Genomic DNA, 112,399 nt, shown 5'->3' on the forward strand with positions numbered 1-112,399 from the left:
CGCTCACTCAACGTACTGACGATTGATCATCCTGTCCGAAAACAGGAAAACCTTTCCTTTCATTACTGTGTGAGACTTGATACTTTCGCTTTTGCAGCAGACCCCGAAGGACCCACCGCCGCGTCGCGCATCAAGCGCCCACACTTATCGGCTGTTAATTTTTAAAGATCGATTACGCATTCACCACCAAAACAACACCGTGCATTGTCACCATCACAACCACCCGGCACCGCTTCGTTCTGCGTCGCTGCATCAGCAGCAGAGAAACGAGATTATGAAGAATCTTTTTCGTTTCGTCAACTAGATTTTTTCGCTTTCGCTTAACACCTTGTTGACGCTACGGCCGCCTGTCCTCGCAGCGGCACTCGTTCGGAAACGAGGAGCCGAATAGTAGGCGAACATCAGCCATATGACAAGGCTTTGACCGAAATGTTTTTTTGGCGAGTCATTTTCGAGTCGAATTTACTACGGCATCGAGCGGAATCGCCTCCGCCATCGCGGCATACCCTGCGTCGCTTGGATGAATCTGGTCGCCGCTATCGAAGCCGCGTCGCAGACGGTCGGGCTGGGCCGGGTCCCGCAGCGCCGCGTCGAAATCGATCATGCCGTCCAGTTCCCGGCTCGTCCGGATCCACTGATTGACCGCCAGCCGGATGCTTTCACGCTGCGGCGGCAACGAGGCCGGCGTGAGCGTCGCGCCGAATACACGAACACCGCGGCGGTGAGCCTCGGCAATCACGCGCTGGTAACCCGCGATCAGGTCAGCCGCCGTCACGGACGTGTGCGGGCTGTCGCAGTCCAACCCAGCCCGAGCTGGCGTGGAAGAAAAGTTGATGTCGTTGATGCCGATCAGCAAGATCGCGGTCTTCACCCCCGGCCGTTCGAGTACGTCGCGCCCAAAGCGCTTGACCAGCGCATCGCCGTAACAAGGGGAGTCGTTGAGCAAACGGTTGCCGCTAATCCCCAGATTGACGACGGCGGTCGAGCGGTCGCCCTCCCGCGCGAGCCGGCGCGCGAAGGCGTCCGGCCAGCGGTGGTTTTCGTTCAGGCTCGAGCGCATTCCATCGGTGATCGAATCGCCAATCGCAGCGATGGCGGCCGAAGACGGCGCCTCCACTGAGAGACCGGTCACCCACGCAACTTGCGTGAACCGCTGATGAAAGGCCCCCGCCATGGAGTCATCCGCGTGATTGCCCGGCAACGAAACGTAATTGACCTGGCTCGACACACGATGCCAAGCCACGAACTGTTGATCCGCCCCCATGTAGGAGCTGATGGCGTACGGCGCGCCGGCGACAATATCGAGCGACACGGCGTCACTATCCAGTTCGCCGCCAGGCGGAACCGTCGCCCTTTGCTTGCCGCCAAACGTCACCGTAACCGCGCCACTGCTTTGCGCGGCCCCGCCAGTCGAGCGTGCAATGCGCAACGCCTCTATGACGAGCGGCGTTTTGCCGTATTCGTTACTGAGATGGATCCGCACGGAATTGCCGGCTAGCGTCGGATAGACGATTTGCCGAACCGTGCGTCCGGCGACCACCGGTGCGCGATACAGCGGCGGCAGATTGGCCTGCTGGGGAATGGACTGAAGCGCTGTGCCCCACGTCGAGACCCAGCGCGACGGTGCATCCGCCGCTGAGGCTACCGGTGAGATTGCGAATTGAGCACAGAGGGCCGCGCCGCACGCAGCGGCCAGAGTACGAAGGGTCATTCGGGAATCGGCTGGAGACAAAGCGCCCATTGTGCCCGATCGATCGCACCGGGTGGCGGACAGGCACCATGCATGGCGCTGCCGCCTTTGCCGTTGCGCGACTTCAGCCAGCGCGACCCAACGTCATGCTCAGTGCCAAAGCTTGCGCCACTTCGATCCCGTCGATGGCCGCTGAATAGATACCGCCCGCGTACCCCGCGCCCTCACCCGCCGGATAAAGACCTTCGACGTTCATGCTCTGGTAGTCGTCCTTGCGGCGAATCCTGATCGGCGACGAAGTGCGCGTCTCGACTCCGGTCAGCACGGCGTCGTCCATAGCAAAACCGGCGATCTTCTTGTCCAGTTGCGGCAGCGCTTCGCGAATCGCCTCGATCACGTAGTCGGGCAACGCCGTGCTGAGGTCGGTCGGCGTGACGCCCGGCTTGTACGACGGCACAACTGCCCCGAGCGAAGTCGACGCCCGGCCGGCAATGAAGTCGCCCACACGCTGACCCGGCGCGCAGTAGTTTCGGCCGCCCAGTTCGAACGCGCGCTCTTCCCATTTGCGCTGGAACGCGATGCCGGCAAGCGGTCCGCCAGGGAAATCGTCCGGCGTAATGCCGACGACAATGCCCGCATTGGCGTTGCGCTCGGCCCGCGAGTACTGGCTCATGCCATTGGTCACCACGCGCCCCGGCTCCGAGGTCGCCGCAACCACGGTGCCGCCTGGGCACATGCAGAAGCTGTACACCGCGCGTCCATTGCTACAGTGATGCACCACCTTGTAGTCCGCCGCGCCAAGTTGCTTGTGACCGGCAAATTTTCCAAAGCGGCTGCGGTCGATCAGTCCTTGCGGATGTTCGATCCGAAAACCCAGCGAGAACGGCTTCGCTTCAATATAGACGCCACGTTTGTGCAGCATTTCGAAGGTATCGCGCGCGCTGTGTCCGACCGCCAGCACCACGTGATCGCACGGCAGCGTCTCGCCATTGGACAGCTGCAGCGCGCGTACCTTGCCCTGCTCGATCTCGATATCTTCGACGCGGGTCTCGAACCGCACTTCGCCACCCAGCTCGTGAATGGTGGCGCGCATCTTCTCGACCATGCTGACGAGACGAAACGTGCCGATGTGCGGCCGGCTCAGAAAAAGGATGTCTTCCGGCGCGCCCGCCTTGACGAATTCGTCGAGGACCTTGCGACCGTAGTGATGCGGATCCTTGATCTGGCTATACAGTTTGCCGTCGGAGAACGTCCCGGCACCGCCCTCGCCGAACTGCACGTTGGACTCCGGATTGAGCACCGACTTGCGCCACAGGCCGAAGGTGTCCTTCGTGCGTTCACGCACCGCCTTGCCGCGCTCGAGAATAATGGGGCGGAAACCCATCTGCGCGAGCAGCAGTCCAGCGAACAGCCCGCACGGCCCCATGCCGATCACGACCGGGCGCGGCCCTGCAAAGTGTTCGGGTGCCCGGGTTACGAAGCGGTACTCCATATCCGGCGTCACCGCACAATGCGGCACGCCGGCCAGCCGGTCTCGCACGACCGCTTCGTCCTTGACCTCTACGTCGACGATGTAGGTCAGCTTGATGTCGGCCCGTTTGCGCGCGTCATGCGCGCGACGAAACACGGTGTAGCGGATGAGCCCGCCCGCCGGCACGCCGAGCTCGGCGAGGCGCGCGAGAACCGCGGCGTCGAGCGCGCTCCCGGGATGGTCGAGCGGGAGTTTGATTTCACTTAAACGTAACATGGGTACCGGGGATGCTGGGGGCGCACAATCGCAGCCAATCCGCGATTTTATAGGTTCTGCGGCTGGCAAGGGGTAGCAACGGCCGAGATTGGCAAGCATGCGGCATGCATTTCCCATCAGAACGCGGCTAGCAATCCGTCCCTTTCAGGTCCGCGACAACACGACGTAGCCCTTGCGCTCCAGATCACGGCGATACCATTGGTTGCCTCGCACACCGCAGTAAAGCGCGAATGCGATGCTGAGGCCGAGACTGACGACATCCGCCGTCACACCCGCAAAGCCGATCAGACCAATCGCGAGGTCCGCCGCCAGCATCAACAGGCCGACCAGCCACATTCTCTTCATCAACGCCCAGACGAAACCCAGCAGGAAAGCGGCCCAGCTAAAGCCAGCCCTCACCTCGACGGTCTCGTCTTTCGTTGGATGCCGCAAATAGATCCGCTCCGTCATCTCTCTTCCGCCCTCGCGTTAGCAACCACGGCGCGCGCCGCGCCGTCGGCCTCCACCGTACCCCATCTACGGCATCTGAACCTACCCCAAAATCAATCTTAAAAAAATCATTAACCGACCGGTCGGTTGGTTTATACTGCCGAACACAGACAACTTCGGACGAGAGCGTTCGCCATGTATACGCAATCCCTCGACATTCCCGGCAACGTTGCCCCGCTCGACGCGGCCGCCAGTTCGCCCGAGCAGGCGCGTTTTGACGCGGTCATGGAAGCCGACGGCAAAATCGAGCCGCAAGACTGGATGCCCGACGCTTATCGCAAGACGCTGGTGCGGCAGATCTCGCAGCACGCGCACTCGGAAATCGTGGGAATGCTGCCCGAAGGCAACTGGATCTCCCGCGCGCCAAGCCTCAAGCGTAAAGCCATCCTGCTCGCCAAAGTGCAGGATGAAGCCGGCCACGGGCTGTATCTATATAGCGCGGCCGAAACGCTCGCGGTGTCGCGCGATCAGCTGATCGACGCTCTCCATGCCGGCAAGGCCAAATATTCAAGCATTTTCAATTATCCGACGCCGACGTGGGCGGATGTTGGCGTGATCGGCTGGCTCGTCGACGGCGCGGCCATCATGAACCAGATTCCGCTGTGCCGTTGCACCTACGGGCCGTACGCCCGCGCAATGATCCGCATCTGCAAGGAAGAATCGTTTCACCAGCGCCAGGGTTTCGACGCGCTGTTGTCCATGATGAAAGGCACCGAGGCGCAGCGCGAGATGGTCCAGCAGGCGGTCGACCGCTGGTGGTGGCCGGTACTGATGATGTTCGGCCCGAGCGACAAGGATTCGATCCACAGCAACCAGTCGTCGAAATGGGGCATCAAGCGCATCTCCAACGACGACCTGCGGCAGAAATTCGTCGACGCCACCGTGGACCAGGCCAAGGTACTCGGCGTCACGCTGCCTGATCCCGACCTGAAGTGGAACGAGGCACGCGGCCATCACGACTATGGCGACATCGACTGGGAAGAATTCTGGCGGGTGGTCAACGGCGACGGTCCCTGCAACCGCGAACGCCTCGCGACCCGCGTGAAAGCCCACGACGACGGCGCCTGGGTTCGCGAAGCCGCCCTCGCCCACGCGGAAAAGCAGCGTCAGCGAGCCCAACAGCAAGCCGCTTAGTGGCTGCGGAAACGTAGCTCAATCCAGACAACGCCGGAAATCAGCGGGTGCGAGTCAGCGCCAGCCGGCAACAGCAACGAAAGATTCAGGAGATGCGGGAATGGACAAGTCCGTGAACAAGGAATGGCCGATCTGGGAAGTATTCGTGCGCAGCAAGCAAGGCCTCGACCATAAGCACTGCGGCAGTCTGCACGCCGCCGACGCGCCGATGGCGCTGCGCATGGCGCGCGACGTCTACACGCGGCGCCAGGAAGGCGTGAGCATCTGGGTGGTGCCGTCCTCGGCGATCACCGCGTCGGATCCGCAGGACAAGGCCGAGCTGTTCGAACCGGCCGGCGACAAGATTTACCGCCATCCGACGTTCTATGCGCTCCCCGACGAAGTCAACCACATGTAAGCGTCATGGATATCACGCCCCAACATCTTTCCTACGTCCTGCGACTCGCCGACACCGCGCTGATCCTCGGTCAGCGCAATGCCGAGTGGTGCGGTCACGGGCCGATCCTCGAAGAGGACATCGCGCTGGCCAACATGAGTCTCGACCTGATCGGCCAGGCACGCCTGCTCTACACCCATGCTGCGACGCTCGAGCACACGCTGACGGGTGCAACCAAGCGCGAGGACGACTACGCGTATTTCCGCGCCGAGCGCGAGTTCACCAATTACACGCTCGCCGAACTGCCCCACTACGGGCCGCTCGCGGGTACCGCGCATGCCGACAAGGACTACGCGGTCACGATTGGACGCAACTTCCTGTATTCGACGCTGATGGCTCATTTGTGGACGGCGCTCACCGCTTCGAAAGACGACCAGCTTGCCGCCATTGCCGCGAAATCGATCAAGGAAAGCCGCTATCACGTGCATCATGCGCGCGAATGGCTGATCCGCCTCGGTGACGGCACAGACGAGTCGCACCGCCGCGCGCAGGCCGCGCTCGACTATCTGATGCCGTACACCCGCGAATTCTTCAGCGTGGACACCGTGGAGGAGACCATCGCCGCGGCTGGCATCGGTCCGTTGACGGCCGATCTGCAAAGCGCCTGGGAAGAGGAAGTGCAAGCCGCGCTCGTCGAAGCCACGCTTACGTTGCCGGAACCGGTGAAGCACGTGACGACCGGCAAGCATGGCGAACACTCGGAACACATGGGCTATGTGCTCGCCGAAATGCAGAGTCTCGCGCGGCAGCACCCCGGCGCAAGCTGGTAAGCCCCTAAACGGAACACGACGATGACCGCGACCCTTGCGACCGCCCTCGACCCCGCGCTGGAGCGCGCATGGTCCGTGCTCGAAGCGGTGCCCGATCCGGAGATTCCGGTGGTGTCGATTCGCGAGCTCGGCATTCTGCGCGACGTCCGGCGCGCCGCCGACGGTGTGCTCGAGGTCGTCATCACGCCGACCTATTCAGGCTGTCCAGCGATGTCGCAAATCGCCGAAGACGTGGAACACGCGCTGGAAGTCGCGCAGCTCGCGCCGTATCGGGTCGTCACCGTGCTCGCCCCCGCCTGGACCACAGACTGGATGACCGCCGACGCCCGCGAAAAGCTGCGCGCCTACGGCATCGCGCCGCCCACCGGCAACTGCGCGAGCGACGCGCCCGGCGAGAAAGTGGTCCGCTTCGTCCCCAGGGCGCTGCCTGCACCGGCCTGTCCGCGCTGCGGCTCGGCGCATACCGAACGTCTGGCGCAGTTCGGCTCGACCGCCTGCAAGGCGCTGTACCGCTGCCTCGATTGCCGCGAACCCTTCGACTACTTCAAACCGTACTGATATGGCCACCCCGCAATTTCATCCCCTGCGTATCCGCGAAGTTCGCCCCGAAACGGCCGATGCGGTTTCGGTTGCCTTCGAAGTCCCTGTTGAGTTGCGCGAGCAGTTTCGCTTCACACAAGGCCAGTTTGTGACGCTGAAAACGCATATCGACGGCGAGGAAACGCGCCGCTCGTATTCGATCTGCGTCGGCGTCACCGATTACGACCGCGACGGCGAACTGCGCATCGGCATCAAGCGCGTGCGGGGCGGCCGCTTTTCGAATTTCGCCTTCGACACGCTGCAACCGGGCCACACCATCGACGTGATGACGCCCGACGGCCGCTTCTTCACCCACCTGAACGCCGATCAAGGCCAGCAATACATCGCCTTTTCAGGCGGCTCGGGCATTACGCCGGTGCTAGCCATCATCAAGACCACGCTCGAAGTCGAGCCGCGCAGCACGTTTACGCTGGTCTACGGCAATCGCAGCGTCGACCAGATCATGTTCGCCGAAGAGCTCGAAGACCTGAAGAACCGCTTCATGAGCCGCTTCGTGCTGTATCACGTGCTGTCGGACGATCTGCAGGACGTCGAGTTGTTCAACGGGGTGCTGGACCAGTCAAAGTGCGCCGCTTTCATCGAGAATCTGGTGCCCGCCGAGGCCATCGACGAGGCCTTCATTTGCGGCCCCGCGCCGATGATGGACGCCGCCGAAGCCGCCCTGAAGGCCGCCGGCGTGCCGCACGAAAGCATTCACGTTGAGCGCTTCGGCTCACCGTTGCCGCAAGCCGGGGTTCCGGCCGTGGAGATCACCGAAGACACTCCCGCAGCCGAGCTCGAAATCGTCCTCGACGGCAAGAAGCGCAAGCTGCGTCTGCCCTACCAGGGTGTCAGCGTGCTGGATGTCGGCCTGAAGGCTGGGCTCGCGCTGCCCTATGCCTGTAAAGGCGGCGTGTGCTGCACCTGCCGCGCGAAAGTGCTCGAAGGCGAAGTACGGATGGAAAAGAACTACACGCTGGAAGAGCACGAGATTCGCGACGGCTTCGTGCTGACGTGCCAGTGCCATCCCGTGAGCGACCGCGTCGTGGTCAGTTACGACGAACGCTAGGCGACCGACGGACGCGCATCTTCCGCGACGCACGTCTGAGCGCTTTCGGCTCACCCGCGATCCGCTTACACTAGGGGCCGCTCGCGATCGGGACTCGCTTCCGCTCGCCGAGTTGCCCTTTTTTGTGACTGATTTGCCTGCGAGCTGTCGATGAGCACGATTCACCTGACCAACGGCGATGTCGCCGCTGATTCCCTGCGAGCCGCCCTGCAACGGGCAGGACGCAACGATCACGTGCAGGCGTTGCGCGACGACCTCGCGGTCGGCCCGCTGCGCGGCGTCGACGATACGCCCGAGGTGCGCGCCGAGTTCTGGCAACGCGTGCTGGACGGCGCCGAGCCCGATGCCCCACCACGCAATCTCCTGCGTGAATTCGGCGAACAGGCGTCCGTGCTGGACCAGCTTGCCGCGGCGGACACGCAAGTCGCCGTCTGGCACGGCGAAAGCTCCGCCGATCAGTTGACCTTGCGCCGCGTTTGCAATCACCTGCGCAACAGCCCGCAGCGTCTGAACGAAGTGCGCCTCTCGATCCGCGACGTCGCGGATCCCGCCGCCTTCGCCCATCGCCACGCGGGACGCGCCACATCCGTCGGCATGTTCGCGCCGGAGGTTTTGGAGACGCGGCTCGCGGACGTGGCGCCGATCTCGGTGCTGCGCATCAGCCGCCTCGCCCTGGAATGGCAGGAGGTCAAGCAGGCGAACGGCGAAACCCGCCGCTGGCGTGACAACACGTTTACCAGCGGCACCTTCGGCGAACTCGACGCGCTGATTCTCGAACACGCTAGCGACGCCTGGCAGCCCGCCGCCGGCATCGCCGGGCAACTGATGGTCGCCGACCTGGGCTTCCTCGTCAGCGACAGCCTCGTGCTCTGGCGCTTCCGCGAGCTGGCCGCAAGCGGGCGCCTTAGCCTGCGCGGCAACACCTCCGGTTGGCACGCGCTGGAACTGCGCGCGGCGCTTTCCGCCTGTTCAAGCTAAGGATCCCAAGCACTATGGCCCGCACCCGCGCCCCCGACCACGAAACCCAGCGCGACCAGATTCTCGAACTGGCCGCCGCCAAGTTCGCCCAGACGAGCTATCCGAGTACCTCGATGGCCGATCTGGCCGCCGCGAGCGGCACCTCGAAGGCCCGCCTGTACCACTATTACGCGAGTAAAGAAGCGATCCTGTTCGACCTGCTCGACCGCTACACGAAGCGGTTGATGCTGATCATCGCGGAAGTGGAAGGCGCGAGCCAGCGGCGCGGGCTGAGCGAGCGCGAAACGTTCGCCGAACTGATCCGCGCGTTTCTCGCCGAATATGAAAACTCACACAGCCGGCACGTCGCGCTGCTGAACGACGTCAAATATCTGGTCGACTCGCAGCGCGAGATCATCCTCAACCGCCAGCGCGACGTCGTGGCGGCGTTTGCCCGGCAGTTGACGCGTGCCTATCCGGAGCGCGCCAGCCGTGAAAATCAGACAGCGCTGACGATGATGGTGTTCGGCATGATCAACTGGACCTTCACATGGCTGAAGCCCGACGGCCGGATGGGTTACCGCGAGTTTGCCGAACAGGTCGTCGCGATGGTCGACCATGGGCTGCGAGTGGCCGAGTAAGGCTTCTCCGTTGAACGGCAGCATTCGTCATAAGTAAGAATTGCTTGTCGCCCATCCAGCGCTTCAATCCAGACCAAAAATCAATAATGCTTAATAATCAATCACATAAAAATAGGTTCACAGCACAATAGAGCTTGGCGTCGAATCGATATGCGGGTTTTCCCTAGTTATGGGATGGCGTTTCCGATAGAATCAATCTTGCGGTGCAGCATGCCGCCTGATTAATAGGAGAACCCGACCATGACCACGCCCTCTACTCGCGCCGCTGAGCCGATCGTCACATCCGATCGCCTGTTGCAGGCTACCGGTCGCGCGCATGCTCTGGTGCGGGAACTGACCGCCATCGACCGCGAACGCCTGCTGGCGCACTTCCTCGCGCTCGGCGAAGACGACCGTCTGCTGCGCTTCGGTCAGCTCGTGCCGGACCACGTGATCGAAAACTACGTGCGCTCCATCGATTTCACCCGCGATACCGTGTTCGGCGTGTTCGACAACCAGTTGCAACTGGTCGGCGTCGGCCACCTCGCTTATCTGCCCGTGGAGCAGGCAGGCGATAAGCGCACTGCTGAGTTCGGCGTGTCGGTGCTAGAAAGGGTGCGCGGCCAGGGCATCGGCAGCAAGCTGTTCGAACGGGCCGCCATTCGCAGCCGCAACACGCACGTCACGATGCTCTATATGCATTGTCTGTCGCGGAACTCAACCATGATGCACATCGCCAAGAAGGCCGGCATGAAGATCGAATACGCGTACGGCGAAGCCGACGCGTATCTGACGCTGCCGCCGGCCGACCAGTCGAGCATCATCGCCGAAATGCTGCAGGAGCAGGCCGCCGTGTTCGACTATGCGTTGAAGCGCCAGGCTCGTCAGGCGTCGAAGATTTTCGAATCGTTTTTGCCGACGGCTGCCGCTGCATAAGCAGCACATGCATCCGATAAGCAAAAGGGCGGCTCTGAACTGAGCCGCCCTTTTGCTTTGCACACTCCCTTGAGCCGTTCGCGGACACCGACGACGTACCAGCGCACCGCCTGTCCTGCTTCCTGGCGACAGCGCCATCCATCTACAAAATCGGCAACGCCGTCGTTTCCTTAAAAGTTTCGAGCGAAAAACTCGACTTCACATCGATCACGGATGGATGGTGCAGCAGGCGGTCTTGCACGAAGCGCGAAAAGTGCGCCATGTCCTCCACCTGCACGCGTAGCAGGTAATCCATGTCGCCCGTCATGGCGTGGCACGCGACCACTTCCGGCCAGGTCTGCACGGCCACGCGAAACAGATCCGCGTGCGTCGCGCCGGCCCGTAGCGGCACGCCGTCGCCGCGCGGGCTCAGCGTTGGACCTCCGCGCTTTTCCAGCCGCACGTTGACGTAAGCGAGCAAGTCGAGGCCGAGCCGCTGCGGGTCGAGCAACGCAACGTAGCCGCGAATCACCCCACTCTCCTCCAGCCGGCGAATCCGCCGCAGACAAGGACTGGGCGACAGGTTCACCCGTTCCGCAATCTCCTGATTCGAAAGCCTGCCGTTCTCCTGCAGGATGGCGAGAATCCGCCGGTCGATCGTGTCCATCTCGATTTCAGCCATTTTCTGCCACCTGATCCCTTCATTGAGCTATAACGTAGCGCCAGCCTAATCAAGCACGATTAAATTCGCAAGTTTTCGCCGCATATCGGCCTTTACACTTCACTGCATCGCGCGACGTGCGCCCCTTTCGCTTTGCATGGCATAAGAGGAGACAGATATGCAGGTTCAAACCTGGGATAACCCCGTCGGCACCGACGGTTTCGAGTTCATCGAGTACACCGCTCCGGATCCCAAGGCGCTCGGCAAGCTGTTCGAACAGATGGGCTTCACCGCCATTGCACGGCATCGTCATAAGGATGTGACGCTATATCGCCAGGGCGAAATCAACTTCATCATCAACGCGGAACCGGACTCTTTCGCGCAGCGCTTTACGCGCCTGCATGGTCCGTCGATCTGCGCCATCGCCTTTCGCGTGCAGGACGCCGCCAAGGCTTACAAACAGGCGCTGGAAAAAGGCGCGTGGGGTTTCGATAACAAGACCGGACCGATGGAGTTGAACATCCCGGCGATCAAAGGCGTCGGCGATTCGCTGATTTATTTCGTCGACCGCTGGCGCGGCAAGAACGGCGTCGAACCGAACAGCATCGGCGACATTGGCATTTATGACGTCGACTTCGTGCCGATTGCCGGCGCTAACCCGAACCCGCTCGGCCACGGCCTCACCTATATCGACCACCTGACGCACAACGTCCACCGCGGACGCATGCAGGAATGGGCGGAGTTCTACGAGCGTCTGTTCAATTTCCGTGAAGTGCGTTACTTCGACATCGAAGGCAAGGTGACGGGCGTGAAGTCCAAGGCGATGACTTCGCCGTGCGGCAAGATCCGCATTCCGATCAACGAGGAAGGCTCGGAAACGGCCGGGCAGATCCAGGAATACCTCGACGCGTATCACGGCGAAGGCATTCAGCACATCGCGCTCGGCAGCAACGACATCTATCGCACGGTCGACGGACTGCGCGCAGCCAACATCGCCCTGCTCGATACGATCGACACGTACTACGAACTGGTGAACCGCCGCGTGCCGAATCACGGCGAGCCGCTCGACGAGCTGCGCAAGCGCAAGATCCTGATCGACGGCGCGCCCGAAGATCTGCTTCTGCAGATCTTCACCGAAAACCAGATTGGCCCGATCTTCTTCGAGATCATTCAGCGCAAAGGCAATCAGGGCTTCGGCGAAGGCAACTTCAAGGCCCTGTTCGAATCGATCGAGCTAGACCAGATTCGCCGCGGCGTCGTCCAGGACAAGGTGTAAAGGCTCAGCCTCCGGCTGGGTCACGCTTCGCAAAGAAACACGGTTCAATAAAAAAGGCGAGGATCGCAAAAATCCTCGCCCTTTTGTTCTTTGCGCGTTGTTTGCGCCGCTGCCCGGTTTCCGGCGGCGGCTAGAAATAGATCGACGAATCGCCCTAGCGATCCATCAGGAAGCCTGCCCGTCCTCGCCAGACTCGCTCGACAGCTTGATGCGCTCCGAAGCGAGACTCACGGGTGCCACTTGCGCCACGTGAGCGACCGCGCTCGCGAGGGTTCTTTCGCTGCCCGAGCGCACCGGCGCGCTCATCGCAAAAAATGCGGCCGAGACCATCAGGAAGGTCTGGATGTTTCTTGTGTTCATGCGTACTCCTTTTCTAACTGCCTGTCGGCGTGAGGCGCTACCCACCGCGAAGCGGCGCGCAGGCACGTGCACAGGTGGGGGTTAGACAGACAGTTCAAGTCCGGTTCCGCAAATTTGAACCTTTTACAGCTTGTTACAGAAGGCATCGCAAAATTTTCAATTTACTGCTGGACTGACATCACGGCGTCAACCGGCGCATCTCGGAATATCAGCACTGCGCGCCGCATCACGGCACTTTTAAGGCCCTGCGGCGGGTTTCTCCCAGTGCTACCATCCCTTAAAACACGTCAATATTGCGACCCCGGTCCAGGCATTCACAAGATGCCGAGGCCAACAAGTTTTGGTGATCCCAAACAGGGTGGAGGAGTACACACAATGAATGCCCCGCTAGACGCTGGTCAGAGAGCCTCGCTCGAAGCCGCGCTAAATTCCGTCACGCTTGACGACAAATACACGCTCGAACGCGGTCGCGCGTACATGAGCGGTATTCAGGCGCTCGTGCGCCTGCCGATGCTGCAGCAGGAGCGTGACAAGGCCGCTGGGCTCAATACCGCCGGTTTCATTTCCGGCTATCGCGGTTCTCCGCTTGGCGGTCTCGACCAGTCGCTGTGGAAGGCGAAGCAGCATCTCGCCGCACGCCAGGTCGTGTTCCAGCCCGGCGTCAACGAAGATCTCGCCGCCACCTCCGTGTGGGGCTCGCAGCAGGTCAACCTGTACCCGAACGCCAAATTCGATGGCGTGTTTTCGATGTGGTACGGCAAGGGGCCGGGTGTCGACCGCTCCGGCGACGTTCTCAAGCACGGCAATTCCGCAGGTTCGTCGCAACACGGCGGCGTCCTCGTGCTTGCCGGCGACGACCATGCAGCCAAGTCCTCGACGCTCGCGCATCAGTCCGAACATATGTTCAAGGCCTGCGGGCTGCCGGTGCTCTTCCCATCGAACGTGCAGGAATATCTCGATTTCGGCCTGCACGGCTGGGCCATGAGCCGCTATTCCGGGCTATGGGTCGCGATGAAGTGCGTGACCGACGTGGTGGAATCGTCGGCTTCGGTGGATATCGATCCGCATCGCACGAAGATCGTGTTGCCCGAAGATTTCGCCATGCCGGACGGCGGTCTGAATATTCGCTGGCCAGATCCGCCGCTGGTTCAGGAAGCGCGCCTGCTCGATTACAAGTGGTACGCTGCCCTCGCCTACGTCCGCGCCAACAAGCTGGACCGCGTGGAGATCGACTCGCAGGACGCGCGCTTCGGCATCATGACGGCCGGAAAGGCTTATCTCGATGTGCGTCAGGCGCTGACCGACCTCGGCCTCGACGACGAGACCTGTTCACGCATCGGCATTCGCCTCTACAAGGTGGGCTGCGTGTGGCCGCTCGAGGCGCAAGGCGCCCACGCGTTTGCCCACGGCCTCAAAGAAATTCTGGTGGTCGAGGAAAAGCGTCAGATCCTCGAGTACGCCATCAAGGAAGAGTTGTACAACTGGCCTGACGCACAGCGTCCACGTGTGTTCGGCAAGTTCGACGAGAAAGACGGCGCGGGCGGCGAATGGTCCGTGCCGATGGGCAACTGGCTGCTGCCGGCGCACTACGAATTGTCGCCGGCGATCATCGCCAAGGCGATCGCCACCCGTCTCGACAAGTTCGACCTGCCGTCCGACGTGCGCGCGCGCATCGCCTCGCGGATCGCCGTGATCGAAGCGAAGGAGAAGGCGTTGGCCCGGCCGCGTGTGGAAGTCGAACGCAAGCCGTGGTTCTGCTCCGGCTGCCCGCACAACACGTCGACCAACGTGCCGGAAGGTTCGCGGGCGATGGCGGGGATCGGCTGCCATTACATGACCGTGTGGATGGACCGCAGCACCAGCACCTTCAGCCAGATGGGCGGAGAAGGCGCGGCGTGGATCGGCCAGGCGCCGTTCACCCACGACAAGCATGTGTTCGCCAACCTCGGCGACGGCACCTACTTCCACTCAGGGCTGCTGGCGATTCGCGCGGCGATCGCGTCGAAGGCGAACATTACCTACAAGATCCTGTATAACGACGCGGTTGCGATGACGGGCGGCCAGCCGGTCGACGGCGTGCTCACCGTGCCGCAGATCACGCACCAGCTCGCCGCCGAGGGCGCGACGAAGATCGTGATCGTCACCGACGAGCCGGACAAGTACAACGCGAACGTCGGGCTCGCGCCGGGCATCACGATCCATCACCGCGACCAGCTCGATGACGTGCAGCGCGCCTTGCGCGAGATTGCCGGCACCTCGATCCTGATCTACGACCAGACCTGCGCCACCGAGAAGCGACGCCGCCGCAAACGCGGCACCTTCCCGGATCCGGCGCGTCGCGTCGTCATCAACGAAGCCGTTTGCGAAGGGTGCGGCGACTGCTCCGTCAAGTCCAACTGTCTGTCGGTCGAACCGCTGGATACCGAGTACGGCACCAAGCGCCAGATCAACCAGTCCACCTGCAACAAGGACTTTTCGTGTGTGAACGGCTTCTGCCCGAGCTTCGTCTCGGTCGAAGGCGGACAGTTGCGCAAGCCCAAGGCGTCGTCGGGTGCGACGGCCGATGCCATGCCCCCAGTGCCCGCACCCGAGTTGCCGTCAATCACGCGGCCGTACGGCGTGCTCGTGACCGGTGTGGGCGGGACCGGCGTGGTAACGATCGGCGCGCTGCTGGGCATGGCGGCTCACCTCGAAAGCAAGGGCGTGACCGTGCTGGACGTGACCGGTCTCGCGCAGAAGGGCGGCGCCGTGATGAGCCACGTGCAGATCTCGAACCAGCCCGCCGACATCCACGCGACGCGTATCGCCATGGGCGAAGCGAGTCTCGTGATCGGCTGCGACGCCATCGTCACGGCCAGTGACGAATGCGTCTCGCGCATGCAGGTGGGACGCACGCGCGTCGTGCTGAACAGCGCGCGGACACCGACCGCCGCCTTCATCAAGAATCCGAACTGGCAATTCCCCGGCGCCGATGCGGAATCGGATGTGCGGCTGGGTGCGGGCGATGCCGGCGTCGATGCGATCGACGCCAACCACTTCGCCGTGGCACTACTGGGCGATGCGATCTACACGAATCCGTTCGTGCTCGGCTACGCGTGGCAAAAGGGCTGGGTGCCGTTGCTATACGAATCGCTGATGCGTGCGATCGAACTGAACGCGGTACAGGTCGAGAAGAATCGTGCAGCCTTCGAATGGGGACGCCGTGCCGCGCACGACCTTGCAGGCGTGCGCAAGCTCGCGCAGTCGCAAGGGCGCGACGCTACCGCTGAGACCGCCAGCAGCAAGATCATCTCGCTGCACACGCCGAAGGCGCTCGATACGCTGATCGACAAGCGCGCTGCCTATCTCAGCGCATGGCAGAACGACGCCTATGCGGCCCGCTATCGCGAGCGCGTAGCGCAAGTGCGGGTGGCGGAATCCGCGCTCGAGCTGGGCGACGGCCAGTTGCCATTGACCGAAGCCGTGGCGAAGAACCTGCATAAGCTGATGGCTTACAAGGATGAGTACGAAGTCGCACGCCTGTACGCCGATCCGGCGTTCATCGAAAAGCTCAAGGCCAGTTTCGAAGGGGACTGGAAGGTCCATCTTCACCTTGCGCCGCCCGCTTTTTCGAAGAAGGATGCGCATGGCCACCTCGTGAAGAAGAAGTACGGCCCGTGGATCCTCAGTGCCATGCGCGTGCTCGCGAAGCTCAAGTTCCTGCGCGGCACGGCGTTCGATGTGTTCGGCAAGACGGAGGAACGTCGTACCGAGCGGGCGTTGATTGGCGAGTACGAAGCGCTGGTGAGTGAACTGATCGGCGGCCTTAGCGTGCAGAAACATGCGTTGGCGGTCGAACTGGCGAACCTGCCGGACGGCATCCGCGGCTATGGACACGTGAAGGAAAACAACCTGAAGGGTGTGCGCGTGAAGTGGCTGGACTTGCTGGCGCGCTGGCGTTCACCGCAAGGTAGTCAGTCCCAACACGCTGCCTGATGGACAGGTATCTGAGCAACATACTGCCGCCTACGCTCTTGAGCTGGCTGACCGAGCGTTCTGGCCTGATCGGCTGAGCAAGGTGCGGTAGATGAAAATGGAAAAGGCGACTGCCCGCAAGGACAGCCGCCTTTTTTTGCCTGTGGCCCGCACCTGAAACGAAAGCGCGAGAACGGGCGGCACTGCTACCACCACTACTACCACGTACAACACCAACACGACTTACAACAACTTCACCTACTACTGCTACTACAACTGCTACTACAACCATCAACTACCCACACTGCTTAACAACACCTTCACCTGCCTCTACAGCTACTACGACTACTACAGCTACCTCGACTACTACCCACCGCTACCACCAACTACTGCAGTTACTGCCACTACGAAACTGAATGAAGCGCCCTGCTTGGGGCGTATCACAACGTGTCGGCCCGAGAGGCCCCTTGTTGTCTACCGATGTGATGTGCCTCGCTTCAGAAGTAACTTTACAAATTCTCGACACAAGAACGAATCAGAGCATTCTTAAAGATGGCGTTCCTCCTTAAGACTCCAGAAGGACATCGCCCCACGGCGGCGAATTTCCGACGCATCAACGTCCCATGAAATCGCAGAAACCAGGCACAAAAAAACGCCACGGAGTTGACACCTCCGTGGCGTTTTTGCGTTCTGCAACCAGGCGCCCTAACGCGGCGCTAGATCAGCAGCAATAACAGCAGTTACTCCGCGCCCGCACGCACCCGCGCGTTCGCCGATGCAACCGCCGTCATGTTGATGATCCGGCGCACGGTCGCTGCCGGCGTCAGGATATGCACCGGCTTCTCGGCACCCAGCAGGAACGGCCCCACCGTCACGCCTTCGCCGCCGATCACCTTCAGCAGGTTGTACGTGATGTTCGCCGCTTCCACGTTCGGCATGATCAGCAGGTTCGCTTCGCCCGTCAGTTTCGTGCCCGGGAAGGCGGCCTTGCGGACCATCTCAGACAACGCGGCGTCGCCGTGCATCTCACCGTCGATTTCCAGCTCCGGCGCACGTTGCGCGATCAGCTTGCGCGCATCCGCCATTCGTTGCGACGAAGCCGACGGCACGCTGCCGAAGTTGGAATTCGACAGCAGCGCGACCTTCGGCGTAATGCCGAACTTCTCGATCTCGCTTGCTGCCAGCACCGTCATGTCGGCGAGTTGCTCCGCGCTCGGCACTTCGTTGATGTACGTATCGCAGATGAACAGATTGCGGCCCGGCAGCATCAGCAGATTCATCGCCGCCAGGTTCTGCACGTTTTCAGCCTTGCCGAGCACCTGTTCGACGAATTTCAGATGGCTCTGGTACGTGTCGATCATCCCGCAGATCATGCCGTCCGCGTCACCCACACGCACGAGAAGCGCGCCGATCAACGTGTTGAACTTGCGCAGCGCCGCTTTCGCGACTTCCGGCGTGACGCCTTCACGCGCGCCAATCTCGTGATATGCCTGCCAGCACTTCTGATAACGCGGGTCGTCTTCCGGATCGACAATCTCGAAGTCCACGCCGCATTTGAGCTTTGAACCCATCTTCTTCAGGCGCATGTCGATCACCGCCGGTCGTCCGATGAGGATCGGCTTCGCAATCTTTTCCAGCAGAACGAACTGCGCCGCACGCAGCACGCGGTCGTCTTCACCTTCCGCAAACACGATGCGCGCCGGCGCCGACTTCGCCGCGGCGAACACCGGACGCATCACCATGCCGGTCCGGTAGACGGTCGTGGCGAGTTCCTCGCGGTACGCGTCCATGTCCTTGATCGGGCGGGTCGCCACGCCCGAATCCATCGCGGCCTGCGCGACGGCCGGCGCGATCTTGATGATCAGGCGCGGGTCGAACGGCTTCGGGATCAGGTAGTCCGGGCCAAATTCAAGCGTGTGGCCTTCGTAGGCCTTCGCCACTTCGTCGCCCTGATCGGTTTCCTCGGCGAGTTCCGCGATTGCGCGAACGCAGGCAAGCTTCATCTCTTCCGTGATGGTCGTCGCGCCCACGTCGAGCGCGCCGCGGAAAATGAAGGGGAAGCACAGCACGTTGTTCACCTGGTTCGGATAGTCCGAACGGCCCGTGGCGATGATCGCGTCCGGGCGCACTTTCTTTGCTTCTTCCGGGCGAATTTCCGGCTCCGGGTTGGCCAGAGCGAGGATCAGCGGCTGCGTACCCATCTCCACGACCATCTCCGGCTTCAGCACCCCGGCGCTCGAACAGCCGAGGAACACGTCGGCGCCGCGAATGGCGTCGGCGAGCGTGCGCGCGTCGGTGTTCGCCGCGTAGCGTTCCTTCGACGGATCCAGGTTGCCGCGGCCTTCGTAGATCACGCCCTTCGAATCGGCGACGAGCACGTTCTTCTTCGAGAGCCCCAGGTGCACCAGCAGGTCCAGACAGGCAATCGCCGCGGCACCCGCGCCCGAACAGACGAGCGTCACTTCTTCGAGCTTCTTGCCGACCACCTTCAGGCCATTCAGGATGGCCGCCGAAGCGATGATCGCGGTGCCGTGCTGGTCATCGTGGAAGACCGGAATCTTCATGCGCTCGCGCAGCTTCTTCTCGATGTAGAAGCATTCCGGCGCCTTGATGTCTTCCAGGTTGATGCCGCCCAGTGTCGGCTCGAGCATCGCAATGGCTTCGACCAGCTTGTCTGGATCCGTTTCGGCCAGTTCGATATCGAACACGTCGATCCCGGCGAACTTCTTGAACAGACACCCCTTGCCTTCCATGACCGGCTTGGCGGCCAACGGACCGATATTGCCCAGACCGAGCACCGCCGTGCCGTTCGTAATGACGCCCACGAGATTGCCGCGCGAGGTGTATTTTTGCGCGTCGAGCGGTTCGTCGAAGATCGCCATGCAGGCTGCGGCGACACCCGGCGAATACGCGAGCGACAGGTCAAGCTGGTTCGACAGAGGCTTGGTCGGCGTGACCGAAATCTTGCCGGGCTTCGGATTCTGGTGATACGCGAGAGCGCTTTGCTTCAGTTGTTCGTCCATTTTTTGGCCTGCGAGACGTGAGTAATGGGCCCGGCTCGTCACACCGTGCGCCTCGCTTGCATGAATCGCATGGGTAGTCGACAGCAGCGGTTTTCGCTTGCGCCGGTTAGGCGCAGCGTCGAACCTGAGCGGTTGGCAAGACGGTGCAGAGCATTCGCGGGGGACTCAGTGTACACCCCGCATGTGCCATTTCGCGTAGCGTTTAGTGCCGCTAACCATGGGTGAAACAGTGACTGACGATGCTGCGGCGCGTCATTGCACGACGGACATTGCGTCGTGCACCTGCAGTTCGAAGAAGGGTGAAGGGTGGCAGTCAGTCGAGGGCGGCGCCGCGACGTTCGGGGATCAGAAAAAGCGTTGCCAGAATGTCGAGCAGGTAGATCGCGGCGAGCAGCCCGAGCGCCGCGCCGAACGAGTACCGCGCGGCCAGCGCGCCGACCGCGACCGGTCCAAATCCACCGACTGCCCGCCCGATGTTGAACAGGACATTTTGCGCGGTGGCCCGTGCCTCGGTCGGGTACAGCTCGGAAATCAGCGCACCGTAACCGCCGATCATGCCGTTGACGAACACGCCCATCACCGCGCCGCCGATCAGCAGCGCAAACGGCGTACTCAGGTGTGCATAGACGAACACCATCACGACTGCGCCCACCTGATAGAACAGGAAGGTCGGCTTGCGGCCGAAACGGTCAGCCGCGACGCCGAACAGCCAGATACCGAGCGCCATGCCGAGGACTGTCACGGAAGTCCACAAACCGGATTTCGTGAGCGAATAGCCGAAGGTCTTCGACAGATAGCTGGGTAGCCAGATCATCAGGCCGTAGTAGCCGAAGTTCTGAACCGAACAGAGAATCGCCACGCCGATACTGGCGCGCGTCGTACTGGCGTCCGCAACAAGGCGCCTGAGCGGCGACTTTCGTGCGGCGCTGCCGCTGCCGGCGCGCCTGGCCTGATGGGCGTGCTCCGCGCGCTCGACAAATAGCGCCGGCTCCTCGACGCGCCGCCGCACGATGAACGACACCACCGCGGGCGCGAGCCCCAGTGCGAACATGCCGCGCCAGCCGATCACGGGCAGGAGCAGCGGCGTCAGCAACGCGGCGGCCAGCACGCCCAGTTGCCAGCCCAACCCCACATACGACGACACGCGCGCCCGCTGCGATGCCGGCCACGCCTCGGCGACCAGCGTCATGCCGATCCCGAACTCGCCGCCGAGTCCGAGGCCTGCAATCGTGCGGTAAGCGAGCAGGTCCGTATAGCCCTGCGCCAGCGCGCACAGGCCGGTAAACACCGCGAAGATCAGGATGGTCCAGGTGAGCATGCGCACCCGGCCGAAGTAGTCGCTCAACACACCGAAGACGATTCCGCCGGCAACCGCGCCGATCAGCGTCCAGGTCACGAGCGAGCCCGCCTGTGCGGACGAGAGGTGCAGGTCGGCGGCGATCACCGGCAGCATGAAGCCGAGAATCAGCAGATCGAAACCGTCCATCGCGTAGCCGAGCACCGCCGCAAGCAGAGCGCGGCCGGCATAGCCGGGTTGCGCGGACTTGCGGGAGATCGTGGAATCTGAGGCGGTGGTCATCGAAAGCATCCCGTAGGGCGCGGCTGCGGCGACGATGTCGGCGCCGGCCGCCCCGGAAAATTCGCGTGAGTGTAATCGGCGCCCGCTCGGGTCACAAGCAAGCCAAAAAGGATGCCGCGCCGAGATCCAGAGGTGGGGCTTCCGGTCGGTTGTGTGGCGGCGCGGCCGCCCCATCCCCCCGCCGCCCGATCCGTCATTACGGGTTTTCACGCACGACAGCCTGCTCGGAAGTGTCCGAATCGGGTAAAATACGCGGCTACGCGCGCAGCAAAACCGGCCTGCACTCCACTAGCCGGCCGCGTGTTCCGCCCATCAGGCGCGGAATCTCCCGCTTGCTGCGCCACCGGGCCCTGCGCCCGCGCCCTCCCCGCTCTCACCCAAGGATCCGCCCATGACAGGCTTCGATCGCCAGACGATCTCCGACACGACCGCCAAGATGCTGCTGGAAGTGCAAGCAGTTCACTTCAACGCGGAAAAACCGTACATCTTCACGTCCGGCTGGGCGAGCCCGGTGTATATCGACTGCCGCAAGTTGATTTCGTATCCGCGCGTGCGCCGCGGCCTGATGGAAATGGCCGAAGCCACCATCCTGCGCGACGTCGGCTACGAGCAGATCGACGCGGTCGCCGGCGGCGAAACCGCCGGCATCCCGTTCGCGGCATGGCTCTCCGACCGCCTGATGGTGCCGATGCAATACGTGCGCAAGAAGCCGAAGGGTTTTGGCCGTAACGCGCAGATCGAAGGCCTGCTGACGGAAGGCCAGCGCGTCCTGCTGGTGGAGGATCTGACCACCGACAGCCGCAGCAAGATCAACTTCATCAACGCGCTGCGCACGGCCGGTGCCACGGTGAATCACTGCTTCGTGCTGTTCCACTACAACATCTTCAAGGAAAGCGTGTCGGTGCTGAAAGACATCGACGTCGAACTGCACGCGCTTGCCACGTGGTGGGACGTGCTGCGCGTCGCCAAGGAAAACAGCTACTTCGACACGAAGACGCTCGACGAAGTCGAGAAATTCCTGCACGCGCCGGCCGAATGGTCCGCAGCGCATGGCGGCGCGACCGCATCGCCGCAGTAAGCCGGTTCCGTGAGCTGAACCGGCACTGCCACGAGCAGTCCGGTGTCAGTCGAGAAGGCTGATGTCAAAAAGGGCTGCCTGTCTTATCGACAGGCAGCCCTTTTTCATCTGTCACGCACAGGCAACCAGAAACCGGCCGAAGTGGCTGAAGCCGCATCAAGGCGCCTCGCCACTCTCTCCCGCTGAATGCGACGACAGATTTAATAGCCCATTGCTTTGCGCGTATTGAAACAGTTCAGAATCGCGGTCGATGCCCAGCTTGCGCATGGCGGTGTTCTTCTGCGTGCTGATGGTCTTGATACTGCGGTTCAACTGCTCCGAGATTTCCTTGATGGTCATGCCGGACACGAACAGCCGCACCACTTCGAGTTCGCGCTTCGACAGCATCACTTCGTCGCTCTTGCCACCCGCATTCATGCGTAGCGTTTCGAGCGACGCCTTGACCGACGGACTCATGTATTCGAGATTGCGGCTGACATGCTGAACCGCGAGTCCGATATGACTGAGGTCGTCCGATTTGTTGACGACCGATGTAACGCCAAGCTCGCTCAGCCGCTTGAGCAACGCCGCATTCTCCAGCATCGTCAATACGACGATCGGCAGAGTGGGGAAATTGCGACGCAAGTAGCCGATGAGTGGCAAACCGTCGCCGAAATGTCCGCCGGGCATGGCCAGGTCGGTGACCAGCACGTCGCAAGGGACGGTCTGCAACACCTTGATGAGTTCCGTTGACTGGCGTGCGCGCGCAACCACCTGTATGCCAGGAAACTTGAGCAGAGCATGCTCCGCACCGAACAAAATCACCGGATGGTCATCGGCCACGACGACCCTGAGTGGATCTGGCATTGCTATCCCTTCGCCTGATAACACGCTCGCCGAAGCCTCAGCCATGCATCATTCTTGAATTCTAGGTTCTAGGTTTGGAAACTGTGATCTTGCTCGCGCCCCAGCCCACGCGTGCATTCGCCCGACTATAGCTGATTTCAGCCCGCCTCGGCCCGTCAGAATATTCCGTCAGGCGGCCGACAAAACCAAATTAGCCACGATTCGACCGCGGGACACAAAATAGGGACAATAATAAGCGAGAGGATGATCGTTCACGACCCCTGAATGGAGAATCGGCACAATGCGCTCGCGTTGCCTGGTCGTTTCGCTTGCTTCGCCCCGCTCACGCCCATCGTCATTTGCCGTTGCGATGCTCACTCTGGCGCTCGCCGTCGCGCACGGACCGCGGGCGCTCGCCGAGGGTCCCTTCACGCTGACCAGCACAAGCCTGCGCGATGGCGGCAGCGTCAACGCCGCGCAGGTTTTCGACCAGGACGACTGCAAGGGCGCCAACCGCTCACCGCAACTCTCGTGGCACGACGCGCCGCAAGGCACCCGGAGTTTCGCGATCACCATCTTCGACCCCGATGCGCCTGGCCCCGGCTGGTGGCACTGGGCGGTAGCGCAGATCCCTGCCACGATCGATCATTTGCCCGAAAACGCGAGCGCCTCGGGTTACGTGAAGAAGATCGGCGCCGTCGAGGCGCGCAACGACTTCGACATCGACGGCTATGGCGGTCCGTGCCCGCCGGCGGGCAAACCGCATCGCTACATGGTGACGGTCTACGCGCTCAACACCACCGACCTTCGCCTCGCCCAGGGCCGGCCGGCGCTGATGTTCGATCATGAAATCGGCACCGCCACGCTCGGCAGCGCGCACATGGTGGTCAACTACGGGCGCTAATGCCCGCAGCGCGGCCGTGATGGCGCACCGGAACGGCCGCTGCCCGGCTACGCGCTGCCAACCCGCCGCCAACGGATGGCATCTGCCGTATAAAACCGTCATCTCAATGTCATTTCCACGGCGCAACGTCTCTTTTCGACGATGTTTGCGCACGCGCGACGCCATCCGGTCTTAAAATGACGTTCCGGCGCATTCCGGCGCCCCCGTATTCCCGTAAGCCAGTGAGATTGAGATGAGCACGAAAGTTTTTGTCGACGGACAGGAAGGTACGACCGGCCTGAAGATTTTCGAATACCTGTCGCAACGCGCCGACGTAGAGATCCTGCGTATCGAAGAGGCGAAGCGCAAGGACATCGAGGAACGCCGTCGTCTCATCAATGCGTCGGACGTCACGTTCCTGTGCCTGCCGGATGTGGCCTCGCGCGAGTCGGCCTCGCTGGTCGCGAATGACCACACCGTGCTGATCGACGCGAGCACGGCGTTTCGTACCAGCGCGGACTGGGCTTACGGCTTGCCGGAGCTGGCCCGCTCGCAACGCGAGCGCCTGCGCACCGCGCGGCGCATTGCCGTACCGGGCTGCCATGCTTCGGCGTTCGTGCTGGCCATGCGTCCGCTCGTCGAAGCCGGCGTGGTCGCGCCCGAATTCGCAGCGCACAGCTATTCGATTACCGGCTACAGCGGTGGCGGCAAGAAGATGATTGCGGACTACGAGGCCGGCGGCAACGACAAACTGAAAAGCCCGCGCCCCTACGCGCTGGGTCTGACGCACAAGCATTTGCCGGAAATGGCGGCCCACACCGGACTGAAATCGGCGCCGGTGTTCACGCCGATCGTCGGCGACTTCTACAAGGGTCTGTCCGTCACCACCTACTTCTCGCCGAGCCAGCTGGCAAAAAAGACCACACCGCAAGACGTTCTCGCGCTGTTCGCCGAATACTACGCGGGTGAAGCTTTCGTGCGCGTCGCTCCGTTCGATGCCGAGGCCAATCTCGACGGCGGCTTCTTCGACGTACAGGCGAACAACGACACCAACCGCGTTGACCTGTTCGTGTTCGGCAACGAAGAGCGCTTCGTGACCGTCGCGCGGCTCGACAATCTGGGCAAGGGCGCATCGGGCGCCGCCATCCAGTGCATGAACCTGGCAATCGGCGCGGCCGAAGACAGCGGCCTGAAGCGCTGACTTCCTTTCGCCCGGCAGCGCTTTGGCTGTCAATTAACTTAAAAGCCGGTTCTCACGAACCGGCTTTTTGTTTTATTCCGTTTCAAATCCCCGTTTTAAAAATTCCACTTCAAATACCTGATTGGTATTAGCCCCAGTTACTTTAAAACCTGCGTTCACCGTCATCTTTATAATCGGTAAATCGTGCGCTATCACCACCGGATCCGCACAGTTTTCCGCCTGGGGAAACACCCGATTTTTTAGCGAACGGTCGTTCTAAGATGATAGAGCCATTTTGCGCAGAGGCTTGACGGATAAGCGTGTGCGGCAAAGCAACGTGCCCGCTCAAACAGCCGAAAAATCATTTTCTGTTTAAAAGGCTCGCCAACCTCGTGGCAGCAAGAGTCGCGCGTTTTCGCGGCTGTTTGAATCGCTATTTTTAGACGGTTCAGTCAATTGACAGCCCTCAGGCGTGCAGCGAAATTACTTCGCACAATTACATGAAAGGGAGACGGCATCATGTGGGATGCTATAAATAGAGGCCTCGCATTGGCCCTTATCACCACGCCACTGTTAATTGCTTGCGGTGGCAGTAGTCCCGGTAATCCGAGTGCGGTCAGCGCGCCGCAATGTTCCGGAGCGACTTGCACCGGACAAGGTGCGCCAGCCCAGGGCACCGTGGCTTCGCTATGTCCGGCGACTGCGGCGATCGGCAACACCACGTATCTCGGTGGCGCCGGCAGCGGTGAAGTCGTGAGCCTGAACATCAACGCCACGGCGATGACGTACACGCTGTCGTGGCTCGAATCCCCCATTCCGCTCGCAAGCGGCACGGTCTCGCCGACCCGCGCGGGCGTGAAGATCAGCGGCGCGGTTGTGCATCCGCCGGCAGGCAGCCTGCCGACCGCCGAGCAGATACGCTGCGCGTTCGTGCTGACGCCGGGTAGCGGTTCAGGACCCAACGGCACCTACAACACCACGTCGGACTTCAATTCCGCCAATCCGCCCACGATCTTCATCGGCCTCGGCGTGGCGGGTGGCGGCATTCCGGGCGCGACGGTGCAGTTCAGTGGTGTCGTGGCCGGCATTGGTGCCGTCAACGACCGGCACTTCGACTTCTATCCGTTCCTCGCTTTCGCGAGCACCTCCACGGACATCACCAAGCTCCCCGGCACCTACAACGGCCTGCTGTATCACCTCTCGCCGACCGCCAATTACGAGACCGTGGGCACCAACTCGATCGAAACATTCGATGCCAGCGGCAACTGCACGTCGCCTAACGCGGGCGGCTGCCTGTCGACCGGCCAGGCGCTCACGCTCGACAGCAACGGCTATTTCGACAGCACCAGCCCGCCGCAAATCGTGCCAAGCACCGGCAGTCCCGGCCCCTTGCGCACCGGCAACTACGGCACGGCGCACATGATTCTCGGCCAGCTCAACGGCGCCACCATCCCGCTGGTGGTGCGCACCGGCTACGTCAACACCGGCGCGCTGCAGGTCGACGACGAGTCCGGCATCGCCATGCTCGCTCCCGCCACCGCGCTCGCCTCGGGCGGTTTCGACGGCGGCTATGTCGGCGCGGATTCCAACTTCGATTACACCGCCACCCTGATCAACGGCGCCACCGGCACCTTCGTCAATCCGGGAACCTCGAGCGCCGAAGACGGCTTCAGCCTCACCTACGGTCTCTCCGGAACCCCGGGACTGGTCGGCGTGACCGCCCAGACGACCGGCGGCGGCTCCGCGACGGGCTACGCGATCGCCGGCGGCGGCCTGTACGCCATCCTCATCCAGGGTGAGGAGAACAACGGCGTGGCGACGACATCGACCATTTCAGGTGCATCGCAGAGCCCGTACTTCGGCATCGGCGCACAGGTCAACAAGTAAGCAAAAACGACTAGATCGAGGGATGGCCGGACCGGCAGTTGGCCATCCACACCGAGAACATTCTGAAGGGGGCGGTATGAAATGGAAATTCCTCGCGGCGCTGGCTATCACAGCGCCGCTGGTGACGGCATGCGGCGGTGGCGGCAATTCGCCGGCGCCGGTTGTAGCAGCCCTGTGTCCCACCACGCTTGACTACAACACGGTCTACACCGGCGGCGGCGGCGACGGCGAACTCGCGAAACTGCAGCTCGACACCACCAAGATGACCTGGCAGATCACCTATGTCGAATCGCCGGTTCCAGCCACGACAGGAACCGTCACCCCCACCCGCGCGGGCCAGACCGTGAGCGGCACGTTGACCCAGGAAACCGGACTGCCGACCGCCAAGCTCAACCAGTGTGCGTTTCAGTTGAACGGCGCGAGCCTCGACCCGACCCGCCCGGCGCGTGTGTTCATCGGCGAAGGCGTCGCGGGCGGCACGATCCCCGGCGCGCAGATCCAGTTCGGCGGCGTGCTCGGCGTGGGCGCCGTGCCCGCCACCACGTTCCCGTACTACCCGTTCATCGGTTTCTCGTCGATTGAAACGAATATCGCTAACGTGGCCGGCACCTATAACCAGCTCGGCTATCACCAGATTCCGTCGCAGAGCTTCCTGCCGGTTTCGGTAGACACGAAGATCACGATCAACGCTGACGGCACCTGGACCGAGTGCGACAACTCCGGTATCAACGCCGGCAAGTGTCAGCAGCCTGGCACCAACCTCGTGCAATCCGCGGACGGCAGCGGCGCGTTTGAAACTGACAACTTCCAGGGTCAGGCCAAAGCGACACTCGCCACGACCCCGGTCGCCAAGGGCTTCATGATCGTTGGCAAATTGCGCGGCCAGCTGGTGCCGATCCTGATTCGCACCGGCGTCGCCAATCCGGCCGCGCTCGAAGCCGACGACGAGTCGGGCATTTCGATTCTGGCGCCGCAGTCGACGATCGCGGTCAACACGCAGAACGGTGAGTACATCGGCGTGGACAGCCAGTTCGACTACCGCACGACGGCGCTCGAAGGCACCCAGGCGACCCTGCTCGATCCGTTCAACGCATCGCAGGCGTCGCTCGCGACAGCGCTGAATCTGGACTTCACCGAAGCCGTGCCAGGCGAGGTGACGACGACCCACGTGGGCGCATCGACGGGCACGACTCCGACCGGAAAGATGATCTTCACCGGTGGCGTGTTCGGCTTCCTGGATCTGACGACGCCCGCATCGCCCTACTTCACGATCGGCGCGTTCGTCCAGTAATGGACGCAGCGAATCCAGTCACGACGCAACGAGGCAACCGCTCTCCGGCTGCAGCATCCGCTGCGGCCGGGGTCTGACCAGAGCGCGACGGCCAGGCGGGAATCGAACCCCGCCGCCACGCGCAGCAGGCACGCCCGCTCAGGAGGAACATCATGAAAAGAATAGCTATCGTGGCGCTGGCCACGTGCCTGTCGCCTGCCGTCCACGCCCAGCAGGCGGGCGACAACCTCGCCGTGCTTGGCTGGTTTCACGTCGCGCCGCAGCAATCGAGCACGCCGCTGACCACCAGCGTCGCGCCGACACCGATCAACACGCCGCTGCGCCTGCCGAATTCGTTCACCTCGGCCGGCACGGGACTCTCGACCAACAATGCGGATACCGCCGGTCTCGTATTCAGCCACTTCCTGACCGACCACATTGCGCTGACGTCGGTCGCGGGCGTGCCGCCGAAGTTCAAGGTCTACGGTCACGGCACGATCCAGCCACCGGGCCCGGCAGGTGCACTCGGCAGCCAGAACATAGGGGATCCGTCGGTTAATCCGATCATCAAGAGCGTGCGCCAATGGAGCCCGGCGGCGATCCTGCAGTACTACTTCAACAATCCAACCGCGAAATTCCGCCCGTTCGTGGGTCTCGGGGTGTCGTACAACTGGTTTTCCGACATCCAGTTGAATCCGAACTTCGTCACGTCGACGCAGAACAATCTCGGCTCGGTGCTGGCCGCCGGTGCCGGCAAACCGGGCACCACCCAGGTGAGCGCCAAGGCGTCATCCTCCTGGCAACCGGTGTTCAACGCCGGTGCGGAGTACAACATCACGGATCGATGGGGGGTGGTGGCGTCCGTCACGTATATCCCGCTGAAGACCACCTCCTCAGTGATCGTCAAAGCCGCCGACGGCACGGAACTCGCGGTGAGCAAGGCGGAACTGAAGGCCGATCCGATCATTTCCTTCCTCGCGGTGTCGTATCGGTTCTAATACGCGATGGCGCCGCTCTTGCGCTGGGCGGCGGCAATGTTCGGCAAAATCGGGGCAAAAAAAAGCCCGCCTATGTGGGCGGGCTGAATCCATATCGTTGGAGACATGGAGGAGACAGAACGAATACTATCAAATGGCTTGGTGCGGCGCAACATCATAATTAGGGTAGACCCTCGGTGTTGCGTCTTAACAACGCTTGAATTCTAGCCCGGAGTGCATTTATTTTCGTCCAGCGGTAAAAGCGACGGCCGCACGCGCCTCTCGAGATCGCTAATGGCGTACCAGCGCCATCATCGCGCCGAAGCCCACGAACACCCCGCCCGTCAGGCGATTGAATGCCTTCGCGACGTTACGGCTCTTCAGGGTGGAGCCGATCCGGGTGCCGAACCCGGCATAAACCAGATACCAGCTGACCTCGATCACGGCGAAGGTGGCGACCAGTACGCCGAACTGCGGCAGCGTCGGCCGGCCGGCGTCAATGAATTGCGGCAGCAAGGCTGCGGCGAACAGGATGGCCTTGGGGTTGCTGCCGGCAACCAGGAAGCCGTTACGAAACAACGCAAAACGCGAACGTGCCGGTTTTCCGGTGAGTTCGCCGGCAGCCTGCACTGCCGTCTCGTCGGCCGGCGCACGCCACGATTTGACGCCGAGATAGATCAGATACGCGGCGCCGATCATCCGCAGCGCGTTGAACATGGCCGGCCATGCTTCGAGGAACACGCCCAGCCCAGCCGCCGATACCGACAGCATCAGCACCAGCGCCGACAGGCAACCGGCCATCGTCGCGCTCGAACGGCGCAGACCGTGCTGCGCGCCGTGCGTCATGACGAGCAACATATTGGGACCGGGAATGGCCGAAACGACGAAGACGGTAGCCAGGAACAGCCACCAGGTATGCAGGTTCATAATCGATACGCGGAGCAATAGCGGGACATGCATTATGCCCGCCCACACCCTCCCGTGCGGCCGGCGGGCATCGCTGCCCCGCCGCGCATCACCTCAACGCCCGGCGCGGCGCGCCGACACCTGTCCCAGCACCGCGAAGTCTTTCTCCCCGTCGCCGTGCGCAATCGCTTCGATCAGACTATCGCGCACGACGCTCGCCACCGGCATCGGCGTCGAAACCGCATCGGCGGCCGCCAGCGCGAGGCGCACGTCCTTTAAACCCAGCCGGGCCTTGAACAGCGCCGGTTCGTAGCGCCGCTCCGCAATCATCTTGCCGTAGCCCTGATAGACCGGCCCCGGGAATGGACCCGCCGTGATCACATCAAGAAAATCCTGCATCGCGACGCCGTGCGCCGCGACGAGGCTCGACGCCTCACCGAGCGCTTCGACCGCCGCGCCGAGCATGAAATTGGCCGCCAGCTTCATGACATTCGCCTGTTGCGGCAGCGAACCGATGCGCCAGGTCTTCTGGCCAATCGCGTCGAACACGGGCTGGACGCGGTCGATCGCCTCCGCCGGGCCGCCGGCGACAATGGTCAGCTTGGCCGCCGCCGCCACATCCGGACGCCCCATCACCGGCGCGGCCACGTAGTGCAGCCCGCGCAGCGCATGCGCATGGGCCAGCTCCTCGGCCAGCGCGACGGAAATCGTCGCCATGTTGACGTGAATCAGCCCGCGCGGCGCGTGTTCCAGCAACGGCGCGTCGATCACCGCGCGCAACGCCGTGTCGTCGGCCAGCATGGAAAACACCGCGTCACCGGTGAACGCTTCGGCAGGCGACCCCACCACGCTGGCGCCGGCCGCGGCCAGCACCTCGGCGCGCTGCGGCGAACGGTTCCAGACCCGAACCGTGTGGCCCGCTTTCAACATGTTTTGAACCATAGCGACGCCCATCTCGCCAAGACCGATAAAACCGATGTCCATCTCTCGCTCCAATCTTCAATGAAACCGCAAGTAAAGCATAGCCGCGTGACATGCGCAGTAAGCGCGCCACCGAACACGGTGCCATACTGACACGATGGTCACCGCGACATTCCGCTTCTATGAGGAGCTGAACGATTTTCTCGCCCGGCCGCTGCGCCGGCGCGCGTTCAGTTGTGTCTGCGCGCACGCCGCGACCGCCAAGCACATGATCGAGGCGCTCGGCGTGCCGCACACGGAAGTTGAACTGATCCTCGTGAACGGCGAGTCGGTCGGCTTCGAGCGGCAACTGGCGGACGGCGACCGCGTGGCGGTGTATCCCAAGTTCGAGGCGCTCGATATCCAGCCGTTGCTGCGCGTCCGCGAGCGTCCCTTGCGGGTGATGCGCTTCATCGCCGACGCCCATCTCGGCGGCCTTGCGCAACTGCTGCGGCTCGCGGGCTTCGACACGCTGTACGACAACCACTACCCCGACGCCGACATCGAAGTGCTGGCCGCCGCTGAACACCGTATCGTGCTCACGCGCGACCGCGAGTTGCTCAAACGCCGCACCATCACCCACGGCTGCTATGTGCGCACGCTCAAACCCAAGGCGCAGTTACGCGAGATTTTCGACCGGCTGGATCTGGCCGGCAGCGCGCGCCCGTTTCGCTTGTGCCTGACCTGCAACGCGCCGCTGCGGCGCATTGCGAGGGACGAGGTGATCGGCCGTGCGCCTGAAGGCGTACTCGAGCGTCACACCGCGTTCGTCACCTGCGACGTGTGTCGCCGGGTGTTCTGGGAAGGCACCCATTGGCAACGCATGCGCGCCTTGATGGACAGCGTGGCGGGCCAGCGCGCGGCGCCTGTCGAAGCGCTGTTTCAGGCGCCCGGACCCCATCCCTGAATGGTCAGGCGGCGCGATGCGTACAATGCGGGATTACCTATCACGCAGAGGCATTCCGAATGGCGATGAAAAAAACCGACCTTGAGAAGAACAAGGCCCTGAAACTGACCAACTCCATGAAGCTGGCAACCGCCGACCGCTTTGGCAAAGCCTCCGCTGCCGCGCCGGTGCTCGACCGTCGCGAACAACGCAAACTCGATCAGGCGCAAGGACTCGTGCCGTTCGCCTGCAAGCTCAACGCGGATCTCGTTGCGCAACTGCAGACGCAGGCTGCGGCGCATCCGGATGGCATGACCGGCCTGCTGACCGAAGTCATCAAGCGCGGCCTCGCTGCAGACGCGTCGTAGTATCCCGCCGGTCAACGGATCCACCGGGATCGGTACCCGTTGCTGATTCCCGTCTTCCGCTCCCGCACTTTTGCAGTCGGCCGTGCCGACTCACTGCGGGCAAGGCGCTTCCATGAAAAAAGGCCAGAGCGCGATGCTCTGGCCTTTTTCCTGCGATCCTCGAACGGTCCGGAAGCCCGCGCCAGCCTGACGGTTGACTGCGGACGCGAACCGGCGAGGCTCGCGCGAGAGACGAAATTGGCAGCTTAGTTCGGCGTACCCTTGTCGTTCGTACCGGCAGCCGATGCAGCTTCCGACACGGCGGCACGTTTGCCATGCGTCTTCAGCTTCTTGTGGTGCTTGGCCGGCTTCGCGGTGCTGGCTGCGGCCGGCGCTGCTGCGTCGGATGCCTGTGCGAAAGCTTGAACGGAGACGAGCGCGAGAACTGCAGTTGCTAGCGAGGCAATGACTTTTTTCATGTATTAATCCCCAAACCTGAACGACTGTATCAGTGTGAATGAATGAGAACAGCGTGGCGAAGCAGACAGGGCGACATGGCCTGGCGGCTCCCCGCGGGGAGTATTACGCAGCGTTGGGGGTTTGTCATCCCATATGACGCCATATGTATTTTTCGGGAGACAGGTACTTTTTTCCCGTTCTGGCTACTCGCAGACGGCCATTGCCAGTTGCGCGCCTACGGTCTCATTCGCCATATTGTGGGTGTCCGCGGTGGGCGGAAACACGCACCAGCAACCGTCGTCATGTCTGAAGAAAAACAGGCTTCGGGCTCCCGCCGCGAGCGCCGTTTCAACTCGCACGTAGCGTCGGCCACTGGTACGGGTGCGACTGAATTCGGTTACGCGAACGGGCATGGACGGCCCCGGAGCGAGCCATTTTTCGACGAGAAAACGCAAGGAATGCTCGCTGGCGGCTCTCATGACCCTCTCCACGTGCGTTCGCCCTGAAGCAGCTCGCGCGCGTCGTCGGCGCTTTCCGAGCTGGACGCCTCGTCGGCCTCGTCCTCTGCCAGTTCCATGGCGCGCATGGTCGCCGCGGCCCTCAACGTACTGCAATGGGCAGAATGTCTGATGTCTGAAAGGAGACGGACAAGCTGTCGTGCTGTTCTGCGTTTCATCGCACACCCCCGCACTGCACCAGTAACTTCACAAATCACTTTAACTTTATGCCTGGACGACGCACTGCTGTGTAGTTTTTGACTAAATAGCAACAGTTGCGGTTGAAGTCGTGCGTATTGGCTGCCCGCTCCGTCCGATTCCAATGTGCGCGCTCTGGCGCAGTGCAGTATGTGCGCTGCCGACCGCAATACGCTGGATGGAAACAGCGGATCACCGAACAGCGTAGCGTCACAAGAGCGCATCGGCCCGACAACAGTTAAACGGCGTGCTGGCGGATAACTTTAAGGTGATTGACGTATGCCTCTAAGCGCATACCTCGTGCCAGCCGGGGAGGCCATGCGGAACAGCCTTTGTACGAAGCCTTGATGCTGGCGCGGGAGGCGGCGGCAGAGCACCGCCGCCCGCTGTTATTGTGTCACGCCGGCAGCGCTGGCAGGCTGCGGTAGGTCTGGCCGACCCAACACTTCGGGCGCGGTGGGTGTGAGAAGCGTCGGGAGCCGCACGCCTGGCGCGCTCGAGGGCGGCGCCAGTATGGGCGTGGTTGCCAGCATCGGGGCTGGCGCCACGGGCACAGGCGACACGGCCGGAACCGTGATGGGAACCGGAAGCGGCGTGCTCACGATATCGCTCGGTTTGACCGGCGTGGTGCGCACGACAGTCTGCAGATAATGGTTCACCAGCGAAAAGAAACGGTCGTAGAACGTGCCCGACGGAATCGTCTCGCTGGAGATTTTCACCATGGCGTCGCTATTCGAGCGGATCGGCAGCGACAACGAACCGAGCACACTCAGGCCGACGCTCGCCGAGGTATCGCTCTTCTTCAGCGCAAAGCCGTTCTGCACGGCGTTCACGTAGACGATGCTCGTATCGGCGGTCTCTTCACCCGGCGTGCAGACCACGTGAAATTCCACCACGATGTGCGAATCACCCGTGGGCTGGAAATTCTTCGAACCGTCGACCGTATCCGCGTGCGTCAGCGTCGTCATGTAACCCTGGCTCAGCAGCGCGCGGCGGGCGGCTTCGCAGGCGTCGCTGGTGCTTGCGTTGAAATTGCGCGCGAATGGGCTGGCGCCCGTATCGAACTGTTCCTGCTGAAACTTCGGTTGTGGCGCGCTCGAACAGGCGGCCAGCACGAGCAATCCGAGCAGCGACGCTGCGGTGGCTTTGGAAAATGAGGTGCGCATGATTCAGGGAAGCAGACTACTTAACGTCGAATGGCATGCATTGTAGAGCGGTTGCCAGGCGGTGCGAGCAACAACTCGCAGACGACGTAACGTGTTGAAACAAGGAGCTTTGCAAGGATTTCGTCAGCGTGGCGCACGCCGGCCTGGCCGAGGCACGCAGCCGGTTGGATGACGCGCCGCGCTCAGGGCGCCGACGCCGGTGCCGCGGCCGACAAACCGAGCGAGCCCGCGCCTGCCACCGCGCTCGCCGATGGAATGTAAAACGAGCGCGCACCGCTTGCGGGCGCTGCGCAATCGTCGGTTGCATGCGCGTCGCAGGCGGCCTGTTGCGCGGCAGGCGAGGATGCATTGTCCGGCCTCGCCACGACCGGCGCAAACGTCTCGATCCGCAAGCTCACTTGTTGCGCGTAAGCAAGCGAGCCGCCATAGCTCTTCAGGGCCTGATTCAGATCGCCACCGGCGGATTGCATGTAGCCGTGCAAAATGGCGGAGCCCGCTTCGATGTTGGCGTCCGGTTCGGTGAGATCTTTGACGTTGCGCAGAAGGCCGCGATGAGCGGCCGGCACCACCTGCATCAGCCCGGTCGCGCCGCGCGGACCCTTGGCCTTTTCCTTGAAGCGCGATTCGATCGAAATAATCGCCAGCAGGAGCGCCGGAGGCAGCGAGTATTTCGCCGCCGCAGTCTGAACGGCATCCGAGATCTGTGCGGCTTTCGCCCGGGCCACACCGAACTTCTGCGTCAGATAGTCCGAGATCCGGTCGTGGTCGTTCTCATCGGCCGCTGCGATCTGCACCAGGCCCAACGACAGCAGGATCAGGCAGAGAAAGCGGCTCATGAGCGGATACCGTTCGAGAGGAGAAGACCCGCATTATATCCCTGCTCAAAAACAAGGCACGGATTTGTCAGAACATAGTCAAAATGCACGCCGGCCCGGTGCAATGGCGGATAGGCCAAACGCACCGAACTCGAAGGATCAAACGAGCGTGACGAGCCGCGCAAGTTAATGCGGCTGTACCGGCTGATGCAAGGCCGCCTGCTGCTGGGCCTGTTCTTGCGCGTGCTGTTTGGCAAGGTGCCGTCCGACGAGGCAACCGCCTACTGCGCCCACCACGGCATGATGTCCTGCGTAATGACCGGCGACCCCGCCGACCACCGCGCCCTTGATGCAACCGGCTGCGTTGGCCGTACCGATCGAGGCGAACGCCAACGCGGCGCTCAAGAGGGCAAAGCTGATGCGACTTGCTTTCATGTGTAAGTGACTCGTGTGTGGATTGGCGCAGAAAGTCTGCCTGCAGGAGGACCGCACTTCGGCGCCGGATAATGGATAGCGGCTCGCAGTATAAGAGACGTCCCGGGCGACGGGTGCAACAGCCGTACGAGATCGGTAACGCGGCGTTACTGTCGCCCTTATAAAACAGGTGCTGCGCAACGGAATCCGCAAGATCGCGCAAGCACGTTTAGACTTGCGCATTTGACGCACCGGCCGGCTCGCGGTGGACAGGGTCCGACCGCGCATGAACGTTATTTCACGTGAACCGTCGAAGGTGCACTAATGTTGATTCTCAGGCTCACGCCCATACGTGCGGTGTTGAGCAACGATAGCAGGCAGGTTGATATCCATGAACAAACCTGAATTTACCGAACCCGACAGTGCGCGCCCCGACTTGCTGTGTTTCCTTGTCGCGATTGCGGCGGCGTCGTATGCCTTGACTCAGGAGTGGCGCGTCGATCACGTGGTGGAATGTTGCCGTCAGTGGCTCAAGAAAAATCGCCTGAAGATGCACTGGCTCGACCGCGTACTGATTGGTCAGCTTGCGTTGAAGATTGCCAGTCAAGATTTGCTCGATGCGGGCGTTGCGGTCCGGCTATCCAGCGTGAACGCACTTTTCACCAATGAGATGGAACTGAACGGCGCCAGCACGATGGTGCAGAGAATGATGGTGCTTTGTCACGAAGCACTCTGAATGTGCTGGCCCGACGAGGCGTTTCGCGCGCCGGTTGACATGAGCGGCGCTGCGCGCCGATAGTGAAGCCATGACTCCCTTCGCGACAAGCTTCGTTTTACGAGCACACCTTCTTACGGGGACGACACCATGGATACCGCATCAGATCTGACTTACCCCGCGCACGAACAGCCCCCGGAATCGTTGCGAACGCTCGCCGAGTATCTCGAACGCTCGCTCGACAAAGGCAAGTGCCTCGTCATGATGCGCCACGGCACCAATGTCTGTTCGGTCTACGTCGGCGATCCGTCTTCGGAAGAAAACGATCTGACGGCACAAGGAACCGTTGCGACAAGCGTGGCCGACGAAATCCTCGAACTCACGCTTTCCGGCGCAAACCGGATCACCGTCGGCGACCAGACGTACCGTTTTTTCCGCAGCTTCACGCACATCGACGGGGTTGGCGCGGTGGTATTCGCCCCCGAGTAGATTGCCGCGACCGTCAGCGCAGATCGGCGCGCAGATCACGCACGCCTCTTCCCAGCCGTTGGCGCAAGAGCGTACGCAAGGTTGCTCCGTCGACATAGCCCACCTCGGCCGCGATGGCATCCAGATCGAGACCGCTGCCATGCAGCAGCGACTGCGCGCGTTCGACACGCAGGTCCTGGAAATAGGCAAGCGGCGACTTGCCGAGCACCTCCTGACAGCGCCGTTGCAATGAACGCGCGCTCGTGGCCAGCGCGCTGGCGGCTTCCTGCAGCGAAAATCCAGCCTTCAGATGATCACGCGCCCATTTTTCGAAGCGAAGAATGAGCGGATCAGCCTGCGCCAGATGATTGGGGATGATGTACGGCGCTTGCGAAGAGCGTATATCCGCGAGCAGATAGCGTGAGACGAGCGCGGCTAGTTCGGGACTGGCTCTGCGGATCAGCCAGAGGGCGAGATCGAGATGCCCCATCGCTGCACCCGCCGTCACACCTATCTCCGTTGGCACCAGCATGCGTGATTCATCGAGCAATACGTTGGGGTAACGCTGCCGAAATAGCGGACCGAGCCACCAGGTCGTAGTGGATTCCCGATGATCGAGAAGTCCGGTTTCCGCCACGAGGAACGTACCGATACAGGACGCTGCGATCTGCGCGCCTTCAGCATGCCATTTCAGTAATTGCGCCTTGGCTTGCATCACATCCGCTCGTTCAAGCGAAGCGATCAGTTGCTCCGGTGCTCCGGTACTCAGTGCCGCGACCACGACCCAATCGGGCTTCGGGCCCGCTGTCACGGCTTGCACGGGGATGGTCAGCCCTTGTGCGGAGCGGACCTTCTTGCGCACCCCGACGATCGACACATCGAAATGAGGCGCTCCGCCCATTTGTCCGGCGGAAAATTTATTGGCGAGCGAGAACGCATCGAGCAGGACGGTGAGCCCTGTATCGAACAGTCCTTCGAGTGCGAGGATGGCAATGCGCATGGCGTAAATGACTCTAAAGTTGTCATTTACGACGATACAGCTTTTTGTCTCCGACGGCTACAGTGAGCTCCGTTGCACACCGCAATGAAGTTCGACCCAAGGAGATCCCTCATGAAAGTCTTTGCCATCGCATCCGCACAATCGACCCTCACGCCCGATAAGCTCCAGCAGCACATGCCGAACGAGGTTCCGGCCACACTCAAGCTTTATCTTGAGGGCAAGGTCGAGCAATTCTGGTTTCGTGAGAAGGCCGGCCCGATCTTTCTGATGAACGTGGAGTCGGTCGAGCAGGCGAGAGCGACGCTGGATGCGCTGCCACTCGTGGCGGACGGGCTCATGACCTACGACCTGTTGCCGGTCGGCCCGCTCGCCCCGCTTCGCCTGCTGATCCAGAATCAATGAGGGTGGGGATTTTTCCGCAATGCGTGATCCCATCCGAACACCGTTCGATGAGATTGCATTAATGCTGGAATGCGTGGTTTTTGCGGCAATCCGAGCAAGCGGAGCGCCGCGTTGATTCAGGCTATCCGTGAAATAGGTTTGAGTGGGCCCACGGATAGATTTGCGCGTGTGGAGGCCGCGACAAATTTTTAGTCACCGCCTCCACCCCCCACTTACTCGACTGTTACCGACTTAGCCAGATTGCGCGGCTTGTCCACATCCGTCCCGCGCGCGCACGCCGTGTGATACGCCAGCAACTGCAGCGGTACGACGTGAAGAATCGGCGACAGCGACCCATAATGCTCAGGCATCCGGATCACATGCAGCCCTTCTTCGCTGACGATCTTCGTATCCGCATCCGCAAACACATAAAGCTGACCGCCCCGCGCGCGCACTTCCTGAATATTCGACTTCAGTTTTTCGAGCAGCGTATCGTTCGGCGCCACGGTCACCACCGGCATGGCCTCCGTCACGAGCGCCAGCGGCCCGTGCTTCAACTCACCCGCCGGATAAGCCTCAGCGTGGATATAAGAGATTTCCTTGAGCTTCAAGGCCCCTTCCAGCGCGATCGGATAATGCAGACCCCGTCCGAGGAACAGCGCATTTTCCTTGCGTGAAAACTCTTCGGACCACGCAATGATTTGCGGCTCGAGCGCCAGCACGCTGTTGAGCGCGGCTGGCAAGTGCCGCAACTGCTTGATGTAATCCGTTTCCTGCGTCGCGCTCACATGGCCGCGCAGTTTGCCGAGCGTCACCGCCAGCGTGAACAGCGCGACCAGTTGCGTCGTGAACGCCTTGGTCGACGCCACGCCGATCTCGCGGCCCGCGTGCGTCAGGAACGAGAATTCGGTCTGCCGCACCATTGCACTCGAGCCGACGTTGCACACGGCCAGCGTGTGCTGATGCCCAAGCGACTGCGCATGCTTCAACGCCGCGAGCGTATCCGCGGTCTCGCCCGACTGCGAAATCACCACCACCAGCGCCTTCGGATTCGGCACCGACTCGCGATAGCGATACTCGCTGGCAATCTCGACCTGGGTCGGAATCTTTGCGATCGACTCCAGCCAGTACTTTGCCGTCAGCCCCGAGTAATAGCTGGTGCCGCAAGCCAGAATCAGCAGGCTGTCGATGCCGGCAAACACCTTGTCCGCGCCCTCGCCGAACAACGTGGCGTCGAAGGTTTCGGTTTGCGGAATCGTGTCGGTGATCGCGCGCGGCTGCTCGAAGATTTCCTTCTGCATGAAGTGGCGATACGGGCCCAGTTCGACCGCGCCGCCGTACGCCGCCACCTGACGCGCTTCACGCTGCGCGTCGTGGCCGTCGCGATCCGCGATCCGCACGCCTTCGCGCGTCAGTTCGCACACGTCCCCTTCTTCGAGGAAGATGAAACGTTCAGTACTGCCAGCGAGCGCCAGCGCATCCGAGGCGAGAAAATTCTCGCCTTCGCCGAGACCCACGACCAGCGGCGAACCTTGCCGCGCGCCCACCACCGTGTGCGGCTGATCCTTATGCAGCACGGCGATGGCATACGCCCCGTGCAATTGCTGAACGGCCGCGCGTACCGCGGTGAACAGGTCGCCCTGATACAGGCTATGCACCAGATGCGCGATCACTTCCGTGTCGGTCTGCGAGACGAACTCATAGCCCTTGCCGCGCAGCATCTCGCGCAGCGTCTCGTAATTTTCAATGATGCCGTTGTGAACGAGCGCCAGCGCGTTACGCGAGAAAATCGGGTGCGCGTTGTCGGTGACGGGCGCGCCGTGCGTGGCCCAGCGCGTATGGGCGATGCCGGTGACGCCGCCAAGGTGGCTCTCGCGCACCTGGTCGTCCAGATCCGCCACGCGGGCGACGCTGCGCGCCCGCACCGGTTCGCCATTGGCCAGCAGGGCGACGCCGCATGAATCGTAGCCGCGATATTCGAGGCGACGCAGTCCTTCGATCAGGACGGGAACGATATTACGTTGCGCAACCGCGCCAACAATGCCGCACATAGATTTGAGGTCCTTTGCAGGGGTTTGGTCTCGGAGCGTGCATGGTTGCACGCGCGTGCCCTTCAGCTTTTCTTCTTGGTCGGGCGCACAAAGCCCGCCTTGCTCGTCTGCGTCTTGTCGTTGAGCACCAGTACATTCTCTGCGACGTCTTTCCAGATCGTCGTGCCCGCGGCAATCGTCACACCGCGTCCGACCCGTACCGGCGCCACGAACTGGGTATCCGAGCCGACAAACACATCGTCTTCGATGACCGTGCGGTGCTTGTTGGCGCCGTCGTAATTGCAGGTGATCGTGCCCGCGCCGATGTTCACGCGTGCGCCGATATCCGCGTCGCCAATGTAGGTCAGGTGACCCGCCTTCGCGCCATGACCGATTACGGCATTCTTCACTTCGACGAAGTTGCCGACGTGCGACTCGTCCTGCAACGACGCCCCGGGCCGCAACCGGGCATACGGTCCAAGCCCGACGTTGGCACCGATTTCAGCACCTTCGATATGCGTAAACGCCTCGACATGGGTGCCCGCGCCGAGCGTCGCATTGCGGATGACGCAGTTCGGCCCGATCGTCACGTTGTCCGCCAGCGTGACCTTTCCTTCGAACACGCAGTTCACGTCGATCGACACGTCACGGCCACATTCGAGCGTGCCGCGCACGTCGATACGTGCCGGGTCGGCCAGCGTCACGCCCGCGACCAGCAAGGCCTCGGCGATGTTGTGCTGGTGAATCCGCTCGAGTTCGGCCAGTTGCTGCTTGCTATTGACGCCGAGGGTTTCCCACGCTTCGTCCGGTTGCGCGCTGACCACCTCGAAACCCGCTTCGATCGCACGCTCGACCACATCGGTGAGATAGAACTCGCCCTGCGCGTTGTCGTTCTTCAGCGCGGCGAGCCACATGCCGAGTTGCGCTGTCGGCGTGACGACGATGCCGGTGTTGATCTCGGCGATACGCAGCTGTTCCGCCGTCGCATCTTTCTGCTCGACGATGCGCACCACACAGCCGGTCTGATCGCGCACGATACGCCCGTAACCCGACGGATCGTCGAGCGTCACGGTAAGCACGCCGTAACAACCTTCCGCCGCGCTGTCGACCAGCCGCTTGAGCGTGCTGGCGCGCGTGAGCGGTACGTCGCCGTACAGCACCAGTGTCGAGACCGTGGGATCGAGCAGCGGCAAGGCCTGCTGCACCGCATGTCCGGTGCCGAGCTGCTGTTCCTGCACGGCAAACAGGACATCGGGCGCGGCCACCGCTGCGCGCACGGCTTCGCCGCCGTGGCCCACCACCACCACGAGGCGGGTGGGCTTGAGCGTACGGGCAGTTTCGATGACGTGAGACAGGAGCGGCCGGCCAGCCACGGGATGCAGCACCTTTGGCAGCGCAGAACGCATGCGCTTACCGGTGCCTGCCGCCAAAATCACAATGTTCATGGCGTCGGCTAGGGGACGAGTTTGGAGCAGACGATTCTAGCATGCGTCTCATGACAGCCAACCCGTACCCGAGGCGCATGTCGGCGCCGCGCAAACCCGCGAGCGCGGGCTTCCGGGAGCAAATGGAAGACGCGGAAGAATCCGCGTCACTTCATAGATCGTCGAATTGAACGATCGAAATCGGTTTCGCGCCGTTGAGCGCGAAACCGTCTCCGGAATCGGTCGAACACGGTTCTTCGTCGAAGGCGATATCCCCCTGTGGATCGGCTTCGCCCGTCGCTCGCAGACCGGCGAACGGGAACAGTTTGTGATCCATCAGATGCGACGGCACGATGTTCGACAGCGCGTTGAACATGTTCTCGACGCGACCCGGGAAGCGCTTGTCCCAATCGCGGATCAGCGCCTTCATTTCCGCGCGCTTCAGATTGGGCTGACTGCCGCACAGGTTGCACGGAATGATCGGGAATTCGCGCAGCGCTGCATACTTTTCCAGATCGGTCTCCTTCACGTAGGCGAGCGGCCGGATCACGATGTTCTTGCCGTCGTCCGACTGCAGCTTCGGTGGCATGCCCTTCAGCTTGCCGCCGTAGAACAGGTTCAGCAGCAGCGTCTGCAGAATGTCGTCGCGATGATGGCCGAGCGCGATCTTGGTCGCGCCCAGCTCACCCGCCACGCGGTACAGGATGCCGCGCCGCAGCCGCGAACACAGCGAGCAGGTGGTCTTGCCTTCCGGCACGAGCCGCTTGACGATGCTGTAGGTGTCCTGATTCTCGATGTGGAACGGGATGTCCAGTTGCTTCAGGTATTCCGGCAGCACATGCTCCGGAAAGCCCGGCTGCTTCTGGTCGAGGTTCACTGCGACGATATCGAAGTGGATCGGCGCACGTTCGCGCAGGCGCATCAGCACGTCGAGCATGGCATAGCTGTCTTTGCCGCCCGACAGGCACACCATCACCTTGTCGCCTTCCTCGATCATGTTGAAGTCGCCGATTGCCTGGCCGACGAGGCGTGCGAGCCGCTTGAAGAGCTTGTTGTTCTCGTACGCCTCTTTCTGCTCGCGCCGCGTGAGCGCGGGCTTGGCGGTGCGTTCGGCGCCCGCCGCGTGCGTCGCCGTGCTTGCCGCCGTGTTTGCCGCCGCTTCATCCGTAGCGGCTTGAGGCATCTCTGCGTTCAGGATTTCAGGAGCGTTCATGGCTCAATCCTCCTTGACACGGAAGACTTCGACACCGACCGCATCGCAGTCCGGATAGACATCCGGCTTTTCCGTGGACACGCGGGCCGCGCGCACGTGCGGATGCTCGAGCAGCGCGGTCAGCAGGTCGTCGCACAGCGTTTCCTGCAGATGAATGTGACCGCGTTCGACGCGGCGTGCGATGGTGGCACGCATGAAGTCGTAATCGACCACTTCGCGCAGCTTGTCCTCGACGGGCGTCGACAGCGCGAGCGGCACATACAGTTCGACGTTGATCACGACGCGCTGCTCACCGCGCTTTTCGAAGTCGTGCACGCCGATGTTGATGTGCACTTCGTAGTTGCGCAGAAAAAGCCGGCGGCAATCGGCTAGCCGGGGGTGCGAAAGAGCGGCAAACATGGTCGTTCCAGTCAAAAAAAGCGTGCGGAGCACGCAAGGGGACGCTTCAACGCGCAAGGCCCGCAGGGCCGCGCGCCTTCAGGCGCCCGTCAAATACATCACGTCGCGCGGGGACGGCACCAGGTGCTGACCACCGTCGACGACCAGCGTCGTCCCGGTCACGCCCGCCGCTTCGGCCAGATACAGCGCGGCGGCGACGATATCCTCGGGCCGCGACGCACGGCCGAGCGGAGTGACACGGTGCGCCGCTTCAAAACCTTCCGGCGTCTGATCGCCCGACTGCAGCGTCAGACCGGGCGCGAGCCCGACCACGCGCAGCTTCGGTGCCAGTGCCTGGGCGAGCGCCACGGTGGCTGTCTGCAACGCCGCCTTGGACAGCGTGTAGGACAGGTAATCCGGGTTCATGTTGTACAGCTTCTGGTCCAGCACGTTCACGACGACGGCGCGCTGCGTTTCGTCGCTGCGCGCGGCTTCCGGCGTGACCTCGTACAGCATACGCGCGAGCACGAGCGGCGCGCCGAGATTCGCGGCCATATGGCTTAGCAAAGGCGCGTAGCTGACGTTCTGCGCGGTATCTTCGTCGAACTGGGAGGCATTATTAACGATACATACCGGCCGGCCCAGCGCCGCCGTGCAGTCCGGCACGAGCCGGGCGACCTCGGCCTCGACGGCCAGATCCGCCTGCAGCGCGACCGCCCGGCGACCGAGCGCGGCGATTTCGGCGACCACTTCGTCCGCTTCGGCCTTCGAGTTCCCATAATGGACGGCGACGTCCCAGCCCCGGCTGGCAAACCCAAGCGCGAGGGCGCGGCCGATCCGCCGGGCGGCGCCGGTGATCAGCACGACCCGCGCAACGGCGGCCGCACGGGCGTGGACTGCGGAAGTATCGGAAGGGACGGTCATTTACAATATACGGATGAATCCGAAAGCTCACCAACCCGACAGTTTACCTGCTCCCGGCCCAACCGCGCTTGGGCAGTCCGAGGCGCTGGCTGAACAGATCCGCGCCGAGATCGCGCAAGCGGGCGGCTGGCTGCCGTTCGACCGCTATATGGAGCGCGCGCTATACGCGCCGGGATTGGGCTATTACGGCGGCGGATCGGTCAAATTCGGCCGCCGGCCCGAGGACGGCAGCGACTTCGTCACCGCGCCGGAACTCTCGCCGCTGTTTGCCGCGACGCTGGCCCGCCCCGTCGCACAGGCGCTGGAAGCGAGCGACACGCGTCATCTGATGGAATTCGGCGCCGGTACCGGCAAGCTGGCGGCGGGTTTGCTGACGGCACTGGATGCGTTGGGCGCGCAATTCGATACTTATTCGATCGTGGATCTGTCGGGAGAGCTACGTGAGCGCCAGCGCATGACGATCGAGGCTGACGCGCCCGCGCTCGCGGGGCGGGTCCGCTGGCTGGATGCCCTGCCGCAGCAGTTCGAAGGCGTGATAATCGGCAACGAAGTCCTCGACGCGATGCCGGTGCGGCTCTTCGCTCATACCGACGGCGTTTGGCACGAGCGCGGCGTGACGTTGCGTGAGGGTGAGTTTGAGTTTGCAGACCGGCCAGTCGGTTTGCCGCAGGACGTGGAATTTCTAACCGAAATCGAAGTGGATGGCGAGTACGTCACGGAGACGCACGAAGCCGCGCGGGCCTTTACGCGGACGATCTGCACGATGTTGACGCGGGGCGCGGCGTTGTTGATCGACTATGGATTTCCGCGCCACGAGTATTACCACGCGCAACGGGCGCAGGGTACGTTGATGTGCCATTACCGGCACCGTGCGCATGGCGATCCGTTTGTTTATCCGGGATTGCAGGACATTACGGCGCACGTGGAGTTTACGGGCATTGCCGAGGCGGGGGTCGAGACGGGCGCGGATTTGCTGGGATATACGTCGCAGGCGCGATTTCTGTTGAATGCGGGGATTACCGAGGTGTTGGGCGAGATCGATCCGGCGGATACGGGGCGGTTTTTGCCGGCGGCCAATTCAGTGCAGAAGTTGTTGTCCGAGGCGGAGATGGGTGAACTGTTCAAGGTGATCGCATTTTCGCGGGGCATCGAGGAGACGCTCGATGCGTTTTCTAGCGGGGACCGGACGTTTAGTCTTTGATTATGGTTGTGTTGCTTGTGATTCTGGTGGGTTCATTTCCGGTTAGGGGTTCGCGATGATTCGGTGGTTGCTGACTACGTTTATCGCCGTGGCCATTTTGTCGTCCTGCTGGCCGTGGCTACGGAAACTGGGGATTGGGCGCATGCCCGGGGATGTGACCTTGCGGTTGTTTGGGAAGGAGTATCCGTTTCCGTTTATGTCGACGTTGGTTTTGTCTATGGTTTTGTCGTTGATAGTGAAGGTTTTGTAGGTTTTTTTTGCCTGCGGCGCTTTGGTGGTTCTCTTACGGCGTTGGCCTTTCCTTGTTTTGTTATCGGTCTATTCGCTTCGCCCCTGTGCGGGGCAGCACTCACTTTCTTTGCCGCCGCAAAGAAAGTAAGCAAAGAAAGCGGGCTCACACCGCCAGCCGGTAGTGAGCCATCTAAGTGTGCTAGCGGAAACGGCCCAACACGAGACGTGCCCTCGCACCTTCTGCCCTGGTGACACAGCACTCATTCATCCCGCCTACGCACTGCGTGCGTAACGGTTGGGCATATCCCGGTGGGCACCTCTCGGTTAAACGCGACGTCAAATACAAAGCACCGCCGTGCATTAATTAGGCATCCAGATTTAAATTTTATGCCCTGGGTGCCCGCAAGACAATTAAACAAACCGCGCGCGGCATGCGCAAGTGCGGTGCTAAGAGCGACGAATGACCGAGCCAACGAACAGGCCCGTGCAGAAGGAGTTGTGCCCGACAGCGGGGCGCGCAGCGCGACGCTGGAACGGATGACTGCCTTGTCACGAACGTGCGCGGTGCGATGACACGTCTCGTCTTGGGCCGTTTCCGGATCAAGGACAGAGATGGCTCACTAAGCGCTGGCGGTTTGAGCCCGCTTTCTTTGCTTACTTTCTTTGCGGCGGCAAAGAAAGTGAGTGCTGCCCCGCACAGGGGCGAAGCGAATAGACCGATAACAAAACAAGGAAAGGCCAACTCCATAAGCAAACAACCAAACAACCAAAAGCGCCGCAGGCAAACAACAACTACTCCCCAAAAGCCAACCCCACCCCCCGAACCCTCTCCCGATGCACTGCATCCTTAATCATCGAAGGCTTATCAGCAAGAGAACCCGCCACCGCCCCCGCATCCACAGCCCGCGCAGCCACAAGCGCGATTCGAAGCCGTTCAGCCTGCGGATACTCCCGGGCCTCGAATCCTAGCCGTCCACGCGCATCAGCCTCACACGCCTGCAAAGCCTCGGCAAACCGCGCAGGTTTCCGGATGCCATCGCACCGCTCGATCAGCCGAACCACGGCCGCGGCGCCCATTTCCATCACCCGATGAATATTCCCATGCTCCCGTGCAACGAGGATCGCCAGATCCCGGCATTCATTCGGTACCCTCAACCGCTCGCACAACGGCTTGAGCAAATCCACACTGCGCCCTTCGTGCCCAATATGCCGCGGCAACACATCTTCCGGCGTCGTCGCCTTACCCAGATCATGCGTAAGCGCCGCAAACCGCACCGCCAACGCGTACCCCCGCGCCGCGGCGTGATCCACCACCATCATCACATGCACACCGGTATCCACTTCCGGATGATAATCAGCCCGCTGCGGTACCCCCCACAACGCTTCGATCTCCGGCAAAATCCGTTCAAGCGCGCCACACGCCCGCAATACCTCGAACATGCGTGAAGGCCGTGTCTCCATCAAGCCGCGCGACAACTCCTGCCACACCCGCTCCGGCACGAGCGCATCCACCTCGCCCGCGCTCACCATCTTGTGCATCAGTTCCAGCGTCTGCGGCGCGACCGTGAAATCCGTAAAGCGAGCGGCAAACCGCGCAATGCGCAAGATCCGCACGGGATCCTCGATGAATGCATCGCTGACATGCCGGAACACGCGCGCCTGCAAATCGCCCTGACCATTGAACGGGTCGATCACCGGCCCGCTCAGCGAGCCGTCCGGTTGCAACTGGCGCGCCATTGCGTTGATTGTGAGATCGCGCCGCGCCAGATCCTCTTCGAGCGTCACGTCCGGCGCATAGAAAAACTGGAAGCCGTGATAGCCCGCCGCCGTCTTGCGCTCGGTGCGAGCCAGCGCATATTCCTCGTGCGTCTGCGGATGCAGAAACACCGGGAAATCCTTGCCCACCGGACGGTAACCTTGCGCCACCATCTGCTCGGGCGTCGCGCCCACCACCACGTAATCGCGGTCCTGAACCGGGACACCCAGCAACGCGTCGCGGATCGCCCCGCCCACCACGTAGATATTCATGCGCACGTATCGTAGACGGCGATCGCGTGGCGTTCGCGCCGCGCGTCCTCGATCCACGCGTGCACGGCCGGCGATTCCGTCACCCGCCGGGCGTATGCCGCCGCCGCTTCAGACAACGCCGGTTCCCATGTGTTGAAGCGCATCACGACCGGTGCATACATCGCATCCGCAATGCTGAACTCGCCGAACAGAAACGGGCCGCCATATTGCTCGACGCACTCGCTCCAGATGGCGTCGATCCGCGCGATATCGGCCAGCGCACCCGGCGTCGCGCCCTTGCCCGCAAACGAAGCGCGGATGTTCATCCACATGTTCGTGCGCATCTCGCCAAAGCCCGAATGCATCTCGGCGCTGATGCTGCGCGCGTGCCCACGCGCCACGGGATCGCGCGGCCACAGCGCGTGCTGCGGAAAACGCTCAGCGAGCGTCTCGGCGATCGCCAGCGAATCCCACACTGCCAGGCCGTCGTCCGCGGAGAGACTCGGCACCTTGCCCGAGGGCGAATGCGCGAACATCGCGGCCTTCGAGCCGGCTTCGTACATCTCGATACATACTTCCTCGAATGGAATGCCGAAGTGCTTCATCAGCACCCATGGACGCATCGACCATGACGAATAGTTTTTGTCACCAATAACGAGTTTCATACGTGGTACGCAAAGAAAGTGGAAACGGGGAACTCAACGACCGGCGCTGGCACGAAACGCATTGAAGCGCGAGCGGGGCGAGGCGCCGGTCAGATACACGGGCGCAATCGTCTCGATGCTGGCGGCTTCCAGACCCAGCTCGGGCGCAAGCGGCCCGCTCAGTATGCTCGGCACCTTCATCGAATCCAGATTATCGCGCGAGATGATCGGTTCGCCAGGCACCATTTCAAAGGTCAGCGCCTGCAGCCGCGCCAGCGCATCCGGCAGCCGGATGATGCGCGCGTGACGCCCGATCGCGTCGCCGCAGTACTTCACCAGCTGTTCCAGCGTATAGACGCTCGGGCCGCCCAGTTCATAGCTGCGACCGCTGGCGGCATCGAGATCGACTACGTTGACGATGGCTTTCGCGACATCGCCGACAAACACCGGCTGGAATTGTGCGTTCGGACTCGCCAGCGGAATCACGGGGAATACGCGCTGCAAAAACGCAAACTGGTTGAGGAATGTGTCTTCCGGGCCGAACACCACTGAAGGCCGGAAGATCGTCGTGGCGAGCGTGGAAGCACGCACCGCCTTTTCACCGTCGCCCTTGGAGCGCAAATACATGCTGGGACCATTCGAATCGGCGCCGAGCGCGCTGACATGGATCAGCCGGTGCACGCCCTTGCCTTCGCACGCGGCCACGATTTTTGTCGGCAGCTCGACGTGGTTTTTTGCAAACTCCGGACCATACGGTGTGCCGCGTCCGCCATGCAAGGTCCCGACGAGGTTGATGACCGCATCAGCGTTTTCGACGAAGCGCGCGAGTTGCACCGGATCAAACACATCGGTTTCGATCACGTCGATAGGTAGAAGAGTGAGATGACGCGCGTTGTAGCGCCGGCGCGTCGCGATGCGGACGTCTTTGCCAAGCTCGACCAACGCGTTGACGAGATGGCTGCCGATAAAACCCGAACCGCCGATGACCGCAATGGCTTGATGTCGCATTTCCGACTCCCTGGTGGAAGCCGCGGCAACGGCTGGAGTGAGGTGCCGCCGCATGACCCGCGGCGGCACGACGCTTACGGCGCGATATAGCCCAGACGCGCCTTCAGCGATTGCGGACGGCCTTCGAACAGTGCCGCGTAGTAGACCGTGTTGGACAGCACATTCTTGACGTAGTCACGAGTCTCGTTGAACGGGATCGTCTCCGCGAAGATGGCGCCCTCGACCGGATGCGCCAGCCCTTCCCGCCATGCCTTCGGCCGGCCCGGACCGGCGTTATAGCCGGCGGTGGCGAGCACGGCAGACCCGTCGAACTGATTGTAGATCATCGACAGATAGTTGGTGCCGAGCAGAATGTTCGTATTGATGTCGTTCATCTGCTCACGGGAAATCGGACCCAGACCAATCTTCTTCGCCACCAGTTGCGCGGTGCCCGGCATCAACTGCATCAACCCACTCGCGCCGACGTCGGAACGCGCATTCATGATGAAGCGCGATTCCTGGCGGATCAGCCCGTATGCCCACTCGACGTCGAGCCCGTTGCTTTGCGCATCGCGCTCGACGATATCGCGGAACGGCGACAGATAGCGCAACGAGAAATCGTGGTCGGTCCTCGTGCGGTCTGCCGTATTGACGGTGCGGTCATACAGTTCGAGGCGGCGTGCGTACTCGGCCACCGCCAGCAATTGCCGGTCGGTCATGGCGCGCAGCGGCCAGTTCCACTCACGATTGCCTTCGAGCCGCAGGTTCATCTGATAGAAGCGCTGCGCGAGCGCGAGACCCGGCGTGTTGGCCGCTTGCTGCACTTCGGCGTCGGACACCATGGTTTTCGGCGGGACCGTGATTTTCTGGCCCAGTTCTTCCGTGGCGAGCTGGCCGTAGAAGTTGTAGCCCGTGGCGATCTGGGCGAATTCCTGGTTGGCCTGCGCCGCATTGCCGCCTTCCTTGAGCGCACGGGCATGCCAGTAGACCCACGACGGCTGGCTGCGCAAAGCCGCCGGCATCTGCTCGATGGTCCAGCGCACCATCGTCCAGTCTCCCGACAACAGCGCGCTGCGAGTGCGCCATTCGTACGCAGGGTTCGACAGCAATGGCGCATTCGCCGAGAGCCGGTACCAGTCAACGGCGGTGGGCATCTGCTTGGCGGCAGCCTGATAGGCAATCGTGCCCCAGCCGATGGCCCGTTCAGGCGAGTTCAGCGACGGCGCCACGGAAGCGAAGGTGGCCGCCGCCATGGCCGGGTCGTTGCGCGCCATGCGCGTGATCGCCAGCAAGGCCAGTTGATGCGACTGCGCATCGGGCCCGACGCCACGCGCCAACAACAGCGGCGGCGTGCTCGCCGCCTGATCGAACAGCACCGGGTCCGGGCGCTGGTTGCCGAGCGCGTCGAGCAGCTTGCTGCCGGTGTTGGTGTAATTCTGCTCGTAGGCGAGGCGGATCTGCTGCCACACGTCGTCTGCGTTGAACTGCTGGTTCAAGGCGAGCGCAGTAATCAGGTCGACGCAACCGTCGCCGTACCACTTCGGATCGACCAGCAACGCGCGAGCTGCGTCCGCCACGTTTTCGCCGTGGGCCGCGCGCGATTCGAGCGCGTAGCACTTGACCTGCGTGTCGTCGTTGAGCACGAAGCGCGCGTACTGCTGGTCGAAATTGTTCCAGTCGTGACGCGAGCCGAGCACCACCAGATAGTCGTTGCGCAGCCGGTCGGCAATCGCCAGGCCGTCGTACTTCTGCAGGAACGCCAGAACCTGCGCGTCCGGCACACTCACTTGCGGATGCCCGCTCGAGTCGAACAACTGCGGCTTGAGCTGGAAATACTCCACGTAACCTGGCGCCGGATAATCCGGAATCGTCGCCGCCAGTTGCGCTGCGCGTGCGGGATCGTTATTGCGCGCTGCCTCGCGGAGCTGCACAAAAATCTGGTCGTCACCGGAGAGTTGCGAGAGCGGAACAGGCTTGACAGCGGAGGCTGTGCTGCATGCGACGAGTGCCGCAGCGGCAAGCGCAAGACCGGCCGCGCGATATACTCGAAAGAGGCGTTTTGACATCGTTGTTTCTGGAGCGCGAATTGAACCCAAGCATAGCACGCAACCCCATCCCGGAATCGAAAAACGCGCTCCGTAAAATGCTGCTGGAAACACGTCTGCATGCGGCTCTCGGGCCGGCCGCGAGCGAGGCGCTGAGCCGCCGCCTGCTCGATGCATTAAAGCTTCACGCACCTGCGTGCATCGGCTTTTACTGGCCCCTGCCGGGCGAGTTCGACGCCCGTGCGGCGATCGCCATCTGGCTCGCGGTCGGCGCGCATCGGCAAGCCAGTCTGCCCGTCATCAGGCAGCGCGGTGAAGCGCTGGAATTCCACGCGTGGGCGCCCGATACACCAATGAAAATTGGGCATCACAAGATTCCCGAACCAGCCGTGGAAGTGGTGGTGATACCCGACCTGCTGTTCGTGCCATGCGTCGGCTTCGATGCCGATGGCTATCGGCTGGGTTACGGCGGCGGCTATTACGATCGCACGCTCGCGACATGGCCCGGCGGGACGAAACCCATCACCGTCGGCGTGGCCTGCGAAGCCTGTCGCAGCGACACGCTGCAACGCGAAGCCCACGACATCCCGCTCGACATGATCGTGACCGAAGCAGCCTGCTATCCCTGACGACTCCAGCAAAACCGGCAACGTCAGCAAACCGGGCCGCCTCGCAGCGTGCCGGCCTACAGCGAAGCCGCCGCCCGAGCCGCCGTGTCGTACAGCCCGGAGGCGTTGCGCATCAACTGCGCGGCCTCGCCGATCTGCTGATTCGTCAGACCGCTCTCCTTGAGCGTGGCGATAAGACAGCTCTCGCGCACCTCGCGGTACCGCAGACACAGATCGCGACCGGATTGCGTTGCCGAAAAGAACACTTCCTTGCCGGTTTTTTCGCTTTTTACATACCCTCTAGCTACCAGCTTCTTCAACGCATAGGTGGCAACGTGGGTGTCTTCGATGTTCAGCACGAAGCAGATATCGGCGAGCTTTTTGCGGCGCTCGCGATGGCTGACGTGATGCAGCAGCGAGACCTCGATGGCGGTCATGTCCTTTTCGCCCGCCGCCGACATGCACCGCACCATCCAGCGATTGAAGGCGTTGCTGGCCATGATGAGGCCGTACTCCAACTCCGACAGCTCCGCGCTTGTTTCAGAAACAAGATGTTCCGAGGAGACGATTTTGGTCGGTTGACGCGACATGACAGAGGTTCTCAATGCACGAATAAAGGTGCTGGAAGTGTACGACGAGCGCCCCTTTCTGGGTGCCTGGCAAAAACGCTTATTGATAAATTCTCGATATTTTATTGATAATGTAGTCTAACCATCATGGATACCGCTTCTCGTGCCGATAACCCGTTATGAGCCGCGCCCTCGCCATGCAGGCCAGGTTTCCGATCCAACCCGATTGAAGCAGCGATGACGCAACCACGAATCTTCCAGTTCGGCGATGCCGCGCTAGTGTGCGAGGTGCCCGCACCCGCCACGCTCGATTGCCAGCGCCGCGTCTGGGCCGCCGCCGAGGCCGCGCGTGGCTGGCCGCACGTGGTCGAGGTCGTGCCCGGCATGAACAACCTGACCATCGTGTTCGATCCGCTGGAAGCAGATGGCGCGGCGCTCGCCAGCTTGCTGCAAGCGGCCTGGGACAGCGGTGCCACAGCGGCGGTCGGCGGTCGCGAGGTCGAGATTCCGGTGCACTACGGCGGCGAGTTCGGGCCGGATCTGGCCGTCGTCGCCAGTCACACCGGGCTGTCGGCGAAAGAGGTCGTCGAGCGCCATGTGGCCGGCGAATACATCGTGTTCTTTCTCGGCTTCCAACCCGGCTTTGCGTACATGGGCGGCCTCGCTCAGACGCTGCACACGCCGCGCCGCGCGTCGCCGCGTGTCGAAGTGCCGGCGGGTTCGGTGGGTATCGGCGGCGAGCAGACCGGGGTTTATCCGGCCGCCTCGCCGGGCGGCTGGCAGTTGATCGGCCGCACCTCAGTGCCGCTATTCGATCCCGCGCGCTTGCCGCCCACCCTGCTGCAACCGGGCGACCGGGTGCGCTTTACCATCGCGGGGATAACGGCATGATCGACGTGATTCGTGCAGGTCTTCTGACCACGGTTCAGGATCTTGGCCGCCACGGCTACCGGCACCTCGGCGTGGCCATGTCCGGCGCGCTCGACCGGCTCTCGTTCGAGGTCGGCAACCGCCTGGTCGGCAACCGGCCCGACGCGGCCGGCCTCGAAATCACCTTCGGGCCGACCGTGCTACGCTTTCCGCGCGCTACCCGGATCGCCATCACCGGCAGCGAATTCGGCGCCACGCTCGACGGCAAGCCGGTTTATGCATGGTGGAGTGTGCCGGTCAAGGCCGGCCAGGAACTGACACTGCAAGCGGCCCAACGCGGCATGCGCGGATATGTGTGCATCGCGGGCGGAATCGACGTGTTGCCGATGCTCGGCTCACGCAGCACCGACCTCGCCGGCCAGTTCGGCGGGCTTGGCGGCCGGGCGTTGCGCGACGGCGACCGTCTGCCGGTCGGCGTGCCATCAGCGCGTGCCGGTTCCGGCTTCAGTCCGCAAGCGCCCGAATTCGGCGTGAAGGCGCCCGCCTGGTGCAAGTTCGTGCTGGTACGCGAGCCGCTGCGCCGCGGCCGGCATCCGTCCGGTGTGCCTTGGGCGGTGCCTATCCGCGTGTTGCCGGGGGCCGAATACGAGCATTTTCCGGCCACCGCTCAGGAGGCGTTCTGGTCGGACGAATGGCTCGTCACGCCGAACAGCAATCGCATGGGCTACCGGCTTGCCGGCACGGAACTCAAGCGCACGCACAGCACCGATCTGCTGTCGCACGCGGTGTTGCCGGGCACGATTCAGGTGCCGCCGAACGGCCAGCCCATCGTGCTGTTGAGCGACGCGCAGACCACCGGCGGGTATCCGAAGATCGGCGCGGTCATCCAGGCCGATCTCTGGAAGCTGGCCCAGGTGCGCCTGAACGGGGCGATTCGTTTCATCCCGACCACGCCCCGCGAGGCGCGTCAGGCATTACTTGAAGAACGGGCGTATCTGCGGCAGATCGACGCCGCGATCGCGATGCACGAGGAACGCTGTGCGCGCCAGCCGGCGCTCGCAGCGCTGTAAGAGCAAGTAGAGGACATTATGGAAATCGATTTGAATGCCGATCTCGGCGAGGGCTGCGGATCCGACGAGGCGCTACTCGACCTCGTCAGCTCGGCCAATATTGCGTGCGGCTGGCACGCGGGCGGCGCTAATGCAATGCACGATTGCGTCCGCTGGGCCGTCAAAAAGGGCGTGTCGATCGGCGCGCATCCGAGCTTCAACGACCCGGAGAATTTCGGCCGCAAGGAAATGGACCTGCCCGCCAGCGAGATTTACGCTGGCGTGCTGTACCAGCTCGGCGCGCTCTCGGCGATCGCTCAGGCCGAGGGCGGGCGTATCGCGCACGTCAAGCCGCACGGCGCGCTCTACAACCAGGCGGCCCGCGACCCGATGATCGCCGATGCGATCGTCTCCGCGGTGCACGATTTCGATCCGTCGGTGGCCGTGTTCGCGCTTGCCAACAGCGGCCTCGTGACGGCCGCCCGCGAAGCCGGCCTGATCGCCGTCGAGGAGGTCTTCGCCGACCGCGGCTATCGCGCCGACGGCTCGCTCGTGCCGCGCAAGGAGCCCGGCGCGCTGCTCGACGACGAAGAAGAAGTGCTCCAACGCACCCTCGCGATGGTGCGCGAGCAACGCGTGCAAGCGGTGGATGGCCACTGGGTGCCGCTCAACGCGCAGACCATCTGTCTGCACGGCGACGGTCCCCATGCGCTGGCGTTTGCGCGCCGCATTCGCGCCGCGCTCGAAAGCGCCGGCATCGAAGTACACGCCGCCAACGGCGCGCGCGCCTGACGCGCAGCATCGCGCGCCACGCCCCGTCACACAGCAGACAAACGCCCCGCCTCGTGCGGGGCGTTTGCCAGCCGCGGTCGCGAACGCCCCATGGCGGTAGCAAGGTTAGCAACCCTGTTCGGAGATCCACATGCAGACAGCAGTCAATCTATGGCCGCTTATCGGCGTGGCCGTGATCATCATCGGCTTTGTGTTGCGCTTCAATCCGATGCTGATCGTAGCCGCCGCCGCTGTCGTCACCGCGCTGGCCGCGCACTTTCCGCCTGAGAAAATCCTTGCCGCGATCGGCACGGGCTTCATCAAGACCCGCAATATTCCATTGATCATCCTGCTGCCGCTCGCCGTCATCGGTCTGCTGGAACGGCACGGCCTGCGCGAACGGGCCCAGACGTGGATCGCCAGTATCAAGGCCGCCACCGCCGGGCGTCTGCTGATCGTCTATCTGCTGGTGCGCGAGCTGACCGCGGCGGTCGGCCTGACCGGCCTCGGCGGCCATCCGCAGATGGTGCGTCCGCTGATCGCGCCAATGGCCGAAGGCGCCGCCGAGAGCCGCTACGGCAAGCTCACCGACGCCGTGCGCTACCGCTTGCGTGCCTTCGCCGCGGCCACTGACAACGTGGGCCTGTTCTTCGGCGAAGACATCTTCGTCGCCTTCGGCGCCATCGTGCTGATGACCACCTTCCTGCGCGAAGCGGGCATCGACATCGAGCCGATTCACGTCGCTGTATGGGGCATCCCGACGGCCATCTGCGCGCTCCTGATTCACGGCTTCCGGCTTTATCTGCTCGACCGCGAACTCGACCGTGAACTGCGCGGCAACGCAGCCTCCAGCGCGGCTGCGCAACCCACCCCGGCCGCAGGAGAAGAGGCATGACGCTGACCATCAACTATCTGTTCTGGCTGCTCGGCGTCGTGCTGCTCATCGTCGGCGGCATGATCCTCACCGACAGGACCCATCCGCGCCGTCTCACCGCCGGCGGTTTCTGGATTCTGTACGCACTGATTTTCCTGATCGGCGACCTGCTGCCGCCCTCGGTGGTCGGCGTGCTGGTGATCGTGATGGCGCTGATCGCCGGATTCGGCGGCGTGACGGCGGCCAGGCCAAAGGTGTTGTCGCTCGAAGCCCGCCAGGCGAGCGCCAAACGCCTCGGCAACAAACTGTTCATCCCCGCGCTGACGATTCCGCTCGTCACCGTCGCGATTACGTTGACGGCAAGCCATCTGATCTTCGGCGGCACACCGCTTATCGAGCAAAAGAACGTCACGCTGATCGGCTTCGGCATCGGCTGCGTGATCGCCCTCGCCGTGGCCTGCGTGATGACGCGCGACACGGTCGGGCAGTCGATGAAAGAAGCACGCCGCCTCGTCGATGCGTTGTCGTGGGCCGCCGTGTTGCCGCAAATGCTCGGCATGCTCGGGCTCGTGTTCTCCGACGCCGGTGTCGGCAAGGCGGTCGCACACGTGACGACCGCCTACATCAATCTCGACTACCGGTTTGTCGCGGTCGCCGTGTACTGCATCGGCATGGCCGTGTTCACGATGGTCATGGGTAACGGCTTCGCGGCGTTTCCCGTGATGACCGGTGGCGTGGGCGTACCGATCCTGGTCGGCGTATTCCACGGCAACCCCGCCGTGATGGTAGCGATCGGCATGTTCTCGGGCTATTGCGGCACGCTGATGACGCCGATGGCGGCGAACTTCAACATGGTGCCCGTCGCGCTGCTCGAACTGCCGGACAAGAACGCCGTCATCAAGGTGCAGGTGCCCACGGCGCTTTCACTGCTGGTCGTGAATATCCTGTTGCTGAACTTCCTGATGTTCCTGTAGAGGATTGCGCGCGGCTGGCCTGACAGGTCTTTTTGCGATACGCGGATACCGTGCGAGCACCCGCCGCAACGATCTGCCGCGCTTAATTAGGATGCGTCTGATCGAAGTGGGGAAGCCTCGGGCCTAAGCTGGTGGACGTCATTTCCATCCACCAGCCTGCGCACGCAGCATGCGCGCGCAGGCGCTCTCAAGCAGGTTCTCATGGAACAGCATGCTCACACCGGTGACGCACGTCACGACCCCGCCTCAACGTCCTACCTCGCGGCCCTCGTCGCCAATGCGCTCCACGCGCATCGCTCGGGTCACTTCGAACAGGCCGCGCCGCTCTATCAGGAGGCGCTGGCGATCGACCCCATTCACACAGAAGCGCTGCACTACTACGGCGTGCTGCAACATCAGCGGCGCGACCACGCCGCCGCGGCCGACCTGCTCGATCACGCGCTCCTGCTCGAACCGGCCGACGCGGTCTGCTGGAGCAACCGCGGTCTCGTCGCCGCCGCGCTCGGACGTCATGAAGAAGCGCTCCAGTGCTATGGCCAGGCGTTGCACCTGCAGCCGGATTTCGCCGACGCGCGCAACAACCTCGGCGTGACCCTGCAGGCACGCGGCGATCTGGAAGGCGCGGCGCAACAGTATCGTCAGGCGCTGGGGCTCAATCCTTCGCTGGTCGATGCGCATCTGAATCTGGGCACCGCGCTCACCAAACTCGAGCGGCACGACGAGGCGCTCGCTTGCTACGAGCAGGCGCTGTCGCTCGATCCGCACTCCGCGGACGCCTACTTCAATGCCGGCAACGCGCTGACGGCGAAAGGCGACAGCGCGGCTGCCATCGCCCACTTCCGGCGTGCAATCGAACTGCGGCCCGCTTTCGCCAACGCGCACATTAATCTGGGCAGCGCGGTCGGCAAGCTGGGCGAGTATGCCGAGGCCGAGCAGCACTATCGTCGCGCGGTCGCACTCAAGCCGAATCCGACCAATCTGGTTTGCCTGGGCGGTTCGTTAGGCGCGCAAGGTCGTGTCGATGAAGAGGAAGTGTTCTATCGCCGTGCGCTTGAACTTGACCCGGGGTATGTCGACGCCCACCAGAATCTCGCCTGGGCACGCCTCAAGCGTGGCGACTACACGCAAGGCTGGGCGGAGTTCGCGAAGCGCTGGCGCCCGCACGATTACGCGGCCATTGCGATTGAAGGCGTCCCCGAATGGCACGGCGAACCGCTCGAAGGACGCGCGATCCTGCTGGTCGGCGATCAGGGCTTCGGCGATCAAATGCAGTTTTTGCGTTACGCGCACGTGCTTGCGGAACTCGGCGCGACCGTCGACGTGTGTGTCCGCGAGCCCCTGCTGCCGCTCGCACAGCGCGTACCTGGCGTTCATCGCGCGTGGCGCATCGGCCAAGCCGAGGGTCGCTATGATTTCTGGGCGCCGCTGATGAGCGTGCCGTCGTGCGTGCGCACCGAACTGTCGACGATTCCTGCCAACGTGCCCTATCTTTTCGCCGACGAAGCCAAACTCGACCTGTGGCGCGGACGCGTAGAAAAGGCCGCCGGCTCACGGCGCAAGATCGGCCTGGTGTGGGCCGGCAGTCCGACCTTCGGCAATGACCGTTACCGGTCGATGCGCTTCGAAGATCTCGCGCCGCTCGCGAGTCTCGACGACGTCGCGTGGTTCTCGCTGCAAAAAGGGCCGTCCCAGGCGCAACTGGCCGATGCGCCAGACAACGCCTTGCCGCGCGATTTCACCGCCGAACTGCACGATTTCACGGACACGGCCGCACTCGTGATGAATCTGGATCTGGTGATTGCCGTCGACACCGGCGTTGCACATCTGACGGGTGCCTTGGGCAAGCCGGTCTGGGTCATGCTGCCGGCCAACTCGGACTGGCGCTGGCTCGAACATCGCACCGATTCGCCGTGGTATCCCACGGCCCGTTTGTTCAGGCAAGCGGCCCTGGGGGACTGGGCGCCCGTGGTTGAAAACGTGGCGCAAGCGTTGCGCCACGAACCATCCTCACCCCGGCTCCACCACGAATCCGTGCTGCCGCAGTAACTGCAGCACGCCCTTCGGGCCGCCGAGGTGCAATGCACCGACGGCCACGAACACCGGCTTGTTCGGCCCGGCAATCGCCAGCATGCGCGTGACGAAACGCCGGTTCCGCTCGTACACAATCCGGTTATCAACCGAATCGGACACCTGCTTGTTGCGCGCCAGCACCTCGGATTTGGCCGACTGCCACGCGGCGATCGCGTCCGCATCGCCCACCTGCCAAAGCCGGTGCAAGGTCTGCACATCCGCGAGGTTGCCGGCGGGCGTCTGCACCAGGTCCTGCGCCAGCATCTCACGCTGCTGCGCGGACGAGAGGCTCGTGAACGCGCGCATCTGCTCCCCCAGCGTTTCCAGCCCGACGATCTTGCCGCGCGTGCGCAGATAGACGTTCTGCAACTGCGCCTCCGTGCCGTATTCCGTCTGCAATCCTGCGCTCAGGGAATCGTAGGTCTCGACCAGCAGCGAAGCCAGCCACGGCCGCATCCTCTTGATCTCGTCGAGCGCCGCCGGGTTGTCGCGCAAACGGACTTCGAGTTTGTGCCATAGCGCTTCCGGCAAATACTGTTGCAGGCAGGCGCTGCGGCATACGCCGTATTTCGATACATCGTCCTGCGATACCAGCAAGTCATCCGGCGACAACTCCAGCGCCAGGATCGGCGAAGCCGCGAGCGCGGCCAGAATCGGCGGACGAAACGGTTGGTTCGATGGATAGTCGGCGGGATCGCCGACGTGCAACGTGCCGAGAATGTAGAGAGTTGTCGTGCCGCGAGTCGCGACGTAGAACGGCATATGCGCCGGTTGCGTTCGCACCGGACCGCTCGCCGTGTTGCCCGAACTGGCTGGCGGCGGATTGAAACCAGGCAAGGTGGCGCGCGGCTGGCCTGACGCTGTATTCGGCGCGCCAGGCGCAGCCGGCACGGCGGTCAATGGCAGCGCCGGCCGGCCGCTTTGCGCCGGCGTATTGGCGACCCCGCCCGCAGCGTAAGCCGTCGCAACCGGCCAATCAGAACCGGACAAGACGCAGGCGAGCGCGCTGCATGCCAGCAGGCACGCCCGCCAGCGGCGCGCGCAAACGGCGCGACAGCCGCCTCCACGCAGGCGGCGCGCAGGACGACGCGCCGCCAACGCTTCAGGCATCCACTTCCCCCACCTCCTCGGCGCGGTGGCACGACACCTGACGCCCGTCCACTTCACGCAGCTTCGGTTCCTCGCTGCGGCAGCGCTCGATGGCATACGGGCAGCGCTGATGGAACGTGCAGCCCGACGGCGGATTGAGCGGCGACGGCATCTCGCCTTGCAGCTTGATCTTGATGCTGCGATCCGCCTCGAAGATCGACGGTGTCGCCGACATCAACGCCCGCGTGTACGGATGGCGCGGATTCGTGAAGATGCGCTTCTTGTCGCCCAGTTCGACCACGCCGCCGAAGTACATCACCATCACGTCGTCGGCAATGTGCTCCACCACCGACAGGTTGTGCGAGATGAACACGTAGCTGGTCTTGAACTGCTCCTGCAAATCCATGAACAGGTTCAGGATCTGCGCCTGGATCGAGACGTCGAGTGCCGACACCGGTTCGTCGGCAACCACGATCTGCGGATCGAGAATCATCGCGCGCGCAATCGCCACACGCTGACGCTGACCGCCCGAGAACATATGCGGATAGCGTTTCGCGTGCTCCGGACGCAGGCCGACAGTGCGCATCATCTGCGCGATGCGCTCGGCGCGCTCGCCGGCGCTCATCTGCGTGTTGATGGCGAGCGGCTCGCCGAGCGTCTGCTCGACCGTCTTGCGCGGATTGAGCGAGGCGAACGGATTCTGGAACACCATCTGCACGCGCCGGCGCAATGCCGCGATCTTCGCGTGATCGGCGCCGGCCACATCTTCACCGTCGATCAGCAGACGGCCGGCCGTCGGACCTTCGATCATCGTCAGTTGACGCGCGAGCGTCGACTTGCCGCAACCGGATTCGCCCACCACCGCCAGCGTCTTGCCGCGATCGAGCGAAAACGACACGCCATTCAACGCTTTCACGGTGCCATGGCCGAACATGCCGCGGCGCACCGAGTAGTGCCGCGCCAGCTGATCGGCCACCAGCACGTGATCGCCCGCCGGCCCCGTCTGGCGGCGCGTTTCGGGTACTGCATTCATCGTGCGCCTCCGTGAGTGTGGACGTTCGCGTCGCCGGTCAGGTTCAGCGGCTTGATGCAGCGAACCCGGGTGATCTCGGCGCGGACGTCCGCGCCACCTTGTAATGGCGCAAGCGCCGGCCGGGCCTTGGTGCAGTCGTCCACCACGTATTTGCAACGCGGCGCGAACAGACAGCCCTTCGGGCGGTCGTCGCGTCCTGGCACCATACCCGGCAACGCCGCCAGACGCACGGCGCCGACATTGTGCTCGGGAATCGCCGCCAGCAGCGCTTCCGTGTACGGATGATGCGGCGCGGCGAAGATATCCGGCACCTGGTTGGTTTCGATCACTTCGCCTGCGTACATCACCGCGACGCGTTGCGCGACTTCCGACACTACGGCCAGATCGTGCGAGATCAGCACGAGCGCCATACCGCGTTCCTTCTGCAACTTCACCAGCAGTTCCATGATCTGCGCCTGGATCGTCACGTCGAGCGCGGTAGTGGGCTCGTCGGCAATCAGCAGCTTCGGATTGCAGGCGACCGCCATCGCGATCATCACGCGCTGATTCATCCCGCCCGACATCTGGTGCGGGAACGACATGATGCGGTTTTTGGCATCCGGAATGCCGACCTGGTCGAGCAGTTCCACCGCGCGCTGATGCAGCGTGGCGCCGCGCAAGCCTTCGTGCAGCTTCAGCACTTCCTTGATCTGGTAGCCGACGGTGTAGCTCGGATTCAGACTCGTGAGGGCATCCTGAAACACCATCGCGATGTCTTTGCCGATGATCTTGCGGCGTTCCTTCGGCGAGGCCTTCAGCAGGTCTTTGCCGTCGAAGGTGATCTCGTCGGCGCTGACTTTGCCCGGCGCGTCGATCAGGCCCATCAGCGCCATCATCGTCACGCTTTTGCCAGAGCCCGATTCACCGACGACGCCGACGACTTCGCCCGGCGCCACGTCCAGGTTGATGCGATCTACAGCCGGCAGGCCGTTGAAGTTCACCGCCAGGTTACGGATGGTCAGCAGCTTCTGGTCAGCCCGCGCGCGGCCGCCCGCAGCGGACTGAGCAGCCCCCTCGGGAGGCTGCGAATGAAATGAGCGTGGGGATTGTTCCATTTATGCCATCCGCTTCAGTTTGGGATCGAGCGCATCGCGCAGCCCGTCGCCGAGCAGGTTGATCGCCAGCACCGAGATCACGATGGCGAGCCCCGGCAACGTCACGATCCACCATGCGTTGTCGATATAGTCGCGTGCCGACGCGAGCATCGCACCCCATTCCGCCGCCGGCGGTTGCACGCCGAGCCCGAGGAAGCCGAGCGCGGCCGCGTCGAGAATGGCGGATGAAAAGCCGAGCGTCGCCTGCACGATCAGCGGTGCGGTGCAGTTAGGCAGCACTTGCGAGAACATCAACCGCAAGGTGCCCGCGCCCGCCACGCGCGAAGCCGTCACGTATTCCTTCTGCAGTTCGCCGAGCGCCGAGGCACGGGACAAACGCACGTAACCCGGCAACGCGACGATCGCAATCGCGAACATCGTATTGAAGAGCCCCGGGCCGATGATCGCCACCACCGCCACCGCGAGCAGCAGCGACGGCAGCGCGAGCAGCACGTCCATGATGCGCATGATCGGCGTGTCGGCCCACTTTTCGAAGAACGCGGCAATCAGACCGAGCACGACGCCCGGAATGAGCGCCAGCACCACCGAAACGAAACCGATCCAGAACGACAGGCGCGCACCGTACATCAGGCGGGACAACATGTCGCGGCCCGCTTCGTCGGTGCCGAGGACGAACTTCCAGTTGCCGCCGTCGAGCCACGCGGGTGGAATCTTCACGTAGTCGCGGTATTGCTCGATCGGGCTGTGCGGCGCGATCACCGGCGCGAAGATCGCCACGAAGATCAGCAGCAGCACGATCACGCCGGCGATGACCGCGCCGCGGTTACGGGAGAAATTGGCCCAGAATTCGCGGGCCGCCAGTGCCCGGCCGCTTGGCGGGGTCACGGCTGTGGGGACGGTGTTTTGTATGTCGGCCATCATGCCTCCCGCAGAGCCGCCTCAAGGGAGACATGAACTCCCTTGGGCGACAGTGAACGAATGTGAGCGTGGGGGTACATGATCCTTTTACCTCGTATGGCGAATGCGCGGATTCAACACGCCGTACAACAGATCGACGATCAGGTTCACGACGATCACGAGTGTGGCAATCAACAGGATACCGCCCTGCACGACCGGGTAGTCGCGCCGGCTAATCGCGTCGATCAGCCATTTGCCGATGCCCGGCCAGGAAAACAGCGTCTCGGTCAGCACCGCGCCGGCGAGCAGCGTGCCGACCTGCAACCCGATCACGGTCACCACCGGAATCAGCGCATTGCGCAAGGCATGCACGACGATCACGCGTCCCGGCGGCAAGCCCTTGGCGCGCGCGGTGCGGATGTAGTCTTCACGCAGCACTTCGAGCATCGACGAGCGCGTCATGCGCGCTACCACGGCGAGCGGAATCGTGCCGAGCACGATCGCCGGCAGAATCAGGTGGCTCAGCGCCGACCTGAAGGCGCCTTCGTCGCTGCCTGGCAGCAACGCGTCGATCAGCATGAAACCGGTGACGTGCGGAATGTCGTATTCGACCGCAATGCGACCCGACACCGGCGTCCAGCCGAGCTTCACCGAGAACAGCATGATGAGGATCAAGCCCCACCAGAAGATCGGCATCGAATAGCCTGTGAGCGCAGTGCCCATCACGCCGTGATCGACCACCGTGCCGCGCCTCAAGGCCGCGAACACGCCGGCCGGCAAGCCAACGATCAGGGCGAACAGCATCGCGCAGATCGACAGTTCGACGGTCGCCGGAAAGCGGGCGAGGAACTCGTCCATCACGCTGGTGTTGGTGATGATCGACATCCCAAGGTCGCCGTGCACCGAACGCTCGAGATAGTGGATGTATTGCAGCGGCAGCGGCTCGTCGAGGCCTAGCCGGTGCATGGCGGCGACGTGCATCGCCGGATCGACACCGCGTTCGCCCATCATCACTTCGATGGGGTCGCCGGGTATCAGATGGATGAGCGCAAACGCAAGGATCGTGATGCCGATGAAAGTCGGTATCACCATGCCAATGCGGCGCAAAACGAAGCGGAACATGGTTCGTCCCTATGGTCTTGATGAACGGAAAACACAACCGGCGACGAGGGCTTGTCACCCCGGTCGCCGGACCATTTCGACCAGTTTTCTAACCGTGCGAAAAACGGACTACGTCAGTCTTACTGCACGCCAACACCGTCGAAGCGCGCATAGCCGAGCGGCTCGATGCGCATATCGATGACCTTCTTGCTCACCGGCTGATACACCGTCGAGTGCGCGATCGGCGAGAACGGCAGTTGCTGCGCGAAGATCTGCTGGGCCTGCGTGTAGATCTTCGTGCGCTCGCCCTGATCGATCGTCGTGCGGCCCTTCTGGATCAGATCGTCGAACGGCTTGTAGCACCACTTGCCGAAGTTGTTGCCGTTGACCGCTTCGCAACCGAGCAGCGTGCCCAGCCAGTTGTCCGGATCGCCGTTGTCGCCGGTCCAGCCAATCAGCATCGCGTCGTCTTCACCTGCGTGAGCGCGCTTGATGTACTCACCCCATTCGTACGTGACGATCTTCGCGCGCACGCCGATCTTGGCCCAGTCGGCCTGGATCATTTCCGACATCAGACGTGCGTTCGGGTTGTACGGACGCTGCACCGGCATCGCCCACAAAGTGATGTCGAAACCGCTCGAAAGACCGGCCTTGGCGAGCAACGCCTTGGCCTTTTCCGGATCGTAGCTCTGGCTCGGCAGGTTCTTGTCGTACGACCATTGGGTCGGCGGCATCGGATTCGTGGCCGACTGGCCCGCGCCCTGGTAGACGGAATCGATGATCGCCTTCTTGTTGATCGCCATGTCGAGCGCCTCGCGCACTTCGACCTTGTCGAGCGGCTTGTGCAGGACGTTGTACGACAGGTAGCCAAGGTTGAAACCCGGTTGCGACGGCATCGAGAGGCTGGCTTCCGTCTTCAACGGCGCGATATCGGCCGGCTTCGGATAGCTCATCACCTGGCATTCGTCGCGCTTGAGCTTCTGCACGCGCACACCGGCGTCCGGCGTGATCGCGAAGATCAGTTTCGAAATCTTGACGTCGTTCGGCTTCCAGTAATCAGGATTGCCGTCGAAACGGATCGTGGCATCTTTCGTATAGCTGCGGAAGATGAACGGGCCCGTGCCCACCGGCTTCTGGTTGAGGTCGGCGGCCTTGCCGGCCTTGAGCAGCGAATCCGCGTACTCGGCCGACTGGATCGACGCAAATTCCATTGCCATGTTCTGGATGAACGGGGCGTTCACTTCCTTCAGCGTGAAGCGCACGGTGTTCGCGTCGACTTTTTCGACCTTCGCGATCAGCTTGTCGAGGCCCATGTCCGTGAAATACGGGAACTGCGCCGGATACGCCTTGTTGAACGGCGTGGTCGGATCGAGCATGCGGTTGAACGTGAACACGACGTCGTCCGCGTTGAATTCGCGGGTCGGCTTGAAGTACGCCGTGGTCTGGAACTTGACGCCGTGGCGCAGGTGGAACGTATACGTCTTGCCGTCCGGCGAGACATCCCAGCTTTCGGCGAGGCCCGGTTCGACCTTGGTGCCGCCGCGTTCGAACTCGACGAGGCGGTTATAGACGGTGAACGTGTTGGCTGTGAAGTCCGTACCCGTGGTGTATTGGGCCGGATCGAAACCCGCGGGACTGCCTTCTGAGCAGTAGACCAGGGTTTTATTCGGAATCTCGGCACGCGCGATACTCGCGCCCACCATCGATGCCGCTGTAGCTGCGACGAGCGTCGTCATCCGCGCGGCGCGCAACAGGTTGTTTTGCTTCATGTTTCCTCCAGGTTCGGAACCGGCTTTCACCGGCGTAGCGCGATCTTACTTGAGCATCGCTTGCAGCAACAAGCGGAGGAAATTCCCCTGTTGACGATCGGAAACACTTGTTAGGCACAGATTCAGGCCCACCAATGCGCGATTGATAGGCTCCCGGCCTGTCCCGAACGCGACGGATCGCGACAAACGGGCGCAAAAGCGCCCATATCCGCTCATTTCAGGCCGACACCGAGGAATTGCGTCGGGCCGAACGGGTCGATCTTGAACCCGGTCACCTCTTTGGAGATCGGTTGATAGACGGTGGAATGGGCAATTGGCGTGAACGGCACCTGGTCTTTGAAGATGACCTGAGCCTCCATGTAATCCTTGGTGCGTTGCGACAGATCGGTGGTACTGCGAGCCGCGGTAATCAGGTCGTCGAACGGTTTGTAGCACCACTTCGAGAAATTGCTGCCCTTCACCGAATCGCACCCGAGCAGCACGCCGAGCCAGTTATCCGGATCGCCGTAGTCGCCGGTCCAGCCAATCAGGATCGCCTCGTGTTCACCGGCGTGGGCACGGCGGATGTACTCGCCCCACTCGAAAGTGGCGATATTCACCTTCACGCCGATTTTCGCCCAGTCGGACTGCAGCATTTCGGCCATGAGCCGGGCGTTCGGGTTGTAGGGACGCTGCACAGGCATGGCCCACAGCGTCAGATCGAAGCCATCGGGGTAGCCGGCTTCCTTGAGCAGCGACCTGGCCTTGTGGATGTCATAGGGCGCGTCTTTCAAGCTCTTGTTGTAGCCCCACTGGGTGGGCGGCATCGGATTGGTGGCAATCTGACCGGCGCCCTGATACACCGACTCGATGATCGCCTTCTTGTTGATCGCCATGTCCAACGCACGGCGCACCTGCACGTTGTCGAGCGGCTTTTTGGTCGTGTTGTAGCCGAGGATGCCCAGGTTGAAGCCCACTTCGCTCGGCATCGTCAGCGAAGAATCCGCCTTCACGGCCGCGATATCCGCAGGACGCGGATAGGCCATCACCTGGCATTCGCCGCGCTTGAGTTTCTGCAGGCGTACCGCCGGATCGACGGTGATCGCGAAGATCAGCTTGCCCACCTTCACGACGCCCGGCTTCCAGTAGTCCGGATTACCGTCGAAGCGGATGGTGTCGTCCTTGGTGTAGCTGCGGAAGATGAACGGTCCCGTGCCGACGGGATACAGATTGATGTCGGAAGCCTTACCGGCCTTCAGCAGTTGATCGGTGTATTCGGCTGACAGGATCGATGCGAACGGCATCGCAATCTGCTGCAGGAACGGCGCGTCCACCTGTTTGAGTGTGAAGCGCACCGTGTAGGGGTCGAGCGCTTCGATCGTGCTGATGTTTTTTGCCAGCCCCAGATCGGAAAAGTAAGGGAACGGCACCGGATACGCCTTGTGAAACGGCTGATCCGGATCGAGCATCCGTTCGTAGGTGAACACGACGTCGTCCGCGTTGAACTCGCGGGTCGGCTTGAAGAACGCGGTGGTTTGAAACTTCACCCCGCGCCGCAGATGGAACGTGTACTGCAGCCCGTCTGGAGAGACATCCCACGATTCGGCGAGCCCCGGTTCGATGTCCGTGCTGCCGTGGGCGAACTCGACCAGCCGGTTGTAGACCGTATAGGAGCCCGCCGTGAACTCGACGCTGGTGGTGTACTGCGCCGTGTCGAAGCCGGCCGGGCTGCCTTCGGAGCAGAACACCAGCGTTTTATCGGGTAAGGAGGCGGCGAGAGCGGTGACAGGTGTGAAGCATGCCGTGGCGAAGGCCAGGGTTGTCAGTGCGGGCAGGCAAACCTGGCGAACTGCGAAGAGCATGGACGACACTGTCATGACGTTCTCCGGACGGCAACCGGCTTGGCTGCGTCTCGATCATAGACAGCACAATATTCAGCTTCAATACACGCTTCTACCCGGCAAGCCGCGCAATGTCAGGGGTCCGTGTGTGGCGAAGCGCTTAGCGAGGCCCGAGGCCCGAGGTCCGCGCTCAGGCAGCCAGGAAACCGCGCGGCCGGCTGGCCAGCCGCGCGGCGGTACAAGCTGAGCTTAGGCGCCCAGCCGGTCGCAGATAGCCCTGGTGGCCGGCGCGTTGTTGAGCGTATAAAAATGCAAGCCCGGTACGCCGGCATCGACGAGCCGCTGACACAGGTCCGTGACCACATCCAGGCCGAACGCGCGAATCGCTTCGCGGTCGTCGCCGAAGCTTTCCAGCCGGCGCGCCACCCAGCGCGGCACTTCCGCGCCGCACATCTCGGAGAAGCGCATCAACTGCGAAAAATTCGTGATCGGCATGATGCCGGGCACGATCGGCACGTCGACGCCGAGCTTGCGCGCGTCGTCGACGAAGCGGAAATACGCGTCCGCGTTGAAGAAGTACTGCGTGATGGCCGAATTGGCGCCAGCCTTCACCTTGCGGGCGAAGTTCTCCAGATCGTGGCGCGGCGAGCGCGCCTGCGGATGGTATTCCGGATAACCGGCCACCTCGATCCAGAACCAGTCGCCGAACTCCGCACGGATGAAACTCACCAGTTCCGACGCGTAGCGCAGCTCGCCCACCTCGCCCATCCCGGACGGCAGGTCGCCGCGCAGCGCGACGATATGGCGGATGCCATGCGAGCGGTATTCGTTGAGGATCGCCCGCAGGTTCTCTCGCGACGAGCCGATGCACGACAGGTGCGGCGCCGCGGCTAGCCCCTCCTGCGCCATCTCGACGACGGTGTCGAGCGTGCCTCGCTGCGTCGAGCCGCCCGCACCGAAGGTCACGGAGACGAACTTCGGCTTGAGCGGCGCGAGTTGCGCACGGGTGGCGCGCAACTTTTCGACGCCGTCCGGCGTCTTGGGCGGAAAAAATTCGAATGAAAGTTCGAGCGGATTCATGACTCAATCGCCGTTCTAAAAATGAAGCTCACCTCAGCCGATGCTACGGTTGCCGAAGATGAGCGCGGACAGCAGCCATGAGACGATGCTGTACAGGATCGAGCCGAAGAACGCCGACCAGAATCCCGACACCTCGAAGCCCTTCAACAGCGATGCGCACAGCCAGAAACACAGTGCATTGACGACCAGAATGAACAATCCGAGCGTGAGGATCGTCACAGGCAGCGTCAGCAGGATCAGCACCGGGCGCAGCACAGCGTTGATCAGGCCGAGCACCACCGCGACGATCAGCGCGGTGCCGAAGCTGCGGATGTGGATCGAAGGGACGAGGTACGTGATGATCAGAAGCGCGAGCGCGTTGATCACCCAGGTCAGCAGCACGGTCATGTAAAGCTCCTTTTAGGCTGAGAGTCCAGAATTGAGCGGAACAGGCCGGCAATGAAACAAAGGCGGCTCGCCAGCAGGCGCCGCCTTTGCCCGTGCTGCACGCCATCTAAGTCATGGCATGCGGCACGGGGATGCTGGTGCCGCGCGCGGCGTGCGGCCTGCGCGCGACCCCAGCGGCCGGGTGGCTGTGCTGCTTAGTAGCGGTAGTGGTTCGGCTTGAACGGACCGTTCTTGTCGACGCCAATGTAGCCGGCCTGGTCGTCCGACAGCACCGTCAGATTCGCGCCGATGCGCGCCAGATGCAGACGTGCAACCTTCTCGTCGAGATGCTTCGGCAGCACGTACACCTTGTTCTCGTACTTCGAGCCTTCGGTGAACAGTTCGATCTGCGCCAGCGTCTGGTTCGTGAACGAGTTCGACATCACGAACGACGGATGGCCGGTAGCGCAACCGAGGTTCACGAGGCGGCCTTCAGCCAGCAGGATCACGCGCTTGCCGTCCGGGAAAATGATGTGGTCGACTTGCGGCTTGATGTTGTCCCACTGGTACTGACGGGTCGACGCAATGTCGATTTCCGAGTCGAAGTGACCAATGTTGCAGACGATCGCGTTGTGACGCATCGCCTTCATGTGGTCGTGGCCGATCACGTGGAAGTTGCCGGTGGCCGTCACGAAGATGTCGGCCTTGTCCGCGGCGTATTCCATCGTCACGACACGGTAGCCTTCCATGGCGGCCTGCAGTGCGCAGATCGGATCGATTTCCGTCACCCACACGGTTGCGCCCAGACCGCGCAGCGATTGCGCGCAGCCCTTGCCCACGTCGCCGTAACCGGCGACCACCGCGATCTTGCCGGCGATCATCACGTCGGTGGCGCGCTTGATACCGTCGACCAGCGACTCACGGCAGCCATACAGGTTATCGAACTTCGACTTGGTGACCGAGTCGTTGACGTTGATGGCCGGGAACGGCAGGCGGCCTTCTTTTTCCATCTGGTACAGACGATGCACGCCGGTCGTGGTTTCTTCGGTCACGCCCTTGATGTGCGCGAGACGCGTCGAGTACCACGTCGGATCCGCGTCGAGGTGCGCCGCGATCGACTTGTACAGCGCGACTTCTTCCTCGTTGGTCGGCTTGGCGATGACCGAGCGGTCCTTCTCAGCCTTCGAACCGAGGATCAGCAGCAACGTGGCGTCGCCGCCGTCGTCGAGGATCATGTTGGCGAATTCGCCGTTCGGCCATTCGAAAATGCGGTGCGAGAATTCCCAGTATTCGTCGAGCGATTCGCCCTTGAACGCGAACACCGGCGTGCCGGCCTTGGCGATTGCCGCGGCAGCGTGATCCTGGGTCGAAAAGATGTTGCAGGACGCCCAGCGGACATCGGCGCCGAGCGCGGTGAGCGTCTCGATCAGCACGCCGGTCTGGATCGTCATGTGCAGCGAACCGGCGATACGTGCGCCCTTCAGCGGCTGCCTGGCCTTGTATTCTTCGCGCGTTTGCACGAGGCCCGGCATTTCGGTCTCAGCGATGTTCAGTTCCTTGCGACCCCAGTCGGCAAGCGACAGATCGGCAACGAGGAAATCCTGGGAATTTTTGGAATCGATAACTGCGGCGTTCATCACGCCCTCCTTTCTAAAGAATTGACTAGAAATTTGACGTGAGCGCGGTTCGATGCGGTGGGTTGGAAAGCGCAGCGCGCATTCAAGCCGTCCGATTGAAAGCCTCCGAGCCTGGCGGGCGGCCAGCGAATGCAGATTCGCGGTACCCGTCGCAACGCTCCTCGAAGACGAACGGCGATTGTAGCAAATTGGGATGAAGGCGGGGTGACGAGGGGTGGCTGCGCGCAAACGCGGCGGCCGCCTATGCCGCGCCTTCGACTGGCGCGCTCAGCGTGCGCAATTGCGTCATGGCGGCGACGGCCGCTTCGACGAACCGGCCGGATAGCCGGAACGACTCGTCGACATCGGCCTGCACCGGCGCCTGCATACCGAAGCTGATGCGGAAATAGCGCTCCGCATGGATGCGCGGATGGTAGTGCATGCGCACACGCCGGGTATCGATCAATCGACGGTTGCCGAACAGTTCACGCAGCGCCCACGAAAACGCACCGTCTTCGCCGCCGTTATGGCGGAAGAAGTCGTCCATCGGAAAGCCGCCAAAGGCCGCGTAGACCGGCCGGCGAATCACCAGGCTGCTCGGAATCGTGTTGCTTAGGGTCGCCGCGTGCAACTCGAACTGCGGATGCCCGACGATATCGGCCGGAAAACCGGCGAATTCCACATCGAACCGGATCGAGGCTTCGGTGGGATGGTTTTCGAGAAAGCCGCTCGCGGCCGCAAGCGCACCGGGGAAATACTCGTCGTCGGCGTCGAGAAAGGCCAGCAACGGCTGGCTGGCGTGCATCGCGGCCCAGTTGCGCGCCCGCGCGGCGCCGCCGTTCGCCGGCATCTGCAACAAAACGATGCGCGCGTCGCGTTCGCGGTAGCTGCGCACGATCTCCATCGAAGCGTCGGTCGAGCCGTCATCGACCACGATGATCTCTGCCGCCTCGGGCTGGATGATGCAGCTATCGAGCGTGCGTGCAAGCGTTACGGCTGCATTGAAGCAGGGAATGATGATCGAGATAGGCAGCATGGCGGGCGCAGAAAATAGCGCGGAAGCGCGGACAAAAGAGGCGTTCATCATAACGTCGCGCTTACGACGCTCGTCTTGAAAACACGGCGGCGGCGCGCCGCGCGCTCGTGACAACCCCTAAGTGACTTTCAATAAAAGTGCGGGTAAGTTGCACTGCAACATAAATATAATGACTCACCGTCGTCAAAATCATTCCATTCTGGAATTGTGGAGCCTGAGATCGTGGAACTTCGTGCCCTCCGCTATTTCGTCGAAGTCGTGCGCCAGCAAAGCTTTACCGCGGCGGCCGAGCAGATGTTCGTCACCCAGCCGACCATCAGCAAGATGGTGAAATCGCTGGAGGACGAAATCGGCTCGCCGCTGCTGTTGCGAGACGGCCGCCAGATGGTGCTCACGGATGCCGGGCGCATCGTCTATCAGCGCGGCCAGGACGTGCTCGCGGCGCACGCGCGATTGCAGGCCGAACTCAACGATCTCGACACGCTCGGACGCGGCGAACTGACCATTGGCATACCGCCGATGGGCGGATCGCTCTTCACCCCCGCCATTGCCGTGTTCCGGCAGCGCTATCCGAAGATCGAACTGAAGCTGCTCGAACAGGGCTCGCGCGCCATCGAAACGGCGCTGATCAACGGTGAACTGGAGCTAGGCGGCGTGTTGCAGCCGGTCGACCTCGAACACATCGATGTGCTGCCGATGACGCATCAGCGGCTCTGGCTGGTCGCGCGCCGCGATTCGCGCTGGGACGGTCTGCAGCACGTGCCACTCGCGGATCTCGCGGGCGAGCCGTTCGTGTTCTATGGCGAAAGCCTTGCGCTCAATGACGTGGTCCTCGGCGCGTGCCGCGCGGCCGGTTTCGCGCCGACCATTGTCGGGCGCAGCGGGCACTGGGATTTCATGGCGGCGCTGGTGCGGGCGGGTGTCGGCATTGCGCTGTTGCCGGCGCCTTATTGCCGGCGCCTGGACGCGACGCAGTTCACCTGCCGTCCGGTGGTCGAACCCGAGATTCCGTGGGAAATGGCGATCGGCTGGCGGCGCAACGGCTACCTCTCCCATGCCGCACGCGCGTGGCTCGATGTCCTGCGCGAAACCTTGCGCACGCAGACCGGTGATGACGTGATGCACTGGCCGGACATCGGCATTACGGGAGCGGCGCCGAGGGGCGTGGCGCCAGAGGGCGCCGAGCCGGGCCGCGCTTAAGCTTCGCGCGACCCGCTTAGGTCTGCCGTTTACTGCGACTCACCGCCGACAAACTCAATCCGGCGGTTCGCAAAGCGACCGCTCGCTGTGTCGTTGCTCGCCACCGGACGCGCGTCGCCATAGCCCTGTGCGGTCAACGAATCCGCCGGCACGCCGGTCTTGACGAGGAACGCGCGAACCGACTCGGCACGCTTCTTCGACAGTTGCCGATTCGCCTCAGCACCGCCGACGTTATCCGAGTAGCCCGCCACTTCGAGCTTCGCAGCCTTGCCGTTGTGCGAGCAGGCCATCAGCACCTGGGCCGACTGATGCAGATCTTCGACAGCCGACGCCGGCACACGGGCGCTGGCGCTCGCGAAGTTGATGACCTGCAGGTTCAGGACCTTGACCACATCGGCGACCGCGCACGAGCTATCCGGCGCGAGCAGACCCTTGACCGCGCTACGGAACGTCTGCGTCGCATCGGCCACGGCCTGCTCGACGTTGAACGAACCGATCTGGTACGACGCGCCGAACAGCGACTTCAGCCGTTCGAGCCAGCCGAGCTTCGCGTCAGCAGCCGCGCCGCTCAGTTCGATACGCGTGCCGTCTACCTTTACCTCCGCACCCGGCACGGCCAGCAGAGGCGACAGATCGTCGAAGTGCGAGAGCCAGTCCGCCGGTTTGGTATCCGGATCGACGGTGACGCTGGCAGCGAAGTGACCCGCGCCGAATCTTCGCGTGAGTGTGTCGAGCAGCGTGGTCTTTTCCGCCTCGCTGCCAACCGTCGCCGTGACCGTGGGCTTGCCGGCCGGATCCACGGCGAAGGTCAGTTGGCTGTCTTTCGTAGGCGCTGAAACCGCGACGGGCTGTGACGCCTCGGTGCCGCTCGCGGCAACCGCCGATGCTACGGTATCCGAAGCAGCCGAGGCCGAAGCTGAAGCTGCAGTTTCGCTTGCCGCGACGCTCACCTCGGAAGCCGGAACTGCTACGGCTGCCGGTGCAGAGGCTGGCTGGACCGGAGCGACGACTTCCGCCCTTTGCTCATGATTGCAGCTGCGCAGGAACAGGAACGCGAGCACCGCGGCGAGCGCGGCAAACAGCCACCACACCCACTTGTGCGAGCGGCGTTCCTCGCGCAGCACGGCGTCGACCGGCACGCGCGGCATCGGTTGAGCAGACGGCGCCGACTGCGTGGCTGGCGTGGTCGGCGCCACCGGCAGTTCAATATGCGCGGAGACCGCCTTTAGTTGCGGCAAGACATTGCCCATGAACACCGCGACACCGCCCAGGCCGAGCGCCGACAGCAGGCCGTCGTTCAGGAACGCGGCGATAGACGGCAACTGATGGCCGAGCAACGTCGGCAATTGCCCGACGCCGCCTTGAGCCCCGAGGAAATGGCGCTTGAGAACGCCAAGCAAGGTCGCGCCCACGATGCCCGTCAGCGCGTGCGTGGAATGGGCCGGCACCCCCGTTTGCGCGGTGATCGTGTCGCTCAGGCTGTCGACTCCGCGGTCGGTCACGCGCGCCAGCAGTTGCCGCCCCGCGCTTTCGAGCTGGCTCAAGCCGGCCGTGGTGGTGAGCAATTGCGGCAACTGGTCGCCGATGTGCGCGTTGACTTCCGGTGCCATGATGGTCGCGAACAGCGAGCGCGCGCCGTCGAGCGTGGCACCCTTTTGCATCAATGCGGCGATGAGCGCCGGCGCGGCGGCACCGATGACTTTTTCCGTGGCGTCTCCCGACAACCCGAAGCGGCTCGACAGTTGCCGTACGACGCTTTCAGACAGCGCGCCTTGAATCAGTTGAACTACGTTAATACTCATCGACTCGTTCCTTGAGTGTGTGAACGCGCCACCTGACACGCTCATTTTCGCCGCGAGAGTATAGGTGCGTGAAAATCTCAAAAACGGGCCGAGGAAATCGACTACAAAAATTCGGAATAGTCTCCTGGTACTCCTGTTCGTCTGCCTTACAGCGAGCATTGCGCACTAGCTCGTCTGCCCTTTCTTCGCGACACATCGAGCACGAATTTCAGAGGGATTGAGCGGTTCAAGCTCACCGGTCCGTCACACGATCGCCCCCACCGCCGCGCCGGCCGCGGACGCGGCCCCCGTGCGCCGCGCCGCCGCGATGAATTCCGCGGCGCGCTCCCCGATCATCACCGTCGGCGCATTGGTGTTGCCGCCGATCAACGTCGGCATCACGGACGCATCGACGATGCGCAGTCCCGTCACGCCGCGTACCCGCAACTGCGGATCGACCACGGAAGCAGGGTCGCTGCCCATCCGGCAGGTCGCGACCGGGTGATAGATCGTGTCGGCATGCTCCGCGATGGTCTCGCGCAATGCTTCGCGGCTCTGGCCCGGATGCGTGTACAACTCCTTGCCGCCGTAGACCGCCAGCGACGGTGCGTCGAGAATCCGCCGCGCGATCTGCGCGCCCTCCAGCAGCAGGTCCAGATCGCGCGCATCGCCCAGGAAGCGCGGGTCGATCACCGGCGCCTCACGCGCATCGGGGCTCGCGAGCGTCACCGTCCCACGGCTAAACGGACGCAACACGCACACGTGCAGCGAATAGCCGTGCCCCCAGTGCATGTGCCGGTTGTGATCGTCGACGAGCGCGGCGCAGAAGTGCAACTGCAGGTCCGGACGCGCGAGCGTAGGCCGGCTCTTCAGAAAGCCGCCCGCCTCCGCGACATTGCTCGACAACATGCCCGTGCCGTGGCGCATGAAGCTCGCGAACTGCGGCACCATCCGCGCGATGCCGCGCAGCGAAAAGCCGGTTGGCTCGATCGACGCCACCCGCTTGTTGAGGGTGAAATCGATATGGTCGATCAGGTTCTGGCCGACCTGCGGCGCGTCGTGAATCACAGGCACACCGAACGATTGCAGATGCGCAGCCGGTCCGACTCCCGAGCACATCAGCAACTGCGGCGTATTGAACGCGCCCGCCGCGAGCACGACTTCGGCGCGCGCTTCAAGCCACTCCGTGCGACCGCCGCGCACGATCTCGACGCCGCTCGCGCGTTTGCCCTCGAAGGTGACGCGCAGCACCGTGGCATCGGCCAGCGTATGCAGGTTAGGACGGTTGCGGCCGTAGATATAGGCGCGCGCCACGCTGCAACGCCGTCCATCGCGCTGGGTAACCTGGTAGAAACCAATCCCTTCCTGATCTTCACCATTGAAATCGGCGTTGGCGCGGTGGCCCGCTTCGAGCGCGGCTTTCACAAAGCGCTGGGAGAACGGATTGCGATAACGCAGATCGCTGACGCTCAGCGGTCCGTCGGCGCCATGCCACGCATCCGCGCCGCGTTCGTTGCCCTCGGCACGGCGAAAGTACGGCAAGACGTCCGACCAGGCCCAACCTGCGCAGCCGAGTTGCGCCCACTCGTCGTAATCGAGCGGATGGCCGCGCGTATACACCATCGCATTGATCGCGCTGGAGCCGCCGAAGCCGCGGCCGCGCGGCTGGTAACCGCGCCGTCCCGCCAGACCGGGTTGCGGTGCGGTTTCATAGCCGTAATTGGTTTTGAGCTTGTTCGGCACGACCACCGCCACGCCGACCGGCATATTGACGAACAGGTTGCGCTCCGTGTGCGGCCCGGCTTCGATCAGCGCGATCGTCGCGTCGGGACAAGCGTCCGCCAGACGACCCGCCAGCGCACAGCCGCCGGACCCCGCCCCTACGATGATGTAGTCGTATTGCATGCGCTCCTCCTGATTGCGGCGACGTGGTCCGCGTGCCCTGTCGATTGAAGTGAGTCCTGCAGTGCTCACTCCGATGCCATGCCGGGCTGTCTCGTGCACACTTGTCTACGTGTGATTCCTGCGCATTGTAGGGAGCGTTCTCGCGCTGTGGCGAGTCCGTGCCAGAGCGATCCCTCTAAACGAAACCTGCAGCGCGACCCTATGATGAAAGATCGTGCCGTCATCGCAAGCGATGAGCGGCGGCGCCTCGTCGAAGCCTCGCTGCAACACGAGGCGTAGCATTCAAACAATGCATCACGCGTCCCGCGCAAGCGACACGCGGCATGACCTACCTCGATAAAACAGCGCCCCGCGATCAGACCCCGGCGCAGATCCGGCGAACGGAGACAGCAGATGGAACGGTATGGCCCAGCAACCACGCACGACGTCACCAATCAGGTCCCGCCGCTCGCGGACTACAACCTGTTTGCCAGTGACCTCGCCCTCGGCGCCGCCCTCGAACGCGACGGCGCCGCGTGGCATCGGGAAGCGCTGCTGCGCCATGGCGCGGCGCTGACCACGCCGCAGACGCTCGCGCTCGCCGAACTGGCGAATCGCCACACGCCGGAACTGTTCACCTTCAACCCGCGCGGCGAACGCATCGATACGCTGGAATTTCATCCGGCGTGGCATTCGCTGCTGTCCTTGCTGCGCAGCGAAGGTCTGCACGCGCTGCCATTTTCCGATCCGCAACGCGGCGCCATGGCGGCGCGCTGCGCCGGCTATTTCCTGCATGCGCAAGTCGAGTCCGGCTCGCTGTGTCCGACTACCATGACCTTCGCCAGCATTCCCGTCCTGCAGCGCGAACCTGCGCTGTTCGAGACGCTGCGCGACAAACTCTACGCCCGCGAACACGATCCGCGCGACTTGCCGCTCGGCCAGAAAAGCTCGGCACTGATCGGCATGGGCATGACCGAGAAACAGGGCGGCTCGGACGTGCGCAGCAACCAGACCCGCGCCTACGCAGCCGGCGGCGGTGCCCTTAGTGGGCGTGGCGGCGCATACCGGCTGGTCGGGCACAAATGGTTCTTTTCCGCGCCGCAATGCGACGCCCATCTGGTGCTCGCCCGCACCGACGATCACGCGGGCCTGTCCTGTTTCTACGTGCCGCGCTTCGCACCCGACGGCAGCAAAAACGCCGTCCAGATCCAGCGCCTGAAAAACAAGCTCGGCAATCGGTCGAACGCGAGCAGCGAAGTGGAATTTCTCGACGCCTTCGGCATCCTGATCGGCGAGGAAGGACGCGGCGTGCCGACCATCATCGAAATGGCGAACTACACGCGGCTCGATTGCGTAATCGGCAGCGCCGCCTTGATGCGCGCCGCGCTCGTGCAGGCGATTCACCATGCGCGGCATCGCAGCGCGTTTGGCCGCTATCTGGCCGAGCAACCGCTGATGCGCAATGTGCTGGCCGATCTCGCGCTCGAATCCGAAGCGGCGACGGTCCTGTTCATGCGTCTCGCCCGCGCATTCGAAGACGCCGCGAGCGCGCCGGAAGAACGCGCCTGGCGGCGCATCGTCACGCCGGCCGCGAAGTACTGGGTGTGCAAACGCGCGCTGGAGTTCACCGGCGAGGCAATGGAGGTGTGGGGCGGCAACGGCTACGTCGAAGAAGGCCCGATGGCGCGCTTTTATCGCGAGGCACCGGTCAATTCGATCTGGGAAGGCTCCGGCAACGTGATGTGCCTCGACGTGTTGCGCGCCATCGAGCGCGAAGCCGACGCCGCGCAAGCGCTCTTCAGCGCGTGGCGGCCCGACGCGCAGGGGCATCCGGCGCTCGGCGCCGCGCTCGCACGCCTCGTCGCAACGCTCTCCGAGGCGCAGGAAGCCCGCGAAGCGTCCGCGCGCCGGATCGCCCAGCAGATCGTGCTGATCGCGCAGGCGACATTGCTCGTGCGCCACGCCCCGGCGGAGGTAGCCGATGCCTTCATCGCCACGCGCCTCGCCGACGGCTGTGGCGAGAGCGGACGCGTGTACGGCACGCTGCCAGCCACGTTCGATCATGCGGCGATCATCGAGCGAGCCTTTCCGGCCTGACCCATAAGCGCAGCCCACTGCGCATCGACAACCAGCCAGGGAGTGGAGATGAAAAACGATTTACCGGAAATTGCCGCGCTGGAAGCGCTGCTGCGCGAACAGCGTCAGGCGTACCTGCGCGCGCCGTATCCCGCGTGGGAAATCCGCGCCGCGCATCTGAAGGCGTTACGCGCGATGCTCCTCGACAACCGCGACGCGCTCGCCGAGGCCATGAACGCGGATTTCGGCAACCGCGCCAAGGAAGAAATCCTGCTCGCGGAATTCCTCCTCGTGAAAGAGGAAATCGACGCTGCGCTCAAACACGGCAGACACTGGATGAGACCGCAGCGGCGCAGCACCAACAAGTGGCTGTTGCCCGCGCGTGCCAAGGTGATTCCACAACCGCTCGGCGTGGTCGGTATCATCGTGCCGTGGAACTATCCGATCCTGCTCGCAGCCGGCCCGCTGATCAGCGCGCTCACGGCCGGCAACCGCGCCATCGTCAAGATGTCGGAATTGACGCCGCGCACCTCGGCGCTGTTCGAACAACTGGTTGCGCAGACCTTCGCGCGCGATCACGTCACCGTGGTCAACGGCGACGCCGCCCTCGCCGCGGCCTTCAGCGCGCAACCGTTCGATCATCTGCTATTTACCGGTTCGACCAAGGTGGGCCGTGAAGTCATGCGCGCCGCCGCCGAGCATCTGACGCCCGTCACGCTGGAACTGGGCGGCAAGTCGCCCGCCATCGTCGGCCCGCACGCCCGTTTCGACAACGCGGTCGACAACCTCGTGGCCGGCAAGACACTCAACGCCGGGCAGACCTGCATCGCGCCCGACTATGTGCTGGTGCCGCGCGGCAAGGAACAGGCGTTCATCGAACGGGCACGCGCCCGCATGAGCGCGATGTATCCGGATTTCGCGCGCAACCGCGACTACACGTCGATCATCTCCGAGCGGCATTTCGCCCGCCTGCAGCGGCTCGTCGACGAGGCGCAGGCGGCCGGCGCGCAACTCCATGTGCTCGCGGACGGCGCCGCTGATCCGGCGATGCGGCGCTTTCCTCTGATCGCCGTGACGAACGCCGCCGACGAAACCGCGTTGATGCAGGAAGAGATTTTCGGACCGCTGCTGCCGATCGTGCCCTACGACACGCTCGACGACGCCATCGCGTGGATCAACGCGCGGCCGCGGCCGCTGGCCCTGTACCTGTACGACGACGACGCGGCCACTATCCGGCGGGTCGAGCAGGAAACCATCGCGGGCGGCATGGCGGTCAATGAAACGCTGATGCACCTCGCCTGCGAGAGCCTGCCGTTCGGCGGCGTTGGAGCAAGTGGGATGGGGGCGTATCACGGGTATGAAGGCTTCGTGACTTTCTCGAAGATGAAGCCGGTGCTCACGCAGGCGCGCTGGAATGCACGCGGCTTGATCTCACCGCCGTATGGCAAGCGCGTCAATGCGCTGCTCAAACTGATGATGCGGTTTTAGCGCTGAGGTTGGCGTCGCCACGATGCTGCGGTTCTTGCGCTGAGGTTGGCGGTCTTCACGATGCCGCGGTTCTAGCACCGCGGCACGCGAGCGCCACCGAAGCGCTACGCGCCCTTCACTTCGACCGTTTCAACCGTCTCGATCGCGGTCGTTGCCGGCTCGTCGGCCGCGCCGCTTTCAAGGCGATGCAGCCACGCCAGCAGTTCGGCCACCGCCTGATAAAGCTGCGGCGGAATGCGCGCATCCAGATCCACCTGCATCAGCAGCGACACCATTTCGGGTGCCTCATGCACGTACAGGCCCGCCTCTTTGGCACGCTGGATGATCATTTCCGCGAGCACGCCGTACCCCTTGGCGATCACGCGCGGCGCAGCGTCGCTGCCTTGGGCGTCGTAGACGAGCGCGGCCGCGCTCTTGCGATGCGTGCGGCTCATTACATATCCCAGTCGAAATCGGTGTCGGTGGTCGTGGTCGGCCACTGGGCGCGCTCCGGACGCGCCGGACGTGTCGGCCGCGCCTGACGTTCAACGCGCTCCGGACGCTCAGACCGCTCGGGCCGCTCCGCTCTGAAGCCGCGGCGCGGCGTGCCCGTCGGATGACCAGTGGTCGCCTCGTCGCCGGCCGGTGCCGTGCGTGCATAGGCCGAAGCCGCCGCCTGGGCAGCGGCGCTGGACGTGCCGCTCGGCACAGCACCGCCCACCTCGCGGATCGACAGACCGCTCAATTCGATCCCGGCCGCCGCCAGCCGCTGCCTGAAACCCTCGCTTTGCTCGACGAGCCGCGCCGCGCCATGCGGACTGGCCAGCACCCGTGCGGACAGCCGGTTGCCGGTGAGGGTGAGATCCGCGTCGACGGTGCCGAGCATCGGCAACGACAGCGTGAGCCGGGTGCGCCACGGATAGTCCTCCTCCGCGCTGGCGCCCCCGCCGCCACGCTCCCACTCGTCGCCTTCCTGCTGGATGGTCCAGTCGAGTTTCGCGCCCGGCCACGCTTCGCCGGTCCAGCGAAACTGGCCCGTGGCGAGCATGTCGAGTTGCTGGCGCACCAGTGGAATCGTTGCTGAATTGATCGCCGCAGCGACGGATTGACTCGCCTGCGTGGCGCTGTCGCCCGTCTGGGTCACGGCTGCGTGCAAGGCGGCGCGCTCAGGTTGGGCAGACAGTTCAGAGAGGGAATTGGCCAACACTTCCCCCGCGGCAAAGCGGGCGGCCTGGGGCGACATGATCGATGCCTGCGGACGGGCCGCATTGCTGCCGTCGGTGGTGCCACTGGCGCTCTGCGATGGGCCGGACCGGCCCTGCTGCGCCGCTGCGGACGCTGAGCCGGGCTGCGCGCCGGCATCGGCGTCGGTGTCCCAGTCGAGCGGCAACTGGGCGTCGCTGCCGAGACGGTTTTGCGGTTCGTTGGCGAGATCGGGCAGCGTGAACTGACCTGCCAGCCACTGCGCCAGGTGGGCCTCGTAAAACAGGCCGCTGCCTGCCACGGTCTGCTCGAGCGCCGCAGCCAGCGCCGCCACCGGCACCGGCGAAGCCGCCACGCTGGTGGCCGCCGTGGCAGTCGTGCCGCTCGTGTCAGGGTTGTTCGTCGTGTTTGTCGAGCCAGCTGGATTGGGTGTGCCTGCCGGATTGGCGGCGTTGGTGGCATTTGCCGCGCCTGAATTGCCCGTGCCCGTGCTCTGGCCGCTTGCCGAATCGAAGAGCGGCAGTTCGGCCATCTCGACATCGAGCGCCGGTGCGGCGGCCCAGATCGGCAACTGGCCGAGAATGGCCGGCGTCACTTCGCCGCCGGAAAGCGCGATCGCATTGAGTGTCTGCGCCACCGCGGACAGGACGGTCTGTGCGGAAGCGGGCGGTGTCACCGGCAGTTCGGGACCGCCGGGCGTGACGGGGGAACCCACGCCCAGCGTGGATGCACCCGTTTGCGCGGTGCCTGGCGCACCAGGGGCGATATTGAGCAGGCTGTCGACCCGGCTCGCAAGCAGTGAAGCGATGGCCGTGTCGATTCCGTTCATACCGGTTCCTCAAGAAAACGCTGGGCCGCCCCGAGTTTTCTTTACCCCCTCGGGGGGCCTGGCTCGCAGGGCCAGGTTTTGGGGTCACGCCGCCCACGAACCCTCAACGGGCTCCGTACAGTTCCTTGAGCACCCGTGTCGGCCGGCCGGCAAACAGCGCCGACAGATACGCCATGCGCGGACTCGCGAGATCCCGGATCGCCGCATCGTCCGCCAGAATCCGGCGGATCAGATCGAATTTGCGCGCGCGCTCCAGTTCGTCGAGCGCCACCCCGGTTTCCGCGTCTTTTAACGCATCGACCAGATGCCGGTACTCCTCCTGCAAGGGCACCAGATCGTGCCAGAGGGCCCGGCGAGCAGCCAGCAGCATGCGTGCGGAAATCGCTGCGATTGCCTCGTAGCGGGCAAAATAGTCTGCGTTCGAAGTCATCTCATCGTTTCCGCGGACGGCTGCATCGCCATCCGCGCGAACTCCGGCGCAATCCCGACCCACGCTTCTTCGAGCGTGGCCAGCAGGCGGTCGACTTCGACCAGCATCGCCTCGCTCTGCTTAACGTTGGCTTCGAACAGACGACGTGTCATATATGCATACAGCGCGCTCAGACGTTCTCCAATCTCACCACCAGCTTCGACGTTGAGCGAGGCCTGCAGCCCGCTTTCGATAATCCGGATCGCCTTGCTGATTGCTTCCCCGCGCGCGGCCACGGCCGAGGCGCCACCCTGCTGGAGGTGCATGCGCCCCTGGGCGATGGCCTGGCGGGCACCTTGATACAGCATGACGATCAGACGATGAGGATTGGCACCCATCACCCCTGTCTCGACGCCGACACGTGCATATGCGTTGGCTCCAGCGTGTCCCGGGGAAAACATCGGCGCTCCTCCTTTTCTGCGGATTCGGAAAGTATCAGACGTGACACCGGTCGCATCGACGCGTCCGGATTCGTCTCTCTACTTGGGTTATCGGATAGGCGGTCGTAAAGCTTTAGGCCGCTATATGGAGGTTCAGGTCGAATCTGCGCAAAAACCGGCCCTGCGGCGCGCAGTCCGCTCACGTGACAGGTCCGGTCCGCGGGCCCCCGCCCGCGCGCCGTTCCCGGCGCCGGCCCGCAAGCGGGCCAGCCGGTCGTCTCGTCAAACCTGCATCTGCATGATGTCGTTGTAGGCGGCCACCAGCTTGTTGCGCACCTGCAGGCCGAACTGGAAGCCCAGGTTGGCTTTCTGCCCGTCGATCATCACGTCGTTCAGCGACACGTTGGACGCGCCGACTTCGAAGGCCTTCGCCTCGCCTGCCGCCGATTTCTGGTCGTCGCTGATCTTGTCGAGCGATGCCTTGAGCGCGGACGCAAAGCCGCCCGAGCTGGCCGCGCCCGCCTGATCCGCGACCGACTCGGTACCGCCGGCGGCCTGGGCGGCCATTGTCTGCATTTGCTGCAGCGCCGACGAGAGCGCGTTCAAGGGCATTGTCATGTTCTCTCCAGAGGAAGGTAGAGCGGCGCAGCACTGGCTGCCATAGCAACGGCTGCCGATCTGACCGAGAGAATATCAGCGGGCCCGGTTCGAAAGACCCGAAACTGGGGGGGAAACCCTGCTCTATTCGAGCAATCGGGTTGTCCGCGCCTGCGCATAATTCCACTGGTGAAAGTCTCTGTCCGTGCGCCCGCCGACCCCGGTGTGGCGGCAAGCGGCAGGACCCCAGGCATCCCGGAGATACCCGACGCATGGATTCGTCAGCCAACTCGTTGATCAACCCCGACGCCCGTATGGGCCTCGCCGGCGCGCAAGCGCCTGGCGGTGCGCCCGCCGCCGGCCAGGCCGGCGGCGCCGCGGACCTCGGCGGTGGAGGTCTCGGCGGCAACTTTACGCAGCGCCTGTCCGGCTTGACGCAGATGCGCGGCAATCCGCGCGCGCCCCTGATCTTCGCGGTCGCCGTGCTGGTGGCCGTGGTGATGGGCCTGTGGCTCTGGTCGCGCACGCCGGACTACAAGGTGCTGTACAGCAACCTGTCGGATCAGGACGGTGGCGCGATCATCACCGCGCTGCAGGCGGCCAACATCCCCTACAAATTTTCCGATGGCGGCGGCGCGATTCTGGTGCCGACCGAGCAGGTGCACGAAATGCGTCTGCGCCTTGCCTCCCAGGGCCTGCCGAAAAGCGGTTCGGTCGGTTTCGAACTGATGGACAACGAGAAGTTCGGCATCAGCCAGTTCGCCGAGCAGGTCAATTACCAGCGCGCCCTCGAAGGCGAGCTGGAACGCACCATCGAATCGGTCAACGCGGTGAAGTCGGCGCGCGTGCATCTGGCGATCCCGAAGCCGTCCGTGTTCGTGCGCGATCACGAGACGCCGTCGGCCGCCGTGCTGGTGAACCTGAATCCGGGCCGCATGCTCGACGAAGGCCAGGTGATGGCGATCACCCATATGGTGGCGTCGGCGGTGCCGGACATGCCGGCGCGCGGCGTGACTATCGTCGACCAGGACGGCAATCTGTTGACCCAGCCGCCGTCCAGCGCAGGACTCGACGCCACCCAGCTCAAGTACGTGCAGCAGGTCGAACACAACACGCAGCAGCGTATCGACGCGATTCTGGCGCCCCTGTTCGGCGCGGGTAACGCGCACTCACAGGTGAGCGCCGACGTCGATTTCTCGCAGATCGAACAGACCTCGGAAAACTACGGCCCGAACGCCAATCCGCAACAGGTCGCGATTCGCAGCCAGCAGACCAGCAGCGACACGGAACAGTCGCAAGGCGGCGCCTCGGGCGTGCCGGGCGCGCTGTCGAACCAGCCGCCGCAACCCGCCTCCGCGCCGATCAACGCGCCGAACGGAGCGGGCGGTCCGGCCACCACGCCGGTCAGCGACCGCAAGGACGCAACGACCAACTACGAACTCGACAAGACCGTGCGACACGTCCAGCAGTCGATGGGCAACATCAAGCGGCTGTCGGTGGCGGTGGTCGTGAACTACATGCCCACGGTGGATGCGAAGGGTCACGCGACCATGCAGCCGCTTAGCGCCGACAAGCTCGCCCAGGTCAATCAGCTGGTGAAGGACGCGATGGGCTTCGACGCCAAGCGCGGCGACTCGGTGAACGTGGTCAACAGCGCCTTCACCACCGACGTCGACCCGAGCGCGAACCTGCCGTGGTGGCGCACGCCGGACATGATCGCGCTGGCCAAGCAGCTGGCCACTTACCTCGGCATCGGCGCGGTCGCCCTGTTCCTGTACTTCGTGATGGTCAAGCCGGCGCTACGCCGCGCCTTCCCGCCGCCGGCACCGGCGCTCGCCGCACTGGCTTCGCCGGACGAACCGATCCTGCTCGACGGCCTGCCGGCTTCCGAGCGCAGCGGCAGCGCCGCGGGCGACGACGACGGCGAGTCCGAACTGGTGTCGCTCGAGAGCGACAAACACAAATTCGAGCGGAATCTGGAATACGCACGCAACATCGCGCGCCAGGATCCGAAGATCGTTGCAACTGTCGTCAAGAACTGGGTGTCCGATGAGCGCTGAAGGCGTGGTGAAGAGCGCGCTCCTGCTGATCTCGATCGGTGAGGAAGAAGCCGCGCAGGTATTCAAGTTTCTCGGGCCGCGCGAGGTCCAGAAGATCGGTGTCGCCATGGCGGCGCTGAAGAACGTGACGCGCGAACAGGTCGACGAAGTGCTGCGCGAGTTCGTCCGCGAGGCCGAACAGCACACGGCGCTGTCGCTCGATTCGAGCGACTACATCCGTTCGGTGCTGACCAAGGCGCTCGGCGACGACAAGGCCGGAGCGATCATCGACCGGATCCTGCAAGGCAGCGACACGAGCGGTATCGAAGGCCTGAAGTGGATGGATTCGTCCGCGGTGGCCGAGCTGATCAAGAACGAGCACCCGCAGATCATCGCCACCATCATCGTGCACCTCGACCGCGATCAGGCCTCCGAAATCGTGTCCTGTTTCAGCGACCGCCTGCGCAACGACGTCCTGCTGCGTATCGCCACGCTCGACGGCATCCAGCCGGCCGCGCTGCGCGAACTGGACGACGTGCTGACGGGCCTGCTGTCCGGCAGCGACAACCTCAAGCGCAGCCCGATGGGCGGCATCCGCACCGCGGCGGAAATCCTCAACTTCATGTCGAGCAACCATGAAGAAGGCGTGATCGAAAACGTCCGCCAGTACGACGCGGAACTCGCGCAGAAGATCATCGATCAGATGTTCGTGTTCGAGAACCTGCTCGACCTGGAAGACCGCGCGATCCAGTTGCTGCTGAAGGAAGTCGAGTCCGAAGCGTTGATCATTTCGCTGAAGGGCGCGCCGCCCGCGCTGCGTCAGAAGTTCCTGTCGAACATGTCGCAGCGTGCAGCCGAGCTGCTCGCCGAAGACCTCGATGCCCGCGGCCCGGTCCGCGTCTCCGAAGTGGAAACGCAGCAACGTCGCATTTTGCAGATCGTGCGTAACCTGGCAGAAAGCGGCCAGATCGCGATAGGCGGCAAGGCGGAAGATGCATATGTCTGATCAGGATCCCACGCGCAAGGGGAGCCTCTCGGCCTACCAGCGCTGGGAGATGGCCTCGTTCGACCCGGTGCCGCCGGCGCCGCCCGAAGAAGCTGTCGATGACGGCGCTTTCGAAGCCGAACTGCAGCGGTTGCGCGATGCCGCGCATGCCCAGGGCGTCGCCTCCGGTCATGTGGCCGGTCAGGCGCTCGGCTACCAGGCTGGCTACGATCAGGGTCACGCGCAGGGCTTCGCCCAGGGCCAGGCCGAAGCGCGCGAAGAAGCCGCGCGCCTCGCCGCGCTGGCGGAAACCTTCAAGGCCGCGCTCGACGGCGCGCAACACGAAATTTCGGAAACGCTGGTCGCCCTCGCGCTGGACATCGCGCAGCAGGTGGTGCGCCAGCACGTGCAGCACGACCCGGCCGCGCTGATCGCCGCCGCCCGCGAAGTGCTGGCCGCCGAGCCAGCCTTGATCGGCGCGCCGCACCTGATCGTGAGCCCGGCGGATCTGCCGGTGGTCGAGGCGTATCTAATGGAAGAATTGCAGGCGCGCGGCTGGTCCGTGCGCACGGACCCGGCGGTCGAGCGCGGCGGTTGCCGCGCCCATGCCGGCACCGGCGAAGTGGATGCCGGTATTGACACACGCTGGGAGCGGGTTGCCGCCGCCCTCGGCAAGGCCAGCACATGGTAAAGCCGACCATCGCGGAGATCCGCGCCAGCGATCTGACGCCGCTCGAACAGGAGCTGGCGCTGGCGTCGTTCGGCGCCGAGGCGCTGGCCGACGAGGCGTTGTCCGACGAGCCGCAGGACGCACCGCGTCCGCAAGCGGCGCCGCGCAGCACCGCCCCACGGATGGCCGCCCCGCACGATCCCCGCCATGGCCATTCAACCGGCGCGTTTGCCGCCGCGAGCCGCGATGCGACGCCAGGCGCCGCGAACGCAGCCGCCGCGGCACGTCCCGCGCCGGATCCCGCGCTTGCCGACAACCCGCACGTGAACGCCTGGCGCGCCCACCTGGACGGCTTGCGCGCCCGCAACGCGATCGCCCGGCCCATGCGCGCCTGCGGACGCTTGACGCGTGCGGCAGGCCTCGTGCTCGAAGCGGTTGGACTGCGACTGTCGGTCGGCGCCGAAGTGATGATCGAACTGCCGCAAGGCAGCTCACTGCCGATGGCAGAAGCCGAAGTGGTCGGCTTCGCCGGCGACAAGCTGTTCCTGATGCCGACCACCGAAGTCATCGGCCTGCTGCCCGGTGCGCGCGTCTATCCGCTGGAAAGCGCGCCGATCGCCGATCCGATGGCCGGCGCCAAGCGCCTGCCGGTGGGTTGGGAACTGCTCGGCCGCGTGCTGGATGCATCGGGGCGGCCGCTCGACGGACTCGGCCCGCTCGGCGCCAAAGCGGATGCGCCGCTGTCCGCGCCCACCATCAACCCGCTGAACCGCGAGCCGATTCATAAGGTGCTCGACGTCGGCGTGCGCGCGATCAACGCCTTGCTGACCGTGGGCCGTGGCCAGCGCATGGGACTCTTCGCCGGTTCGGGCGTCGGTAAATCGGTGCTGCTCGGCACCATGGCGCGCTACACCAGTGCCGAAGTGATCGTGATCGGCCTGATCGGCGAGCGCGGCCGCGAAGTGAAGGAATTCATCGAACAGATTCTCGGTGAGGATGGCCTCGCGCGCTCCGTCGTCGTCGCGGCGCCCGCAGACGTCTCACCGCTCCTGCGGATGCAGGCCGCTGCTTACTCGACCTCGCTCGCCGAATATTTCCGCGATCAGGGCAAGCATGTGCTGCTGCTAATGGACTCGCTGACCCGCTATGCCATGGCGCAGCGCGAGATCGCGCTGGCGATCGGCGAGCCGCCGGCCACCAAAGGCTATCCGCCTTCGGTGTTCGCCAAGCTGCCGGCGCTCGTCGAGCGCACCGGCAATGGCCCGGCGGGCGGCGGATCAATCACGGCGTTCTACACGGTGCTGACCGAAGGCGACGACCAGCAGGACCCGATTGCCGATTCGGCCCGCGCGATTCTCGACGGCCATATCGTGCTGTCGCGCTCGCTCGCCGAGGCCGGCCACTATCCGGCGATCGACATCGAAGCGTCGATCAGCCGCGCGATGACCTCGCTGATCGAAGAGCCGCATCTGGAAAAAACGCGTCTGTTCAAACAGATGCTGTCGCGTTACCAGCGTAACCGCGACCTGATCAACGTCGGCGCCTATTCGAGCGGGCGCGACCCGTTACTCGACCGTGCGATTGCGCTGTATCCGCGCATCGAAGCATTTTTGCAGCAAGGCTTCCGCGAATGCGCGGAATTCGAGGCGAGTCTGCAGAGACTCAATGCGCTGTTTGCCTAAGGAGGCTGACGATGGCGAAACACTTTCCGATCAAGACGCTTATCGGCCTCGCCCAGGACGATGTGGACGCCGCCGCACAACGCCTTGGCCGTGCGCAGCGCGAGGCGAACGACGTGCAGGCGCAGCTCGACGCGCTGGTGCGTTATCGCGACGAATATCACGCGCGCTTCACCGCGACGGCGCAATCGGGCATGCCGGCCGGCAACATGCGTAACTTCCAGGCCTTTATCGACACGCTCGACGCCGCCATCGACCAGCAGCGCAAGATGCTGCAGGCAGCCTACACACGCGTCGAAGCGGCCAAGCCGGAATGGCAGCGTCAGAAACAGCGACTAGGCTCATACGAGGTCCTGCAGGCGCGCGGCGATAGCGCGGAAGCCCAGCAACTGGCGCGGCGCGAACAGCGCGACGCCGACGAACATGCAGCCCGGATTCTCAGGATGCGCGCCGAGGGTGCGTAAGCCCGGCACCTCCCGGAATGCATGAAGACTTGAATTTGACCGCGTGACCGCATGACCGGCACGAGCGGAACTTGACCGGGATTCCCGGAGAGACAGATCAGCCATGTCGCCACTTTCGTATATCAGTTCACTGTTCGGCTCGTCGGGCAATTCGCAGACGAACTCGCCGGTGGACATCGTGAGCAGCCAGCCGTTCTCGCAGACCTTGCAGCAGAGCATCGACGCGCAGAACACGAGCAGCGTCGCGCAGAGCGCACCGGCGCCGACCCCCACGCCCGCACCGGCACCCTCGCCCACGCCGTCGTCATCGGCGAGCACGCCTGCACCGGCCCCGGCGAACAGCCAGAGTTCGAACAGCACGACCGACACGAGCAGCGCCAGCAACAGCCAGAACAACGCGAGCCGCGGTAGCGGTAGCAGCAGCGCTAGCCATAGCGGCGGCAATGGCAATAGCACGACTTCGACGGCATCGTCAGGCAACGCGCAACAGAGCGGCGCGAACGGCACCAAGTCGAGCTCGCAGCAAGGCAGCGACGGCTCGGGCAATGCGACGACCTCGGCGGCGGCGGCATCCGTGGCGGCCCAGTTGCAGGCGCAGGCCCAGCTTCAGGCGCTCGCAGACGCGAATGCGAACGCAGCAAACGGCCAGACGGGCACCGGCGACGGCACGACGCTGACGGACGGGACCGCCGACGAGGCGGGTGCAGCGGGAAGCAGCGCGGCCGATGGCAAGCATCACGGCAAACACGTGGCTGCGGACGGTTCGAAGTCGGCGAGCGACGCGTTGCAAGCCGCGCTTGCGGCGCTGACCGGCACGCAGGGCGCGGCGGCGACGCAGACCGCTAACCTCGGCAGTGCGACGAATGCGACGACAGGGACGGATGGCGCGACCGGGGTGTCGCTGCACGGATCGGCGAACGGCAAGAGTTCGTCGAGCGATGTATTGCTGGGTGACGCGAAGGGCAAGTTGGGCGAGAAGATGGAACAGACGGCGGCGACGACGAGCGCGAGCGACGCGGCCACGGCGAAGAATGCGGCCGATGCGCTGGCCGCCACGACCACGGCAGCGTCGCAGGACAGCCTGTCGAGCCTGAAGAGCACGGTGGATGCGGCGAATGCGGCGCTGGCGACGAGCCAGGCGGCAGCGAGCGCTTCGAGCGTGACGACGACGGCAACCCAGGGCGCCAATCCGGCCGCAGCGGCAGCGGCGGCGAGCGCGCTGGCGCCGACGGTGGGGACATCGGACTGGGAGGACGCGTTGGGGCAGAAGGTGGTGTTTCTGTCGAATGCGCATCAGCAGAGTGCTGAATTGACGTTGAATCCGAAGGATCTTGGGCCGCTGCAGGTGGTGTTGCAGGTGGCGGACAACCATGCCCACGCGTTGTTTGTATCGCAGCATGCGCAGGTTCGTGAAGCCGTCGAGGCGGCTTTGCCGAAGTTGCGGGAGGCGATGGAGCAGAACGGGATCGGGTTAGGGAGTGCGAGTGTTTCTGACGGGTTTGCCCGCCAGACTGGACAGGGGGGGCAGTCTTCTGACGGGGCTGGAAAGGGTGGGGCTGGTGGTGGTTTTGCCTCCGGCGGGGATGGTGAGGGTGATGGTGTTGTTGCTAGTGTTGCCGTTCGGCGGTCGGTGGGGTTGGTGGATACGTTTGCCTGATTTTTTGCTTTTGGTTTTTGGTTTTTGGTTTTTGGTTTTTTGCTTTTGGGGTCTGCCTGCGGCGCTTTTGGCTCGGCTCTTATGGCGTTGGCCTTCCTTGTTTTGTTATCGGTCTATTAGCTTCGCCCCTGTGCGGGGCAGCACCTACTTTTCTTTGCCGCCGCAAAGAAAAGTAGGCAAAAGAAAGCGGGCTCACACCGCTAGCTCGTAGCGAGACATCTCTGTCGTCAACCGGGAACGGCCCAAGACGAGACCCGCCCTCGCCCCGCACACGTCAGTGACACAGCAGTCATTCATCCCGCCCACACACTCCGTGCGCGGCGGTCAGGTCCACCAAGACGGACTCGCGTCCGTCCACGCTTCAGTCCTTTCGTCTTTCGCTGTACATAGTCTCAAATCGGCCGGGCACGTGCGGCATCACCCCGACAGGACAGGACACGACAGCACAGCACAGCACAGCACAGCACAGCACAGCACAGCACAGCACAGCACAGCACAGCACAGCACAGCACAGCATTGCATTGCGCGGCGCGGCGCGCCACAGCATTGCGCAGCACGGGCGTCGCGTGGCGTGGCACGGCACGGCGCACGATGCATTGCAATCGAGCCGAGGTATGGGGGGGGTGATGTACCTGACGGCGGGGCGCGTAGCGCGACGCTGGAGCGGATGACTGCTTTGTCACGAACGTGTGTGGGGCGGGGACGCGTCTTGTCTTGGGCCGTTCCCACGGGCACACCTAGATGGCTCACTACTGGCTGGCGGTGTGAGCCCGCTTTCTTTTGCCTACTTTTCTTTGCGGCGGCAAAGAAAAGTAGGTGCTGCCCCGCACAGGGGCGAACCTAATAGACCGATAACAAAACAAGGAAAGGCCAACGCCATAAGAGCCGAGCCAAAAGCGCCGCAGGCAAACAGACCACCAACAAAGCAAGCAAACACCAACCCCAAAAGCAAACAACCCAAAGCGCCGCACAGGCAAAAAAAAACCCCAAACCTCATTCAGACAAACCAGACAAACCCAAGAGATACCCCCCAAACCCCCTTCTTTTCGACCCATCGCGCCACGCGCAATTAAACAACAATTCACCCTACCAGCACTGAGGCAAGCAAGAATCCATGGCATCGACGACCGCAAACCAGCAAGCCACCATTCAGCCGGCCACTCCGGGCCCGTTGAAGCGCATTCTCCTCATCGTGCTGATCGCCCTGCTAGCCGCAGGCGCAGCCGGCGCAGGAACATGGTTCTTCATGTCCCGCCGTGAGCCGGCCCCCGCGCCGGCCCAAGCCGCCGCCGCGCCGGCAGCACCCGCGATTCCGGTGTTCTTCCCGCTCGAACCCATGACCGTCAATCTGCAGTCGGACGACGGCCAGCAACACTATCTGCGCATCGGTCTCACGCTCAAGCTGAACGACCCCAAGGTCCAGCAGCAGCTCACCGATCACATGCCGGAAATCCGCAGCCGCGTCCTGCTCGCGCTGTCGAACAAACACCCGGACGATCTCGCGCCCCTCGACGGCAAACGCGCGCTCGCTACCGAACTCAAGACACTCATCGAACAGCCGACCGACAAAGGGGTCGCCCCCGTCACCGTCGAAGACGTGCTGTTCACCGAATTCGTCGTGCAGTGACGCCGCGTAACGCTGCTGCCATCATCAATCGCCAAGGGACGCACGAGGAATAGGAATGGGCCACGAAGAGTTCATGTCCCAGGAGGAGGTCGATGCACTCCTCAAGGGCGTAACCGGCGAGTCCGACTCGGAAGCGGAGCAGCATGATCGCTCCGGTGTCCGGCCGTACAACATCGCCACGCAGGAACGCATCGTTCGCGGCCGGATGCCCGGCCTCGAAATCATCAACGACCGCTTTGCACGTCTGTTGCGCGTCGGCATCTTCAACTTCATGCGCCGGACCGCAGAAATTTCCGTCGGCCCGGTGAAGGTGCAGAAGTACAGCGAGTTCACCCGCAACCTGCCGATCCCGACCAACCTCAACCTGGTCCACGTGAAGCCGTTGCGCGGCACGTCGCTGTTCGTGTTCGATCCGAACCTCGTGTTCTTCGTGGTCGACAACCTGTTCGGCGGCGACGGGCGCTTTCATACCCGTGTCGAAGGTCGCGATTTCACGGCCACCGAACAACGCATCATCGGCAAGCTCCTCAACCTCGTGTTCGAGCACTACACGACGTCGTGGAAAAGCGTGCGGCCGTTGCAGTTCGAATTCGTGCGCTCAGAAATGCACACGCAATTCGCCAACGTCGCGACGCCGAACGAAATTGTCATCGTCACGCAGTTCTCGATCGAGTTCGGCTCCACGGGCGGCACGCTGCATATCTGCATGCCGTACTCGATGATCGAACCGATCCGCGACATCCTGTCCTCGCCGATCCAGGGCGAAGCGGTCGATGTCGACCGCCGCTGGGTGCGCGTACTGTCGCAGCAGGTGCAGGCCGCGGAAGTCGAACTGACCGCCGATCTCGCGCAGATCCCGATCACGTTCGAACAGATTCTGAACATGCGCAAAGGCGATGTGCTGCCCATCAACATTCCCGAACACATCACCGCGAAGGTGGATGGCGTGCCGGTGATGGAATGCGGCTACGGTATTTTCAATGGTCAATATTCGTTGCGCGTCCAGAAGATGATCAGCGCAGCGGACACGATGAAGGAAGGTGGATATGACTGAGCTGAACGCAACGCCGGAGAAGGAATTGCCGGCAGAGGCGCAATTTCCCGGCGTGGAAGCGGAAGAGGCCTCCCTCGACGACTGGGCCAGCGCCCTCGCCGAGCAGAACGACAACAGCGCCGTCAACGCGACGACGGCCGGCGTGTTCCAGCCGCTTTCGAAGGTGGAACCGAACACCACGCGCAACGACATCGACATGATTCTGGACATTCCCGTCCAGATGACCGTCGAACTCGGCCGCACCAAGATCGCCATTCGCAACCTGCTGCAACTCGCGCAGGGCTCGGTGGTGGAACTGGACGGCCTCGCCGGCGAGCCGATGGACGTGCTCGTCAACGGTTGCCTGATCGCGCAGGGTGAAGTCGTGGTGGTCAACGACAAGTTCGGTATCCGCCTGACCGACATCATCACGCCGTCCGAGCGGATCCGGAAGCTGAATCGATGAAACGCCTTGCCGGGCGCATTGCGAGCGGTTGTGGGCGCGTCCTGCTGGCCGCGTTGCTAGCCCTCCCCTCGTTCAGCGCCGCCGCAGCCGACATGAATGCGGTCAATCATCCCGCTGCGCTCGCCTCGAATGTCGGCGCCGGCTCCGCGGTGCCGTCGCTGGGTGTCGGCGCGGTGTTGCAAACCGTCTTCGGCCTGCTGGTCGTGATCGGTCTCGTGTTTGCCTGCGCCTGGCTCACGCGTCGTTTCGGGCTCCAATCCGGCGGCCGCGGCGGGCTGGTGAAAACCATCGGTGGTGCGTCGCTCGGCGGCAAGGAGCGCGTCGCCGTCATTGAGATCGGCGATACCTGGCTCGTGCTCGGCGCGGCTCCCGGCAATGTCCGTCTGCTGCACACCATGCCGGCCGGCTCGGCTGCCGGCGTGGGATCGGCCGCTGCAACGCTGCCGCCTGGCGTCGTCGGCAATGCGCTGCCCGGCACCTTCGGCCAGCGCTTTCGCGATGCGCTGAAAGGCGAAGTGGGCAAACGTTTCAACCGGCCAGACGGCAGGGATCAGTAAATGCAGTTGACTCATTCACCAGCGCGCCGCGAGCACGCGGCCCCGCGTCGTGTCGGCATGATCGGCGTGATCGGCGCGATCGGCGCAATCGGCGCAAGCAGTGTTCCTCGCACATCCGGCGGTACCCTGCGACGCCTCTTCACGTTGGCATTGGCGGCGTTGCCGGTCCTGCTGATGACACTGCCGTCGCTGTCGTTCGCACAGACGGCCGGCTTGCCCGCGTTCAATACGAGTCCCGGACCGAACGGCGGCACGACCTATTCGCTGAGCGTGCAGACGATGCTGCTGCTCACGATGCTGTCGTTCCTGCCGGCGATGGTCCTGATGATGACGAGTTTCACGCGCATCATCATCGTGCTGTCGCTGCTGCGTCAGGCGCTCGGCACGACCACGACGCCGCCCAACCAGGTGCTGGTCGGTCTCGCGCTGTTCCTGACGCTGTTCATCATGTCGCCGGTGCTGGACAAGGCCTATGACGACGGCTACAAGCCCTTCTCCGAAGGCTCACTGCCGATGGATCAGGCGGTCACCCGCGGTCTCGCGCCGTTCAAGTCTTTCATGCTGCGTCAGACCCGCGAAACCGACCTCGCGCTGTTCGCCCGCATTTCGCACGCGCCGCCCATGCAAGGCCCCGAAGACGTGCCGCTGCCGCTGCTGGTGCCGGCCTTCGTGACAAGCGAGCTGAAAACCGGTTTCCAGATCGGCTTTACCATCTTCATTCCGTTCCTCATCATCGACATGGTGGTGGCGAGCGTGCTGATGTCGATGGGGATGATGATGGTCTCGCCCGCGACGATCTCACTGCCGTTCAAGCTGATGTTGTTCGTGCTCGTCGACGGCTGGCAGTTGCTGATCGGCTCGCTCGCGCAGAGCTTCTCGTAACGCAACGCGTCCTCCTAACCTCACGGCTTCCGGCCCATTCATCATGACACCCGAATCAGTCATGGCGCTGGCGCACCAGGCGATGTATGTCGCCCTGCTGCTTGCTGCGCCGCTGTTGCTCGTCGCACTTGTCGTCGGTTTGACCGTGAGTCTGTTCCAGGCCGCGACGCAGATCAACGAGGCGACGCTGTCGTTCATTCCGAAGCTGCTGGCGATCGCCATCACGCTCGTGATTGCCGGCCCGTGGATGCTGTCGACGATGCTCGATTATCTGCGTCAGATGTTGACGAATATCCCCACGCTCGCCAACTGAGCATCGCGGGCCCGTCATGTTTTCCGTCACCTATGCGCAACTGAACACGTGGATGGCCGCGTTTCTGTGGCCGCTCGTGCGGATTCTGGCGCTGGTGGCGACCGGGCCTGTATTCGGCAATGCAGCGCTTTCGACGCGGGTGAAAATCGGCCTCGCCTCGTTCATCACCCTCATCGTGGCGCCGACGCTGGGGCCCATGCCGCAGGTCACGGTCTTTTCCGCGATGGGCGTGTGGATCATCGTGAACCAGTTCCTGATCGGTGCCGCGCTCGGGCTGACGATGCAGATCGGCATCACCGCGATCCAGGCCACCGGTGAATTCGCCGGGCTCGGCATGGGTCTGGGCTTCGCCACTTTCTTCGATCAGCAGACGAGGGGTTCGACGGCGGTGCTGTCGAGCTACATGAACGTCTTTGCAATGCTGGTGTTCCTCGTGCTCGACGGCCATCTGCAGATGCTGAGCGCGCTGATCGCCACGTTTCAGTCGCTACCGATTTCGAGTGACCTGCTCGGCGCGGCCGGCTGGCGCGCCGTGCCGATGTTTGGCGGAACGATCTTTTCAATGGGCCTGCTGCTGGCATTGCCGGTGGTGGCCGCGCTGCTGATCGCCAACCTCGCGCTCGGCATTCTCAACCGGGCGGCGCCGCAGATCGGCGTGTTCCAGATCGGCTTTCCGCTGACCATGCTCGTCGGCATGCTGCTGTTGCAGCTGATGGTGCCGAATATGATTCCGTTCTTCGCACGCCTGTTCGATGACGGGATTGAGCAGATGGGGCGAGTGGCGGCGGCGTTGCATTAACGCTGGTTTAAACCAAGCCCAAAACAAAAAAACGGGAGGCCGCCGAAGCGCCTCCCGTTCTCCCTGCAAAAACCCTTCGCTTACTGATTCAGATACTGGAACAGCGACATCTGCTGAACCTGCACGAATGCCTGCTGCGAAGCCTGCAGCGAGTACTGCGTCTGCGTGTACTTGCTGATGGTCGACGCCATGTCGATGGTGGTCACATCGGCCAGCGAACTCGAATTCTGCAGCGACAGGCCACTGTTCACCGTCTGCATCGCCTTGATCTGCTGCTCGCGCCCACCCACCGACGCCTGCACGGTCGTCACGTTGGAGATCGAGTTCTGGACCTGCGTCATCCCCACGTTCAACGCATTGCTCAGCGCTGCAGTGGCGGCGGGCGTATCGGCCGGGGTCTGCAACGCGGTGATCATGTTCTGGATCGTCGCGAAGATGTTGGTGCCACCCTGCGTGGCCGGCACCTGGGCGGCCGGCGCCACATTGAAGGAATCGTTGTTGGCGGGCGCGCCGCTAAACGTCACGCTCTGGCCGCTCGTCCCCAGCGTGATCGGCGTTCCGGCCGTGAAAGGCTGCGCAGCAGTGGTCGTCGTGACGCCCGCGCTGGTCGTGTCCGACACGGTATACGTCGTGACAGCCGGTGTGCCCGCCACGCTGAACGTGATGCCGTACTTGTCGCCGCTTGCCGAAGCCAATGCATTCGTCGTGCTGACCGGGCCGATGATCGCCGTCCCGGTATTGCCCGCTGCCGCGTAAGCAACCGGGCTCGCCGTCTCGGGCGTCACGCTCATGAACACGGCCGCGCCGCTATCGCTTGTGGCGATTGAGGTTGTGTCCGAAATCTGAGTGCTCGAAATGCCGTTGTCGCCGTTGTAGACCACGGTGCCGGCCGAATTCAGCGTGAACGGTTGCGAGTTCGACTGAAACCCGCCGAACAGATAACCGCCCGAAGGCGACTGGGTATTCGCCAGCGTCTGCAAGGAAGTGTTCAGGTTCTGCAACTGCGTGGCAATGGCGCTGCGGTCCGAATCGCTCAGCGATTGATTGCCCGCGCTTTCCATCGCCTGATTGACCTGTTGCAACTGCTGAAGCACGCTGCCAAGCGTCGAATCTTCCGCGCCCAGTTGGGTCGCGGCCGAGTTCTGGTTGGATGCGTACTGCGACAGGGTCGCGCCCTGCATGCTCAACTGCACGGCCTGGGCCGCGCCCAGCGGATTGTCCGCCGGTGTGGTGATGGACTGGCCGCTCGAGATTTCCGCGTACAGGCTCGTTAGTTCACTTTGCTGATTGTCCATGCTCTGGACATTCATGCTGAGATACTCAGAAGTAGAGATGCGCATCGCTGAACGCCTTACTGGAATATGCCGAGAATGGTCTGGAACAGCGTGCTGGCGGTCTGAATGACCTTGCTGTTCGCCTGGTACAGTTGCTGGTACTGCAACAGGTTCGCTGCCTCTTCGTTGATGTTCACACCCGAAACCGACTGCTGCGCCGAGGTGATCTGCGACACGAGCGCGGTCTGGGTTTCGCTGGATGCGTTCACCGCATTCGTGGTGTTACCCACCGAGTTCACGTAATTCGCGTAGGCCTGCGTCAGCGTCGTCGTGCCGCCGTTCATCGTCTGCGCGCTGACGATCCCCGCCATCAGCGTCGCATTGCTGCCGTCGCTCTGCGCGCCGGTATTCGCGGCGATCGTGAAGCTGTCGTTGTCCGCCGGCGTGCCGGTCAACGTGAAAGTGACGCCGTTCATCGGACCCGTCGTCGGCGGCGCCGCGCTATTGACGGTCATGGTCGCGCCGCTCGCCGCCGAATACGGCACGGCGGTCGAGGTCGACGTAATGTTGACCGTGGTCGGCGGCGTGGTGTTGATGGTCACCACCGAATTGGCCGGGAAGCCCGACAGCGTGCCGGTCGTCGCGTTGTAGGTGAGGGTCGTCGGCGTCGAGGGCAGCGTATAGCCTGACGAGACGGTGCCCGGCGTAATCGTCGCCGTGCCGCTGTTACCCGTATTTTTCGTCACCAGTACCGGCGACGCCGCAGCAATCGCCGAGCCGCTGGTGGTGGTGAGGGCGAAGCTGGTGAGCGCACCACTGGTTGGCGAAACCTCGAACGAGTCGCCGGCTTGCATCGTGCCGGTCGTCGAGAAATTCATGCCGTCGATCGGCTGCGACAAGGTCGTGGTCGAGGCCAGCACGCTACCGGTCTGATTGTCTGTCAGCGTGTAGGCTGAGCCGTTGTACGACAGCGTGTAGTTGCCGGCCGGCGGCGCGCTGGGGTTTGCAAGGCTGACGCTCAGCGTGGCCGTGCCCGTGTTGTTCGCGTTGGCGATGGTCGCGGGCGGCGCCACCGAGAACAGCGCGCCACCGGCACCGCCGGTCAGCGTGAGACCGAGTTCGTTCTGGCTGTTGACCTGGGAGGCAAAGCTGGTGGCGATCGCGCCCAGTTGCGCCTGCGCGGGGTCGAGCGCCTGGGTGCGGAACGTGATCAGGCCGCCAAGCGTGCCGCCTGCGTTCTGCATGACACTATCCGACAGAAACTGCGGTTTCTGCGCGGTCGTGCTTCCGGCTGCACCCAGGTAGGTCACCGAGGTTTCGGCGGGATTCGACGGCGAATTCGCGGTACCGAGGTTGTAACTGGTCGAGCCGGAGACGAGCGTCTGTCCGCTCGGCAGAAACACGCTGTCGCCCGAGGAACCGGTCACGACCTGCACGCCCACGAGCGACGAGAGGCTCGCCACTGCCGCGTCGCGCTGGTCGAGCAACTGGTTGGGCGGCTGGCCCTGTGCGCTGGCGGCACTGATCTGCTGGTTCAGCGTGGCGATCTGCGCGGTGTACGTGTTGATCTGCGCCACCGTGGAGGACAGCTGCGTGTTCACGCTCTGGCCCAGCTGTGCGTATTGCGCGCCCGTCGTATTCAATTCGGTGGCGAGAGTCTGCGCGTCGCTGATGGCGGTCTGCCGCGACGGCAGGCTCGAAGCGCCACTCGCCACGGTCTGCAAGCCGGTGAAAAAGCCGCTGATCGCAGTCGAAATCCCCGCGGTCGGGCTACCCACCAGGTTATTCAATTGCGCGAGCATCGTGTAGGTGGCGGTGAGCGAACTGCCTTGCGCCGTTGCGTTGTTCAGCTCGGTGGTCAGATACGAGCTGTATGCGCGCTGGACCGTCGTGGTGTTCACGCCCTGCGGCAAATAGCCGGAGCCGGTGTAATTGCCGGACGCTTCCGAATAGACCGGATTTTCGACGTCGTAGCCTGGGGTCGTCGAATTGCTGATGTTCTCACTGGTCGTCGTCAGCCCCCACTGGGCTGCGTTGAGTCCACTGAGACCGATATTGATTAGGTTGCTGGACATGCGTCATCCTGAAGGGCTGGCAACGCGCCCACCGAGTTGCCAAGACTCTCTGTATATCGGCGCACTGGCGACAAAATTGAGGGGGCAATCCGTAATTAAGCGCACGCCGCAATCTCGCCGCGACGCGCGCCCGAATCAGGTTCGCACCAGCGAGCGACGCTTCATTTCCAGCTGGGTGATCAGTCGTTGCAGGGTGTTCTCGGCATTGCCGGGCAGCGCCACGAATCGCATGCCGAGCTGATACCGCGGTGGGCGATTCGGCATGTCGATGACGCGGAACGACACCAGTTGCAGATCCACCGTAAGCTTGCCGGGCGCACCGAGGCTCAGTTCGCATTCGTCCAGCACGCAGCCCATGGGCAGCTCGGCCACGCGGGCGTCAGGGGTGCGCATGCCCACGCCGCCAAGCGACAGGTCGTGCACTTCGAACTGGAAGCTTTCCCCGCCGGGCAGGCGGCCGGTACAGATATACGGGTCGAGGACGGGCGCATCGACGCGGAAATACTCGCGGCGCTGCACGTAGAACAGCACGTCGGGGAAGTCGGCTTCGAACGCCGGCCGGCCTTCGAAGCGGGTCTCGCGCGGCGAACCGGTGACGAATTCGACGCGCACGCCTTCGGGCTGCGCGTGAAACACGCAGCGGGTCGCGGCAATCAGGCCGTGGTTCTGTTCGGCGAGCGCGCCCCAGTCGAAGGTGAACGTGCGCTCACGCACGTCGACGTCGAGAATCCGGGTGACCAGTTGGCCTCCCTTGTACTGCGCGGTCAGGAAATCGCCGCGGTTGACGAGATTGCGCAACTGGACACCGATCTCCAGCGGATTGCGGCGACCGAAGTCGTTGCCGGTTTCAGAAGAGCCATCCGTCTGGCCGTTCATCTCAGTGGTATCCATGGGCTTGCCGGTATGCATGTTCTGACGGGCCCGTGCCCGAGGTCCTGTGCCGGGGCCCGTGACACGCGCGTTGACCGGGAAAGGCGTTACCCGGCATTAAGGTCTGACTGAATAGCGGCAGTCTGAACCCGAAGTTTAGGGTAACCGAGCGAAATATTTGGCGCAAACGTTTAACCGGCCAGTCCACCCCACGTCTGAATCCCTTACCCAGCCTGCATCGGGCTGTCGCACCCACCCTCGTCGCGGCTTGGCCGGCGGCACGCATGCGTGCCGGCCGGCCCCACCGTCTTGTGTTGCGACATGGCCCCGTCGCCTGCTTTTCTTCCTGCCGGTCCATCCGGACCGGTCAGCTCATCCGGCTCATGATCGACATCAGCTTTTTCGCGTAATGCGGATCAGTGGCATAGCCAGCACGCTGCATGCCCGCGGCAAAACCCGCGGCGTCGTGCGAACCGTTCAATACCTGCGCGTAGCGCGGGTTGTTCTTCAGCATTTGCGCGTAATCGGCCATCGCGTCGTTGTACGAATCGTAGGCGCGGAATTTTTCGACCACCCGCTGCGGCTGACCGTTGCGGTATTCGGTGGTCACCGTCGACACCGTCTTGCCAGCCCAGTCCTTGGTCGCCTTGATGCCGAACACGTTGTGGCTGGTCTCGCCATTCGCCTTCATGATCTCGCGCTTGCCCCAGCCGGATTCGAGTGCAGCCTGCCCGATGATGAAGCGCGCCGGCACGCCGGTGGAATCGCTCGCGGCCTGAGCGGACGCAGCCAGCTTGTCGACGAACGCATCGACATGGGTCGTGCCGTCACCGCGCAACGGCGGCGTCAGCGCGCTGTTGCGCGAATAGCCGACGCCATTGGCAAGCGAACCGTTCGCCTGCGAATTGCTATAGGCCTTCGCCAGGGCGTCCAGTGCAGCCGAGCTGCCGCTGCCCGCGGCGCTGCTCTGCATGCCGGCGTTGTTCATCAACTGCTTGAGCATGGCATCGGCCACGCCGATGCCTTTGGACGACATCTGCTGCGCCATCTGCTCGTCCATCATCGAGGTGAACTGCTCACCGTCGCGCGAATCGAGCGGACCATCCTGCGGCGTGGCGTCCCGCATGCTCTTCAACATCATCGTGATGAAGCTCGCATCGAACTGCTTGGCGGCCATCTTCACGCCCTGCTGGGGCGACGCGGAAACCTTGGCACGCAAGCTGTCGAATCCCTGAACGTCGAGCGCAAAACGCTGGGTCAGATCACTCGGGCCTGAAGTGGGATCGGTAGTCATCGCGACTCCTTAGATGATTTCAAGTTCGGCACGCAAGGCTCCTGCTGCCTTCATCGCCTGCAGGATCGACATCAGGTCGGCGGGCGTCGCGCCGAGCGCGTTGAGCGCCTTCACGACGTCGGCCAGGTTGGCGCCGGCCTTGACGTATTTCAGCGCGCCGTCGTCCTGCTTCAACTGGATCTGGGACTGCTGAGCCACCACCGTGCGGCCGCCCGAGAACGCGCCCGGCTGACTCACCACCGGCTGGGTATTGACCACCACCGAGAGGTTGCCGTGCGCCACCGCGCAATTCTCCAGCGTCACCATCTGATTCATCACGATCGAGCCGGTACGCGCGTTCAGCACGACCTTCGCGGCGCCTGCCGCCGGCTTCACATCGAGATCTTCGAGCTGCGCCATGAACGAGACCTGCTGGGACGGCTCGGCCGGCGCGCGCAACTGGATCGTGCGGCCGTCGAGCGGCGTGGCGGTACCCTGCCCAAAGGCGTTATTGACCGCCGACACGATGCGCTGCGTCGTGTCGTAGTCCATGTCGTTCAGTTCGAGCTGCATGGTGCCGTCCTGCGTGATGCTGGTCTGCACCGCGCGCTCGACGATCGCACCCGCGGCGATGCGGCCCGACGCAAGCTGGTTCACCTGCACGCGGCTGCCGTTCGCACTGGCGCCTGCGCCGCCCACCGCCATGTTGCCCTGCGCCAGCGCGTACACGGAGCCGTCCGCGCCTTTCATCGGCGTGAGCAGGAGCGTGCCGCCGCGCAAACTCTTCGCATTCCCAAGCGACGACACGGTGACGTCGATCGCCTCGCCGGGCCGCGCGAACGGCGGAAGCACCGCCGTCACCATCACCGCCGCGACGTTCTTCAACTGGATGCTGGTCAGCGCCGAGGTGCTGTTCGACGAACCGGCTGACTGGTTGTTGATCGAGATGCCCAGGTTCGCGAGCATGTTCGCGAGCGTTTGCGTCGTGAACGGGGTTTGCGTGGTCTGGTCGCCCGTGCCGTCGAGACCGACGACGAGGCCATAGCCGATCAGCGGGTTGTCGCGCACACCCTGAATCGCGACCAGGTCCTTCAGCCGTTCGGCGTGAGCGGCCGGCGTGACGGGCGGCAGCGCGCCGCACGCGAGCGCGAACACCAGACAGGCATGGCCGAAACGGCGGAAAGAGGCGAGTCTCATGATCACCACGGCGAAACGTTAAGGAAGAAGCGTTGTAGCCAACTCATCGTTTCCGCTTCGTCGATATAGCCCTTCGCCGAATATTCGATCTTGGCGTCGGCCACCTGGGTCGAGTACACCGCGTTCAAACCGGAAATCGTGTTCGGGTTGACCACACCCGAGAAGCGTACGAACTCATTGCCCTGGTTGATGAGCATCTGCTTTTCGCCGCTCACCACCAGATTGCCGTTGGGCAGCACGTTGGTCACCGTGACGGTGATCACACCGTTGAACGTGTTGGACGCATTCGCGCCGCCGGTGCCCGAGAACGTGTTGGCGCCCTGCGAACTGAGATTGGCCTTGCCGAACAGACCGTTGAGAAAACCGGCCGTCGTAGTGGAAAACTGGGTCGTCGAGGCGCGGTTCGCGGCCGCACCGGACGACTTGGTGGCGTTGATGTTTTCCTGAATGACGATAGTCAGGATGTCGCCGATATTGCGTGGCCGCTGGTCTTCGAACAGCGGCCGGCCTGCGTAACCCGGGTTGAATATCGAGCCCGGTGTCTGCGCGTGCGGCGGCACCGGCGGCACCGCCGTCATCGGCTGCTGCACGATGGGCTGCTTCGGCACCAGCGCACAGCCGCCCAGCGCCAGAGCCAGCACGCTGGCCGTGGCGACGAACGCGCTGCGCGCGTCGCCCATGACCGGATTGAGATTGAATTGCGACATCGTGTTTACCTACCGCCTCTGGTCCAGAACCCTTAAACCTGCATCTGCGACAGGGTCTGCAACATCTGATCCGACGTGGTTACCGCCTTGCTGTTGATTTCATACGCGCGCTGGGTCTGGATCATGTTGACCAGTTCCTGCACGACGTTCACGTTCGAGGTTTCGACGTAAGCCTGCTGCAGCGAACCCGTACCGTTCGAGCCCGGCGCCGAGACGTTCGGCGTACCCGACGAGCTGGTTTCCGCGAACAGGTTTTCACCTTGCGCGTCGAGGCCGGCCGGGTTGATGAAGGTGGCCAGTTGCAACGAGCCCACCTGCGTGGCGACCGTCGAGTTACCCTGGGTGATCGACACCGCGCCGTCGCTGCCGATGATCAGCTGCGTGGCGTTGGGCGGGATCGTGATCGACGGAATGATCGGATAGCCGTTCGAGGTCGTCAGCTGGCCCTGCGCGTTGGTCTGGAACGACCCGTCGCGGGTATAGGAGGTCGTGCCGTCCGGCATCTGCACCTGGAAAAAGCCGTTGCCGTTGATGGCCACGTCCTTCGAGTTGCCGGTCTGCTGCAGGTTGCCCTGGGTGTACAGACGCTCCGTGGCGACCTGTTGCACGCCAGTGCCGAGCTGGATGCCCGACGGAATCTGGGTTTGCTGCGTCGAGTCGGCGCCCGGCTGGCGCACCGTCTGATACAGCAGATCTTCGAACACCGCGCGCGAGCCCTTGAAACCGTTGGTGCTCACGTTCGCGAGGTTGTTCGAGATGACGTCCATCTGGGACTGCTGCGCGTTCATGCCGGTCGCAGCGATATAGAGTGAGCGGTTCACAGTGTGAGTTCTCCTGGGTCGACGCGGGCGTCGGTCCCGTTAGCTGAAGCTGAGCAACTGGTTGGCGGTCTGATCGTTCTGATCGGCGCTTTCGATCATCTTGGTCTGCATCTGGAATTGCCGCGCATTGGTGATCATCGAGACCATTGCGTTGATCGGATTCACATTGCTGCCTTCCAGCGATTGCGGTGCGAGCGTCACGCCCGGATCCGCGTCCACCGGATTGCCGTCGGCGCTATGAAACATGCCGTCGTCGCCGCGCGTGAGCGCACCGGCCGCCGGTTTGACCAGCTTCAGCTGATCGACCACCGCGATCGCCGAAGCCGGGTCGCCCGGCGCGAGCGCCGAGACCGTGCCGTCCTTGCCGATCGTGATCTGCGCGCCTGGCGGCAGCGAGATCGGGCCGCCCGTGCCGAGTACCGGCAGGTTGGTCGCGCTCACCAGTTGCCCGTTCTCGTCGACATGCAGATTGCCGGCGCGCGTGTACGCCTCGCCGCCATCCGCGGTTTGCACCGAGAGCCAGCCGTCGCCTTGCACGGCGACGTCCAGCGGGTTGCCGGTCTGCTGGATCGGCCCAGGGGTTTCGTCCGCGCCCGGGGTCGACGAGAGCACGAAGGTACGCGTGGTCTGGTCGTTGACTGAACTGCCGTCGCCGAACGACATGGGTACCGCGCGAAACGTCTCGAGCTGGGCGCGGAACCCGGTGGTCGAGGTGTTCGCGAGATTGTTCGCGACAATGGCCTGCTGTTCGAGCGACTGGGTAGCGCCCGACATCGCGGTATAAATCAGACGGTCGGTCATTCGTTCGGCTCCTCAGACACTTACATGTTGATCAGGGTCTGGTCGACGGTCTGCTGCGTCTTGATCGTCTGCGCATTCGCCTGATAGTTACGCTGCGCGGTGATCAGGTTGACCAGTTCGTTGGTCAGATCCACGTTCGACGATTCCACCGCGCCACCCTGCAGGAAGCCGAGGTTGGTGCCGCCCGGCACGCCGATCTGCGGCTGACCCGAAGCGGCGGTCGCTTCATATTCGTTGTTGCCGAGATCGACCAGGCCGTTCGGGTCGTTGAAATTCGCCAGCACGATCTGACCGAGCGCAGCCGTCTGCTGGTTCGAATACGTGCCGGTGATGATGCCGTTCGCATTGATCGAGTAGCTCGACAGCGTCCCTGCCGGATAACCGTTGTTCGACGGCGCGCTGTTCAAGCCAGTCGTGCCGCCGTACTGGGTCGTGCCCGTCAGGTTCAGCGTGATCGTCTGCGGCGTGCCGGAGCCGTCCGTATTCGGGATCTGGAACACCACACCGTCGGTCGTAGTCGACGGCATGGTTGTGCTCGTCACGCTGGTCAGCGTACCGGAACTATTGAACGTCGCTGTGCCGACCTGAACCGCCGGGGAGCCTTCCACACCGGCGTAGATGTTCCAGTTACCCGAACTGGTCTTCGAGAAGTAATAGTCGACCGTCTGCGAGCCGCCGAGCGAATCGTATGCCGTGAAGCTGTTACCGTAGTTGTAGGTGGTCGAAACGTTCTGGTTGAAGTTCGTGTTCGCCACCGACACCGTATCGTTGTTCCCCGGCGTGCCGGTAAACGTCACGCTCTGACCCGTGCCGAGCGGAATCGCCGTGCCCGCCGTGTAGGTGCCGGTCACCGGCGCCGGCGTCGGCGTGGCGGTGTTGTCCTGCACCGAGTACGAGTACACCGGCGGCGTCGTGCCGGAGGTCGTAAAAGTAATCGTGTAGGCGTCCGAGTTCGAAGCCTGCCCCGGGTTCGAGACCGTCACACCGCTACTCACCAGCGAGCCCGTATCGGTCGTCGAGGGCGTGGCGACCGTGCCCACGGTAGCCGCCGACTGCGCGTTCAGGTTGAACTGGGCGCCGACAAGGGTCGTCTCCGCCGGTGCGATGTTCTGGGTCGGCACCGTCAGCGGCACGGTTTGCGCCGTGTTGATGACACCGGCGGCGTTGGCGGCGTAACCCATCAACTGCAAGCCCTGCGCATTCGTGATCTGGCCGGCCTTGTTCACCTGGAAAATGCCGTTACGCGAATACGTGAGCGTGCCGTTGTTGGACATCTGGTAGAAGCCGCTACCGTTGATCGCGACGTCCAGCGACTGGCCGGTCGTGGTGATCGTGCCCTGCGAGAACTGCTGCTGCACTTCGGCGAGCTGCGTACCGATACCAATCTGGTCGTTCACGGCCGTGGCAACCGAGTTCGCATACAGATCGGCGAACACCGCCGTGCCGCTCTTGAAACCCACCGTGTCCGCGTTGGCGATGTTGTTGCCAATCACGTCCAGATCGCTCGACGCGGCTGCCAGGCCGCTCAAACCCTGCTGATAACCCATGACGGTCTCCGTTCCGGAAAATGTCTAAATTTGCTTGGACTGTTTGCTTAGAGGACCGCGGCGACCGAAGTCAGCGGAACCGTGTTGCCGTTCGACAGGACGAGGCTCGGTGCGCCGTTGGTGCCCTGCACGACGCTCTCGACGGTGCCAGGCGTCAGTGCCGTGGCCGTGCCGGCCGCGCCGCTGCTCAGGGTGCCGGTCGCGGAGATCGTGTAGGTGCCAGAAGGCAACGCGTTGCCCGACGAATCGACCGGTGACCACGTGATCGGCACGGTGCCGGCCGCCTGATTGCCCAGATTGAGCGTATTGACCACCTGGCCGCTCGAATTCACGACGTTGACCTGCACGTTGTCCTCGGCGGTGGCAAGCTGCACGCCAAACTCGTTGGTCTTGCCGCTCGTCACGGTGATCGAGCTTCCCGGTGCGAGCACGCTCGAGCCGATCAGCAACGCAGCCTGCGAGGTCTGGCCGGCATTGAGCTGGGTCGCGAGCGACGACAGCGAGGTGTTCAGCTGGCCGATGCCGGTCACGGTGTTGATTTCCGCGAGCTGCGAGGTCATCTGCGAGCTGTCCATCGGGTTCGTCGGATCCTGGTTCTGCAACTGCGTGACGAGTAGTTGCAAAAAGGTGTTCTGCAGCGATGAAGCGGAGTTCGCCGAACTGCTGCTGGATGCGCCCGTCGAACTGGTCGCGGAACCGGCCGCCGAACTGGTCGCCGAGTTCGAGCTCATCGTGTCTTTCATGAGTGGCGACACTGTCGCCCCGTTGCTGCCGATAGTGGTGGTCAAGGAAGTGCTCCTCAGGTTCCGATCGTGAGAGTTTTCAGCATTAACGTCTTTGCCGTATTCAGGGTTTCGACGTTCGCCTGATACGCGCGCGACGCCGAGATCATGTTGACCATTTCTTCCACTGGATCGACGTTAGGCATCGTCACGTAGCCCTTTGCGTCGGCCGCGGGATTGCCCGGGTCGTAGGTCTGCTTCATCGGCGTCGGATCGTCCACCACACCGGTCACCTGCACGCCGCCCACCTGCTGGCCGGAGCCGGAACGCGCCCCGCCGAGCGGGTTGACGGCGAATACGACCTGCTTGGCCTTGTACGGCTGACCGTCCGGACCTGTCGTGCTGTCGGCGTTCGCCAGGTTCGACGCCGTCACGTTGAGCCGCTGCGATTCGGCCGACATGGCCGAACCGGCGACAGTGAAAATATTCATCAGGGATGGCATGGCTTCTCCGACTTCTCCTGCCGGCAGGTTCCGGCTTGGTTGATTCCCGTATGCGTGGTTTTTAGCGGATACATCCAGCGTGTGCCGGTCGTCGCATCAGGACTCCATCAGGAGCCCGACGTGATCGCCGACAGCATCGTTTTGATCTGACCTGACACTTCCGTCATGGTCGATTCGAAATGCAGCGAGTTATCGGCGAACTGAACGCGTTCCGCGTCGAGATCGACCGTGTTGCCGTCGAGCGAAGGCTGCACCGGAATGCGGTACGCCAGGTTGCCGTAGTCGTCGCTCGGGCCGCCGGTGGGGATCAGGCTCGCCTTGCCGGCCATGTGACCCGGCGCGTCGGAGGCCATCGTCATGCCGCTCGTGACATCGGCGGACTGTGTCATCGCCAGCGTCGAGCGGTTCGATGCGCCCGTGCCGGTAGTGCTGCCACCGCTCTTTTTCAGCGCCCCTGCCAGGGTCGACGAGAAATCGACATCGCGCGCCTTGTAGCCCGGCGTGTCGGCGTTCGCGATATTCGACGACAGCAGTTCCTGCCGGTACGAGCGCACATCGAGCGCCTGACGACCAAAGGCAAGTTCGGCATCGAGTTTGTCGAGCATTGAAATCTCCGGATAACGTTCCCGCGTCTGCCGTGCGATGCAAGCTGCACGCTAGCTGCGGCGCCCCAAAAGGCCTTTTTGCATGAGAAGCATCTTAGGCGCGCCGTGCAAGCGGCAATCGTCGGAATAACCGGGGAAGGTCGCCTCTATTCGACGCTTGCCGGGTAAGGCGCGTCACTAGAATGCAATTCGTACCCTTGCCTCACGCTGGAGATTCACGATGGCCCGATCCACTCACGATGTGCCGCAGCAGGCCTGCCGCATCGTTGCGCGACGCACTGCCGCTCTCTGGCTGGTGTGCGCGGTGGCGGGCGCAGGTTGGGCGCCAGTGGCGCTGGCCCAGCAAGCGGGCGCGCCGATCGTGATCCCGGGTCCCGGCGAACAGAATCCCGCCGATCTCGCGAGGATGACGGCGCTGGCGACCAGCGCCAGCAGCAACCACACCGTACGCACGACGAACCCATCGCTTGCCGCGACGCTGGCGCCGTCTGTGCCATCGGCAGCCGCACCGGTCAGCGATCGCTTTAGCGCGCTGGCGAACGCCGGCGGCGCCATCGTGATTCCGGGGAGCGGCGAGGCTGCAGGGCCGGGCATGGTGAGCACGCCGCAAGGCAACGCGGCGAGCAATACCGGTCTCACCCGTGTGAACCTGAGCCCAGCGCTCGCCGCGAGTCAGGTCGTGCCGGTGATCGTGACCTCGGCGCTGCCCCGCAATTACGCCGCCTACGCCACGTCCGCGCGGCCCGTCAACGCGGCGCCTGCGGTGCCGGCTGCAACCCCCGCGAGCGATGTCGAAATCGACAGCCTCGCCTCGCGCGGCGAACCGCCCGAACTCGGCGCCAGCGCGTCGGCCCACAATCCGGCGCCGCGCCTCGCCGCGCCGCAGATTGCCACCTTGGCTGCAACGCCGAACCCGACGCAAGCCCTCGCTCAGGCGGCGCAGCGCGAACAGGCGGTACAGGCTCTGCAGCGCGCGCAGGCCGCACAAGCGGCGCAGACGCCGCAAGCTGCACAAATGGCCCAGACGTCACAAGCAGCACAAGCAGCACAAGCGGCGCAAACCGCACAGCCTGCCCACGCGCCGGTCAATCCAGCGTTTAATCCCAGGCTCAATCCCACGCTTCTGCCCACCCAAACCTCCCGGACCACGCCGGCATCCCAGCCGGTCGAAGCCGCCCAGCCCGTGCCCGCAGGCCAGGAAGACGGCGAGCTGATTCACGCCGCCGCGCTCGACTTTCTCAAGCAGCAAGTGGACGGCCTGCCCGGCAAGGTCGAACTGACCGTGGCGCCGGCCTTCCCGCGCGGACTTGCAGCCTGCGCCACGCTGCAACCCTTCATGCCGAACGGCGCGCGCCTGTGGGGCCGCACGACGGTGGCGGTGCGCTGCACCAGCGGGCATCCCTGGACAGTCTGGCTGCAGGCCAAGGTCTCGGTGCATGCGACCTACTACATCGCCGCGCGGGCCATGCTGCCCGGCGAGGTGATTTCGGAAGCCGATCTGGTCGGCCGCGACGGCGACCTGACGATGCTGCCCCTGTCGATCATCACCGCGCCGTCGCAAGCGATCGGCTCGGTCACGTTGATGCGGGTGGGCGCGGGCTTGCCGCTGCGTCAGGACATGTTGAAGAACACCGCCTCGGTGACAGCGGGCACGCAGGTGCGGGTGGTGGCGCAGGGCGACGGCTTTTCGATTTCGTCGGAAGGCAGCGCGCTGAGCAATGCCACGCCGGGTCAGCCGGTGAGGGTGAGGACCTCCACCGGCCAGATTCTCATGGGGATCGTGAAGGACAGTTCGACGGTGCAGATCCAGATGTGAGGGCAGGCCCGAAACCGGGCGTGGCGTGGGGATTCACGCACCAGTCCGGCCGGCGCCGCCGTTACAAAGGGATACACCATTGGCGCTAAAGTTTGGCTTCCTGATTGCCGTTAAAGGAATCAAATCGTCAAGGAAGCCAATCGTGAAAATCGATTCCAGCACCAATACCAAGCCAGACGGCCTGACCAGCGGCGCGACGCGCACGCAGCAGGACGTTTCGACTCCGGCGGCCAGCCCCGCCCAAGGCGCGTTCACCAGCGCGCAAGCCGCCACCAGCTCGGGTGGCGACGCGAATGTGAGCCTGTCGGGCCTGTCGTCCGACCTGCGCAACCTGGCAACGTCGGGTTCGGCAGACATCGACACCGCTCACGTCGAATCGATCAAGGCGGCCATCAAGAACGGCACGCTGACCATCGATCCGGGCAAGATTGCTGACGGCGTGCTGGAAACGACACGCAGTCTGTTGCAAACGAGAGCCCCGGCGACCGGCAATTAAGGCTGGACGCCGCGAGGCGACACCTTGAAACCCCGACCCGCGCGTCATGCGCGGGCCGCCGCGAAAGCGAGTTGCGATGAAAGACGCCCTGCTTGCCACCGTTACCGACGAGTACACCACCATCGAAGCGTTCGCCTCGGTGCTGGTCGTCGAACAGAAAGCACTGACCCAGGTGGATCCGGCCGAGATGTTGCGGCCGATCGTCGAAAAGAAAACCGAACTGGTCGGCAAACTGGCGACGCTGGAGAAGCTCCGCGACAGCCAGCTCGCCGAAATGGGCTTGCCGGGCGGCTC

105 protein-coding genes and 1 riboswitch (1 of these 106 cut by a window edge) are annotated in these 112,399 nt (G+C 63.4%); of the genes, 49 read left to right on the forward strand and 56 right to left on the reverse strand.

What is annotated here, in order from left to right; genetic code table 11:
- Nucleotides 1-445: 445 nt before the first annotated feature.
- From P3T43_RS09450 to P3T43_RS09460, 3 genes are all read right to left on the reverse strand, one after another.
- Nucleotides 446-1,711 carry an SGNH/GDSL hydrolase family protein gene (locus P3T43_RS09450; protein ID WP_429280782.1) on the reverse strand — a complete coding sequence of 422 codons (1,266 nt, stop codon included), beginning with the start codon at nucleotides 1,709-1,711 and terminating at the stop codon, nucleotides 446-448.
- A 103-nt stretch (nucleotides 1,712-1,814) separates the two neighbouring features.
- Entirely contained in the window at nucleotides 1,815-3,437 is a 1,623-nt protein-coding gene (locus P3T43_RS09455) for an NAD(P)/FAD-dependent oxidoreductase (protein WP_429280783.1), read from the reverse strand.
- Between the two features lie 144 nt (nucleotides 3,438-3,581).
- Nucleotides 3,582-3,887, reverse strand: a complete 306-nt coding sequence (locus P3T43_RS09460; RefSeq protein WP_429280784.1) for a DUF2628 domain-containing protein — start codon at nucleotides 3,885-3,887, stop codon at nucleotides 3,582-3,584.
- Between the two features lie 174 nt (nucleotides 3,888-4,061).
- Between P3T43_RS09460 and paaA the strand changes: the two genes are divergently transcribed.
- The 8 genes from paaA (at nucleotide 4,062) to P3T43_RS09500 (ending at nucleotide 10,427) form a co-directional block, all read left to right on the forward strand.
- Entirely contained in the window at nucleotides 4,062-5,060 is a 999-nt protein-coding gene (gene paaA, locus P3T43_RS09465) for a 1,2-phenylacetyl-CoA epoxidase subunit PaaA (protein ID WP_429280785.1), read from the forward strand.
- Between the two features lie 112 nt (nucleotides 5,061-5,172).
- Nucleotides 5,173-5,457, forward strand: coding sequence for a 1,2-phenylacetyl-CoA epoxidase subunit PaaB (paaB, locus tag P3T43_RS09470; RefSeq protein WP_429281024.1), 285 nt, complete (start codon nucleotides 5,173-5,175; stop codon nucleotides 5,455-5,457).
- A gap of 5 nt (nucleotides 5,458-5,462) precedes the next feature.
- A complete protein-coding gene (gene paaC / locus P3T43_RS09475) occupies nucleotides 5,463-6,266 on the forward strand; it encodes a 1,2-phenylacetyl-CoA epoxidase subunit PaaC (protein ID WP_429280786.1) in 804 nt (267 codons plus the stop codon).
- Between the two features lie 21 nt (nucleotides 6,267-6,287).
- Nucleotides 6,288-6,824 carry a 1,2-phenylacetyl-CoA epoxidase subunit PaaD gene (gene paaD / locus P3T43_RS09480; protein ID WP_429280787.1) on the forward strand — a complete coding sequence of 179 codons (537 nt, stop codon included), beginning with the start codon at nucleotides 6,288-6,290 and terminating at the stop codon, nucleotides 6,822-6,824.
- 1 nt (nucleotide 6,825) lies between these two features.
- Nucleotides 6,826-7,914 carry a 1,2-phenylacetyl-CoA epoxidase subunit PaaE gene (paaE, locus tag P3T43_RS09485; protein ID WP_429280788.1) on the forward strand — a complete coding sequence of 363 codons (1,089 nt, stop codon included), beginning with the start codon at nucleotides 6,826-6,828 and terminating at the stop codon, nucleotides 7,912-7,914.
- A 150-nt stretch (nucleotides 7,915-8,064) separates the two neighbouring features.
- Entirely contained in the window at nucleotides 8,065-8,892 is an 828-nt protein-coding gene (locus P3T43_RS09490; RefSeq protein ID WP_429280789.1) for a DUF1835 domain-containing protein, read from the forward strand.
- A gap of 14 nt (nucleotides 8,893-8,906) precedes the next feature.
- The gene (locus tag P3T43_RS09495) at nucleotides 8,907-9,512 is read left to right on the forward strand and encodes a TetR/AcrR family transcriptional regulator (protein WP_429280790.1); all 606 of its coding nucleotides are present in this window, start codon (nucleotides 8,907-8,909) and stop codon (nucleotides 9,510-9,512) included.
- A 240-nt stretch (nucleotides 9,513-9,752) separates the two neighbouring features.
- Nucleotides 9,753-10,427, forward strand: a complete 675-nt coding sequence (locus tag P3T43_RS09500) for a GNAT family N-acetyltransferase (protein ID WP_429280791.1) — start codon at nucleotides 9,753-9,755, stop codon at nucleotides 10,425-10,427.
- Nucleotides 10,428-10,569: 142 nt separating this feature from the next.
- On the opposite strand, the gene P3T43_RS09505 is transcribed toward P3T43_RS09500, so the two are convergent.
- Nucleotides 10,570-11,088, reverse strand: a complete 519-nt coding sequence (locus P3T43_RS09505; RefSeq protein ID WP_429280792.1) for an Lrp/AsnC family transcriptional regulator — start codon at nucleotides 11,086-11,088, stop codon at nucleotides 10,570-10,572.
- A 157-nt stretch (nucleotides 11,089-11,245) separates the two neighbouring features.
- Here P3T43_RS09505 and hppD point away from each other — a divergent pair, with 157 nt between their 5' ends.
- Complete coding sequence (hppD, locus tag P3T43_RS09510; RefSeq protein ID WP_429280793.1) at nucleotides 11,246-12,343, forward strand: 4-hydroxyphenylpyruvate dioxygenase; 1,098 nt, start codon at nucleotides 11,246-11,248, stop codon at nucleotides 12,341-12,343.
- A gap of 165 nt (nucleotides 12,344-12,508) precedes the next feature.
- Here the strand turns inward: hppD and P3T43_RS09515 are convergent, their stop codons facing one another.
- On the reverse strand, nucleotides 12,509-12,703 hold the full coding sequence (locus P3T43_RS09515; RefSeq protein ID WP_429280794.1) for a hypothetical protein: 195 nt from the start codon (nucleotides 12,701-12,703) through the stop codon (nucleotides 12,509-12,511).
- Between the two features lie 375 nt (nucleotides 12,704-13,078).
- Between P3T43_RS09515 and P3T43_RS09520 the strand changes: the two genes are divergently transcribed.
- The gene (locus P3T43_RS09520) at nucleotides 13,079-16,678 is read left to right on the forward strand and encodes an indolepyruvate ferredoxin oxidoreductase family protein (RefSeq protein WP_429280795.1); all 3,600 of its coding nucleotides are present in this window, start codon (nucleotides 13,079-13,081) and stop codon (nucleotides 16,676-16,678) included.
- Between the two features lie 719 nt (nucleotides 16,679-17,397).
- Here P3T43_RS09520 and P3T43_RS09525 read toward each other — a convergent pair.
- Both P3T43_RS09525 and P3T43_RS09530 read right to left on the reverse strand, forming a co-directional pair.
- Nucleotides 17,398-19,680, reverse strand: coding sequence for an NADP-dependent malic enzyme (locus tag P3T43_RS09525; RefSeq protein WP_429280796.1), 2,283 nt, complete (start codon nucleotides 19,678-19,680; stop codon nucleotides 17,398-17,400).
- Nucleotides 19,681-19,993: 313 nt separating this feature from the next.
- Complete coding sequence (locus P3T43_RS09530) at nucleotides 19,994-21,259, reverse strand: MFS transporter (protein WP_429280797.1); 1,266 nt, start codon at nucleotides 21,257-21,259, stop codon at nucleotides 19,994-19,996.
- A gap of 391 nt (nucleotides 21,260-21,650) precedes the next feature.
- Between P3T43_RS09530 and P3T43_RS09535 the strand changes: the two genes are divergently transcribed.
- Complete coding sequence (locus P3T43_RS09535; protein WP_429280798.1) at nucleotides 21,651-22,337, forward strand: orotate phosphoribosyltransferase; 687 nt, start codon at nucleotides 21,651-21,653, stop codon at nucleotides 22,335-22,337.
- A gap of 156 nt (nucleotides 22,338-22,493) precedes the next feature.
- Here the strand turns inward: P3T43_RS09535 and P3T43_RS09540 are convergent, their stop codons facing one another.
- Nucleotides 22,494-23,183, reverse strand: coding sequence for a response regulator (locus P3T43_RS09540; protein ID WP_429280799.1), 690 nt, complete (start codon nucleotides 23,181-23,183; stop codon nucleotides 22,494-22,496).
- Nucleotides 23,184-23,463: 280 nt separating this feature from the next.
- On the opposite strand from P3T43_RS09540, the gene P3T43_RS09545 reads away from it, so the two are divergent.
- The 5 genes from P3T43_RS09545 to P3T43_RS09565 all read left to right on the forward strand — a co-directional run bounded on the left by P3T43_RS09545 (nucleotide 23,464) and on the right by P3T43_RS09565 (nucleotide 29,380).
- Nucleotides 23,464-24,066, forward strand: coding sequence for a YbhB/YbcL family Raf kinase inhibitor-like protein (locus P3T43_RS09545; protein WP_429280800.1), 603 nt, complete (start codon nucleotides 23,464-23,466; stop codon nucleotides 24,064-24,066).
- Between the two features lie 232 nt (nucleotides 24,067-24,298).
- Nucleotides 24,299-25,246, forward strand: coding sequence for an N-acetyl-gamma-glutamyl-phosphate reductase (gene argC, locus P3T43_RS09550; RefSeq protein ID WP_429280801.1), 948 nt, complete (start codon nucleotides 24,299-24,301; stop codon nucleotides 25,244-25,246).
- Nucleotides 25,247-25,744: 498 nt separating this feature from the next.
- A complete protein-coding gene (locus P3T43_RS09555) occupies nucleotides 25,745-27,112 on the forward strand; it encodes a DUF2957 domain-containing protein (protein ID WP_429280802.1) in 1,368 nt (455 codons plus the stop codon).
- Nucleotides 27,113-27,188: 76 nt separating this feature from the next.
- Complete coding sequence (locus P3T43_RS09560) at nucleotides 27,189-28,403, forward strand: DUF2957 domain-containing protein (protein ID WP_429280803.1); 1,215 nt, start codon at nucleotides 27,189-27,191, stop codon at nucleotides 28,401-28,403.
- Between the two features lie 152 nt (nucleotides 28,404-28,555).
- On the forward strand, nucleotides 28,556-29,380 hold the full coding sequence (locus P3T43_RS09565; RefSeq protein WP_429280804.1) for an OmpW/AlkL family protein: 825 nt from the start codon (nucleotides 28,556-28,558) through the stop codon (nucleotides 29,378-29,380).
- Between the two features lie 270 nt (nucleotides 29,381-29,650).
- Here the strand turns inward: P3T43_RS09565 and P3T43_RS09570 are convergent, their stop codons facing one another.
- Both P3T43_RS09570 and P3T43_RS09575 read right to left on the reverse strand, forming a co-directional pair.
- Nucleotides 29,651-30,286, reverse strand: a complete 636-nt coding sequence (locus P3T43_RS09570) for a LysE family translocator (protein WP_429280805.1) — start codon at nucleotides 30,284-30,286, stop codon at nucleotides 29,651-29,653.
- Between the two features lie 93 nt (nucleotides 30,287-30,379).
- Nucleotides 30,380-31,249 carry an NAD(P)-dependent oxidoreductase gene (locus P3T43_RS09575; protein ID WP_429280806.1) on the reverse strand — a complete coding sequence of 290 codons (870 nt, stop codon included), beginning with the start codon at nucleotides 31,247-31,249 and terminating at the stop codon, nucleotides 30,380-30,382.
- 94 nt (nucleotides 31,250-31,343) lie between these two features.
- Here P3T43_RS09575 and P3T43_RS09580 point away from each other — a divergent pair, with 94 nt between their 5' ends.
- Together P3T43_RS09580 and P3T43_RS09585 are read left to right on the forward strand one after the other, a co-directional pair.
- Nucleotides 31,344-32,132, forward strand: a complete 789-nt coding sequence (locus P3T43_RS09580; protein WP_429280807.1) for a Mut7-C RNAse domain-containing protein — start codon at nucleotides 31,344-31,346, stop codon at nucleotides 32,130-32,132.
- A 59-nt stretch (nucleotides 32,133-32,191) separates the two neighbouring features.
- A complete protein-coding gene (locus P3T43_RS09585; RefSeq protein ID WP_429280808.1) occupies nucleotides 32,192-32,479 on the forward strand; it encodes a hypothetical protein in 288 nt (95 codons plus the stop codon).
- 245 nt (nucleotides 32,480-32,724) lie between these two features.
- On the opposite strand, the gene P3T43_RS09590 is transcribed toward P3T43_RS09585, so the two are convergent.
- The 5 genes from P3T43_RS09590 to P3T43_RS09610 all read right to left on the reverse strand — a co-directional run bounded on the left by P3T43_RS09590 (nucleotide 32,725) and on the right by P3T43_RS09610 (nucleotide 36,028).
- Nucleotides 32,725-32,937: a hypothetical protein gene (locus tag P3T43_RS09590; protein WP_429280809.1), complete on the reverse strand. Its 213-nt coding sequence runs from the start codon at nucleotides 32,935-32,937 to the stop codon at nucleotides 32,725-32,727.
- Between the two features lie 183 nt (nucleotides 32,938-33,120).
- On the reverse strand, nucleotides 33,121-33,396 hold the full coding sequence (locus tag P3T43_RS09595) for a hypothetical protein (protein ID WP_429280810.1): 276 nt from the start codon (nucleotides 33,394-33,396) through the stop codon (nucleotides 33,121-33,123).
- Between the two features lie 605 nt (nucleotides 33,397-34,001).
- The gene (locus tag P3T43_RS09600) at nucleotides 34,002-34,778 is read right to left on the reverse strand and encodes a DUF2242 domain-containing protein (protein WP_429280811.1); all 777 of its coding nucleotides are present in this window, start codon (nucleotides 34,776-34,778) and stop codon (nucleotides 34,002-34,004) included.
- A 182-nt stretch (nucleotides 34,779-34,960) separates the two neighbouring features.
- Nucleotides 34,961-35,614: a lytic transglycosylase domain-containing protein gene (locus P3T43_RS09605; protein ID WP_429280812.1), complete on the reverse strand. Its 654-nt coding sequence runs from the start codon at nucleotides 35,612-35,614 to the stop codon at nucleotides 34,961-34,963.
- 165 nt (nucleotides 35,615-35,779) lie between these two features.
- Nucleotides 35,780-36,028: a hypothetical protein gene (locus P3T43_RS09610; protein ID WP_429280813.1), complete on the reverse strand. Its 249-nt coding sequence runs from the start codon at nucleotides 36,026-36,028 to the stop codon at nucleotides 35,780-35,782.
- A gap of 370 nt (nucleotides 36,029-36,398) precedes the next feature.
- Between P3T43_RS09610 and P3T43_RS09615 the strand changes: the two genes are divergently transcribed.
- Both P3T43_RS09615 and P3T43_RS09620 read left to right on the forward strand, forming a co-directional pair.
- Nucleotides 36,399-36,743, forward strand: coding sequence for a hypothetical protein (locus P3T43_RS09615; RefSeq protein WP_429280814.1), 345 nt, complete (start codon nucleotides 36,399-36,401; stop codon nucleotides 36,741-36,743).
- 129 nt (nucleotides 36,744-36,872) lie between these two features.
- Nucleotides 36,873-37,211 carry a hypothetical protein gene (locus tag P3T43_RS09620; RefSeq protein WP_429280815.1) on the forward strand — a complete coding sequence of 113 codons (339 nt, stop codon included), beginning with the start codon at nucleotides 36,873-36,875 and terminating at the stop codon, nucleotides 37,209-37,211.
- A 13-nt stretch (nucleotides 37,212-37,224) separates the two neighbouring features.
- Here P3T43_RS09620 and P3T43_RS09625 read toward each other — a convergent pair whose 3' ends face one another.
- Entirely contained in the window at nucleotides 37,225-38,190 is a 966-nt protein-coding gene (locus tag P3T43_RS09625; RefSeq protein WP_429280816.1) for a GlxA family transcriptional regulator, read from the reverse strand.
- A gap of 111 nt (nucleotides 38,191-38,301) precedes the next feature.
- Here P3T43_RS09625 and P3T43_RS09630 point away from each other — a divergent pair, with 111 nt between their 5' ends.
- The gene (locus tag P3T43_RS09630; RefSeq protein WP_429280817.1) at nucleotides 38,302-38,592 is read left to right on the forward strand and encodes a hypothetical protein; all 291 of its coding nucleotides are present in this window, start codon (nucleotides 38,302-38,304) and stop codon (nucleotides 38,590-38,592) included.
- A gap of 212 nt (nucleotides 38,593-38,804) precedes the next feature.
- On the opposite strand, the gene glmS is transcribed toward P3T43_RS09630, so the two are convergent.
- The 5 genes from glmS to P3T43_RS09655 form a co-directional block, all read right to left on the reverse strand.
- Nucleotides 38,805-40,622, reverse strand: a complete 1,818-nt coding sequence (gene glmS, locus P3T43_RS09635) for a glutamine--fructose-6-phosphate transaminase (isomerizing) (protein ID WP_429280818.1) — start codon at nucleotides 40,620-40,622, stop codon at nucleotides 38,805-38,807.
- A 62-nt stretch (nucleotides 40,623-40,684) separates the two neighbouring features.
- Nucleotides 40,685-42,046 carry a bifunctional UDP-N-acetylglucosamine diphosphorylase/glucosamine-1-phosphate N-acetyltransferase GlmU gene (gene glmU / locus P3T43_RS09640; protein WP_429280819.1) on the reverse strand — a complete coding sequence of 454 codons (1,362 nt, stop codon included), beginning with the start codon at nucleotides 42,044-42,046 and terminating at the stop codon, nucleotides 40,685-40,687.
- A 151-nt stretch (nucleotides 42,047-42,197) separates the two neighbouring features.
- A complete protein-coding gene (gene ttcA, locus P3T43_RS09645) occupies nucleotides 42,198-43,208 on the reverse strand; it encodes a tRNA 2-thiocytidine(32) synthetase TtcA (RefSeq protein ID WP_429281025.1) in 1,011 nt (336 codons plus the stop codon).
- A 33-nt stretch (nucleotides 43,209-43,241) separates the two neighbouring features.
- Nucleotides 43,242-43,637, reverse strand: coding sequence for a dihydroneopterin aldolase (locus tag P3T43_RS09650; protein ID WP_429280820.1), 396 nt, complete (start codon nucleotides 43,635-43,637; stop codon nucleotides 43,242-43,244).
- A gap of 78 nt (nucleotides 43,638-43,715) precedes the next feature.
- Nucleotides 43,716-44,540 carry an SDR family oxidoreductase gene (locus P3T43_RS09655; RefSeq protein WP_429280821.1) on the reverse strand — a complete coding sequence of 275 codons (825 nt, stop codon included), beginning with the start codon at nucleotides 44,538-44,540 and terminating at the stop codon, nucleotides 43,716-43,718.
- A gap of 13 nt (nucleotides 44,541-44,553) precedes the next feature.
- On the opposite strand from P3T43_RS09655, the gene P3T43_RS09660 reads away from it, so the two are divergent.
- Together P3T43_RS09660 and P3T43_RS09665 are read left to right on the forward strand one after the other, a co-directional pair.
- Nucleotides 44,554-45,741, forward strand: a complete 1,188-nt coding sequence (locus P3T43_RS09660; RefSeq protein WP_429280822.1) for a class I SAM-dependent methyltransferase — start codon at nucleotides 44,554-44,556, stop codon at nucleotides 45,739-45,741.
- A gap of 55 nt (nucleotides 45,742-45,796) precedes the next feature.
- Nucleotides 45,797-45,991: a DUF2905 domain-containing protein gene (locus tag P3T43_RS09665; protein WP_429280823.1), complete on the forward strand. Its 195-nt coding sequence runs from the start codon at nucleotides 45,797-45,799 to the stop codon at nucleotides 45,989-45,991.
- 773 nt (nucleotides 45,992-46,764) lie between these two features.
- Here P3T43_RS09665 and P3T43_RS09670 read toward each other — a convergent pair.
- The 4 genes from P3T43_RS09670 to P3T43_RS09685 all read right to left on the reverse strand — a co-directional run bounded on the left by P3T43_RS09670 (nucleotide 46,765) and on the right by P3T43_RS09685 (nucleotide 51,676).
- The gene (locus P3T43_RS09670) at nucleotides 46,765-48,000 is read right to left on the reverse strand and encodes a multifunctional CCA addition/repair protein (protein WP_429280824.1); all 1,236 of its coding nucleotides are present in this window, start codon (nucleotides 47,998-48,000) and stop codon (nucleotides 46,765-46,767) included.
- Complete coding sequence (locus P3T43_RS09675; protein ID WP_429280825.1) at nucleotides 47,997-48,644, reverse strand: glutathione S-transferase family protein; 648 nt, start codon at nucleotides 48,642-48,644, stop codon at nucleotides 47,997-47,999. Before P3T43_RS09675 ends, P3T43_RS09670 begins: the two co-directional genes overlap by 4 nt.
- A 33-nt stretch (nucleotides 48,645-48,677) precedes the next feature.
- On the reverse strand, nucleotides 48,678-49,631 hold the full coding sequence (locus P3T43_RS09680) for a complex I NDUFA9 subunit family protein (RefSeq protein WP_429280826.1): 954 nt from the start codon (nucleotides 49,629-49,631) through the stop codon (nucleotides 48,678-48,680).
- A 74-nt stretch (nucleotides 49,632-49,705) separates the two neighbouring features.
- Nucleotides 49,706-51,676 (reverse strand): transglycosylase SLT domain-containing protein, encoded by a 1,971-nt coding sequence (locus P3T43_RS09685; RefSeq protein ID WP_429280827.1) that lies wholly within the window; start codon nucleotides 51,674-51,676, stop codon nucleotides 49,706-49,708.
- Nucleotides 51,677-51,753: 77 nt separating this feature from the next.
- On the opposite strand from P3T43_RS09685, the gene P3T43_RS09690 reads away from it, so the two are divergent.
- The gene (locus P3T43_RS09690; protein WP_429280828.1) at nucleotides 51,754-52,284 is read left to right on the forward strand and encodes a 5-formyltetrahydrofolate cyclo-ligase; all 531 of its coding nucleotides are present in this window, start codon (nucleotides 51,754-51,756) and stop codon (nucleotides 52,282-52,284) included.
- Between the two features lie 56 nt (nucleotides 52,285-52,340).
- On the opposite strand, the gene P3T43_RS09695 is transcribed toward P3T43_RS09690, so the two are convergent.
- Complete coding sequence (locus tag P3T43_RS09695) at nucleotides 52,341-52,853, reverse strand: winged helix DNA-binding protein (protein ID WP_429280829.1); 513 nt, start codon at nucleotides 52,851-52,853, stop codon at nucleotides 52,341-52,343.
- Nucleotides 52,854-53,069: 216 nt separating this feature from the next.
- Here P3T43_RS09695 and pxpB point away from each other — a divergent pair, with 216 nt between their 5' ends.
- The 6 genes from pxpB to P3T43_RS09725 all read left to right on the forward strand — a co-directional run bounded on the left by pxpB (nucleotide 53,070) and on the right by P3T43_RS09725 (nucleotide 59,416).
- Nucleotides 53,070-53,723: a 5-oxoprolinase subunit PxpB gene (gene pxpB / locus P3T43_RS09700; RefSeq protein ID WP_429280830.1), complete on the forward strand. Its 654-nt coding sequence runs from the start codon at nucleotides 53,070-53,072 to the stop codon at nucleotides 53,721-53,723.
- Nucleotides 53,720-54,772, forward strand: a complete 1,053-nt coding sequence (locus P3T43_RS09705; RefSeq protein WP_429280831.1) for a biotin-dependent carboxyltransferase family protein — start codon at nucleotides 53,720-53,722, stop codon at nucleotides 54,770-54,772. Before pxpB ends, P3T43_RS09705 begins: the two co-directional genes overlap by 4 nt.
- Before the next feature lie 18 nt (nucleotides 54,773-54,790).
- Nucleotides 54,791-55,543: a 5-oxoprolinase subunit PxpA gene (gene pxpA / locus P3T43_RS09710; protein WP_429280832.1), complete on the forward strand. Its 753-nt coding sequence runs from the start codon at nucleotides 54,791-54,793 to the stop codon at nucleotides 55,541-55,543.
- 130 nt (nucleotides 55,544-55,673) lie between these two features.
- Entirely contained in the window at nucleotides 55,674-56,417 is a 744-nt protein-coding gene (locus P3T43_RS09715) for a DUF969 domain-containing protein (protein WP_429280833.1), read from the forward strand.
- Nucleotides 56,414-57,370 carry a DUF979 domain-containing protein gene (locus tag P3T43_RS09720; protein ID WP_429280834.1) on the forward strand — a complete coding sequence of 319 codons (957 nt, stop codon included), beginning with the start codon at nucleotides 56,414-56,416 and terminating at the stop codon, nucleotides 57,368-57,370. Before P3T43_RS09715 ends, P3T43_RS09720 begins: the two co-directional genes overlap by 4 nt.
- A gap of 201 nt (nucleotides 57,371-57,571) precedes the next feature.
- Complete coding sequence (locus tag P3T43_RS09725; protein ID WP_429280835.1) at nucleotides 57,572-59,416, forward strand: tetratricopeptide repeat protein; 1,845 nt, start codon at nucleotides 57,572-57,574, stop codon at nucleotides 59,414-59,416.
- Here the strand turns inward: P3T43_RS09725 and P3T43_RS09730 are convergent.
- The 11 genes from P3T43_RS09730 to P3T43_RS09780 all read right to left on the reverse strand — a co-directional run bounded on the left by P3T43_RS09730 (nucleotide 59,378) and on the right by P3T43_RS09780 (nucleotide 72,341).
- Complete coding sequence (locus tag P3T43_RS09730; protein WP_429280836.1) at nucleotides 59,378-60,550, reverse strand: TraB/GumN family protein; 1,173 nt, start codon at nucleotides 60,548-60,550, stop codon at nucleotides 59,378-59,380. The two genes, P3T43_RS09725 and P3T43_RS09730, sit on opposite strands and share 39 nt — an antisense overlap.
- Nucleotides 60,543-61,562, reverse strand: coding sequence for a peptide ABC transporter ATP-binding protein (locus P3T43_RS09735; protein WP_429280837.1), 1,020 nt, complete (start codon nucleotides 61,560-61,562; stop codon nucleotides 60,543-60,545). Before P3T43_RS09735 ends, P3T43_RS09730 begins: the two co-directional genes overlap by 8 nt.
- Nucleotides 61,559-62,563: an ABC transporter ATP-binding protein gene (locus P3T43_RS09740; protein ID WP_429281026.1), complete on the reverse strand. Its 1,005-nt coding sequence runs from the start codon at nucleotides 62,561-62,563 to the stop codon at nucleotides 61,559-61,561. Before P3T43_RS09740 ends, P3T43_RS09735 begins: the two co-directional genes overlap by 4 nt.
- A gap of 93 nt (nucleotides 62,564-62,656) precedes the next feature.
- Nucleotides 62,657-63,574 carry an ABC transporter permease subunit gene (locus P3T43_RS09745; protein WP_429280838.1) on the reverse strand — a complete coding sequence of 306 codons (918 nt, stop codon included), beginning with the start codon at nucleotides 63,572-63,574 and terminating at the stop codon, nucleotides 62,657-62,659.
- Between the two features lie 87 nt (nucleotides 63,575-63,661).
- On the reverse strand, nucleotides 63,662-64,675 hold the full coding sequence (locus P3T43_RS09750; RefSeq protein ID WP_429280839.1) for an ABC transporter permease subunit: 1,014 nt from the start codon (nucleotides 64,673-64,675) through the stop codon (nucleotides 63,662-63,664).
- 119 nt (nucleotides 64,676-64,794) lie between these two features.
- Entirely contained in the window at nucleotides 64,795-66,423 is a 1,629-nt protein-coding gene (locus P3T43_RS09755) for an ABC transporter substrate-binding protein (RefSeq protein WP_429280840.1), read from the reverse strand.
- Between the two features lie 212 nt (nucleotides 66,424-66,635).
- Nucleotides 66,636-68,279, reverse strand: a complete 1,644-nt coding sequence (locus P3T43_RS09760) for an ABC transporter substrate-binding protein (protein ID WP_429280841.1) — start codon at nucleotides 68,277-68,279, stop codon at nucleotides 66,636-66,638.
- Between the two features lie 213 nt (nucleotides 68,280-68,492).
- Nucleotides 68,493-69,323 carry a methylenetetrahydrofolate reductase [NAD(P)H] gene (gene metF, locus P3T43_RS09765; protein WP_429280842.1) on the reverse strand — a complete coding sequence of 277 codons (831 nt, stop codon included), beginning with the start codon at nucleotides 69,321-69,323 and terminating at the stop codon, nucleotides 68,493-68,495.
- Between the two features lie 33 nt (nucleotides 69,324-69,356).
- Nucleotides 69,357-69,710, reverse strand: a complete 354-nt coding sequence (locus P3T43_RS09770; protein ID WP_079498750.1) for a phage holin family protein — start codon at nucleotides 69,708-69,710, stop codon at nucleotides 69,357-69,359.
- A gap of 194 nt (nucleotides 69,711-69,904) precedes the next feature.
- Nucleotides 69,905-71,326 carry an adenosylhomocysteinase gene (ahcY, locus tag P3T43_RS09775; protein WP_429280843.1) on the reverse strand — a complete coding sequence of 474 codons (1,422 nt, stop codon included), beginning with the start codon at nucleotides 71,324-71,326 and terminating at the stop codon, nucleotides 69,905-69,907.
- 33 nt (nucleotides 71,327-71,359) lie between these two features.
- Nucleotides 71,360-71,495: riboswitch (S-adenosyl-L-homocysteine riboswitch) on the reverse strand.
- A 72-nt stretch (nucleotides 71,496-71,567) separates the two neighbouring features.
- The gene (locus tag P3T43_RS09780; RefSeq protein WP_429280844.1) at nucleotides 71,568-72,341 is read right to left on the reverse strand and encodes a glycosyltransferase family 2 protein; all 774 of its coding nucleotides are present in this window, start codon (nucleotides 72,339-72,341) and stop codon (nucleotides 71,568-71,570) included.
- Nucleotides 72,342-72,563: 222 nt separating this feature from the next.
- On the opposite strand from P3T43_RS09780, the gene P3T43_RS09785 reads away from it, so the two are divergent.
- The gene (locus P3T43_RS09785; protein ID WP_429280845.1) at nucleotides 72,564-73,541 is read left to right on the forward strand and encodes a LysR substrate-binding domain-containing protein; all 978 of its coding nucleotides are present in this window, start codon (nucleotides 72,564-72,566) and stop codon (nucleotides 73,539-73,541) included.
- A 29-nt stretch (nucleotides 73,542-73,570) separates the two neighbouring features.
- Here P3T43_RS09785 and P3T43_RS09790 read toward each other — a convergent pair whose 3' ends face one another.
- Complete coding sequence (locus P3T43_RS09790) at nucleotides 73,571-75,343, reverse strand: OmpA family protein (protein WP_429280846.1); 1,773 nt, start codon at nucleotides 75,341-75,343, stop codon at nucleotides 73,571-73,573.
- A 243-nt stretch (nucleotides 75,344-75,586) separates the two neighbouring features.
- Nucleotides 75,587-77,227 (reverse strand): GMC family oxidoreductase, encoded by a 1,641-nt coding sequence (locus P3T43_RS09795; protein ID WP_429280847.1) that lies wholly within the window; start codon nucleotides 77,225-77,227, stop codon nucleotides 75,587-75,589.
- A 393-nt stretch (nucleotides 77,228-77,620) separates the two neighbouring features.
- Here P3T43_RS09795 and P3T43_RS09800 point away from each other — a divergent pair, with 393 nt between their 5' ends.
- Complete coding sequence (locus P3T43_RS09800; protein ID WP_429280848.1) at nucleotides 77,621-79,303, forward strand: isovaleryl-CoA dehydrogenase; 1,683 nt, start codon at nucleotides 77,621-77,623, stop codon at nucleotides 79,301-79,303.
- A gap of 48 nt (nucleotides 79,304-79,351) precedes the next feature.
- A complete protein-coding gene (locus tag P3T43_RS09805; RefSeq protein WP_429280849.1) occupies nucleotides 79,352-80,770 on the forward strand; it encodes a coniferyl aldehyde dehydrogenase in 1,419 nt (472 codons plus the stop codon).
- 104 nt (nucleotides 80,771-80,874) lie between these two features.
- On the opposite strand, the gene P3T43_RS09810 is transcribed toward P3T43_RS09805, so the two are convergent.
- The 5 genes from P3T43_RS09810 to fliE form a co-directional block, all read right to left on the reverse strand.
- Nucleotides 80,875-81,204 (reverse strand): EscU/YscU/HrcU family type III secretion system export apparatus switch protein, encoded by a 330-nt coding sequence (locus P3T43_RS09810; protein ID WP_429280850.1) that lies wholly within the window; start codon nucleotides 81,202-81,204, stop codon nucleotides 80,875-80,877.
- The gene (locus P3T43_RS09815) at nucleotides 81,204-82,781 is read right to left on the reverse strand and encodes a flagellar hook-length control protein FliK (RefSeq protein ID WP_429280851.1); all 1,578 of its coding nucleotides are present in this window, start codon (nucleotides 82,779-82,781) and stop codon (nucleotides 81,204-81,206) included. Before P3T43_RS09815 ends, P3T43_RS09810 begins: the two co-directional genes overlap by 1 nt.
- 103 nt (nucleotides 82,782-82,884) lie before the next feature.
- Entirely contained in the window at nucleotides 82,885-83,211 is a 327-nt protein-coding gene (locus tag P3T43_RS09820; protein WP_429280852.1) for a flagellar protein FliT, read from the reverse strand.
- Nucleotides 83,208-83,651, reverse strand: coding sequence for a flagellar export chaperone FliS (gene fliS, locus P3T43_RS09825; protein ID WP_429280853.1), 444 nt, complete (start codon nucleotides 83,649-83,651; stop codon nucleotides 83,208-83,210). The genes P3T43_RS09820 and fliS overlap by 4 nt, the downstream gene beginning before the upstream one ends.
- Before the next feature lie 261 nt (nucleotides 83,652-83,912).
- On the reverse strand, nucleotides 83,913-84,248 hold the full coding sequence (fliE, locus tag P3T43_RS09830; protein ID WP_429280854.1) for a flagellar hook-basal body complex protein FliE: 336 nt from the start codon (nucleotides 84,246-84,248) through the stop codon (nucleotides 83,913-83,915).
- 251 nt (nucleotides 84,249-84,499) lie between these two features.
- On the opposite strand from fliE, the gene fliF reads away from it, so the two are divergent.
- The 13 genes from fliF (at nucleotide 84,500) to fliR (ending at nucleotide 97,398) form a co-directional block, all read left to right on the forward strand.
- Nucleotides 84,500-86,287: a flagellar basal-body MS-ring/collar protein FliF gene (fliF, locus tag P3T43_RS09835; RefSeq protein WP_429280855.1), complete on the forward strand. Its 1,788-nt coding sequence runs from the start codon at nucleotides 84,500-84,502 to the stop codon at nucleotides 86,285-86,287.
- Nucleotides 86,277-87,272: a flagellar motor switch protein FliG gene (fliG, locus tag P3T43_RS09840; protein ID WP_429280856.1), complete on the forward strand. Its 996-nt coding sequence runs from the start codon at nucleotides 86,277-86,279 to the stop codon at nucleotides 87,270-87,272. The genes fliF and fliG overlap by 11 nt, the downstream gene beginning before the upstream one ends.
- Nucleotides 87,259-87,942 carry a flagellar assembly protein FliH gene (gene fliH, locus P3T43_RS09845; protein WP_429280857.1) on the forward strand — a complete coding sequence of 228 codons (684 nt, stop codon included), beginning with the start codon at nucleotides 87,259-87,261 and terminating at the stop codon, nucleotides 87,940-87,942. The genes fliG and fliH overlap by 14 nt, the downstream gene beginning before the upstream one ends.
- The gene (gene fliI / locus P3T43_RS09850) at nucleotides 87,936-89,603 is read left to right on the forward strand and encodes a flagellar protein export ATPase FliI (RefSeq protein ID WP_429280858.1); all 1,668 of its coding nucleotides are present in this window, start codon (nucleotides 87,936-87,938) and stop codon (nucleotides 89,601-89,603) included. The genes fliH and fliI overlap by 7 nt, the downstream gene beginning before the upstream one ends.
- 11 nt (nucleotides 89,604-89,614) lie before the next feature.
- The gene (gene fliJ / locus P3T43_RS09855) at nucleotides 89,615-90,064 is read left to right on the forward strand and encodes a flagellar export protein FliJ (RefSeq protein ID WP_429280859.1); all 450 of its coding nucleotides are present in this window, start codon (nucleotides 89,615-89,617) and stop codon (nucleotides 90,062-90,064) included.
- Nucleotides 90,065-90,167: 103 nt separating this feature from the next.
- A complete protein-coding gene (locus P3T43_RS09860) occupies nucleotides 90,168-91,721 on the forward strand; it encodes a flagellar hook-length control protein FliK (protein WP_429280860.1) in 1,554 nt (517 codons plus the stop codon).
- Nucleotides 91,722-92,835: 1,114 nt separating this feature from the next.
- Nucleotides 92,836-93,348: a flagellar basal body-associated protein FliL gene (gene fliL / locus P3T43_RS09865; protein ID WP_429280861.1), complete on the forward strand. Its 513-nt coding sequence runs from the start codon at nucleotides 92,836-92,838 to the stop codon at nucleotides 93,346-93,348.
- A gap of 55 nt (nucleotides 93,349-93,403) precedes the next feature.
- On the forward strand, nucleotides 93,404-94,402 hold the full coding sequence (fliM, locus tag P3T43_RS09870; protein WP_429280862.1) for a flagellar motor switch protein FliM: 999 nt from the start codon (nucleotides 93,404-93,406) through the stop codon (nucleotides 94,400-94,402).
- A complete protein-coding gene (fliN, locus tag P3T43_RS09875; protein WP_429280863.1) occupies nucleotides 94,395-94,847 on the forward strand; it encodes a flagellar motor switch protein FliN in 453 nt (150 codons plus the stop codon). The genes fliM and fliN overlap by 8 nt, the downstream gene beginning before the upstream one ends.
- Entirely contained in the window at nucleotides 94,844-95,404 is a 561-nt protein-coding gene (gene fliO, locus P3T43_RS09880; protein ID WP_429280864.1) for a flagellar biosynthetic protein FliO, read from the forward strand. The genes fliN and fliO overlap by 4 nt, the downstream gene beginning before the upstream one ends.
- On the forward strand, nucleotides 95,405-96,286 hold the full coding sequence (fliP, locus tag P3T43_RS09885) for a flagellar type III secretion system pore protein FliP (RefSeq protein ID WP_429280865.1): 882 nt from the start codon (nucleotides 95,405-95,407) through the stop codon (nucleotides 96,284-96,286).
- Between the two features lie 43 nt (nucleotides 96,287-96,329).
- Nucleotides 96,330-96,599 carry a flagellar biosynthesis protein FliQ gene (fliQ, locus tag P3T43_RS09890; protein ID WP_429280866.1) on the forward strand — a complete coding sequence of 90 codons (270 nt, stop codon included), beginning with the start codon at nucleotides 96,330-96,332 and terminating at the stop codon, nucleotides 96,597-96,599.
- 16 nt (nucleotides 96,600-96,615) lie between these two features.
- Nucleotides 96,616-97,398 (forward strand): flagellar biosynthetic protein FliR, encoded by a 783-nt coding sequence (gene fliR / locus P3T43_RS09895; RefSeq protein WP_429280867.1) that lies wholly within the window; start codon nucleotides 96,616-96,618, stop codon nucleotides 97,396-97,398.
- 80 nt (nucleotides 97,399-97,478) lie between these two features.
- Here fliR and flgL read toward each other — a convergent pair whose 3' ends face one another.
- The 12 genes from flgL to flgB form a co-directional block, all read right to left on the reverse strand.
- On the reverse strand, nucleotides 97,479-98,738 hold the full coding sequence (flgL, locus tag P3T43_RS09900) for a flagellar hook-associated protein FlgL (protein ID WP_429280868.1): 1,260 nt from the start codon (nucleotides 98,736-98,738) through the stop codon (nucleotides 97,479-97,481).
- An 11-nt stretch (nucleotides 98,739-98,749) separates the two neighbouring features.
- The gene (flgK, locus tag P3T43_RS09905; protein ID WP_429280869.1) at nucleotides 98,750-100,747 is read right to left on the reverse strand and encodes a flagellar hook-associated protein FlgK; all 1,998 of its coding nucleotides are present in this window, start codon (nucleotides 100,745-100,747) and stop codon (nucleotides 98,750-98,752) included.
- Nucleotides 100,748-100,882: 135 nt separating this feature from the next.
- A complete protein-coding gene (locus P3T43_RS09910) occupies nucleotides 100,883-101,638 on the reverse strand; it encodes a flagellar brake protein (protein WP_429280870.1) in 756 nt (251 codons plus the stop codon).
- Between the two features lie 346 nt (nucleotides 101,639-101,984).
- Nucleotides 101,985-102,911, reverse strand: coding sequence for a flagellar assembly peptidoglycan hydrolase FlgJ (flgJ, locus tag P3T43_RS09915; RefSeq protein ID WP_429280871.1), 927 nt, complete (start codon nucleotides 102,909-102,911; stop codon nucleotides 101,985-101,987).
- Nucleotides 102,912-102,920: 9 nt separating this feature from the next.
- Complete coding sequence (locus P3T43_RS09920; RefSeq protein WP_429280872.1) at nucleotides 102,921-104,087, reverse strand: flagellar basal body P-ring protein FlgI; 1,167 nt, start codon at nucleotides 104,085-104,087, stop codon at nucleotides 102,921-102,923.
- A 2-nt stretch (nucleotides 104,088-104,089) separates the two neighbouring features.
- Entirely contained in the window at nucleotides 104,090-104,794 is a 705-nt protein-coding gene (flgH, locus tag P3T43_RS09925) for a flagellar basal body L-ring protein FlgH (protein WP_429280873.1), read from the reverse strand.
- A 32-nt stretch (nucleotides 104,795-104,826) separates the two neighbouring features.
- On the reverse strand, nucleotides 104,827-105,615 hold the full coding sequence (gene flgG, locus P3T43_RS09930) for a flagellar basal-body rod protein FlgG (protein ID WP_429280874.1): 789 nt from the start codon (nucleotides 105,613-105,615) through the stop codon (nucleotides 104,827-104,829).
- Between the two features lie 39 nt (nucleotides 105,616-105,654).
- Nucleotides 105,655-106,416, reverse strand: a complete 762-nt coding sequence (gene flgF, locus P3T43_RS09935; RefSeq protein WP_429280875.1) for a flagellar basal-body rod protein FlgF — start codon at nucleotides 106,414-106,416, stop codon at nucleotides 105,655-105,657.
- A gap of 20 nt (nucleotides 106,417-106,436) precedes the next feature.
- The gene (locus P3T43_RS09940; protein ID WP_429280876.1) at nucleotides 106,437-107,963 is read right to left on the reverse strand and encodes a flagellar hook-basal body complex protein; all 1,527 of its coding nucleotides are present in this window, start codon (nucleotides 107,961-107,963) and stop codon (nucleotides 106,437-106,439) included.
- A gap of 47 nt (nucleotides 107,964-108,010) precedes the next feature.
- Nucleotides 108,011-108,706, reverse strand: coding sequence for a flagellar hook assembly protein FlgD (locus P3T43_RS09945; RefSeq protein WP_429281027.1), 696 nt, complete (start codon nucleotides 108,704-108,706; stop codon nucleotides 108,011-108,013).
- A gap of 56 nt (nucleotides 108,707-108,762) precedes the next feature.
- Nucleotides 108,763-109,188 (reverse strand): flagellar basal body rod protein FlgC, encoded by a 426-nt coding sequence (flgC, locus tag P3T43_RS09950; protein ID WP_429280877.1) that lies wholly within the window; start codon nucleotides 109,186-109,188, stop codon nucleotides 108,763-108,765.
- A 107-nt stretch (nucleotides 109,189-109,295) separates the two neighbouring features.
- Nucleotides 109,296-109,793 (reverse strand): flagellar basal body rod protein FlgB, encoded by a 498-nt coding sequence (flgB, locus tag P3T43_RS09955; RefSeq protein ID WP_429280878.1) that lies wholly within the window; start codon nucleotides 109,791-109,793, stop codon nucleotides 109,296-109,298.
- A 220-nt stretch (nucleotides 109,794-110,013) separates the two neighbouring features.
- Between flgB and flgA the strand changes: the two genes are divergently transcribed.
- The 3 genes from flgA to P3T43_RS09970 all read left to right on the forward strand — a co-directional run.
- The gene (flgA, locus tag P3T43_RS09960) at nucleotides 110,014-111,609 is read left to right on the forward strand and encodes a flagellar basal body P-ring formation chaperone FlgA (RefSeq protein ID WP_429280879.1); all 1,596 of its coding nucleotides are present in this window, start codon (nucleotides 110,014-110,016) and stop codon (nucleotides 111,607-111,609) included.
- Nucleotides 111,610-111,751: 142 nt separating this feature from the next.
- Nucleotides 111,752-112,105 carry a flagellar biosynthesis anti-sigma factor FlgM gene (flgM, locus tag P3T43_RS09965; RefSeq protein WP_429280880.1) on the forward strand — a complete coding sequence of 118 codons (354 nt, stop codon included), beginning with the start codon at nucleotides 111,752-111,754 and terminating at the stop codon, nucleotides 112,103-112,105.
- Nucleotides 112,106-112,181: 76 nt separating this feature from the next.
- A protein-coding gene (locus P3T43_RS09970; RefSeq protein ID WP_429280881.1) for a flagella synthesis protein FlgN crosses the window boundary here: on the forward strand, nucleotides 112,182-112,399 show its beginning. The gene runs 226 nt beyond the window's last position; the window shows 218 of its 444 coding nt (coding positions 1-218); the start codon lies at nucleotides 112,182-112,184; its stop codon lies off the right edge, out of view.

It is taken from the genome of Paraburkholderia sp. GAS41 (assembly GCF_050436545.1).
Classification (GTDB): domain Bacteria; phylum Pseudomonadota; class Gammaproteobacteria; order Burkholderiales; family Burkholderiaceae; genus Paraburkholderia.

What these genes read in the sequence shown, in the direction of transcription:
- P3T43_RS09735 (WP_429280837.1), bottom strand. Translation starts at nt 61,562, where the DNA reads ATGAATGCAGTACCCGAAACGCGCCGCCAGACGGGGCCGGCGGGCGAT.
- P3T43_RS09760 (WP_429280841.1), bottom strand. Translation starts at nt 68,279, where the DNA reads ATGACAGTGTCGTCCATGCTCTTCGCAGTTCGCCAGGTTTGCCTGCCC.
- P3T43_RS09810 (WP_429280850.1), bottom strand. Translation starts at nt 81,204, where the DNA reads ATGAGCCGCACGCATCGCAAGAGCGCGGCCGCGCTCGTCTACGACGCC.
- flgJ (WP_429280871.1), bottom strand. Translation starts at nt 102,911, where the DNA reads ATGACTACCGATCCCACTTCAGGCCCGAGTGATCTGACCCAGCGTTTT.
- P3T43_RS09750 (WP_429280839.1), bottom strand. Translation starts at nt 64,675, where the DNA reads ATGTTCCGCTTCGTTTTGCGCCGCATTGGCATGGTGATACCGACTTTC.
- P3T43_RS09460 (WP_429280784.1), bottom strand. Translation starts at nt 3,887, where the DNA reads ATGACGGAGCGGATCTATTTGCGGCATCCAACGAAAGACGAGACCGTC.
- P3T43_RS09455 (WP_429280783.1), bottom strand. Translation starts at nt 3,437, where the DNA reads ATGTTACGTTTAAGTGAAATCAAACTCCCGCTCGACCATCCCGGGAGC.
- flgL (WP_429280868.1), bottom strand. Translation starts at nt 98,738, where the DNA reads ATGCGCATCTCTACTTCTGAGTATCTCAGCATGAATGTCCAGAGCATG.
- P3T43_RS09705 (WP_429280831.1), top strand. Translation starts at nt 53,720, where the DNA reads ATGATCGACGTGATTCGTGCAGGTCTTCTGACCACGGTTCAGGATCTT.
- fliN (WP_429280863.1), top strand. Translation starts at nt 94,395, where the DNA reads ATGACTGAGCTGAACGCAACGCCGGAGAAGGAATTGCCGGCAGAGGCG.
- P3T43_RS09525 (WP_429280796.1), bottom strand. Translation starts at nt 19,680, where the DNA reads ATGGACGAACAACTGAAGCAAAGCGCTCTCGCGTATCACCAGAATCCG.
- fliQ (WP_429280866.1), top strand. Translation starts at nt 96,330, where the DNA reads ATGACACCCGAATCAGTCATGGCGCTGGCGCACCAGGCGATGTATGTC.
- P3T43_RS09515 (WP_429280794.1), bottom strand. Translation starts at nt 12,703, where the DNA reads ATGAACACAAGAAACATCCAGACCTTCCTGATGGTCTCGGCCGCATTT.
- metF (WP_429280842.1), bottom strand. Translation starts at nt 69,323, where the DNA reads ATGAATCCGCTCGAACTTTCATTCGAATTTTTTCCGCCCAAGACGCCG.
- P3T43_RS09655 (WP_429280821.1), bottom strand. Translation starts at nt 44,540, where the DNA reads ATGACCGTCCCTTCCGATACTTCCGCAGTCCACGCCCGTGCGGCCGCC.
- glmS (WP_429280818.1), bottom strand. Translation starts at nt 40,622, where the DNA reads ATGTGCGGCATTGTTGGCGCGGTTGCGCAACGTAATATCGTTCCCGTC.
- P3T43_RS09805 (WP_429280849.1), top strand. Translation starts at nt 79,352, where the DNA reads ATGAAAAACGATTTACCGGAAATTGCCGCGCTGGAAGCGCTGCTGCGC.
- P3T43_RS09680 (WP_429280826.1), bottom strand. Translation starts at nt 49,631, where the DNA reads ATGCGACATCAAGCCATTGCGGTCATCGGCGGTTCGGGTTTTATCGGC.
- P3T43_RS09800 (WP_429280848.1), top strand. Translation starts at nt 77,621, where the DNA reads ATGGAACGGTATGGCCCAGCAACCACGCACGACGTCACCAATCAGGTC.
- P3T43_RS09920 (WP_429280872.1), bottom strand. Translation starts at nt 104,087, where the DNA reads ATGAGACTCGCCTCTTTCCGCCGTTTCGGCCATGCCTGTCTGGTGTTC.
- P3T43_RS09790 (WP_429280846.1), bottom strand. Translation starts at nt 75,343, where the DNA reads ATGAGTATTAACGTAGTTCAACTGATTCAAGGCGCGCTGTCTGAAAGC.
- P3T43_RS09615 (WP_429280814.1), top strand. Translation starts at nt 36,399, where the DNA reads ATGAACAAACCTGAATTTACCGAACCCGACAGTGCGCGCCCCGACTTG.
- P3T43_RS09665 (WP_429280823.1), top strand. Translation starts at nt 45,797, where the DNA reads ATGATTCGGTGGTTGCTGACTACGTTTATCGCCGTGGCCATTTTGTCG.
- ahcY (WP_429280843.1), bottom strand. Translation starts at nt 71,326, where the DNA reads ATGAACGCCGCAGTTATCGATTCCAAAAATTCCCAGGATTTCCTCGTT.
- P3T43_RS09820 (WP_429280852.1), bottom strand. Translation starts at nt 83,211, where the DNA reads ATGACTTCGAACGCAGACTATTTTGCCCGCTACGAGGCAATCGCAGCG.
- P3T43_RS09450 (WP_429280782.1), bottom strand. Translation starts at nt 1,711, where the DNA reads ATGACCCTTCGTACTCTGGCCGCTGCGTGCGGCGCGGCCCTCTGTGCT.
- P3T43_RS09605 (WP_429280812.1), bottom strand. Translation starts at nt 35,614, where the DNA reads ATGAGCCGCTTTCTCTGCCTGATCCTGCTGTCGTTGGGCCTGGTGCAG.
- P3T43_RS09585 (WP_429280808.1), top strand. Translation starts at nt 32,192, where the DNA reads ATGGCGATGAAAAAAACCGACCTTGAGAAGAACAAGGCCCTGAAACTG.
- P3T43_RS09770 (WP_079498750.1), bottom strand. Translation starts at nt 69,710, where the DNA reads ATGACCGTGCTGCTGACCTGGGTGATCAACGCGCTCGCGCTTCTGATC.
- fliP (WP_429280865.1), top strand. Translation starts at nt 95,405, where the DNA reads ATGCAGTTGACTCATTCACCAGCGCGCCGCGAGCACGCGGCCCCGCGT.
- pxpA (WP_429280832.1), top strand. Translation starts at nt 54,791, where the DNA reads ATGGAAATCGATTTGAATGCCGATCTCGGCGAGGGCTGCGGATCCGAC.
- P3T43_RS09530 (WP_429280797.1), bottom strand. Translation starts at nt 21,259, where the DNA reads ATGACCACCGCCTCAGATTCCACGATCTCCCGCAAGTCCGCGCAACCC.
- argC (WP_429280801.1), top strand. Translation starts at nt 24,299, where the DNA reads ATGAGCACGAAAGTTTTTGTCGACGGACAGGAAGGTACGACCGGCCTG.
- P3T43_RS09860 (WP_429280860.1), top strand. Translation starts at nt 90,168, where the DNA reads ATGTCGCCACTTTCGTATATCAGTTCACTGTTCGGCTCGTCGGGCAAT.
- P3T43_RS09715 (WP_429280833.1), top strand. Translation starts at nt 55,674, where the DNA reads ATGCAGACAGCAGTCAATCTATGGCCGCTTATCGGCGTGGCCGTGATC.
- P3T43_RS09625 (WP_429280816.1), bottom strand. Translation starts at nt 38,190, where the DNA reads ATGCGCATTGCCATCCTCGCACTCGAAGGACTGTTCGATACAGGGCTC.
- P3T43_RS09600 (WP_429280811.1), bottom strand. Translation starts at nt 34,778, where the DNA reads ATGCGCACCTCATTTTCCAAAGCCACCGCAGCGTCGCTGCTCGGATTG.
- P3T43_RS09540 (WP_429280799.1), bottom strand. Translation starts at nt 23,183, where the DNA reads ATGCCAGATCCACTCAGGGTCGTCGTGGCCGATGACCATCCGGTGATT.
- P3T43_RS09695 (WP_429280829.1), bottom strand. Translation starts at nt 52,853, where the DNA reads ATGTCGCGTCAACCGACCAAAATCGTCTCCTCGGAACATCTTGTTTCT.
- P3T43_RS09730 (WP_429280836.1), bottom strand. Translation starts at nt 60,550, where the DNA reads ATGCCTGAAGCGTTGGCGGCGCGTCGTCCTGCGCGCCGCCTGCGTGGA.
- P3T43_RS09650 (WP_429280820.1), bottom strand. Translation starts at nt 43,637, where the DNA reads ATGTTTGCCGCTCTTTCGCACCCCCGGCTAGCCGATTGCCGCCGGCTT.
- P3T43_RS09940 (WP_429280876.1), bottom strand. Translation starts at nt 107,963, where the DNA reads ATGGGTTATCAGCAGGGTTTGAGCGGCCTGGCAGCCGCGTCGAGCGAT.
- P3T43_RS09500 (WP_429280791.1), top strand. Translation starts at nt 9,753, where the DNA reads ATGACCACGCCCTCTACTCGCGCCGCTGAGCCGATCGTCACATCCGAT.
- hppD (WP_429280793.1), top strand. Translation starts at nt 11,246, where the DNA reads ATGCAGGTTCAAACCTGGGATAACCCCGTCGGCACCGACGGTTTCGAG.
- P3T43_RS09575 (WP_429280806.1), bottom strand. Translation starts at nt 31,249, where the DNA reads ATGGACATCGGTTTTATCGGTCTTGGCGAGATGGGCGTCGCTATGGTT.
- flgK (WP_429280869.1), bottom strand. Translation starts at nt 100,747, where the DNA reads ATGTCCAGCAACCTAATCAATATCGGTCTCAGTGGACTCAACGCAGCC.
- flgB (WP_429280878.1), bottom strand. Translation starts at nt 109,793, where the DNA reads ATGCTCGACAAACTCGATGCCGAACTTGCCTTTGGTCGTCAGGCGCTC.
- P3T43_RS09815 (WP_429280851.1), bottom strand. Translation starts at nt 82,781, where the DNA reads ATGAACGGAATCGACACGGCCATCGCTTCACTGCTTGCGAGCCGGGTC.
- P3T43_RS09745 (WP_429280838.1), bottom strand. Translation starts at nt 63,574, where the DNA reads ATGGCCGACATACAAAACACCGTCCCCACAGCCGTGACCCCGCCAAGC.
- fliO (WP_429280864.1), top strand. Translation starts at nt 94,844, where the DNA reads ATGAAACGCCTTGCCGGGCGCATTGCGAGCGGTTGTGGGCGCGTCCTG.
- P3T43_RS09620 (WP_429280815.1), top strand. Translation starts at nt 36,873, where the DNA reads ATGGATACCGCATCAGATCTGACTTACCCCGCGCACGAACAGCCCCCG.
- fliR (WP_429280867.1), top strand. Translation starts at nt 96,616, where the DNA reads ATGTTTTCCGTCACCTATGCGCAACTGAACACGTGGATGGCCGCGTTT.
- P3T43_RS09690 (WP_429280828.1), top strand. Translation starts at nt 51,754, where the DNA reads ATGCTGCTGGAAACACGTCTGCATGCGGCTCTCGGGCCGGCCGCGAGC.
- P3T43_RS09520 (WP_429280795.1), top strand. Translation starts at nt 13,079, where the DNA reads ATGAATGCCCCGCTAGACGCTGGTCAGAGAGCCTCGCTCGAAGCCGCG.
- paaD (WP_429280787.1), top strand. Translation starts at nt 6,288, where the DNA reads ATGACCGCGACCCTTGCGACCGCCCTCGACCCCGCGCTGGAGCGCGCA.
- flgA (WP_429280879.1), top strand. Translation starts at nt 110,014, where the DNA reads ATGGCCCGATCCACTCACGATGTGCCGCAGCAGGCCTGCCGCATCGTT.
- P3T43_RS09535 (WP_429280798.1), top strand. Translation starts at nt 21,651, where the DNA reads ATGACAGGCTTCGATCGCCAGACGATCTCCGACACGACCGCCAAGATG.
- P3T43_RS09590 (WP_429280809.1), bottom strand. Translation starts at nt 32,937, where the DNA reads ATGAAAAAAGTCATTGCCTCGCTAGCAACTGCAGTTCTCGCGCTCGTC.
- fliJ (WP_429280859.1), top strand. Translation starts at nt 89,615, where the DNA reads ATGGCGAAACACTTTCCGATCAAGACGCTTATCGGCCTCGCCCAGGAC.
- P3T43_RS09495 (WP_429280790.1), top strand. Translation starts at nt 8,907, where the DNA reads ATGGCCCGCACCCGCGCCCCCGACCACGAAACCCAGCGCGACCAGATT.
- P3T43_RS09720 (WP_429280834.1), top strand. Translation starts at nt 56,414, where the DNA reads ATGACGCTGACCATCAACTATCTGTTCTGGCTGCTCGGCGTCGTGCTG.
- paaE (WP_429280788.1), top strand. Translation starts at nt 6,826, where the DNA reads ATGGCCACCCCGCAATTTCATCCCCTGCGTATCCGCGAAGTTCGCCCC.
- fliS (WP_429280853.1), bottom strand. Translation starts at nt 83,651, where the DNA reads ATGTTTTCCCCGGGACACGCTGGAGCCAACGCATATGCACGTGTCGGC.
- P3T43_RS09670 (WP_429280824.1), bottom strand. Translation starts at nt 48,000, where the DNA reads ATGAATATCTACGTGGTGGGCGGGGCGATCCGCGACGCGTTGCTGGGT.
- P3T43_RS09945 (WP_429281027.1), bottom strand. Translation starts at nt 108,706, where the DNA reads ATGAAAGACACGATGAGCTCGAACTCGGCGACCAGTTCGGCGGCCGGT.
- fliE (WP_429280854.1), bottom strand. Translation starts at nt 84,248, where the DNA reads ATGACAATGCCCTTGAACGCGCTCTCGTCGGCGCTGCAGCAAATGCAG.
- P3T43_RS09660 (WP_429280822.1), top strand. Translation starts at nt 44,554, where the DNA reads ATGAATCCGAAAGCTCACCAACCCGACAGTTTACCTGCTCCCGGCCCA.
- P3T43_RS09795 (WP_429280847.1), bottom strand. Translation starts at nt 77,227, where the DNA reads ATGCAATACGACTACATCATCGTAGGGGCGGGGTCCGGCGGCTGTGCG.
- P3T43_RS09685 (WP_429280827.1), bottom strand. Translation starts at nt 51,676, where the DNA reads ATGTCAAAACGCCTCTTTCGAGTATATCGCGCGGCCGGTCTTGCGCTT.
- P3T43_RS09630 (WP_429280817.1), top strand. Translation starts at nt 38,302, where the DNA reads ATGAAAGTCTTTGCCATCGCATCCGCACAATCGACCCTCACGCCCGAT.
- fliH (WP_429280857.1), top strand. Translation starts at nt 87,259, where the DNA reads ATGCATATGTCTGATCAGGATCCCACGCGCAAGGGGAGCCTCTCGGCC.
- P3T43_RS09555 (WP_429280802.1), top strand. Translation starts at nt 25,745, where the DNA reads ATGTGGGATGCTATAAATAGAGGCCTCGCATTGGCCCTTATCACCACG.
- P3T43_RS09570 (WP_429280805.1), bottom strand. Translation starts at nt 30,286, where the DNA reads ATGAACCTGCATACCTGGTGGCTGTTCCTGGCTACCGTCTTCGTCGTT.
- P3T43_RS09490 (WP_429280789.1), top strand. Translation starts at nt 8,065, where the DNA reads ATGAGCACGATTCACCTGACCAACGGCGATGTCGCCGCTGATTCCCTG.
- P3T43_RS09505 (WP_429280792.1), bottom strand. Translation starts at nt 11,088, where the DNA reads ATGGCTGAAATCGAGATGGACACGATCGACCGGCGGATTCTCGCCATC.
- pxpB (WP_429280830.1), top strand. Translation starts at nt 53,070, where the DNA reads ATGACGCAACCACGAATCTTCCAGTTCGGCGATGCCGCGCTAGTGTGC.
- paaC (WP_429280786.1), top strand. Translation starts at nt 5,463, where the DNA reads ATGGATATCACGCCCCAACATCTTTCCTACGTCCTGCGACTCGCCGAC.
- P3T43_RS09565 (WP_429280804.1), top strand. Translation starts at nt 28,556, where the DNA reads ATGAAAAGAATAGCTATCGTGGCGCTGGCCACGTGCCTGTCGCCTGCC.
- glmU (WP_429280819.1), bottom strand. Translation starts at nt 42,046, where the DNA reads ATGAACATTGTGATTTTGGCGGCAGGCACCGGTAAGCGCATGCGTTCT.
- P3T43_RS09755 (WP_429280840.1), bottom strand. Translation starts at nt 66,423, where the DNA reads ATGAAGCAAAACAACCTGTTGCGCGCCGCGCGGATGACGACGCTCGTC.
- paaA (WP_429280785.1), top strand. Translation starts at nt 4,062, where the DNA reads ATGTATACGCAATCCCTCGACATTCCCGGCAACGTTGCCCCGCTCGAC.
- P3T43_RS09725 (WP_429280835.1), top strand. Translation starts at nt 57,572, where the DNA reads ATGGAACAGCATGCTCACACCGGTGACGCACGTCACGACCCCGCCTCA.
- P3T43_RS09595 (WP_429280810.1), bottom strand. Translation starts at nt 33,396, where the DNA reads ATGAGAGCCGCCAGCGAGCATTCCTTGCGTTTTCTCGTCGAAAAATGG.
- P3T43_RS09910 (WP_429280870.1), bottom strand. Translation starts at nt 101,638, where the DNA reads ATGGATACCACTGAGATGAACGGCCAGACGGATGGCTCTTCTGAAACC.
- P3T43_RS09580 (WP_429280807.1), top strand. Translation starts at nt 31,344, where the DNA reads ATGGTCACCGCGACATTCCGCTTCTATGAGGAGCTGAACGATTTTCTC.
- flgH (WP_429280873.1), bottom strand. Translation starts at nt 104,794, where the DNA reads ATGTCGCAATTCAATCTCAATCCGGTCATGGGCGACGCGCGCAGCGCG.
- P3T43_RS09560 (WP_429280803.1), top strand. Translation starts at nt 27,189, where the DNA reads ATGAAATGGAAATTCCTCGCGGCGCTGGCTATCACAGCGCCGCTGGTG.
- flgC (WP_429280877.1), bottom strand. Translation starts at nt 109,188, where the DNA reads ATGCCATCCCTGATGAATATTTTCACTGTCGCCGGTTCGGCCATGTCG.
- P3T43_RS09545 (WP_429280800.1), top strand. Translation starts at nt 23,464, where the DNA reads ATGCGCTCGCGTTGCCTGGTCGTTTCGCTTGCTTCGCCCCGCTCACGC.
- fliI (WP_429280858.1), top strand. Translation starts at nt 87,936, where the DNA reads ATGGTAAAGCCGACCATCGCGGAGATCCGCGCCAGCGATCTGACGCCG.
- ttcA (WP_429281025.1), bottom strand. Translation starts at nt 43,208, where the DNA reads ATGCCTCAAGCCGCTACGGATGAAGCGGCGGCAAACACGGCGGCAAGC.
- P3T43_RS09675 (WP_429280825.1), bottom strand. Translation starts at nt 48,644, where the DNA reads ATGAAACTCGTTATTGGTGACAAAAACTATTCGTCATGGTCGATGCGT.
- fliF (WP_429280855.1), top strand. Translation starts at nt 84,500, where the DNA reads ATGGATTCGTCAGCCAACTCGTTGATCAACCCCGACGCCCGTATGGGC.
- fliL (WP_429280861.1), top strand. Translation starts at nt 92,836, where the DNA reads ATGGCATCGACGACCGCAAACCAGCAAGCCACCATTCAGCCGGCCACT.
- fliG (WP_429280856.1), top strand. Translation starts at nt 86,277, where the DNA reads ATGAGCGCTGAAGGCGTGGTGAAGAGCGCGCTCCTGCTGATCTCGATC.
- flgF (WP_429280875.1), bottom strand. Translation starts at nt 106,416, where the DNA reads ATGACCGACCGTCTGATTTATACCGCGATGTCGGGCGCTACCCAGTCG.
- P3T43_RS09780 (WP_429280844.1), bottom strand. Translation starts at nt 72,341, where the DNA reads ATGCTGCCTATCTCGATCATCATTCCCTGCTTCAATGCAGCCGTAACG.
- fliM (WP_429280862.1), top strand. Translation starts at nt 93,404, where the DNA reads ATGGGCCACGAAGAGTTCATGTCCCAGGAGGAGGTCGATGCACTCCTC.
- P3T43_RS09610 (WP_429280813.1), bottom strand. Translation starts at nt 36,028, where the DNA reads ATGAAAGCAAGTCGCATCAGCTTTGCCCTCTTGAGCGCCGCGTTGGCG.